This window comes from Sulfurovum zhangzhouensis, assembly GCF_030347965.1.
In the GTDB taxonomy this organism is placed as follows: Bacteria; Campylobacterota; Campylobacteria; order Campylobacterales; family Sulfurovaceae; genus Sulfurovum; species Sulfurovum zhangzhouensis.
The window spans coordinates 56,233-171,575 of record NZ_JAQIBD010000002.1 but is presented as its reverse complement, the minus strand read 5'-3'; the positions used below and the strand labels follow the sequence as shown (position 1 = coordinate 171,575).

General features: G+C 39.2%; 115 protein-coding genes and 1 tRNA gene (2 of these 116 only partly in view). 53 read left to right on the top strand and 63 right to left on the bottom strand.

Annotated features, from left to right (window positions below):
- From PGH07_RS06005 to folD, 6 genes are all read right to left on the bottom strand, one after another.
- Nucleotides 1-1,101, bottom strand: partial view of a leucyl aminopeptidase gene (locus PGH07_RS06005; RefSeq protein ID WP_289413439.1) — the 5' portion only. The gene continues 357 nt to the left of window position 1, outside the view; the window shows 1,101 of its 1,458 coding nt (coding positions 1-1,101); the start codon lies at nt 1,099-1,101; its stop codon lies off the left edge, out of view.
- Nucleotides 1,102-1,109: 8 nt separating this feature from the next.
- Nucleotides 1,110-2,315 carry a tryptophan synthase subunit beta gene (gene trpB / locus PGH07_RS06000; protein WP_434481304.1) on the bottom strand — a complete coding sequence of 402 codons (1,206 nt, stop codon included), beginning with the start codon at nt 2,313-2,315 and terminating at the stop codon, nt 1,110-1,112.
- A gap of 111 nt (nt 2,316-2,426) precedes the next feature.
- A complete protein-coding gene (locus tag PGH07_RS05995; protein ID WP_289413434.1) occupies nt 2,427-2,969 on the bottom strand; it encodes an adenine phosphoribosyltransferase in 543 nt (180 codons plus the stop codon).
- A 154-nt stretch (nt 2,970-3,123) separates the two neighbouring features.
- The gene (gene rpiB / locus PGH07_RS05990) at nt 3,124-3,582 is read right to left on the bottom strand and encodes a ribose 5-phosphate isomerase B (RefSeq protein ID WP_289413432.1); all 459 of its coding nucleotides are present in this window, start codon (nt 3,580-3,582) and stop codon (nt 3,124-3,126) included.
- Nucleotides 3,583-3,607: 25 nt separating this feature from the next.
- Nucleotides 3,608-4,555, bottom strand: a complete 948-nt coding sequence (gene lepB, locus PGH07_RS05985) for a signal peptidase I (protein ID WP_289413430.1) — start codon at nt 4,553-4,555, stop codon at nt 3,608-3,610.
- On the bottom strand, nt 4,556-5,401 hold the full coding sequence (gene folD / locus PGH07_RS05980; protein WP_289413428.1) for a bifunctional methylenetetrahydrofolate dehydrogenase/methenyltetrahydrofolate cyclohydrolase FolD: 846 nt from the start codon (nt 5,399-5,401) through the stop codon (nt 4,556-4,558).
- A gap of 66 nt (nt 5,402-5,467) precedes the next feature.
- On the opposite strand from folD, the gene PGH07_RS05975 reads away from it, so the two are divergent.
- The 3 genes from PGH07_RS05975 to PGH07_RS05965 all read left to right on the top strand — a co-directional run bounded on the left by PGH07_RS05975 (nt 5,468) and on the right by PGH07_RS05965 (nt 8,252).
- Nucleotides 5,468-5,836, top strand: coding sequence for a c-type cytochrome (locus PGH07_RS05975; RefSeq protein ID WP_289413427.1), 369 nt, complete (start codon nt 5,468-5,470; stop codon nt 5,834-5,836).
- Between the two features lie 45 nt (nt 5,837-5,881).
- Nucleotides 5,882-7,297 (top strand): DUF4139 domain-containing protein, encoded by a 1,416-nt coding sequence (locus PGH07_RS05970; RefSeq protein WP_289413425.1) that lies wholly within the window; start codon nt 5,882-5,884, stop codon nt 7,295-7,297.
- 85 nt (nt 7,298-7,382) lie between these two features.
- Entirely contained in the window at nt 7,383-8,252 is an 870-nt protein-coding gene (locus PGH07_RS05965; protein WP_289413424.1) for a hypothetical protein, read from the top strand.
- 271 nt (nt 8,253-8,523) lie between these two features.
- On the opposite strand, the gene PGH07_RS05960 is transcribed toward PGH07_RS05965, so the two are convergent.
- The gene (locus tag PGH07_RS05960) at nt 8,524-9,537 is read right to left on the bottom strand and encodes an SO_0444 family Cu/Zn efflux transporter (protein WP_289413421.1); all 1,014 of its coding nucleotides are present in this window, start codon (nt 9,535-9,537) and stop codon (nt 8,524-8,526) included.
- Nucleotides 9,538-9,653: 116 nt separating this feature from the next.
- On the opposite strand from PGH07_RS05960, the gene PGH07_RS05955 reads away from it, so the two are divergent.
- From PGH07_RS05955 to PGH07_RS05920, 8 genes are all read left to right on the top strand, one after another.
- Nucleotides 9,654-9,860 carry a hypothetical protein gene (locus PGH07_RS05955; RefSeq protein WP_289413420.1) on the top strand — a complete coding sequence of 69 codons (207 nt, stop codon included), beginning with the start codon at nt 9,654-9,656 and terminating at the stop codon, nt 9,858-9,860.
- Between the two features lie 117 nt (nt 9,861-9,977).
- Nucleotides 9,978-10,556, top strand: a complete 579-nt coding sequence (locus PGH07_RS05950; protein WP_289413418.1) for an ATP-dependent zinc protease family protein — start codon at nt 9,978-9,980, stop codon at nt 10,554-10,556.
- A complete protein-coding gene (locus PGH07_RS05945; protein WP_289413416.1) occupies nt 10,556-12,106 on the top strand; it encodes a UUP1 family membrane protein in 1,551 nt (516 codons plus the stop codon). Before PGH07_RS05950 ends, PGH07_RS05945 begins: the two co-directional genes overlap by 1 nt.
- Entirely contained in the window at nt 12,103-13,050 is a 948-nt protein-coding gene (locus tag PGH07_RS05940; RefSeq protein ID WP_289413414.1) for an alpha-L-glutamate ligase-like protein, read from the top strand. Before PGH07_RS05945 ends, PGH07_RS05940 begins: the two co-directional genes overlap by 4 nt.
- A 9-nt stretch (nt 13,051-13,059) precedes the next feature.
- Nucleotides 13,060-14,883, top strand: a complete 1,824-nt coding sequence (locus PGH07_RS05935; protein WP_289413412.1) for a mechanosensitive ion channel domain-containing protein — start codon at nt 13,060-13,062, stop codon at nt 14,881-14,883.
- Between the two features lie 23 nt (nt 14,884-14,906).
- Nucleotides 14,907-15,713, top strand: coding sequence for a magnesium transporter CorA family protein (locus tag PGH07_RS05930; RefSeq protein WP_289413410.1), 807 nt, complete (start codon nt 14,907-14,909; stop codon nt 15,711-15,713).
- A 167-nt stretch (nt 15,714-15,880) separates the two neighbouring features.
- Nucleotides 15,881-16,528, top strand: coding sequence for an adenylate kinase (locus tag PGH07_RS05925; RefSeq protein WP_289413408.1), 648 nt, complete (start codon nt 15,881-15,883; stop codon nt 16,526-16,528).
- A gap of 20 nt (nt 16,529-16,548) precedes the next feature.
- Entirely contained in the window at nt 16,549-16,890 is a 342-nt protein-coding gene (locus PGH07_RS05920) for a hypothetical protein (RefSeq protein ID WP_289413406.1), read from the top strand.
- 215 nt (nt 16,891-17,105) lie between these two features.
- On the opposite strand, the gene PGH07_RS05915 is transcribed toward PGH07_RS05920, so the two are convergent.
- The 5 genes from PGH07_RS05915 to PGH07_RS05895 all read right to left on the bottom strand — a co-directional run bounded on the left by PGH07_RS05915 (nt 17,106) and on the right by PGH07_RS05895 (nt 22,628).
- Nucleotides 17,106-17,945 (bottom strand): HAD family hydrolase, encoded by an 840-nt coding sequence (locus PGH07_RS05915; protein ID WP_289413404.1) that lies wholly within the window; start codon nt 17,943-17,945, stop codon nt 17,106-17,108.
- Nucleotide 17,946: 1 nt separating this feature from the next.
- Nucleotides 17,947-19,680 carry a YgiQ family radical SAM protein gene (locus tag PGH07_RS05910; RefSeq protein WP_289413402.1) on the bottom strand — a complete coding sequence of 578 codons (1,734 nt, stop codon included), beginning with the start codon at nt 19,678-19,680 and terminating at the stop codon, nt 17,947-17,949.
- Nucleotides 19,681-19,732: 52 nt separating this feature from the next.
- Complete coding sequence (locus tag PGH07_RS05905) at nt 19,733-20,581, bottom strand: M90 family metallopeptidase (RefSeq protein WP_289413400.1); 849 nt, start codon at nt 20,579-20,581, stop codon at nt 19,733-19,735.
- 79 nt (nt 20,582-20,660) lie between these two features.
- Nucleotides 20,661-21,680 carry a cytochrome-c peroxidase gene (locus PGH07_RS05900; protein WP_289413399.1) on the bottom strand — a complete coding sequence of 340 codons (1,020 nt, stop codon included), beginning with the start codon at nt 21,678-21,680 and terminating at the stop codon, nt 20,661-20,663.
- 336 nt (nt 21,681-22,016) lie between these two features.
- Nucleotides 22,017-22,628, bottom strand: a complete 612-nt coding sequence (locus PGH07_RS05895) for an ester cyclase (protein ID WP_289413398.1) — start codon at nt 22,626-22,628, stop codon at nt 22,017-22,019.
- A gap of 237 nt (nt 22,629-22,865) precedes the next feature.
- Here PGH07_RS05895 and PGH07_RS05890 point away from each other — a divergent pair, with 237 nt between their 5' ends.
- On the top strand, nt 22,866-23,822 hold the full coding sequence (locus PGH07_RS05890) for a hypothetical protein (protein ID WP_289413397.1): 957 nt from the start codon (nt 22,866-22,868) through the stop codon (nt 23,820-23,822).
- 71 nt (nt 23,823-23,893) lie between these two features.
- Here PGH07_RS05890 and PGH07_RS05885 read toward each other — a convergent pair whose 3' ends face one another.
- From PGH07_RS05885 to PGH07_RS05875, 3 genes are all read right to left on the bottom strand, one after another.
- The gene (locus tag PGH07_RS05885) at nt 23,894-24,313 is read right to left on the bottom strand and encodes a DUF1330 domain-containing protein (protein ID WP_289413396.1); all 420 of its coding nucleotides are present in this window, start codon (nt 24,311-24,313) and stop codon (nt 23,894-23,896) included.
- Nucleotides 24,314-24,324: 11 nt separating this feature from the next.
- Nucleotides 24,325-24,735 carry a MarR family winged helix-turn-helix transcriptional regulator gene (locus tag PGH07_RS05880; protein WP_289413395.1) on the bottom strand — a complete coding sequence of 137 codons (411 nt, stop codon included), beginning with the start codon at nt 24,733-24,735 and terminating at the stop codon, nt 24,325-24,327.
- 107 nt (nt 24,736-24,842) lie between these two features.
- Nucleotides 24,843-25,379: a J domain-containing protein gene (locus tag PGH07_RS05875; protein ID WP_289413393.1), complete on the bottom strand. Its 537-nt coding sequence runs from the start codon at nt 25,377-25,379 to the stop codon at nt 24,843-24,845.
- A 234-nt stretch (nt 25,380-25,613) separates the two neighbouring features.
- Here PGH07_RS05875 and PGH07_RS05870 point away from each other — a divergent pair, with 234 nt between their 5' ends.
- The 3 genes from PGH07_RS05870 (at nt 25,614) to PGH07_RS05860 (ending at nt 27,437) form a co-directional block, all read left to right on the top strand.
- A complete protein-coding gene (locus tag PGH07_RS05870; protein WP_289413391.1) occupies nt 25,614-26,009 on the top strand; it encodes a hypothetical protein in 396 nt (131 codons plus the stop codon).
- Nucleotides 26,010-26,226: 217 nt separating this feature from the next.
- Nucleotides 26,227-26,988 carry a threonine/serine exporter family protein gene (locus PGH07_RS05865; protein ID WP_289413389.1) on the top strand — a complete coding sequence of 254 codons (762 nt, stop codon included), beginning with the start codon at nt 26,227-26,229 and terminating at the stop codon, nt 26,986-26,988.
- Nucleotides 26,985-27,437 carry a threonine/serine exporter family protein gene (locus PGH07_RS05860; RefSeq protein ID WP_289413387.1) on the top strand — a complete coding sequence of 151 codons (453 nt, stop codon included), beginning with the start codon at nt 26,985-26,987 and terminating at the stop codon, nt 27,435-27,437. The genes PGH07_RS05865 and PGH07_RS05860 overlap by 4 nt, the downstream gene beginning before the upstream one ends.
- Before the next feature lie 253 nt (nt 27,438-27,690).
- Here PGH07_RS05860 and PGH07_RS05855 read toward each other — a convergent pair whose 3' ends face one another.
- Both PGH07_RS05855 and PGH07_RS05850 read right to left on the bottom strand, forming a co-directional pair.
- Nucleotides 27,691-28,020 (bottom strand): hypothetical protein, encoded by a 330-nt coding sequence (locus tag PGH07_RS05855; protein ID WP_289413385.1) that lies wholly within the window; start codon nt 28,018-28,020, stop codon nt 27,691-27,693.
- 197 nt (nt 28,021-28,217) lie between these two features.
- Nucleotides 28,218-29,711, bottom strand: coding sequence for a DEAD/DEAH box helicase (locus PGH07_RS05850; protein WP_289413383.1), 1,494 nt, complete (start codon nt 29,709-29,711; stop codon nt 28,218-28,220).
- 296 nt (nt 29,712-30,007) lie between these two features.
- Here PGH07_RS05850 and PGH07_RS05845 point away from each other — a divergent pair, with 296 nt between their 5' ends.
- Nucleotides 30,008-32,440 carry an EAL domain-containing protein gene (locus PGH07_RS05845; protein WP_289413381.1) on the top strand — a complete coding sequence of 811 codons (2,433 nt, stop codon included), beginning with the start codon at nt 30,008-30,010 and terminating at the stop codon, nt 32,438-32,440.
- On the opposite strand, the gene thiI is transcribed toward PGH07_RS05845, so the two are convergent.
- The 3 genes from thiI to PGH07_RS05830 form a co-directional block, all read right to left on the bottom strand.
- Complete coding sequence (thiI, locus tag PGH07_RS05840; protein ID WP_289413380.1) at nt 32,433-33,896, bottom strand: tRNA uracil 4-sulfurtransferase ThiI; 1,464 nt, start codon at nt 33,894-33,896, stop codon at nt 32,433-32,435. The two genes, PGH07_RS05845 and thiI, sit on opposite strands and share 8 nt — an antisense overlap.
- Nucleotides 33,897-34,034: 138 nt before the next feature.
- The gene (locus PGH07_RS05835; protein ID WP_289413379.1) at nt 34,035-34,850 is read right to left on the bottom strand and encodes an LOG family protein; all 816 of its coding nucleotides are present in this window, start codon (nt 34,848-34,850) and stop codon (nt 34,035-34,037) included.
- Nucleotides 34,851-34,860: 10 nt separating this feature from the next.
- Nucleotides 34,861-36,258 carry an MBL fold metallo-hydrolase RNA specificity domain-containing protein gene (locus PGH07_RS05830; protein ID WP_289413378.1) on the bottom strand — a complete coding sequence of 466 codons (1,398 nt, stop codon included), beginning with the start codon at nt 36,256-36,258 and terminating at the stop codon, nt 34,861-34,863.
- A 112-nt stretch (nt 36,259-36,370) separates the two neighbouring features.
- On the opposite strand from PGH07_RS05830, the gene ppsA reads away from it, so the two are divergent.
- Nucleotides 36,371-38,767: a phosphoenolpyruvate synthase gene (ppsA, locus tag PGH07_RS05825; RefSeq protein ID WP_289413376.1), complete on the top strand. Its 2,397-nt coding sequence runs from the start codon at nt 36,371-36,373 to the stop codon at nt 38,765-38,767.
- Between the two features lie 6 nt (nt 38,768-38,773).
- On the opposite strand, the gene PGH07_RS05820 is transcribed toward ppsA, so the two are convergent.
- The gene (locus PGH07_RS05820; protein WP_289413374.1) at nt 38,774-38,944 is read right to left on the bottom strand and encodes a hypothetical protein; all 171 of its coding nucleotides are present in this window, start codon (nt 38,942-38,944) and stop codon (nt 38,774-38,776) included.
- 215 nt (nt 38,945-39,159) lie between these two features.
- Between PGH07_RS05820 and PGH07_RS05815 the strand changes: the two genes are divergently transcribed.
- The 3 genes from PGH07_RS05815 to PGH07_RS05805 all read left to right on the top strand — a co-directional run bounded on the left by PGH07_RS05815 (nt 39,160) and on the right by PGH07_RS05805 (nt 43,589).
- On the top strand, nt 39,160-41,049 hold the full coding sequence (locus tag PGH07_RS05815) for a PhoX family protein (protein WP_289413372.1): 1,890 nt from the start codon (nt 39,160-39,162) through the stop codon (nt 41,047-41,049).
- Nucleotides 41,050-41,165: 116 nt separating this feature from the next.
- A complete protein-coding gene (locus PGH07_RS05810; protein WP_289413371.1) occupies nt 41,166-42,932 on the top strand; it encodes an Aq_1262 family (lipo)protein in 1,767 nt (588 codons plus the stop codon).
- Nucleotides 42,933-43,064: 132 nt separating this feature from the next.
- The gene (locus PGH07_RS05805) at nt 43,065-43,589 is read left to right on the top strand and encodes a hypothetical protein (protein ID WP_289413370.1); all 525 of its coding nucleotides are present in this window, start codon (nt 43,065-43,067) and stop codon (nt 43,587-43,589) included.
- A gap of 106 nt (nt 43,590-43,695) precedes the next feature.
- Here the strand turns inward: PGH07_RS05805 and PGH07_RS05800 are convergent, their stop codons facing one another.
- Together PGH07_RS05800 and ybeY are read right to left on the bottom strand one after the other, a co-directional pair.
- Nucleotides 43,696-44,631, bottom strand: coding sequence for a calcium/sodium antiporter (locus PGH07_RS05800; RefSeq protein ID WP_289413369.1), 936 nt, complete (start codon nt 44,629-44,631; stop codon nt 43,696-43,698).
- Nucleotides 44,632-44,724: 93 nt separating this feature from the next.
- The gene (ybeY, locus tag PGH07_RS05795) at nt 44,725-45,150 is read right to left on the bottom strand and encodes an rRNA maturation RNase YbeY (RefSeq protein WP_289413368.1); all 426 of its coding nucleotides are present in this window, start codon (nt 45,148-45,150) and stop codon (nt 44,725-44,727) included.
- Between the two features lie 58 nt (nt 45,151-45,208).
- Here ybeY and queC point away from each other — a divergent pair, with 58 nt between their 5' ends.
- The gene (gene queC, locus PGH07_RS05790; RefSeq protein ID WP_289413365.1) at nt 45,209-45,901 is read left to right on the top strand and encodes a 7-cyano-7-deazaguanine synthase QueC; all 693 of its coding nucleotides are present in this window, start codon (nt 45,209-45,211) and stop codon (nt 45,899-45,901) included.
- Here the strand turns inward: queC and PGH07_RS05785 are convergent.
- Nucleotides 45,885-46,235 (bottom strand): hypothetical protein, encoded by a 351-nt coding sequence (locus PGH07_RS05785; protein WP_289413364.1) that lies wholly within the window; start codon nt 46,233-46,235, stop codon nt 45,885-45,887. The two genes, queC and PGH07_RS05785, sit on opposite strands and share 17 nt — an antisense overlap.
- A gap of 97 nt (nt 46,236-46,332) precedes the next feature.
- On the opposite strand from PGH07_RS05785, the gene PGH07_RS05780 reads away from it, so the two are divergent.
- Nucleotides 46,333-47,367: a coproporphyrinogen III oxidase gene (locus PGH07_RS05780; protein WP_289413362.1), complete on the top strand. Its 1,035-nt coding sequence runs from the start codon at nt 46,333-46,335 to the stop codon at nt 47,365-47,367.
- A 7-nt stretch (nt 47,368-47,374) separates the two neighbouring features.
- Entirely contained in the window at nt 47,375-48,070 is a 696-nt protein-coding gene (locus PGH07_RS05775) for an alpha/beta fold hydrolase (protein ID WP_289413361.1), read from the top strand.
- Here PGH07_RS05775 and PGH07_RS05770 read toward each other — a convergent pair.
- Entirely contained in the window at nt 48,057-48,548 is a 492-nt protein-coding gene (locus PGH07_RS05770; protein WP_289413358.1) for an asparaginase domain-containing protein, read from the bottom strand. The genes PGH07_RS05775 and PGH07_RS05770 overlap by 14 nt on opposite strands.
- Nucleotides 48,549-48,635: 87 nt before the next feature.
- Between PGH07_RS05770 and fabI the strand changes: the two genes are divergently transcribed.
- From fabI to PGH07_RS05755, 3 genes are all read left to right on the top strand, one after another.
- Nucleotides 48,636-49,460, top strand: coding sequence for an enoyl-ACP reductase FabI (fabI, locus tag PGH07_RS05765; protein WP_289413356.1), 825 nt, complete (start codon nt 48,636-48,638; stop codon nt 49,458-49,460).
- On the top strand, nt 49,461-50,216 hold the full coding sequence (rlmB, locus tag PGH07_RS05760; RefSeq protein ID WP_289413355.1) for a 23S rRNA (guanosine(2251)-2'-O)-methyltransferase RlmB: 756 nt from the start codon (nt 49,461-49,463) through the stop codon (nt 50,214-50,216).
- A 158-nt stretch (nt 50,217-50,374) separates the two neighbouring features.
- Nucleotides 50,375-51,652, top strand: coding sequence for a DUF302 domain-containing protein (locus PGH07_RS05755; protein WP_289413352.1), 1,278 nt, complete (start codon nt 50,375-50,377; stop codon nt 51,650-51,652).
- 96 nt (nt 51,653-51,748) lie between these two features.
- On the opposite strand, the gene PGH07_RS05750 is transcribed toward PGH07_RS05755, so the two are convergent.
- On the bottom strand, nt 51,749-53,374 hold the full coding sequence (locus tag PGH07_RS05750; RefSeq protein WP_289413351.1) for a hypothetical protein: 1,626 nt from the start codon (nt 53,372-53,374) through the stop codon (nt 51,749-51,751).
- Between the two features lie 279 nt (nt 53,375-53,653).
- Complete coding sequence (locus PGH07_RS05745; protein WP_289413349.1) at nt 53,654-54,754, bottom strand: TRAP transporter substrate-binding protein; 1,101 nt, start codon at nt 54,752-54,754, stop codon at nt 53,654-53,656.
- Nucleotides 54,755-54,818: 64 nt separating this feature from the next.
- On the opposite strand from PGH07_RS05745, the gene PGH07_RS05740 reads away from it, so the two are divergent.
- Entirely contained in the window at nt 54,819-55,457 is a 639-nt protein-coding gene (locus PGH07_RS05740; protein ID WP_289413347.1) for a class I SAM-dependent methyltransferase, read from the top strand.
- A gap of 81 nt (nt 55,458-55,538) precedes the next feature.
- Complete coding sequence (locus tag PGH07_RS05735; RefSeq protein WP_289413343.1) at nt 55,539-57,935, top strand: Lon protease family protein; 2,397 nt, start codon at nt 55,539-55,541, stop codon at nt 57,933-57,935.
- A 112-nt stretch (nt 57,936-58,047) separates the two neighbouring features.
- Here the strand turns inward: PGH07_RS05735 and PGH07_RS05730 are convergent, their stop codons facing one another.
- Nucleotides 58,048-58,479: a hypothetical protein gene (locus tag PGH07_RS05730; protein WP_289413341.1), complete on the bottom strand. Its 432-nt coding sequence runs from the start codon at nt 58,477-58,479 to the stop codon at nt 58,048-58,050.
- Nucleotides 58,480-58,593: 114 nt separating this feature from the next.
- On the opposite strand from PGH07_RS05730, the gene PGH07_RS05725 reads away from it, so the two are divergent.
- The 5 genes from PGH07_RS05725 to PGH07_RS05705 all read left to right on the top strand — a co-directional run bounded on the left by PGH07_RS05725 (nt 58,594) and on the right by PGH07_RS05705 (nt 63,260).
- Nucleotides 58,594-59,415 carry an SIR2 family NAD-dependent protein deacylase gene (locus PGH07_RS05725; protein ID WP_289413339.1) on the top strand — a complete coding sequence of 274 codons (822 nt, stop codon included), beginning with the start codon at nt 58,594-58,596 and terminating at the stop codon, nt 59,413-59,415.
- A complete protein-coding gene (locus tag PGH07_RS05720; protein ID WP_289413337.1) occupies nt 59,415-59,990 on the top strand; it encodes a phosphoribosyltransferase in 576 nt (191 codons plus the stop codon). Before PGH07_RS05725 ends, PGH07_RS05720 begins: the two co-directional genes overlap by 1 nt.
- A gap of 12 nt (nt 59,991-60,002) precedes the next feature.
- Nucleotides 60,003-60,713, top strand: a complete 711-nt coding sequence (locus tag PGH07_RS05715; RefSeq protein WP_289413335.1) for an ABC transporter permease — start codon at nt 60,003-60,005, stop codon at nt 60,711-60,713.
- A 35-nt stretch (nt 60,714-60,748) separates the two neighbouring features.
- On the top strand, nt 60,749-62,131 hold the full coding sequence (locus PGH07_RS05710; protein WP_289413332.1) for a hypothetical protein: 1,383 nt from the start codon (nt 60,749-60,751) through the stop codon (nt 62,129-62,131).
- 124 nt (nt 62,132-62,255) lie between these two features.
- Complete coding sequence (locus PGH07_RS05705; protein WP_289413331.1) at nt 62,256-63,260, top strand: AAA family ATPase; 1,005 nt, start codon at nt 62,256-62,258, stop codon at nt 63,258-63,260.
- A gap of 36 nt (nt 63,261-63,296) precedes the next feature.
- Here the strand turns inward: PGH07_RS05705 and PGH07_RS05700 are convergent, their stop codons facing one another.
- The 3 genes from PGH07_RS05700 to PGH07_RS05690 form a co-directional block, all read right to left on the bottom strand.
- Nucleotides 63,297-63,626 carry a hypothetical protein gene (locus PGH07_RS05700; RefSeq protein ID WP_289413327.1) on the bottom strand — a complete coding sequence of 110 codons (330 nt, stop codon included), beginning with the start codon at nt 63,624-63,626 and terminating at the stop codon, nt 63,297-63,299.
- Nucleotides 63,627-63,800: 174 nt separating this feature from the next.
- Nucleotides 63,801-64,154 (bottom strand): hypothetical protein, encoded by a 354-nt coding sequence (locus PGH07_RS05695; RefSeq protein WP_289413326.1) that lies wholly within the window; start codon nt 64,152-64,154, stop codon nt 63,801-63,803.
- Between the two features lie 237 nt (nt 64,155-64,391).
- Nucleotides 64,392-65,069, bottom strand: coding sequence for a MerR family transcriptional regulator (locus tag PGH07_RS05690; RefSeq protein ID WP_289413324.1), 678 nt, complete (start codon nt 65,067-65,069; stop codon nt 64,392-64,394).
- Between the two features lie 83 nt (nt 65,070-65,152).
- On the opposite strand from PGH07_RS05690, the gene PGH07_RS05685 reads away from it, so the two are divergent.
- Nucleotides 65,153-65,683 (top strand): carboxymuconolactone decarboxylase family protein, encoded by a 531-nt coding sequence (locus PGH07_RS05685; protein WP_289413322.1) that lies wholly within the window; start codon nt 65,153-65,155, stop codon nt 65,681-65,683.
- Between the two features lie 2 nt (nt 65,684-65,685).
- Nucleotides 65,686-66,138: a DsrE family protein gene (locus PGH07_RS05680; protein WP_289413320.1), complete on the top strand. Its 453-nt coding sequence runs from the start codon at nt 65,686-65,688 to the stop codon at nt 66,136-66,138.
- A gap of 93 nt (nt 66,139-66,231) precedes the next feature.
- Here PGH07_RS05680 and PGH07_RS05675 read toward each other — a convergent pair whose 3' ends face one another.
- Nucleotides 66,232-66,612: a PaaI family thioesterase gene (locus PGH07_RS05675; RefSeq protein WP_289413315.1), complete on the bottom strand. Its 381-nt coding sequence runs from the start codon at nt 66,610-66,612 to the stop codon at nt 66,232-66,234.
- A gap of 204 nt (nt 66,613-66,816) precedes the next feature.
- On the opposite strand from PGH07_RS05675, the gene PGH07_RS05670 reads away from it, so the two are divergent.
- Both PGH07_RS05670 and PGH07_RS05665 read left to right on the top strand, forming a co-directional pair.
- Nucleotides 66,817-68,046 carry an HD-GYP domain-containing protein gene (locus PGH07_RS05670; protein ID WP_289413312.1) on the top strand — a complete coding sequence of 410 codons (1,230 nt, stop codon included), beginning with the start codon at nt 66,817-66,819 and terminating at the stop codon, nt 68,044-68,046.
- A gap of 130 nt (nt 68,047-68,176) precedes the next feature.
- The gene (locus tag PGH07_RS05665) at nt 68,177-68,698 is read left to right on the top strand and encodes a hypothetical protein (RefSeq protein WP_289413309.1); all 522 of its coding nucleotides are present in this window, start codon (nt 68,177-68,179) and stop codon (nt 68,696-68,698) included.
- A 110-nt stretch (nt 68,699-68,808) separates the two neighbouring features.
- Here the strand turns inward: PGH07_RS05665 and PGH07_RS05660 are convergent, their stop codons facing one another.
- The 6 genes from PGH07_RS05660 to PGH07_RS05635 all read right to left on the bottom strand — a co-directional run bounded on the left by PGH07_RS05660 (nt 68,809) and on the right by PGH07_RS05635 (nt 74,655).
- On the bottom strand, nt 68,809-69,195 hold the full coding sequence (locus PGH07_RS05660) for a class II SORL domain-containing protein (protein ID WP_289413306.1): 387 nt from the start codon (nt 69,193-69,195) through the stop codon (nt 68,809-68,811).
- Nucleotides 69,196-69,273: 78 nt separating this feature from the next.
- Nucleotides 69,274-69,705, bottom strand: coding sequence for a heme-binding domain-containing protein (locus PGH07_RS05655; protein WP_289413305.1), 432 nt, complete (start codon nt 69,703-69,705; stop codon nt 69,274-69,276).
- A gap of 95 nt (nt 69,706-69,800) precedes the next feature.
- Nucleotides 69,801-70,688, bottom strand: coding sequence for a CoB--CoM heterodisulfide reductase iron-sulfur subunit B family protein (locus tag PGH07_RS05650; protein ID WP_289413303.1), 888 nt, complete (start codon nt 70,686-70,688; stop codon nt 69,801-69,803).
- A gap of 9 nt (nt 70,689-70,697) precedes the next feature.
- The gene (locus tag PGH07_RS05645; protein ID WP_289413301.1) at nt 70,698-71,693 is read right to left on the bottom strand and encodes a succinate dehydrogenase/fumarate reductase iron-sulfur subunit; all 996 of its coding nucleotides are present in this window, start codon (nt 71,691-71,693) and stop codon (nt 70,698-70,700) included.
- Between the two features lie 12 nt (nt 71,694-71,705).
- Nucleotides 71,706-73,421 (bottom strand): FAD-binding protein, encoded by a 1,716-nt coding sequence (locus PGH07_RS05640; RefSeq protein WP_289413299.1) that lies wholly within the window; start codon nt 73,419-73,421, stop codon nt 71,706-71,708.
- A 163-nt stretch (nt 73,422-73,584) separates the two neighbouring features.
- Nucleotides 73,585-74,655 carry a DUF5644 domain-containing protein gene (locus PGH07_RS05635; RefSeq protein ID WP_289413298.1) on the bottom strand — a complete coding sequence of 357 codons (1,071 nt, stop codon included), beginning with the start codon at nt 74,653-74,655 and terminating at the stop codon, nt 73,585-73,587.
- 173 nt (nt 74,656-74,828) lie between these two features.
- Between PGH07_RS05635 and PGH07_RS05630 the strand changes: the two genes are divergently transcribed.
- Nucleotides 74,829-75,671 (top strand): thiamine-phosphate kinase, encoded by an 843-nt coding sequence (locus PGH07_RS05630; RefSeq protein ID WP_289413297.1) that lies wholly within the window; start codon nt 74,829-74,831, stop codon nt 75,669-75,671.
- On the opposite strand, the gene PGH07_RS05625 is transcribed toward PGH07_RS05630, so the two are convergent.
- Nucleotides 75,668-76,396 (bottom strand): glutamine amidotransferase, encoded by a 729-nt coding sequence (locus PGH07_RS05625; RefSeq protein ID WP_289413296.1) that lies wholly within the window; start codon nt 76,394-76,396, stop codon nt 75,668-75,670. The genes PGH07_RS05630 and PGH07_RS05625 overlap by 4 nt on opposite strands.
- 241 nt (nt 76,397-76,637) lie before the next feature.
- Between PGH07_RS05625 and PGH07_RS05620 the strand changes: the two genes are divergently transcribed.
- A complete protein-coding gene (locus PGH07_RS05620) occupies nt 76,638-76,892 on the top strand; it encodes a hypothetical protein (protein WP_289413294.1) in 255 nt (84 codons plus the stop codon).
- A gap of 89 nt (nt 76,893-76,981) precedes the next feature.
- Here the strand turns inward: PGH07_RS05620 and PGH07_RS05615 are convergent, their stop codons facing one another.
- From PGH07_RS05615 to PGH07_RS05595, 5 genes are all read right to left on the bottom strand, one after another.
- Nucleotides 76,982-77,431: a YaiI/YqxD family protein gene (locus PGH07_RS05615; RefSeq protein ID WP_289413292.1), complete on the bottom strand. Its 450-nt coding sequence runs from the start codon at nt 77,429-77,431 to the stop codon at nt 76,982-76,984.
- Nucleotides 77,431-77,628 carry a YwbE family protein gene (locus PGH07_RS05610; protein WP_289413290.1) on the bottom strand — a complete coding sequence of 66 codons (198 nt, stop codon included), beginning with the start codon at nt 77,626-77,628 and terminating at the stop codon, nt 77,431-77,433. Before PGH07_RS05610 ends, PGH07_RS05615 begins: the two co-directional genes overlap by 1 nt.
- A gap of 3 nt (nt 77,629-77,631) precedes the next feature.
- Nucleotides 77,632-78,129, bottom strand: coding sequence for a hypothetical protein (locus PGH07_RS05605; protein WP_289413288.1), 498 nt, complete (start codon nt 78,127-78,129; stop codon nt 77,632-77,634).
- A gap of 66 nt (nt 78,130-78,195) precedes the next feature.
- A complete protein-coding gene (locus PGH07_RS05600; protein WP_289413287.1) occupies nt 78,196-79,323 on the bottom strand; it encodes a site-2 protease family protein in 1,128 nt (375 codons plus the stop codon).
- A gap of 87 nt (nt 79,324-79,410) precedes the next feature.
- Nucleotides 79,411-80,055, bottom strand: a complete 645-nt coding sequence (locus tag PGH07_RS05595) for a hypothetical protein (protein ID WP_289413286.1) — start codon at nt 80,053-80,055, stop codon at nt 79,411-79,413.
- Between the two features lie 174 nt (nt 80,056-80,229).
- On the opposite strand from PGH07_RS05595, the gene PGH07_RS05590 reads away from it, so the two are divergent.
- From PGH07_RS05590 to PGH07_RS05580, 3 genes are read left to right on the top strand one after another with little or no spacing between them, the layout of a single operon-like run.
- Nucleotides 80,230-82,746, top strand: a complete 2,517-nt coding sequence (locus PGH07_RS05590) for a cation-translocating P-type ATPase (protein ID WP_289413284.1) — start codon at nt 80,230-80,232, stop codon at nt 82,744-82,746.
- Nucleotides 82,747-82,804: 58 nt separating this feature from the next.
- A complete protein-coding gene (locus PGH07_RS05585; protein WP_289413282.1) occupies nt 82,805-84,154 on the top strand; it encodes an AAA family ATPase in 1,350 nt (449 codons plus the stop codon).
- Nucleotides 84,151-84,795, top strand: a complete 645-nt coding sequence (locus tag PGH07_RS05580; protein WP_289413278.1) for a TrmH family RNA methyltransferase — start codon at nt 84,151-84,153, stop codon at nt 84,793-84,795. The genes PGH07_RS05585 and PGH07_RS05580 overlap by 4 nt, the downstream gene beginning before the upstream one ends.
- Before the next feature lie 66 nt (nt 84,796-84,861).
- Here the strand turns inward: PGH07_RS05580 and PGH07_RS05575 are convergent, their stop codons facing one another.
- Nucleotides 84,862-85,191: a sulfite:cytochrome C oxidoreductase subunit B gene (locus PGH07_RS05575; RefSeq protein WP_289413275.1), complete on the bottom strand. Its 330-nt coding sequence runs from the start codon at nt 85,189-85,191 to the stop codon at nt 84,862-84,864.
- An 11-nt stretch (nt 85,192-85,202) separates the two neighbouring features.
- Nucleotides 85,203-86,408 (bottom strand): molybdopterin-dependent oxidoreductase, encoded by a 1,206-nt coding sequence (locus PGH07_RS05570; RefSeq protein WP_289413272.1) that lies wholly within the window; start codon nt 86,406-86,408, stop codon nt 85,203-85,205.
- Between the two features lie 236 nt (nt 86,409-86,644).
- Between PGH07_RS05570 and PGH07_RS05565 the strand changes: the two genes are divergently transcribed.
- Nucleotides 86,645-87,013 carry a hypothetical protein gene (locus PGH07_RS05565; protein ID WP_289413270.1) on the top strand — a complete coding sequence of 123 codons (369 nt, stop codon included), beginning with the start codon at nt 86,645-86,647 and terminating at the stop codon, nt 87,011-87,013.
- 28 nt (nt 87,014-87,041) lie between these two features.
- Nucleotides 87,042-87,704, top strand: coding sequence for a hypothetical protein (locus tag PGH07_RS05560; protein ID WP_289413269.1), 663 nt, complete (start codon nt 87,042-87,044; stop codon nt 87,702-87,704).
- Nucleotides 87,705-87,842: 138 nt separating this feature from the next.
- Here PGH07_RS05560 and PGH07_RS05555 read toward each other — a convergent pair whose 3' ends face one another.
- Both PGH07_RS05555 and PGH07_RS05550 read right to left on the bottom strand, forming a co-directional pair.
- On the bottom strand, nt 87,843-88,238 hold the full coding sequence (locus PGH07_RS05555) for an HIT family protein (protein WP_289413267.1): 396 nt from the start codon (nt 88,236-88,238) through the stop codon (nt 87,843-87,845).
- Nucleotides 88,238-88,672: a Sua5 YciO YrdC YwlC family protein gene (locus PGH07_RS05550; RefSeq protein WP_289413265.1), complete on the bottom strand. Its 435-nt coding sequence runs from the start codon at nt 88,670-88,672 to the stop codon at nt 88,238-88,240. Before PGH07_RS05550 ends, PGH07_RS05555 begins: the two co-directional genes overlap by 1 nt.
- A gap of 163 nt (nt 88,673-88,835) precedes the next feature.
- On the opposite strand from PGH07_RS05550, the gene PGH07_RS05545 reads away from it, so the two are divergent.
- Entirely contained in the window at nt 88,836-90,404 is a 1,569-nt protein-coding gene (locus PGH07_RS05545) for a SulP family inorganic anion transporter (protein ID WP_289413262.1), read from the top strand.
- Nucleotides 90,405-90,457: 53 nt separating this feature from the next.
- Here PGH07_RS05545 and PGH07_RS05540 read toward each other — a convergent pair whose 3' ends face one another.
- The gene (locus tag PGH07_RS05540; RefSeq protein ID WP_289413259.1) at nt 90,458-91,057 is read right to left on the bottom strand and encodes a class I SAM-dependent methyltransferase; all 600 of its coding nucleotides are present in this window, start codon (nt 91,055-91,057) and stop codon (nt 90,458-90,460) included.
- Nucleotides 91,058-91,226: 169 nt separating this feature from the next.
- Between PGH07_RS05540 and PGH07_RS05535 the strand changes: the two genes are divergently transcribed.
- Nucleotides 91,227-91,841 (top strand): hypothetical protein, encoded by a 615-nt coding sequence (locus PGH07_RS05535; protein WP_289413257.1) that lies wholly within the window; start codon nt 91,227-91,229, stop codon nt 91,839-91,841.
- A 65-nt stretch (nt 91,842-91,906) separates the two neighbouring features.
- Here PGH07_RS05535 and carB read toward each other — a convergent pair whose 3' ends face one another.
- The 9 genes from carB to PGH07_RS05490 form a co-directional block, all read right to left on the bottom strand.
- Nucleotides 91,907-95,167: a carbamoyl-phosphate synthase large subunit gene (gene carB, locus PGH07_RS05530; protein ID WP_289413255.1), complete on the bottom strand. Its 3,261-nt coding sequence runs from the start codon at nt 95,165-95,167 to the stop codon at nt 91,907-91,909.
- Between the two features lie 79 nt (nt 95,168-95,246).
- Entirely contained in the window at nt 95,247-96,293 is a 1,047-nt protein-coding gene (gene mreC / locus PGH07_RS05525; RefSeq protein WP_289413253.1) for a rod shape-determining protein MreC, read from the bottom strand.
- Nucleotides 96,283-97,317, bottom strand: coding sequence for a rod shape-determining protein (locus PGH07_RS05520; protein ID WP_289413251.1), 1,035 nt, complete (start codon nt 97,315-97,317; stop codon nt 96,283-96,285). The genes mreC and PGH07_RS05520 overlap by 11 nt, the downstream gene beginning before the upstream one ends.
- A gap of 23 nt (nt 97,318-97,340) precedes the next feature.
- The gene (gene clpX / locus PGH07_RS05515; protein WP_289413249.1) at nt 97,341-98,567 is read right to left on the bottom strand and encodes an ATP-dependent Clp protease ATP-binding subunit ClpX; all 1,227 of its coding nucleotides are present in this window, start codon (nt 98,565-98,567) and stop codon (nt 97,341-97,343) included.
- Complete coding sequence (gene lpxA, locus PGH07_RS05510) at nt 98,557-99,348, bottom strand: acyl-ACP--UDP-N-acetylglucosamine O-acyltransferase (protein ID WP_289413247.1); 792 nt, start codon at nt 99,346-99,348, stop codon at nt 98,557-98,559. The genes clpX and lpxA overlap by 11 nt, the downstream gene beginning before the upstream one ends.
- Nucleotides 99,349-99,359: 11 nt before the next feature.
- Nucleotides 99,360-99,809, bottom strand: coding sequence for a 3-hydroxyacyl-ACP dehydratase FabZ (gene fabZ, locus PGH07_RS05505; protein WP_289413246.1), 450 nt, complete (start codon nt 99,807-99,809; stop codon nt 99,360-99,362).
- 80 nt (nt 99,810-99,889) lie between these two features.
- Nucleotides 99,890-100,549, bottom strand: a complete 660-nt coding sequence (locus tag PGH07_RS05500; RefSeq protein WP_289413245.1) for a DUF502 domain-containing protein — start codon at nt 100,547-100,549, stop codon at nt 99,890-99,892.
- A 140-nt stretch (nt 100,550-100,689) separates the two neighbouring features.
- A complete protein-coding gene (locus PGH07_RS05495; protein ID WP_289413242.1) occupies nt 100,690-102,588 on the bottom strand; it encodes an NAD(+) synthase in 1,899 nt (632 codons plus the stop codon).
- A 61-nt stretch (nt 102,589-102,649) separates the two neighbouring features.
- Nucleotides 102,650-103,183: a peptidylprolyl isomerase gene (locus PGH07_RS05490; RefSeq protein ID WP_289413241.1), complete on the bottom strand. Its 534-nt coding sequence runs from the start codon at nt 103,181-103,183 to the stop codon at nt 102,650-102,652.
- A 68-nt stretch (nt 103,184-103,251) separates the two neighbouring features.
- On the opposite strand from PGH07_RS05490, the gene pyrF reads away from it, so the two are divergent.
- Nucleotides 103,252-103,944: an orotidine-5'-phosphate decarboxylase gene (gene pyrF, locus PGH07_RS05485; protein WP_289413239.1), complete on the top strand. Its 693-nt coding sequence runs from the start codon at nt 103,252-103,254 to the stop codon at nt 103,942-103,944.
- A gap of 22 nt (nt 103,945-103,966) precedes the next feature.
- Here pyrF and PGH07_RS05480 read toward each other — a convergent pair whose 3' ends face one another.
- Complete coding sequence (locus tag PGH07_RS05480) at nt 103,967-104,092, bottom strand: hypothetical protein (RefSeq protein ID WP_289413237.1); 126 nt, start codon at nt 104,090-104,092, stop codon at nt 103,967-103,969.
- 155 nt (nt 104,093-104,247) lie between these two features.
- Here PGH07_RS05480 and PGH07_RS05475 point away from each other — a divergent pair.
- Together PGH07_RS05475 and PGH07_RS05470 are read left to right on the top strand one after the other, a co-directional pair.
- A tRNA-Ser gene (locus PGH07_RS05475) sits at nt 104,248-104,338 on the top strand.
- Between the two features lie 328 nt (nt 104,339-104,666).
- On the top strand, nt 104,667-106,550 hold the full coding sequence (locus PGH07_RS05470) for a hypothetical protein (protein WP_289413235.1): 1,884 nt from the start codon (nt 104,667-104,669) through the stop codon (nt 106,548-106,550).
- Between the two features lie 274 nt (nt 106,551-106,824).
- Here PGH07_RS05470 and PGH07_RS05465 read toward each other — a convergent pair whose 3' ends face one another.
- From PGH07_RS05465 to msrP, 4 genes are all read right to left on the bottom strand, one after another.
- Nucleotides 106,825-107,973 (bottom strand): iron-containing alcohol dehydrogenase, encoded by a 1,149-nt coding sequence (locus PGH07_RS05465; protein ID WP_289413233.1) that lies wholly within the window; start codon nt 107,971-107,973, stop codon nt 106,825-106,827.
- Nucleotides 107,974-108,307: 334 nt separating this feature from the next.
- Entirely contained in the window at nt 108,308-109,774 is a 1,467-nt protein-coding gene (locus PGH07_RS05460) for a phytoene desaturase family protein (RefSeq protein ID WP_289413231.1), read from the bottom strand.
- 121 nt (nt 109,775-109,895) lie between these two features.
- Complete coding sequence (locus PGH07_RS05455; RefSeq protein WP_289413228.1) at nt 109,896-110,444, bottom strand: ferric reductase-like transmembrane domain-containing protein; 549 nt, start codon at nt 110,442-110,444, stop codon at nt 109,896-109,898.
- Nucleotides 110,444-111,403, bottom strand: a complete 960-nt coding sequence (gene msrP / locus PGH07_RS05450; protein WP_289413227.1) for a protein-methionine-sulfoxide reductase catalytic subunit MsrP — start codon at nt 111,401-111,403, stop codon at nt 110,444-110,446. The genes PGH07_RS05455 and msrP overlap by 1 nt, the downstream gene beginning before the upstream one ends.
- A gap of 352 nt (nt 111,404-111,755) precedes the next feature.
- Here msrP and PGH07_RS05445 point away from each other — a divergent pair, with 352 nt between their 5' ends.
- From PGH07_RS05445 to PGH07_RS05430, 4 genes are all read left to right on the top strand, one after another.
- Complete coding sequence (locus tag PGH07_RS05445; protein WP_289413224.1) at nt 111,756-112,457, top strand: DNA alkylation repair protein; 702 nt, start codon at nt 111,756-111,758, stop codon at nt 112,455-112,457.
- Between the two features lie 253 nt (nt 112,458-112,710).
- Complete coding sequence (locus PGH07_RS05440) at nt 112,711-113,421, top strand: methyltransferase family protein (protein ID WP_289413222.1); 711 nt, start codon at nt 112,711-112,713, stop codon at nt 113,419-113,421.
- A 322-nt stretch (nt 113,422-113,743) separates the two neighbouring features.
- Entirely contained in the window at nt 113,744-114,979 is a 1,236-nt protein-coding gene (locus tag PGH07_RS05435; protein ID WP_289413220.1) for a porin, read from the top strand.
- A 14-nt stretch (nt 114,980-114,993) separates the two neighbouring features.
- Nucleotides 114,994-115,343, top strand: the 5' portion of a protein-coding gene (locus tag PGH07_RS05430; protein ID WP_289413219.1) for an FMN-binding protein. It continues 181 nt past the right edge of the window; the window shows 350 of its 531 coding nt (coding positions 1-350); the start codon lies at nt 114,994-114,996; its stop codon lies off the right edge, out of view.

The window sequence follows — 115,343 nt, the reverse complement described above, 5'->3', positions numbered from 1 at the left end:
ACCTACACCTACCACACAAGCACCGGTGAGTGTAGCAAAGTCAAAAATGTAGTCTGCTTTCACCTCTTGTTGTGCATAACAAAGCGTATCCGCTAGAACCAGTCTACCCTCAGCATCGGTATTACGTACTTCAATTGTTTTACCGTTTTTCGCAGTAAGCACGTCATCCGGTTTATACGCATCTCCACCGATCATATTTTCCACTGCGCCTACAAAGCCGTGTACTTCTACATTGAGATTGAGTTCAGATACCGCTTTCATGATACCAAGCACAGCTGATCCACCGCTTTTGTCTGACTTCATCGTAACCATATAGTCTGCAGGTTTAAGGCTAAGACCACCTGAATCATAAGTCAACCCTTTCCCTACAACGGTAATGACTGCTTTAGGATTTTTGGGTTTGTGAGAGAGGTGGATAACACGCGGTCTATGACGACTTGCTCTAGCTACAGCAAGAAGTGTCTCCATCTTCTCTTTTCTCATCTCTTTTGTCTTGAGGATATTGATATCCATCTCATTGTCTTTAGCAAGAGCAATAGCGATATCAGCCATTACAGCAGGATAACAGTCATCAGGTGTAGTGTTGACGATATCTCTGGTGAAGTTGGTCGCATTGGCAAGGATCTCTGCCTGGTGTACGGCTTTGATAGCGTTCTCAGCATCAAGCTGATACTCATTATAACTTTCTAGTGAGATCTCTACATTTTTGATAGATATTTTTTGTTTATCGCTTTTGTATCTGTTGAAACTGTAGCTTCCAAGTACAATCCCTTCAACCATTGCTTCTAAAGATGCTGTTGATGCATCACTCAAATAAGTAGCAACTTTGAGAGACTTGTAGCTTTTGTTCCCGATAAGCGAACGTAATGCTGTAGCTACAGCCGGTCTGATACATTCTGCTGTAAGTGTCTCGACACCTACATAGAGCCTGCCTTTTTCAATAAGAAGACATAGTTCATCCTGACCGCCTTTAAATCCTGCTTTTTTAAGTAGTTTAGGGTCAGCGATAAAGTCATGTTCCTGATTCTTCTCAGCAACGATAATGAGTTCTAAATCAGCACTGATATCTTTAATCTTGTCTGTTGTGATATTGAAATACATGTACTATCCTATATTTTATCTTTTAAAATCTCTTGTGCTTGTATCATATCTTTGTCCCCGCGTCCTGAGAGGTTGACAAGGATCGTTTTGCCTTTGATCTCTTCAGGATTCAGTTTTTTAAGATATGCAACCGCATGGGAACTCTCAAATGCAGGGATGATACCTTCTGCGCGTGAGAGCCATACAAAAGCATCCATTGCTTCATCATCAGTGATGTGGTCATATTTTACCACACCTGCATCTTTGAGATATGCATGTTCTGGTCCAATACCTGGATAGTCCAGACCTGCCGAGATAGAATGGGCTTCCTGGATCTGACCGTCTTCATCCTGAAGAAGATAGCTTAGTTGTCCGTGAAGAACACCGGGAAATCCTTTTTCAAGTGAACATCCATGTTTGCAATCAAGCCCTTCGCCGCCTGCTTCGATACCGATACACTCTACACTTTCATCTTCCAGAAAGTGGTTGAAAATACCTAATGCATTGGAGCCCCCACCGATACATGCGATCACTTTATCAGGCAGTATGCCTTCTGCAGTTTGGATCTGTGCTCTTGCTTCCCATCCGATCACGGATTGGATATCACGCACCATCATTGGGTAGGGGTGAGGTCCTGCAACTGTTCCAATGAGGTAGTAAGTATCACGAGCATGTGTCACCCAGTGGCGGATCGCATCATTCATTGCATCTTTAAGAGTACGGCTTCCTGACTGTACAGCATGTACTTTAGCCCCAAGGAGTTTCATTCTAAAAACATTCAGTTCTTGACGCGCTACATCTTTGGCTCCCATGAAAACCTCACACTCAAGACCAAAAAGCGCTGCTACGGTTGCAGTAGCAACACCGTGTTGACCTGCACCGGTTTCTGCAATGATCTTTTTCTTTCCAAGTCTTTTGGCAAGGACCGCTTGTGCGATACAGTGGTTGATCTTATGTGCACCGGTATGGTTGAGATCTTCACGTTTGAGATAGACTTTCGCCCCAAGCTCTTCAGAGAGATTGGCTGCAAAGTAGAGTGAAGAGGGGCGACCTACGTAGTTTTTGTAGTAATAATCTACCTCTTCCCAAAAGGATTTGTCAAATCGTACTGCTTCATAGTCAAGTCTAAGCTGTTCAAGTGCCGGCATAAGTGTTTCGGGTACAAATCTTCCCCCAAACTTACCAAAGTGCCCAAGTTCATCAGGATCATACGGACTTGGTTTAGGAATATAGATATCTGAATAGTTTTTCATTCTTGTTACTCTTGTGATTTAGTTAGGTGATTATATCTAATGAGAGTTTAGGGAGGGGTAAACAATTTAGCTTACCCTGATGAGAATTCGAAATCAATCTATTTGAAGTACGGAATATACTTCACTATTGAATCCTTCACGTCCATTGAGGAAAGCAAGTTCCATAATGAAGCAGGCTTCAACACAGTGTGCACCGACTTTGTCTATGAGATTCGCTGCCGCTTTTGCCGTACCGCCTGTTGCTATGAGGTCATCGATAAGGAGTACTTTGGCGCCTTTCTCTTCTCCGAATGCATCGATATGTATCTCGACTTCATCGAAACCATACTCCAAAGAGTACTTCTCTGCTACAGTAGTATAAGGAAGTTTCCCCTGTTTACGTACCGGGACAAAACCGATTCCCAGTCTGTCTGCAAGAATTGAACCGAAGATAAACCCTCTTGCATCGATACCTGCAACGTAGTCAAGTTCATAACCTTCATAACGTTTTTCAAGATGGTTCATTAGCGTATCAAAGGCCTGTGGATTCCCCAGTAGGGTAGTGATGTCTTTGAAAAGAATACCCGGTTTTGGGAAATCGGGAATATCTCTAATGCTGTTTAATATAATTGATTTTTCTTCGGATGTTAATGACATTAAGGACTCCTTGTTTCTATGATGTTAGATATGAGGCTTTGTTTTTCTCTTCATTTTTTTAGAAAAAACGAAGCAAAAAATCGTTGTGGCTCTCGAATCGCTCCGCTTACAAGGTCGTTCGCCACAACAGGTCACACGATGTGTGAATTAAAGATTATCCGAGGTCAGCACCGAATGAACATCCTTCGATCTTCTCTACACGATCTGCATGTCTTCCGCCTTCGAACTCTGTATTGATGAAGGCTTCGATCATATCTTCGATCACACCTTTACCCACAACACGTTCTCCAAAACAGAGGATATTGGCGTCATTATGCATACGTGTCAGTTTAGCTGTATAGGTATCATGACAGAGTGCCGCACGTATACCAGGTACTTTGTTCGCTGCAATCGAGATACCGATACCTGTACCACAGATAAGGATACCGAAGCTTCCTTCATCTTCTATCACTTTGTGAGCACACTTTCTTGCAAAGTCCGGATAGTCTACTCTATCATCAGAATCAGGACCAAGATCGATGATCTCGCATCCAAAATTTTTAACGACATCTTTGACAAAATCTTTAATGGCAAAGCCGGCATGGTCAGTAGCGATATAGAATTTTTTTGACATGGTTTTCCTTTGTTGTGCTAAGTTATTACTCAATAGGTTCTTCGTATTGGATCGTATCAATAAGCCTTCCGACACGTCCCCATCTCACAGTATAACGCTGGTTGTTCCAGAGTGTTTTACACTCATCTGACTCTAGCGCATGATCCCCACACACACGGCTAAGTCTAGCATTGTCTTTTCCATTGCCGTACGTGTCACCATGTAGTACTTCATCATAAGATCTAAACTCAAGACTCATATAGATCAGCCAAGGTTTGCCGACAATATATTTGTAAGCTACAGATCCCCACATACGACTGTCATTGGAGTTATCACGGTTGTCTCCTATCATATAGAAATGATCCTCTTCAACCTTTTTATAGAATGCGTTTTCTCCCAGCTCTTCAAGGTATACAGGGTACATATCAAGTGATTTGTGGTTATTGTAAAGCATAGCTAGGTATTCAAAGGACGTAAAGTTTTCAGGGGCATACTGGATACCCGGATATTTACTCATATAAGGATTCTCTGCCCAAAGTCTTCCTCTGATGCTAAGTATTTTTGCTTCTGGATACTTTTCTTTGATCTGTGCTTCAGTGGTGAGGTCATGAAAATGGATCAGCAGTCTTTTATCCATATAAAGCAGTTCATCACCGCCTACAGCCACACAACGCTTTACAAAGTGTACTTTTGGTGTCTGAGGTTTACGGAAGATAACGATATCTTCACGTTGTGGACGAGGTCCTTCAATAAGGTGTCCATTCCCATTAAAGTCAGGAAGTACCGGTACTTCAAGCCATGGAAGGTGAGGGGTAGGGATACCGTAACTGAATTTTTTTGCAAAAAGGAAATCCCCGATAAGCTGTGTACGTTTCATCGAACCGCTAGGGATCACAAAGGATTGTGCAACAAAGAAGATCAAGAACAGTACGATGATGATCGTCCCGGTCCATGAACTGGAGAATCGGTATGCTGAAGAGAGAACTTTTTTCACTTAAATACCTTGTTGTGCTGCTTTGAGCGTGTTTTCTAAAAGCATTGTAATCGTCATAGGACCTACACCGCCCGGTACAGGAGTGATATAACTACATTTTTTGCTGACATTTTCAAAATCAACATCACCAACGAGTGAACCGTCTGCGATACGGTTTGTACCGATATCGATCACGATCGCTCCTTCTTTGACCATATCCTCTTTGATCAATCCCGGTACACCTACACCTACTACCACGATATCTGCTCTACTTGTATGCGCTTTAAGGTCTTTAGTATAGATATGGGTGATCGTTACTGTCGCATTGGCATTGAGTAGTAAGGAAGCCATAGGCTTTCCTACGATATTACTTGCACCTACCACACAGATATCTTTCCCCTGTAGATCGATATTGTAAGCTTCGAACATTTTCATAACACCAAGTGGCGTACATGGGACAAAACTATCCAGACCTGTGACCATACGGCCTACATTGTATGCATGGAAACCATCCACGTCTTTTTTCGGATCAATGACTTCAAGGATACGGTCTGTATCAATATGTTTAGGGAGCGGAAGCTGAACGAGGATACCATGAATGTGAGGATTTTTGTTCATCATATTGATAATTTCGATGATCTCTTCTTGAGAGATTGTATCAGGCATTTTATGCACGATAGAGTAGAAACCTACCTTCTCACACGCTTTTGCTTTCATGTTAACATAAGCATGGCTTGCAGGATCATCGCCTACGATTACGACTGCTAATCCTGGAACAATATTCTTTTCCTGCTTTAGTTTAGTGACTTCACCGGTAATTGTTGTTTGTATTTTGTTGGCTAAGGCTTTACCATCGATCAGTTGCATTGAAACTATCCTAATTCATTTTTGGGTATTATATCAAAAATAGTTTAGGGGAGTTAAGCTGCTACGATGTTGAAACGTCTTATCTTGTTACTTATGATATCATTGTTCAGTACTTCATTCGTAAATGCTGATGATGATTTCATTTCACATTATGAGTATGGACAAATGCTCTACAGCTATCCACGGGGTGTAAGCTGTGTAGAGTGTCATGGAGAATCAGGGGAAGGGAAAGTGATCGCTGAATTTCGTGACATTCACAGTAAACAGCAGATCATAGGTCCGGATATTCGCCAAATTACACTCGAAAAGATGATCCAGGCACTTAATGACTACCATGACATCATGCCGCGTTACTACCTTACAGATGAAGAGATCAAAACGATCCATGATTTTTTACAAGAGAAGTATAAAAGAATGAATGCTAAGAGAAAGTGATCTCTTTTGTTATAATAGTCTTCAATAGAACTTAGGGGGACTACGATGAAACAGATACTATCTTCTCTATCTTTGGCACTACTTACAACACTTTCACACGCTGCATCACTTCATGTTTATCAAGATACGGCGATATATACCTACTCACCCAAAAGCAATTATGTTGGTATCGCAGAAGGAGTATTGGCAACTTGTAAAGGCCAGCCTTTGCCTCTGGAACAAAGAGCTGAATGCAATAACGGTGAGAGACTCTGCAGTGAATTTAATGATTTGCAAAATGCGCAAGAGCAACTAGAAAGTATTCAGAACAATATTACACTTCTTGACAAGATTATTGAACTGTATCAACCTACAACACTTGATGCAAAGATGACTATTGATGCTGCAAAAAAGATCAGTGCCGAGCGGGCAAAACTTGTCACCACACATCAAAGAGCAAAGATCGAGTTTGACCTTCAAAAACAGGCTTTTTATAAACAGACCAGTGCAACCTTGCCTTTGTACTACTCTCAAACATGTGATGTACCGACCAAGCTGAAGTTCTCAAATAGTGCCATAAACTTTAGAACTTTTTACGAAGCAGATCTGTCCTCAGAGAATATGGTGAAAGTGACACAGTATTTGGCAGTGACAAATCATTCAGGCGTAGATATTGTAGTGGATGATGCAACATTTTATTATCGTATGTCACAGCGTACGGTACATCCTGTATATTTTCATCCGTGGATCATCAGTAAATATCAGCCGCCGCTTCCGCGAAGTAAAAGTCTTTTAATGAAGAGTGCCAAGATGATGGACAGTGCTCCTGCAGAGATGATGTCAGATGCACTTGGCGCACCTGCTGTAGAGTATGTGGATGCAAGAGAGTATAAAGTAGCTCATCTTGAACTCCCTTCTACCGGCGAACCTGTCAAAGCCGAGGTGAACACCTGGAGTGCTGTAATGAAGTGCGGACTTCATACAGCTCCTTATGCAAATCTCAACGTGTACGAGCAATGCAGTTTTACACCACAAACACAGATAGAGACTCATTCATGGGAGATCAAAAAAGGAGAAGAGCTCATCTCCAGCCGTGCCTTTGGTGAGTATAGAGAGAATACCTATAGTGTTTATACAAAAATCGATGAGGATATCAAGGTCTCTCGTAAACCAATCGTTCGTAAAGAAAAAGATACAGGTTTTTTTGGAAATACCGTTCGTAAAAAAGACGGATATATCTTAACATTGACCAACAAGTCCGATAAGGATAAGACTATTACAGTGACTGAACGTATCCCTACCTCTGAGACCGAAGAGATAGAGGTCAAACTTTTGCAGATCAATTCTGATAAAAAAGTGGATTATAATCTACTAAAAGATGGTAAAGTAGAGATAAATGTACTCTTACATGCCGGTGAAGAGAGAACGATTGAGATCCTCTTTGAAATAGCTTATGATAAAGAGATGGAAATAACATATTAACTTGTCTGATACAAGTGATACTGCAATTTTATAAACTATCTTTTGTTATGATTTTTGATTATTCTAACAAAGTGGGAGTGAGAGAATGAAAGTAGTTATTAACCTTTATAAAAAACATAAGATAACTGTAGATAATTATATTACTACAGCGATCAAAAATGCACCTCAGGATTACATAGAGCACGCTGATGAAATACTGAAGAAGTACTCTTTTTTGCAGCTGGTCTACAGTGTAGATGAAGGGTATCATCAGGTAAGTCCGGTAATATGCCGTCGAGAAAGAGAGACTTTCAATATCGGTAGTAATAAACGTCACTACTTTACTAAACTTGAACTTGATGAAGACGGTTTTTATATCTCTAACCCTTATATCCATTATCGTACGGGAAAAGCGAGTATCACGGTAGTAAGAAAGGTAGAGGGAATCTATTATATCTTTGACTGTAACCTCATAACGGTGCTTGAAGAACTGCGTTTGATCGAGTACAACAGCACACATCATAAGTTCAAACAGGCTGTATATATGCTTGGCTCAGGACTTTTGGTCGCGATAGCTCTTGCACTCCTTTTGTATGGGGGCTATAAGTTTGTGATGATCTTTTTTGGTGAAAATATAGACTTTTTCCATGACATTTTTAAAGCGATCATTTCCGCCACATTGGGGATAGCGATTTTTGATCTGGCTAAACAGATCATAGAGCATGAAGTGATCTTTCATACCTTTACACATGATGAAGCAAGAGAGTATAAGGTGTTGGGTAAGTTTTTGGTTTCCATTATCATCGCACTGTTGATCGAAACCTTGATGGTGGTCTTTAAAATTGCATTGGATGATTATACAAATATGCAGGCAGCATTTTTCCTTTTGATTGGAACCACAGCAATGTTTGTCGGTTTGGCATATTTTTATAAGACAATTATCGGTAGATGTGAAGTTAAAGAGGAAGACGAGTAAATTTCTACTCTGGTTTTTTTGAACAATCTTAATCATGCTTCATAAGACAGGCAAACATAGATAGGTTTGCCTTCTTTAGCGATCACTGCGAAGCTGGAACGTAGTATCTCTACCGCGATTTGGCATAATAGATCACTATTATGGTTATATAGTAAAAAACTATCGTAGGAGAAGCAGTTATACCTATGAATGACATAATCCATTCGCCAATGAGTCCCAAAACAGGATTTGAGTCACTTGGCTAAGAGGAAATACACAGTGAACTTCTTATTTATCTATTCTTTATGAAGTAATATACGATAAGACCAAACATTACGATCGTACTTGCCGTATCCAGTACACTAAAATGTTCAACTTCAGTAGTAATATTCAGTATCTCAAGCTTACCAAAAAAGGTATCGAAAAGATATCCAAAGAGGATACTGAAAGAAGCGATGCTTCCAAGATAGAGAATCAGTGCCTTTTTACCAAACATTTGAGCAACGACACCCATTGTTACTGTATTTGTCGCCGGCCCTGCTGAAAGGAAAACAAATGCCGCACCGCCGCTCATACCACTGAGCATAAAGGCTGCAGCAATAGGCAGTGATGCTGTTGCACAGACATAAAGAGGCATTGCGATCACCAATACTGCAAAATAGGTGAGGAACTGATACTCGAAGAGTGGCTCAAGTATCTCTTTGGGAATGAAGGTAGTAAATACTCCACCAAAGATCAAACCGATCAAAAGAGCCTTATAGATATCGCCAAAGAGTGTCACATAGGCATATTTCAAAGCCTCCTTGGAACTAAACCCTTTTTTCTCTTCTACGGTATTAGCATGACAACCGCAACTTGAGCAACAAGTGGATTCTTCTGCTTTTACACTCTCTTTATTGTCCATAAAGTTTTGCAGTATACCTGTGATAATGGCAATGATCACAGAAGTGACAACGCGATAGAGGGTGAAGAACCATCCGAAGAAACTGTAGGTAGCCAGAATAGAGTCAACTCCGGTGATAGGTGTTGAGATAAGAAAACTTTGTACTGCACCTTTGCTTGCTCCTTCTTTTTGAAGTGACTTAGCCAAAGGAATCACTGAACATGAACATACAGGCATAGGAATACCGAATATTGTTGCCTTGATGACAGAGGCACTTTTGTTCTCCCCCAAGTGCGATGAGATAAAATCATCAGGGATAAGCTGTTTCATGATGCCGGCAATCAGCAGTCCTATCAGGATATAGAAACTCATAGCATTGGCAAGAACCAATATGTTTTCAAATAGTTTTATCAGTAATTCCATGATCACTCCTTTAATTGGAGGTGATTCTACCAAATACTTGATGTAAAAAGCGTGTAGCATGGATAAAAAATAATGTATAATGACAGGAAGGGGTTATATCTTCCCAGGAGGGCATAATGACAATTGATGAGATTAGATTTGAGATGAGTATCAATGAGGTCAAGCCAAATGATATCGAAGAGATTATTGAAGAGTGTATACACTCGGGTTTTAGTCCCGAAGATATGGATACTGCACTACAAAAAAGAGGATATCCAAAAATTTTTACGATCGATTATGATGAACTTGATATGTATGACGAAGATGCCTGGGATGACGACTAATGGAAGTCAATATCAGAGTATTTATATTATTTTGCAGGGATAAATACATTAATCTATCATAAACATAGTGATAATGAAGTATAATTGTATATCTTTATTTCGGTTCAAAGGTGGGAGATGAAACATAGCTTTTTTCAGACAATTACAGTATTGGCCGCAGGGTTCATTTTAGTATCCCAAGTTGCTGCCAAAGAGCCTCAAGTACCAAAAGTTGCTACTCAAGAACAAAATACAACGGTACAAGATCAAAATACAACACATGAACAACTTAGCCAAGAGATTTCCAAACCGATCATAGGTGCAGTAGAGCCAGTTAGGGTTATCCCTGGAAATTTTATATTTGATGCCCGTATCGATACAGGGGCTACTACAACTTCATTGGGTGTAGATAAGATGGAGATTCTAACCGAAGATGGGAAAGAGTGGGCCGAGATCACAATCAATGGTATTAAAAGCAAACACGAGGTTGTAAAGTCTACCTTGATAAAACAACATGGAGATGAGTCACTAAAACGTTATGTAATACGTCTTAGACTGATTTTAGGGGATGTCTCGGAAATTGTTGAAGTAACCTTGGCAGATAGAAGTAATTTTGAATACAAACTCTTGATAGGTAGGAACTTTCTTTATGAGCGTTTTGTCGTAGATGTAAGTGTGGATCATACAACAACGCCTAAACTATATGAGGAGAACTGATGTCTTCAAGATTTCAAGTAATGGTTATCGCTTTTATGCTCGCAGCGATAGGTTTATTTATTGTTTGGTATAAAGCAGCATTTCTAAATATTCCTTTAACTCCACATGAGAAAAAAGATTATTTTACGATCAGTGCAGAGGTAAGCTTTACCGGTGATAACGCTCCAGCTGAGATCACTATGGCACTACCGGCTCCTCAAGAGGGCGTGAAGATCATTTCACAGGAGAGTGAGTCAGGCGATTTTGGTTTTACAATTTCTCAGACAGAAGAAGGTGAACGTGCTGTATGGTCTAAGAGAAACATAGAAGGAAAACAGAAGATTTTTTATAAAATTACCGTATCTCCTGAAGCGTTTTACAGCTATTCTCCAGACTCTGGAGTCAATGCCGGGCTTTCTCAAAATTACAATGTTGATACAGGTACGATTTTTGCTTTATGGGATGAAGTAGAACGTGCTGCTGTATCAAGTTTGATTGATACCGTACGTGTCCATTCATCCGGTCCACTTACTTTTGCCGCTCAATTGATTGATCAATTGAATAAGGAAGCTCCAAGTGATTCAGTCAAATTGCTTCTCAATATGAAAAACGAAGACAAAATATCACTGATCATGAAGATATTGATGCATGAAAAAATAAATGTAAGAAAAGTACGGGGCATCTATCTTAAAGATAGACAAAAAGGACGTACTCTTACTGAAATGTTTGAAGTACAAACTGATGAAGGATGGAAGCTTTTTGATTATGAAAAAGGACATGTTTACAAGCCAAAGGATCTATTTGTATGGCAAAGAGGTAATGATGCTCTCTTCACAGCTAAAGGCGTAAGCAAGCCAAGGTTACGTTTCTCAATCATCCAAACGCAGGTACCCGTCATTTCTACTATACAGCAGAATATTTATGGAAGCAGTGAATTTTTAAATTTTTCATTATTTACTCTGCCGGCTTCTCAGCAAAATGCATTTAAGCAGATTTTGTTGATACCGATGGGGGTCTTGATCGTTGTTATATTGCGTATTTTGGTCGGGATACGAACAATGGGGACATTTATGCCTGTACTCTTTTCATTAGCATTTATACAGACATCATTACTGAATGGGCTTGTCATGTTCTTTGTGATTGTCTTCTCTGGACTCTTTATCAGGTTTTACCTTTCAAGGCTCAGGCTTTTGCTGGTAGCTAGGATTTCAGCTGTAATTATTGTGGTAATTGCGATCATGTCTTTGATGAGTATTATCAGTTATAAGCTGGGGATCACTCAAGTGTTAAGTGTGACCTTCTTCCCGATGATTATTCTTTCTTGGACGATTGAGCGTATGTCTATCCTTTGGGAAGAAGAGGGAGGAAGAGAAGTATTTGTTCAAGGAAGTGGTTCATTGATCGTTGCAGTATTGGCATATTTTGTAATGATGAACGAGTATGCAGCTTATCTCTTTTTCAGTTTCCCTGAACTGTTGTTAGTTATCTTGGCTGTGATCATCTTGATCGGTCGTTATACAGGGTATCGTGTGAGCGAACTACTTAGATTCGCACCTTTGGGACGTTCATGATGTTGTTTGACCGAATTAAAATGCTTCGTGCCAAGGGAGTTATCGGTATGAACTTTAGAAATATCGAGTTGATCGGTCGCTACAATGACAGAAGCAAATATCCGCTCGTGGATAATAAGCTTATCACCAAAAGGATCGCAAAAGAAGCAGGTATCGCTGTAACCGAACTCTATGGTAAGATAGAGTGGCAGTCTCAGTTAGCACGCCTTCATGAGATGTTGGCTCCTTATGATAGTTTTGTGATCAAGCCGGTACATGGAAGCGGTGGGAAAGGGATAGTAGTTATCACGCATAGGGAGGATGACCTCTTTATCAGGGCCAATGGAACTTCGATGACACTTACAGATATTCATACCCATATTACAAACATCCTTAGCGGACTTTACTCTTTGGGAGGACGTTATGACATTGCGATCATTGAGAAGATGGTGGAGTTTGACCCCGTTTTCCAAAATTATAGCTATGAAGGTGTACCTGACGTACGTCTGATCGTTTATAAAGGGTACCCTATGATGGCAATGATGCGCTGTCCGACACATGAGAGTAACGGTAAAGCAAATTTGCATCAAGGTGCTGTAGGGGTTGGGATCGATATCGCCACAGGTAAAGCGATCAACGCTGTTCAGCATAATCATCCCGTTACAGTACATCCCAATACTAAACATGATTTCTCAGGATTACAGATTCCACACTGGGAAGAGATACTCAAAATCGGTGCCAAGTGTTATGATATGACAGGACTTGGATACTTAGGGGCCGATATTGTATTTGACAGAAATGTCGGTCCACTACTGCTCGAACTCAATGCCCGTCCCGGTCTGGCGATACAAATTGCCAATAACAAAGGGGAGTATCATAGGGTTAAGCGCATCGATCAGGAAAAACAAGAGCGTAATGCTGAAGAAAGGGCTGCATTCTGCATAAATGTGCTGAGTAAAGTATAAGGAAAGTAAATGAGAAAAACTCTATCTCTATTTTTGATTTTTTTCTCTTTATTATCAGCAGCAGAAATAGATAAACGTTTTTTTGCAAAAGAAAGCAAAGAAGCCTACTTGACCCAGATGGAAGCAAATATTACTTCTAACCCTGACAAAGAGTCTGCGACACTTGAAGCTGCTCTTTTGAAGGAAATTAGATCTCAGGATCAAAAAACAGTTCAAATCGGTTATCAATATGAAAGCCTTGATCCTAACAGTCAACTTGATTCTAATGAACTTGAAAAAAGTATCAGTCGCTATGTAGAAGCCAGACAGGTTTTGGTACAAAGTGAAAAAAAGTCCGAACAATTAAGCAGTAAACTGGACTATGTTAAAGAACAGATCAAAGATATTACTGAAGAACATAGAGATAAATTAAAGGCTTATCAATTACAGTATACGCTTTACAAACTGCTTTTATCACATGAAAACAGCAAAATAGCTATGCTTGATAAGACGATAAAATTTAATGAAAAATTTTTTCTTAACATGCTCGCTAAATTCCGTACAGATGGATATGAAAAGGCCTTAGAAAATCTTAAACATGACCGTTCTATGCTTGATGAACTGCAAAGTAAAATAGCAGCAATGGATGTACAGATAGAGCATGAGCAGTTATTGGAGTCGATAGATCTGGATAAGCTCCTTACAGAACGCAAAAATCTAGAAGATAAGTTAAACAGTGCAACAATTGAAAACGTAAACAGTATGTTGCATATAGCATTGTTTGAGCTTGCTCTTAAAAAAGACAACTCCTTTTATGATACATTGAAAAAATCTTCTGAACTAATCTCTTCTGTGAGTTCAATGGAAAAAGAAGGCCTTCAACTGCATCTTCAATTGTTAAGAACAATGGGAAAAGCATTTTTTGGTGTCACTTCTGTCGCCGTGATTACATCCAAAGAGAGTTTAACAGATACACTCAATTATATTATTTCATTACTCTATAAACCGTTATTTGTTTTCAATGAAAAGGCCGTGAACAGTGCAGATATTTTAAAGGTTCTGCTAATCTTTGTGATAGGTATGTTCATCGCATCCCTTTATAGAAGACGCATTGTAAGATGGTCTGCAAATTGGGTCAAGGCCACACCTATGACAACAAAATTAATGGCTAATTTCGGTTACTATTTTATTATTGTAGTAACGTTTTTGGTGGCTATTAACAGTGTCGGGATCGATCTGACCTCTTTTTCAATGTTTGCAAGTGCTTTGGCTATCGGTATAGGTTTTGGTCTCCAAACAGTGGTCTCCAACATGGTTTCAGGGATCATTATGATGTTTGAAAGAAGTGTAAGAGTAGGGGACTTTATAGAACTTAACGAGACGCTAAGAGGTACAGTTACAGATATGCGGATCAGGTCGACTGTGATTAAGACGCTTGACAACATAGATATCGTAGTACCAAACTCTTCATTTATTCAAAATAATGTTATCAACTTGACATTAGATGATACGATGCGAAGACTTCATATCCCTTTCGGTGTGGCATATGGTACTGAAGTTAAGAGAGTTAAAGAAGTAATACTTGGAGAGCTTTCACAAAGTGAGTTGCTCTATTATAAAGGAGATAAGGAAGAGCAGCAACCGGCTGTCCGAATGATAGGTATGGGTGCAAGCAGTGTAGACTATGAACTCTTGGTATGGATAGATTGGAATATTCAAAGACAATATGCTACCAAGTCGGATTTTTTGATACTTGTCTACAATGCACTCTATAAACACGGTATAGAGATTCCATTTCCTCAGATGGATTTGCATGTCAAAAGTGAAAAAAATAATATTATAAATGAGTTGTGAATGAATAGTTAAAAGGAACAATCATGCAGAACACAGAATTAAATATTGATGCATTACATCATGAAGACTTGGACAATCCTCTTCACCCTTCGATCTTTGATCGGAATGAAGGGTATGATATTCTTATCATACGTTTGCCGATTTTGAAAAAACTGCATGAAATTGATATGGTTTCTTTTGGTTTTGTTATTTCCGAGAGTACAAGTTATTTTTATCATAAAACATCACGAACTTTGGAGATACTGCCAAAGCGCTTTGAGAGCATTTATGAAATGTTGGATAAGAAGATTGATGATATCTTAAAGTTTTTCCGGGATTACCAGGATGAGATTTTATTGATTGAAGAGAAACTATACGCACAAAATCTTGATAAAGAATTTATGTCAAGATGGCTTAGACATAAAAAGGACATTGTACGTATAGAACGGGTAATGCAATTGACAGCAGATGAACTAAAGGACTTTATCGAGGTTTATGAACATCATAATGATTTCCCTGTAAATCATTATTATGATCTCTTAGAGCATTGTGAACGTATTCACAGATCTGCATCGCTGCAATTGACAAAACTGGACTATATCTATAATTTTTATACGACACGTACGGCTGAGAAGATGAACCGTATCATCTTTCTGCTTACTATTATCTCAGGGGTCTTTTTACCCCTTAATCTTTTTGTCGGATATTTTGGAATGAATACGAGTGGTTTACCTTTTACAGCAGCTGGAAATGGAACAATGAAGGTGTCAATTATGATGGCTTTCATCATGATGGTGAGTATATTTTTAGTAGTGCTTTGGAGAAAAAGGATGGAAAAAAACGAACTATAACTGAAACAATGCATCTTTGTTTTCCTAGATCATCTATAAAATATCCCTTTTCTTTCCTTTCTTTTTATCGCTTAACATAAAAAAATTTAAAAATTTCTCCCAATGCTATCTTAATGCTATTTTGACATGAAATAATTTGTTATTAGAGTGAAAAAAAGGAGCTGTTCATGGCAAAAAAACTATTTCTTGTGATCGGGGCACCGGGTTCTGGTAAGACGACAGATGCAAATCTCATTGCCAGTAGACATAAAGAGCATATCGTACACTACTCAACCGGGGATATGCTACGTGATGAGATTGCCAGCGGTAGTAAGCTTGGAGAGACGATCAACAGTTATATTAAACAAGGTGAGTTGGTTCCTCTTGAGATCATTATGGACACAGTGATCACTGCGATTAAGTATGCACCGACAGATGTAGTTGTTATCGATGGTTTTCCACGAAGTATAGAACAGATGAAGGCATTTGATGATATATTAAGTATGGAAGATGATATTCATCTTGTTTCTGTCATTGAGGTAAGAGTATGTGAAGAGATCGCACGTGAACGAATACTGGGTAGAGCTGCTGAAGCCGCACCGGGTCAGATTCGCAGTGATGACAAAGAAGAAGTCTTTTATGAGCGCATGAAGATATATAATGAGCCTTTAGAAGCGATACAAGAATTCTATACAGAAAAAAGGCTTCTAAAAGTGATTGATGGAGAAAAGCCGCTTGATATAGTGGTGAGCATGATGGAACTGTTTATTTTGAGCAGAACCAGTGTTCCTTCTATTCATATCTCAAACGATAGCTATCGTGCAGTAAGGATCTAACAGATTTAAAAGGAGTAACGATGACACTGATTGAACTGTTTAGTGATTATATAAGAAATAAAAAAAGTTTGAAACTCTATGTGCAGGAGAGAAAAAACTACCATACACGTGGTGAATTCAATGATGAAACTTTGATTGAGGCAGAAGAGTATCTGCAAAAACTCAAACAAGAAGAACCGAAAATCTATGATCTCATGTATGAGACTTTAGAGCAGTATTATGAAGAGGATTGCGGACATTATGTCGAGTATCCACTCAATTTTATACGTCAGATCTTGCGGATATATAGAAATCATATTCCTGCAGAAAAAGTTTATGAAAACTATAGAGAAGGATTAAAGCACCACTATTGTGATGCTTAGAAATTTAACTCTAGATTGATTTTGTATGGGTTGAAAGATCCATGCTGTAGTTCCCTTTAATGCCAACCGCGACTTGAGCCACTATCTCGGTAGCATGGATCTTTCAGCCCATACAATTGACATTTGAAACAAAGTGACTCACTAAAAGTTACTTCCTTCCTACATATTTTCCAATGAGTCCTTTTTTCAAGTCGATGAGATATTTATTGATTTATCTACTTGTGTTGTGTCGTTTTATGTAAATATTTTGCAACTGCATCTTCATCATTTGAGTGTGACAGAATAATATCGGCAACTTCCTTGACTTCATCCAGTGCATTAGATACTGCAACTGAAGTACCGGCAAGCTTGAACATACCTATGTCATTAATGCTATCACCAAAAACAGTCATCTCCTGAGTATCGCGGCCAAGGTATTCAGCAACCTTTTTCAGTGCATGGGCTTTATCTCCTTCAGGATGAAGAACAGTCAAAAACCAGCCATCTGAATACTTCTCAGGAGAGAGCTTATACTCTAATGCGTCACTAAATGTTTTCTGTAGATGTTCCGTCAGAGGCTTTAGTGTATCAAGCTGACCAAAATAGACGATCTTGAGGTTCATCTCTTCAGCACGGATCTGCTCATGTACCCTTAGACGTGGATCACCTGCATAGTTATTCAGTACACCTTTTTGATAAAGATTGAGGGTAGTGGGTACGTTAAAAGATTCGTTGAGCTCCATATCTTTGAGTGAAATGATGAAAGGGTAGATACCAAATTTTGCTCCTTCAGCAATAACCGCATCACCAAGCTCTTTGTTGATAAGTTTGAGATCGATAAGCTTCTTTTCCGGTGTGACAACCATCGTCCCGTCAAGCAGGATCATCGGCGCATGAAGGTGGAGCTTATTCAGAAAATCATGGGTCTTTTGAAAACTCCTTGCCGTAGCTACAGAAAGGATAGAGTCTTTGCTTAGCTCATTCCATACCTTGGCACTAAAGTCACTTATACTCTGATCAGTCCTTAGAAAAGTATGGTCTAGATCCGTGATATATATTTTATTCTTTTTATCCATTTTAACTGGCAAATCCGCTTTTAAAATTATCTTTTGCTTGAACGATCGCTTTTTGTTTCTCTTTGCGTACTGGATCTTTTTCAACAAAGATCTTCTTACGTGTGACCGGGTCCATTTCTGTATAGTACATCACGGCAGAGTAGGTACCAGGAGTAGGAGTAAAGACCTGTGCTTGTTCAGGGTTCATCTTCAGTTCTTGGGTGGTAAAGCGTTTAAGCTCATGCATGTCATTCTCTGTACAGCCTGGATGTGCAGCAATGAGATAGTAGGTCAGGAATTGTTTTTTACCCATATCTTTGTTAAGTTTATCATAGAGACGTTTGAAGTCTATAAGGGTCTGTTTACCCGGTTTACCCATCAAATCAAGTACATGCTGCTGTGTATGTTCGGGTGCAACCTTCATCTGTCCTGAAATATGATGTTCAACCAGCTCTTTAAGGTAGCTGTAACCCTTGCGTTTATCTTCATTGATAAGGTCATAACGGATCCCCGAGGCAACAAAGGCTTTTTTGATACCAGGGATATTGCGCACCTGTTTCATCAAGCCGATCACTCTGGTATGGTCAGGCTTCATTGAACTGCACAGGTGCTTAGAGTCGACACAGCGCTGATGGGCACAGGTTCCGTGTTTGAGTTTCTTGTTACACTCATAGCCGTACATATTTGCCGTAGGCCCTCCAAGGTCTGAGATGATCCCTTTAAAGTCTTTGTACTCTTTGAACTTGTTGGCTTCTTTGACGATATTTCCTTCACTTCTAGTACGGATCGTACGTCCCTGGTGTACACCGATCGCACAGAAGTTACACTCACCCCAGCAGCCATGATGGGTCATGATGGAGAATTTGATAGTCTCCAGGCACTTGACTTGACCTTCAGGTCTATGATAGGGATGCAGTTCTCTAGTATACGGCAGGCTTGCAACCTCGTCCATCTCTTGCTCATTGAGATAGTCACATGGCGGGTTTTGAATAGCATAGCGTCCGTCTACTTCCTGGCAAAGCCCTTTTGCCGAGATTGGATCATTATTATCATAGAAGTGATCAAAGAGATCGATATACTTCTCTTTATCTTCCAGACAGGCTTTGTAGGAAGGTAGTTGGATAAACTCTATTATTGGTTCTTTACTAATGTAACAAAGTCCCCTGATATTTTTCCATTCCTTCCCCTTGTCCAGTGCCTGAGTCAGTTCACGGACTGCCTCCTCACCCATACCGTACACAATGATATCGGCTTTAGAATCAAATAAAACAGGCTTTCTAAGTTTGTTACTCCAGTAATCATAATGCGTGACGCGGCGTAAACTTGCTTCGATACCACCCAAAACGATAGGTACAGTATTTTTAAAGTTTTGACGAATGAGATTGGTATAGACCAGTACGGCACGGTCAGGTCGTTTGGTATTTTTACCGCCTGGAGTATAGTCATCACTGTTACGGAATTTTTTGGTGGCAGTGTAGTTGGCAACCATAGAGTCGATACTTCCGCCGCTTACTCCCCAGTAAAGACGAGGCTCTCCTAAACGTTTGATATCCTTATCACTCTTTACATCAGGCTGCCCGATGATACCGACTTTGTATCCTAGTTTCTCCAACATACGCCCGACAACAGCCACACCGATAAAGGGTGAGTCTATATATGCATCACCACTGACAAGGATCACATCACATTGATCCCAGCCTAACGCATCCATCTCTTGACGTGTGGTCGGTAAAAAACTTTTCTCATTTTTTTTCATTATAAGCCTTCAAATATTGATGACATAGTAGCATAACTCACTTACTAGACTCTTAAGAAGAAAATTTATCAAAAAGCAGGTCAGTGTCTAGTCTATAAAAGTTACGGAGCTCTTCGTAAATATCGGGAAAAAATCTCTTTAGAGAGTGTGGTGCCATGAAGAATCTTTCACTGCACACAGCAAAAAACTCTGCTTCATTTTCCAGAGCATAGGTACCTAAAAAGGCAGCCTGTTTGGTAATGAGGTTACGTTTGACCTGTTTTGTAAGGATGATAAATGCATTGGAAAAAGCTTGCGCATATCGAGGATAGGATGCAAAAGTGTCAAGTTCGGGAGTGCCATCAGGCATACCGTCTTCTAAGTCCAGTTCATGGGCAAATTCATGGATAATGACGTTCTCTTTACTCTCACTGGAGATGTGATGTTGAATATACTGCCATGATATAACGACCATTCTATTGGCAGACTCTCCGGCAAGTAAAGAGGTTTTATTGGCATGGATTCCGTTATGAGTATATGACTGATCAACGATAAAGTCTTTAGGATAGATGATAATTGTTGCTACCGTATCGTGCTCATCAAGGTCAAATCCCAACCGTACAAGCGAAGCATAAAAGGCAATGACCACTTTGATCTCATCAGTGATCTTCATCTTCACTCCAACAAACTCCTTTTGATCGATAAAGAGAAGGATACGGGTATGTATCTTTTCCCTAAGATCACCTGGAAGATATAGATAGTGAGGTAAGGAGAGTAGTATCTGTTTATAGGTAGGAGGTAAAGGCATATTTTTGAATTTTTTATACCGCCACATTCCTATAAAATACTCAACACTCTTCCAGAAAAGAAACAGTGCGACCAGGGCAAAGAAAAATTGAATCAGTACTAGATAATAACTCATAAAGATATCATAGCTTAAAGGAGTTAAAGATTGAAGGAGGGGTGAAGGATAGAAGGGTCCTTTCGGACTCTTCTACAGATTATTTCATATCAGGTTTAGGAGTTTCTGAAGTGATCTTTGGAAGTTGTGGATACTCTATCATCGGTTTTCTTCCTTCAAGTGCATTGAAGAATGTTACGATTTTTTCTGCATCTGCATCGGAGATCTCTTGACCAAGTTGTGTTCTTCCCATCTCTTGTACAGCCTCTTTAAGTGACCAGATCGTACCATTGTGGAAATATGGAGCAGTTTCAGTGATGTTTCTAAGCGTAGGTACTTTTACCATACCGTTCTTATCACCCTTGAAGTCACCAACATCTGCATATTTGTACTTTCCGATCAATGGGAACTTCTGCATACCGCCGCCAAGTGCAACACCTCTGTGACATGCGATACACCCTTTTGCGAGAAATGTCTCCAAACCTTCTTTTTCTGCATCGCTAAGTGCATCGTCTTTACCATTGAGGAAGTCATCGAAACGTGATGGAGTAACCAATGTTCTTTCAAATTTACCGATTGTTGCTGTGATCGTTTCAAAATTGATCTTTACATCATCACCATATGCTTTCTTGAATGCCTCAACGTACTCTGGCATAGTATTGACCCTATCAACAACCAATGATGGAGCTGCAGCCATTTCAGGCATTGCCTGCATAGGTCCTTGTGCCTGGTCTTCAAGATCCGGGCTTCTACCGTCCCAGAACTGTTTTTCTGCAAATACAGCATTGTAAACTGTCGGTGAGTTCAGATGGTGTGGGTTTGCTGTCCAGTTATGTCCTACTGCAGCACTAACACCGTCTACTCCACCCATTCCAAGGTTGTGACATGTATTACATGAGATCAATCCACTTTTTGATAGTCTAGGTTCAAAGTATAGCTGTTTCCCCAGTTCTACTTTTTCCGGTGTGATCGTACCATTTGGATCAGTCAGTTTTGAGAGTTCGCTTTTATCAGTCGGGATCGGTAAAAGTCCCATTGTTTTTGCTTTATCAGCTAATGAACCGGCAAATAGTACTGATGATGCTACAAGTGATGCAGCTATAATTTTAGACATTTTCATTTATTCTCCTTATGAATTAGATAAGTATTGTACAATTGTAATACTTATATCTGTAATAAAAATTATCATTTAAGAAAAAATTTCTCTCATTAATAAAACTTTCTAAAAAATGATTTATGATAGCTGTAATTGACATCCCCTAATGCGATATGAAAGTCATAATCCCTTCATCTCACTTTCCACATTGTAACAAAAATTTATAACAAATATCAACATTTATCATACTGTTAATATAGCATTATGCTATTTGTATTGTGGGGAAGGTGGTCTACTATATCAACATGAGACTTTTTTCAGGTGTGGTATCCATATACTGCTTTTTGATGAACAATCAATTTACTCTGCCAAACCGATTTGTTTTAAAAGAGACTGGTTATCCCAGAACAAATACTCTTCAGTCATTTTCCCATCTGCTCCCCATTTCCCGATAGTAGCCATTCGGAGTTTGAATTTTTTACCGGTAGGCGGCAATGTTTTGCCATTTCCAATTGGCATAGGAGCAGAAAATGTGCCTTCCAGCTCTCCGACAACACAAGTCCATTCACCTCGTCCAAATGCGATAGGGTGTTCCTTGATTTTTGTATCTGGGGCAAACACGAATAGTGGGGTTAGCATATCAATATGTTGCGGGAACAAACCTGTAGTGGTGCTACCATCCGGATAGTAGACTTTGATGTTGTCGGCATGACTATGATTGAACTTATCCCATTTCTGATTACTGTAAAAATCAAAATCAAGCTCATCAAAAGTAGCGATGCGTTGTTTCTGTAATGCTTCATCGTCAGTGAACGATTTGAGTTTCTCAGCAAGGACTTCAGCTTTATCTTCACACTTTGTCAATTTGAAATTTTCCGGTGTCTCTGTCTCCTCTGCCCATGCAACCAAAGTAACTCCGATGCAAACTACGGCTAGTGCAAGTATATGTTGAATTCTTTTTTGTGTAGTCATGATCTATCTCCTTTTTTATTTAGAGTCAAAATCACACTATTTTTTACTGTTACATTTTTAGTATACAATAAATATTATTGTTTTATATAATTAATATTTTTTATATAAAATAATATAAATTAATATTTGTTTTTCTAAAAACTTCAATAAAATGTTTATTCTTTGATTTTTATAAGTATTGTATAAGGATCGAAAACTGTTATAATGTTCCTTACTTTGTATGGGTAAAGGCTGACTATGAAACACTACAGAGGCATCCGTAAAAAACTTACCGCATATATCGATCAGTTTCTTGCTACAGGGGATAGCGTAGAAAATATCAGAGACATCTGGTATAAGTTCAAAGGGGAGATTGAATATCTCAAAAATATGCCTGATGATAAATGGGATATCTACGTTAACCGCCTGATCGGAGAGTACCTATATGAACTTTTTTTGGACGGTGATGTGACGATCTATAGCAGGCTCAATGTGATCACCAAGGGACTCAGCAATGATACCCATACCTACAACACCCCAATTGTACTTTTTTCTGAGAAACCGACCCGAAGCACGGACATGCTCTCAGAAGCCCTGTTATGCGGTATCTACAGCAGTACCGGACAGATCCCATCCTTTGAATCTGTAAACATTGCCCAGTATCTCAACCGTACTGCAAAGCACAATAGAGCTTACCTTATCGCCATTACCGATTTCGATCCTGCTGGAGAATCTATCTTCGGCTCCCTTGCCCAAAAGGTTGAAAACGACTTGAAGCTTATCAACCCGGATATTGAGTTTACTTCTATTCCTATACTTTTTGGTAGTGGATATGAAGATATCGTATCCCATTATCCTACTTATACTCTTAGCGGCAATAAACGAAACAAGCTAAACCAGGCATGGATCGATAAAGGACAGACTCTAGGTGTCGAGCTTAACGTTGTGGAAAACAAAGCCGAACTCCTGGAAGCAGCCATCCTCAAATCAGTTGCTCCGGAAGTAGCGGAAGAGTTGAGTAGACATCGATGGAAACAGCAAAAAGAAGAAGAGATGTTAGCCTCTGACAAGCGATATACGCAACTGCATGAACAGCTAAAACAAAGGATAGCTGATATTAGAGAGGAAGTAGAGTCTATGGAAACGGTATTTGATGCGAAGTGGTCTACCCCGATCGATGTGGATGGGGTCAAGGATATGACGAAAGAGAAGTAAAAAAAGAAAGAGGAGGGTATTCTCTGTATTTTCCTCTTATGTCGTCATAGATGTCCAGGCAGCTAGGTTTACTATCCTTTGATTTGTGTCAACGGCAACAACCGTGAGTCTTCCAAGGCAGCATATCGATGTCCGATACCGGCAAGGTACTCCGGGTCATCGGCAAACGCCATAAAATCCTTTAAGGAGTTTTGCCTTACCATCATGACCATATCCCAAGACTCCTCGACCGGGCCTATAAGATAATGTGCTCCTTCACCGAGGAAAAGAATATCGCCGCCGCTATTACGAAGAAGGGGAAGTGTATGGTCAATGTATTTTTGATATGCTTCCCGGCCTGTAAGTGTATAGGATGCAGAGAGTTCCGGAAAGTCGGTATAATCCGCTTCCTTCCTAAAACGAAGCAGGTTCAACATAACGACTTCACCTGTAATATTTCTTGAAAAAAGGGATCTTCCACCCTCTTGGGAAGCTTCTAAATATGTTTTCATTGAAGTCACCTTTATATTTTTTTCAGAATTGAAATCAGGGTTAATACCTCTTTATCGTCCAAGTTTTCCAGTATACTTTCTGATGAGGTTATCATCGTCTGTAAGGCATCTTTGAACAATTTCTCTCCGCTTATGGAGAGTTTGACCAAGCTGACCCTGGCATCTCGCGGATTGATCTCTTTTTGTACCAGGCCGATTTTCTCCAACGGATTCAGTGCCCGAGTGATACCCGATGCACTCAACCCTACCTGTTCTGCAAGGTCAATTCGTCTCATGGCTTTCGTGCCACTGCTATCGAGATAAAACAGGATAAAGAATTCAGATAGACTGATCCCGTGTAGACTGAGGTGCCGATCAACACTTTTTTGTAGTTGTGTCTGAAGTGAATAGAGTTGTAAAAGGCAATCTAATTTGTTTGTCATATAAATCCTTGATAAATATTTGATTAAGCAAGTATATTAAAAAAAACTTGTGCTGTCAAGTATCTATTAATTATTATAATTATTCAACTGAACAGATCAGTGGGTACCTATAGAAAAACCTTTAGCAAAGCATCACGCGCTTCTGTGATCTGGAGAAATAGTTCATGGCTGCCGCCGACATCCGGGTGTGCCTTTTTGACAAGCTTGCGGTAAGCGCTGTTGATCTGGGGTTCTTCAAGCTCGCCTTCGATCGGCAAGCATAGCAGTTCTCGATACTCTTGTTCATTAAACAGTTGTATACGGGTTGCCTGGCGTCTCTTTTTTGCATTAGATCGGACAAGGTCTTCAAAGAGTTTCTGCTGGGCTTCACGGTGTTTTTGAATAGCTTCCTGACGAAACTGTACCTGATCTTTCTGCCATCTTTCGCGTGACATGACCATACACGCAGCGAAGCTGGTCAGACCATTTTTCTCAAGCTCTTCAAGACTGAGCGGGCCTACCATATCGTAAGGTACTTCCAGCCAGACATTGATGCCCTCAGGACCTTCTTCGATCCTTCCTATGGTAACTAAATCACTGATGCCCAGAGTACCATTCCAAATGATCCACTGTACTTCTTCTATAGGACTGCCTTTGTAGTGCATGAACTATCTCCTCTTAGAGGGTAATTATAATGATATGCAATAACCATACTAATCGTATAGTTACATTGTAATTTTTAACGTACTGAACAAGGGGATAAAAGCTGTTTATTTTTTTATACACGCAGTTTGATCTATTGTTGAAAGACAAAAAAGCACTCATTCAATCCTTGGGTGTATTGCTGTTGTCCCTCTAATTATGTTAAAATTATGCCTTGATAAAATAGGATAAAATGAATGGGTATTTTTGCTTTACAATCAATTGCCGGAGGTTTTTTAGATGAAGATCTAAAGCATTTCAATAAGGTTTTTGATGACTGGTGTGTACAGTTTGATAGTTTGGAAGATGCACAGCTTATACTGGACACCCTTGAGCAACCTGATACAGTCAAGATCGTAGAGATCACACCGCTAAGCTATCCAAAATACTTCTTCCCAAAACTACAGGGTATCATCCACGCTACACGGGAGTATGAAGGAAAGATCATCTGCATTGTTGAACCACAAATGGGTATGAGTTTCCGCATAGCCGTATGTGATATGAAGACCAAAAAGGTAAGAATGCTACGTACCCGCTACAAAAGTGCGCAAAGTGTCGAAGGGGTATTTGCTAATCTATCTTTTGAGTTATGACGTTTTTTTACTTTTCATTTTTTTCACTCCAATCGTTCTATTGTAAGTCAATACATAACTTTTAGTCAATATAAGACTTCTCATGATTCATTACATTCTTGTCTGTATTCCCATCGAAACGATACAAATGAGGCAAGAAAAAAAGAGCTGTATTTTATCGCTGCAAAAGAGAAAACTTCAAGTATAATTTCACCTTCAAGAGAAGGTGAACAAGCAAGTGAACAATGAAAAGCAAACCATAGATCTACTCTCACAAATAGGCAAACTGCTTTTACAACACGGAGCAGAAACAGAGCTTGTAGAGACAAGTATAAACAAAGCTGCAATGAAACTTGGCTGCCAGGATCTTACAATTTTGATCTTACCAAATGCAATTTTGTTGAGCTTGTCCTCAAATGGAAAGGTCTATAATACGAAACTCTACAAAGTAGAGAGGCAGGATGTCAATTTTACCGTACTTGACAAAATGATGGGGATAATCGAGCAAATAGATGCAACTGCAGATAGCGAGAAGCTTCTTGAAGAGCTCAAAGACGAAGCGAGTTTGAGTCCTATGTATCCTTATTATTTACGTAACATTATGGCGGGTATCGGATGTGGCTCGTTTAGTTTGCTTTTTGGCGGGGATCTTTACATATGTGCAGCAACGTTTATCGCTGCTACTATAGGGTTTTATCTTAATGGTTTTTTATTAAAGCAATACTTTAACCCTTTTATCGCCATCATTCTCGTCTCTTTTGTCACAACAATAAGCTCTGGTCTTTTAACGCTTCATAATGAGATGGCCCATATAGCAATCGCTTCATCAATCCTCTTTTTGGTTCCAAGTGTTGCGTTTATTAACTCTGTCAACGATCTTACAAAACGGCACTATACCACAGGTCTTGTTCGAGGAGTACGGGGAGTGATCATTTCATTTGCTATCGCTATCGGGATATCTTTGGCATTGAATATTTTGGGTGTGGAGAAGTTTTTATGATCCTTGATATCAGCATCGGTTTTTTTGTTTCTTTATCTTTTGCAATTCTTTTCAATGCTCCAAAACGTTCCTTGATCCCTATTATTATCCTTGGGATCGGGGCTGTATTTATTAAAAAATATATGTTGCTTTACAACTTCAGTTTAGAATTTTCAACATTTATCGCAGCGTTTTTTATAGGTTCTGTCAGTCTTTATTTCTCTCACCTGCAAAATATACCTATTTTAGTTTATGCGATCAGCAGCTCGATTGTTTTAGTCCCTACGGTTAATGCTTATAAAGCGATGATAGGTTTCATTCAGATCTCAACACATCAGATCAACAATCAAGAGCTTATTATCCAGTCTCTGCATTACGGTTTAAAAACATGGTTTGTGTTTGGGGCTATTGCTATCGGGATTGTATTGCCAACACAGTTTATAAAAAAATACAGGTTTAAAATACTCTAGGAGGTCGTACTGTTAAATGCTTCTTCATAGCACGGGGAATTCTTTTTTTACTTTCCATCTTCCCCAAGCTCCAGCTTGCGGGATGCATACCCATGCATGATATTAGCAGAATCTCATTTCTCGCTCCCAACCTCAAGATATGAGTATATACATAACTTTCAGTCATTATAAAACCTCTAATGACACATCACATTCTAGTCTGCATTCCCATCGGGATGATGGGAACGAGTCAAAATTTATTTCTACTTATTTGTTACACAGAAATTTGCAACAATAAAGCTGTAGCGAATAATCCCCAACCAAGATATTCTAATGTTCTTGCAAACAATTTGTATTTGTACTCATTATTTCTTTTATCATAGTGATCGACTACAACAGACAACATTACTAGGCAAGAGCATATGAAAGCAACATACATGATTAGTGCTGGATTATCATGAAGGTGAATACCGGAACTTCTTTTCCCTGGAATATAAAGGTCGTTGATATATATCCCATACCCTCCATAGATCAGTAAACCGATTGACCCAACAATATTAAAGGCTCTTTTCTTTAATGGAATCACATTAGGTTCGTAACTCATATATATCACACTTAATTTTTTTGTTTAACTATTTATTAGAGGAACCTATTGCATGCACTCTCTGAGAGACAATGTCCTCAATCCCCTTGTTTGTAATATAAGTAGTATATCAAAGAATGTCTTATTGTAAAAAATATGTGTTTGGGAGTAAAAGATGATTAAAAATGAGGATAAATTAAAAGGAGAGGAGGGTAAAACTACCCTCTGTTGCTTCCGCGTCCAGCGTTACGGCTGTCACGTCCGCTTCCGCCACCGCTTCGGTTACGGTTTTTAGGGCGTCTGTCCCCACCGCTCTCATTACGGTTACGATCATCACGTCTTCTTCTTTGACGTCCCCTACCTTTGTTTTTATTGCCTCTGTCTTCTCTAGATCTCTCTAGAGCATGGGCAATCTCTTCATGGTTTAGACCGATCTTGTCTTTACCTTTTACTTCATTTTCCTCTTGGATCATTGATGCAAGCAGGTGTGCAATAGTCACGATATCAAGGTCGTGTTGAAGTGTTTTAACGAGGTTGATAGCACCCTCAGTCACTCTGGTCTCAGCAATCTTTGAGATCAGTTCGCTAGCCTTTGCATTTTGTACTTCTATACGTGTAGGGATGATCTCTGTACTCATTTGTGTACCGACATCTTTTTCGATACGTTTGATAGTACGTAGTTCATTTGGACTTACCAAAGTGATCGCCTCACCTGATTTTCCACCACGACCAGTACGTCCGATACGGTGAACGTACGACTCAGAGTCAAATGGGATATGATAGTTGAAAACATGAGTTACATCATTGACATCCAGACCACGTGCAGCAACATCGGTTGCAACGAAGATATCGATCCCGCCTTGTTTGAAGGCACGGATAGTTACTTCTCTTTGTTTCTGCTCCATATCACCGTGTAGACCGCTTACCTTGAACCCTTGAGCTGTAAGATGGGCTACAAGTCTGTCGACCTCTTTTTTCATACGGCAGAAGATGATACATTTTGTAGGGTTTTTGTAGTCAATTAGTCTGACCAGTGCATCATCTCTCTCATGTTCTTGAACAACATAGTACTGTTGAGCGATCTTTGTATTGGTAGTTTCTGATTTTGTGATAGAAACAGTTTTTGGATCTTCAAGGATCTCTTCAGCCAGTTTACGGATCGCCTTTGGCATAGTTGCAGAGAACATAAGTGTCTGACGATCTTTTGGCATGAATTTGAAAATGTTCTTGATCTCATCGAGGAATCCCATATCCAGCATCTCATCAGCTTCATCAAGTACGACAAATTTTGGGCTTATCTTGATCTTTCCGCTTTCAAGAAGATCCTGAAGACGTCCCGGAGTTGCTACAACGATTGAGGCTTGTTTGATACGGTCTATCTGTTTACCGTATGCTGTACCACCGTAAACGGTTGCGGTTTTAAGTCCTGATTTTTGACCAAAACGGTAAAGTTCGTCACTTACCTGCATTGCAAGCTCACGTGTAGGAACGATAACCAACCCTTCGACACTGCCATCAGCCTCCATCATACTCATGATCGGTAGACCAAATGCTGCAGTTTTACCTGTACCGGTTTGTGCTTGAGCGATCATGTCATGTCCATCTAGGACTAAAGGGATTGCTTCTTGTTGAACGGGACTTGGCTCAGTAAAACCGGCCTCAGTCACAGCTTGTTGGATACTCTCTTTGAGATTAAAATCTGTAAATTTCATTTTGTTACTTTGTATTAAATTGTCGGTGATTGCTGTATCTTGGTATTTATATTTATAGTATCAAGAGGTGTAAAAACCTGTTTTTTGCAGTTGATACCAAACTGTGTCGCGTATATAGCGAGGATAAAGGAGATAAGATGCTATCTCATAAATAGAGTTTAGTACACTCTTGCATAAAAGTTCGGAATTATAGCAGTTTTTAGGAAATAAAGATAGGGGGGTGTATAAATTAGGTGAAATAAATAAGTTATTATAAGTTATTAAAATATGATACAATAAATGTTCTAGGTATCACTATGAGAAATATAAATGTATTTATCGTTTTATCATTATTGTTGTTAGGGATGCTGGGCTATAAGGTCTATGAATATGACCACCAGATGCAATTTACCAAAAAAACGATACTGCAAAATGAGATACATACCATTTCTGATTTTATCGATGCATTTAGTAAAACCTATCAGGATATCCTGGATCAAGGTCATATCGATATCAATGAATCTACACTTGAACTCATGCCCGTAAAAAGTCTTTCTCAAATCAGCCAACGTTTTTCCGAACATACGAATGAAGAGGTCTTGATCAGAAGCGTTTCGGATCAACCGCGCAATCCTAACAATAAGGCGAACGCGTTTGAAATGGAGATGATCAATTACTTCGAAGAACATCCTGAAGAAAATGAGATATTTGTTAAAAAAGAGGATACCTATCATTATATAAAGCCGTTACGAATAACACAATCTTGTATACAGTGTCATGGGGACAAAGAGCAGACCCTTCCTTTTATACGAGAAAACTATCTCACCGGCTTTGGTTATAAAGTCGGTGATGTAAGAGGAGTACTTAATATACAGATCAAAGACCGCGGATATTTTAGTGCAATGTATGAAAACTTCCAAAATATGCTTACAGGATCGATCATTGTATATCTGATATTTTTATTGATCATAGGTATCTTGATCGCTAGAATGCGTGCAGATAGTGAAGCCTATACCCACCGTTTGAAAAAAGAGATCAGCTCTAAGACCAAGAAGCTTGCAAAGCAGAAAGATATATTTGAGACACTTTATGAAAAATCCTCAGATGGTATTTTGATCTTGGAAAATGGAAAAATGGTACGATGTAATCAGATGATCGTTGATATGCTGGAGTACAGTTCCAAAGAGGAGGTCTTGAACCTTCATCCTTCAAAGCTTTCTCCACCGCGTCAGCCTGACGGACGTGATTCGTATAAAAAAGTCGAAGAGATGGTAGAGATCGCACGCACTAATAAGATACATCAGTTTGAGTGGGTCCTTAGAAAAGCAACCGGAGAGGACTTCTATGTAGATGTAACTATGACACCGATGGAGCTTGACGATCGTAAGGTGATCTATGTGATATGGAAAGATATCACGGATAAGAAAAAAACACAACAGGCATTACTTGAACAAAAAGATGTCTTGGAGTATCAGGCAAACCATGATACATTGACCGATCTGCCTAACAGAAAATATTTCAATATCAGATTGCAGCAAGAGATCGATGAGACAAGAAAATCCAATAAAAAGTTGGCACTCTTCTTTATTGATTTGGATAACTTTAAACAGATCAATGATTCTTTGGGGCATCAAGTGGGAGATAGGGTGCTTGTAATTGTCTCTGAACGTCTCAAAGGAACGATCCGTGCTAAAGATACACTTGCACGATTGGGTGGGGACGAGTTTACGATCATTATGAAGGATATCGAAAAGATGAGTGATGCTGCTGTGTTGGCAAAACATATACAGGAGACATTGACCCAACCATTCCATATTGAAGAGCATTCACTCTATATCTCATGTAGTATCGGTATCAGTTTTTGCCCTCAAGACAGTGAAAAAGCCAGTGATCTGATCAAGTATGCAGATGCAGCAATGTATAAAGCAAAAGAAGAGGGGAGAAGCAACTATCAGTTCTACTCCTATGAACTGACTGAGATGGCGATGGAACGGGTAGTCATACAGACCAACCTGCGCGAAGCAATAAGAAATCATGAGTTCTCTTTACTGTACCAGCAACAGGTCAAAGCAGACACACTGGAACATATAGGTTTGGAAGCATTGATACGATGGAACCACAAAGAGTTTGGAGTAGTGTCGGCTGATAAGTTCATCTCAATAGCGGAAGAATCCGGCCTTATCATCGAAATTGATCAATGGGTGATGAGAACAGCGATGGATCAGATAGCAAGATGGTATCATGAAGGTCTAAATCCCGGTATTTTATCTCTGAATCTCTCTTTAAGACAGTTAAGAAGTGAACATTTTATAGATGTGCTTAAAAATTGTATGCAAGAGAGTGGTTTCGAACCGAAGTGGTTGGAACTGGAGATCACTGAGAAGCAGATGATGCATAATCCCGAAGAGTTCATCTCCAGGCTGCAGGAACTTAGCAATATGGGTATAGAGATCGCTATGGATGATTTTGGAACAGGCTATACTTCATTAGCATATCTGAAACGGCTTCCTGTCAAGAAATTAAAGATCGATCAATCTTTTGTCAAAAATATCCCTGAAGTCAAGGAGGATGTGGTCATAGTAGAGGCGATGCTGGCTTTGGCAGGAGCTCTGAATATAGATACGATTGCTGAAGGTGTTGAGAGCAAAGAAGAGTTGGAATTCCTAAGAGATCATAACTGTACCTATGTTCAGGGATATTATGTAGGAAAACCTATGTCAGCTGAAGAGATCAGCGCAAAACTTAGCTAGGACGATAGACCTTTACATTCTCTTCTTTATCTTTATCTCTGAGATATTGCGCATGCAGCTGGCTCATGATACCTTTTTCACAATAGAGTAAATAATCTTTGTCTTTAGGCAGCTTTTTAAACTCTGTTTTGAGTTTGTGAAATGGTATTTTGATAGTTTCACAAGGTGTAGAGATACACTCTTGACCTGCACGGATATCGATCACCACATTTTTTTCAGGATCAAGCGTGGTGACTATCTCTACTGGTGCACTTTGAGTAACATCATCGATGATCTCATCAACCCATATCGTTTTTGCGTCTTCTACCGCTTTATCAAGTACAGTATAGTCAAAACGTTTGGCTTCTTTTTCCATACGCTTGTAAGAACCGTGTGTGATAGGGTTTTTGGAGATCACACCACAGTATTCAGGCATATTCTCAGCAAAGAATCGTGTACCTATCTTAGTAGCGATATCAATGATATCCGGTTTGTTCATCGTTGCCAGTGGACGAAGGACGAGTTTATTGGTGACCTGATCGATAAGTGCAAGGTTGCGCAAGGTTTGGCTGCTGACCTGTGCAACACTCTCTCCTGTCAGCAGTGCATCGATCTCCATTTCATCAGCGATCTTTTCTGCAGCCATAAGCATCAAACGTTTAAGCGTAACCCCCATATAGGTTTCTGCGGTAGAACGGAAGATCTCTTCCACTACTGCATCAAAAGGTACAGAGACGAATTTCACACGGTGTGAGGCACCAAACTTGTTCCAAAGATAGAGTGCAACCTGTTTTACGCCGATCTCATGGGCAGCACCCCCAAGATTGAAGAAGATAAAGTGGGTTTTGATCCCGCGTTTCATCGTGAGATAACTGGCAACCGTAGAGTCAAATCCTCCCGACATCAAAGAGAGGATGTCACCTTGTGTTCCGATAGGATAGCCGCCAAGTCCATTGTGCTTGTCGGTGATGATGTTGAGTTGATTATTGATCAGTTCGATACGTACCGTGATCTCTGGATGGTGAAGATCAACGCTGCGAGCATTTGAATGTGCAAGGATATATCCGCCGACTGTACGCTCCATCAAAGATGAGTTAAACTCATGTGTTCCGGTACGTTTCGCACGTACAACAAAGCTTTTGTCCTTAAGACTCTCTGCAACCACTTCACATACTTTAGCTTTGATCTGATCAAGGCTTTTCATTTCATCAAACTGCAGTGCTTCGAGTACCTGGTCAATACCCGGGGTATCAAGAAGGATCTGTCTAACCTCTCCAACCAATGCTATAGGTGTGACCACTTCGATCTTATCACTGAATTTTTTGATATGCATTGTTTCACTAAGCGGGCGAAGAAGTGCTAGGAGATTGTTATAGAGTTGTCCGACCATCTGCTTTTTTGCAGCGTCACCCTTGACCATGATCTCAGGAAAGAGTTTAAGAATAAATTTTTGTGTTTTGTTTGCTGATACGTCCACGAAGTTAATCCTTCATTAAAATTGGTGAAATTATAACATAGTAGGATTGGTGTTGCAGATTTCAAAGTTCATAAGTCAAAATATAATGTAAAAACCATACCTACTAGCAGGTATCGCATAGGCAAAGTAATGTTGAAATTAGCACAGTGGATTACCTCTATCACTATACCACTTCAGTATGCTATTCCAGGCCTCTTGAGCATTCTCAGCATAGCTTAGAAGATTATAGTCAGTATCTGAGATCATCTCTTCGTCTCTAAGCATTTCAAAGTTAATCAGCCTATCCCAATACTCGCGGTGGATAAGAATAACTGGCATCGGTTCGCTTGTGTCTGTCTGGATCAGGGTAAGTACCTCAAAGAGTTCATCCAGTGTCCCAAATCCTCCCGGAAAAACTACCAGTGCTTTGGCTCGGTGCATAAAATGGAGTTTTCGTATAGCAAAGTAGTGAAACACAAAATTGAGCTCAGGTGTGATATAAGGGTTTGATGTTTGTTCAAAAGGGAGTTCTATTTTGAGTCCAATGGATTTTGCACCAACGTCGGTTGCTCCCCGATTGGCTGCCTCCATAATACCCGGTCCTGCACCGGTCATCAATGTGATACGTGAATCATGAGGACCCTTTCCACTGGCACCGACCAGTCGTCCAAATGCCCGTGCTTCCTCATAGTGAATACTTTTTTTCAACATAGCCGTAGCTCTTTTCAATGCAACTTGAAGTTGAGGAGAGTCAGGGGCCTGTTCCAAATTTTTTTCGGCTTCAGCATGTGCCTGTATGGCAACTTCAGGTTCTATGATACGTGCACTGCCAAATACAACAATCGTATGTTCGATATGATGCTCTCGCATCGCGACTTCTGCCTTGAGATAGTCCAGCTGTAATCTGACGCCTCTGGCCTCATCATGGTATAAAAAGCTTGCATTGGCTTTATTGGCTTTTGAATGTCGTAGCATCATTACTCCTTTATATCCCTATCTCTTCAGCATATTTAACAATGTGAGACTTTTTATTCATACGTTTTTTGATCTCTTGCTGGAAAATCTCCTGCTTATCTCTTTCTCCATGTATCAAAAACACCTTTCCAAGCTTTTTGAAGTTTTGCATCCATTCGATCAGTTCATTCTGATCAGCATGAGCTGAAAAACCGTTGATCGTATGAACCTGTGCCTTGATGATGATATCTTCATTATAGATATTGATCTTTCTCTCCCCGTCAACGATCTTTCTCCCCAGCGTACCTTTTGCCTGGTAGCCTACAAATACCAATGCATTTTTTTCATTCCACAACCGGTGTTTGAAGTGCTGAAGGATACGGCCGCCGTTACACATTCCTGCCCCTGCAATGATGATACAGCCCGACTCCTCTTCATTGATCATCATGGATTCTTTGACATTGAGGGTGTAGTTAAGATAAGGAAAGTCAAATATCGTGCCGTCACGCTCTAACAATTCGTTACAGCACTGACTAAGCTCTTCAGGATACTTTTTGTATATCTCAGTCGCACGTATCGCCATGGGTGAGTCAAGATAGATCTTGCATACAGGGAGTTCACCTTTATCATACATCTTTTTAAGCATACATAGAATATCCTGCGTACGATCTATAGCAAAGGAAGGGATAAGGACATTTCCATCATTATTGATCGTCTCTTTGATAACCGAACCAAGCTCTTCGTCAGTTTCATTGATACCTTTATGATTTCTGTCACCATAAGTGGATTCAATAAATAGTACATCAGCCTCATCAAGGATATCAGGTGCAGGTAAGACCAGATCATATTTATTACCAAGGTCTCCACTAAAGACTACAGTCTTTGGTACACCATCATCCTCAAAAGTGATCTGGATGACCGCAGAGCCTAAAATATGTCCGGCATTTTTGAAAGTTACATTGATTCCGTGACCTAGAGAAAACGGTTGATCATAGTTTGCATGTATTTTTGGTAATTGGAAGATCAGAGGTATATCATCTTTCATGTAAAGAGGTTTAGGTACGTTTTCTTCTTCTCCGATACGTTGTGCTTTTTTGTAAGCAGTTTTATAACTCTCTTCTTGAAGTTTTGCACTATCCATCAATACTATTTCAGCCAGGTCCAACGTAGGTTTAGTAGTAATGATGGTACCATTGAAGCCCTCTTTGATAAGTTTGGGAATACGCCCGACATGATCAAGGTGACCATGAGTAATCAACAGAAAATCTATCTCACTCGGATCAAATCCGAAAGGATTACGGTTGTCTTCTTCAACCAATCCCTGGAACATTCCGCAATCTATCAAGATATTGATACCGTTTTGCAGCTGTAACAAGTGACAGGAACCTGTTACTGTCTCTGCAGCTCCGAAGGATTGTACATAAGCCATGAGAACTCCTTTTCTACTTAACTTATTGTAGCTCAAATTGAAACTTGATGTCAAAGAAGATTGAATTTAATTTTTTTAGCGGTACAATAGTCAATTGGTGAAAGGATACACTATGTCAGAATATATCAAATGGTTTAATGAGCTGGGGATGGATGATGTAGATCTTGTAGGAGGCAAAAATGCTTCTTTAGGAGAGATGTATCGTCATCTTAGTGCAGAAGGGATACTTATACCTAACGGGTTTGCAGTGACTGCCAAAGCATATGAAGAGATACTTAGCTTCAACAATGCATGGGAAGAACTTGAAACTGAGTTAAAGAATCTAGACCCTGAGGATGTTGTATCTTTACAAACATGCGGACGAAAGTGCCGGGAGATCGTCTATGCTTGTCAACTCCCCGAAACGATAGAGCGTGAGATCAAAGAAGGTTTTGAAGCACTCAAGACTGAGTATGGTGATGAGATGAGTTTGGCTGTAAGAAGCTCTGCTACGGCTGAAGACTCACCTAATGCTTCTTTTGCCGGTCAGAATGAAACTTTTTTAAATATACGTACCTATGCAGAGCTGATTGAAAGTTATAAGAAGTGTCTGGCTTCTAATTTTACAGACCGTTCTATCCACTATAAGTTTGTTCATGGGTTTGACTATCTCAAAGTCTATCTAAGTGTAGTGATGATGAAAATGGTCCGCAGTGATATCGGTCAGAGCGGGGTAATGTTCTCTATCGACACAGAGAATGGGTTTGAAGATGTAGTATTCATCAATGCAAGCTACGGCCTTGGAGAAAATATCGTACAGGGTACTATCGAACCCGATAGCTTCTATGTGCATAAGCCTACTTTTGAGAAAGGCTGTAAAAGTGTCCTCAAACGGCGTAAAGGAACCAAAACACTGCGTATGGTGTTTAATGAGAGTAATGCAGAAGAGTTAATACGTAACGAGCCGACTACATCAGAAGAGCAGCATCGTTTTTGTATTACGGATGATGAGGTACTGCAGCTTGCTGAGTATGCGATAAAGGTGGAAAAACATTATACCAAGCAAGCAGGTATCAAACGTCCGATGGATATGGAATGGGCTAAAGACGGGATAGATGGGAGACTCTATATGGTACAGGCTCGCCCTGAGACGGTACATTCTAAAACGCAAGCCCATATATTGGAAACCTATAGACTTAAAGAAAAGGCAAAGTTGCTTATCGAAGGTCAAGCAGTCGGTAAAAAGATAGGAAGCGGACAGGTTCATAAGATGGATGACCTGAGAGCATTGGAGCATTTTAGAGAAGGTAATGTACTTGTTGCTAAAACGACCAGTCCTGATTGGGAACCGGTGATGAAGATCGCTTCAGCTATCATCACAGAAACAGGCGGACGTACCTGTCATGCTGCGATCGTTTCACGTGAGCTTGGTATCCCTGCAGTTGTAGGTGCCCAGAATGCGTTTGAACTTCTACAGGAGGGGGATGAGGTTACGGTAAGCTGTGCAGAAGGTGAGCGAGGGAAAGTCTATGAAGGATTGTTAGACTTTGAAGTAGTCAAAACAGACCTTAGGGATCTTCCTAAAACCAAGACTGAGATCATGATGAACCTAGGAAATCCGGAGATGGCATTTACTCTAGCTTCTCTCCCGGTAGAGGGGATAGGGCTTGCAAGAATGGAGTTTATTATCAATTCAGCGATCAAGGCACATCCGATGGCACTGCTTTATCCTGAAAGGACTGATGAGAAAACAAAAAGTGAGCTCAACCGGTTAACGATCGATTATGAGGATAACAAGACATTTTTTGTCAAAACACTCTCTGAGGGAGTAGCCACTATCGCTTCATCAGTTTATCCTAAACCTTGTGTCGTGCGTATGAGTGACTTCAAGTCCAACGAATATGCATCATTGATAGGAGGAGTGTTCTTTGAGCCAAGTGAAGAGAACCCAATGATAGGATTCCGTGGAGCCTCACGTTACAGCCACCCAGACTATGAAGAGGGCTTTGCAATGGAGTGTGCTGCAATGAAGCGGGTACGAGAAGAGATGGGCTTTGATAATGTGATTCTGATGATCCCGTTTTGCCGAAGGGTAGCTGAAGCCAAACAGGTAATAGAGACGATGGAGAAGTATGGTCTCAAAAGGGGTGAGAATGGACTCAAGGTCTATATGATGTGTGAACTGCCAAGTAATGTGATCAGCATTGATGCATTTAGTGAGTATTTTGACGGGTTTAGTATCGGAAGTAATGACCTGACACAGCTTACATTAGGAGTAGACCGAGACAGTGATATCGTGGCGTTTGATTATGATGAACGAGACAGCGGAGTCTTGAAACTGATAGAAATGGCTATTGAGGGAGCTAAACGTAACGGTAGACATAGCGGTATTTGCGGACAGGCACCATCAGATTATCCTGAGATTGCAGAATCCCTGGTAAAGATGGGAATTGACTCTATCAGTCTCAATCCCGATAGTGTTATGTCAACCATACAACTCGTCAGTCAGATCGAGGCTAAAGAGGATTAGCCTCTTTTAGCTTTTTTTCTTTTTACTTTTTTTGGTTTTTGTTTTTTCACCTTTAGCGATCTGCTCTTCTTCTTTATAATGTTTGATATTCTTTTTAACTTCTTGTTTCAACTCTTGTTTGAGTAAATTCTTCAGATTTTTTTTGAGATATTTATTCACTTTCTTTTTATCAATCATATTCCATCCTTTAATTGTATTAGGTATTTACCTGTATCAATCATAGGACAAATTAACTTTGACATGCATAAAAATGAAAAGGTTGATAGATGAATTTGATGAGATAAAGGATCATAAGAAAAAATTTAGATACAAAAAAGTTATTAAAATGATATAGATTTGTTATCAAAGTGCTTTACTATTCGCCTGCCACAAATTAAAACAAGGAGAATATTGTGAAAACATGGATAAGTCTTGCTGCTGCAACAGCATTGATGGGGATATTGACAGGATGCAATAGTAATGATAATAATACAGCAAGCACTGCTGGAGCAAGCATCGCAGTAGAAAGCTTTAGCGAAGTTTCTGCACCTGTAACTGATGCTGATAAAATGGCAATCAAAACTTCTGACAGTGTAACTTACGCAAAAGGTGAAACTGATGATCTTTTCTATACTCAGCTTATGAAAGCAAGAGATATTAACAACGGAGAAACTTTTGGTCTGATTAAAGACTACACTGATCAACCAATTAATTATACGGATGGTTCACCGTACATCTGTGACGGAGCTAACGGTAATGCACGAGGTTCAGGACTTGATCACTCTTCGATCCTTCAAATGGATGGAAGAATCTTTATGGTTGCTCAGTTTGAATGTGCAGTAGGAGCGATGTATGGTTTTGAACTTGAACAGGACAGTACGACAGGTGAGCTTAGTGTTAAAGAAAACTCAATGCAATATATCAGCCAAAAAGATGATTTCGGCGGTTGGGTGCACTGTGCTGGTATGACAACACCATGGAACTCTCATCTCGGATCAGAAGAGTATGAGCCTAATGCACGTTCACTTACTATGGACCCGGTAACAAAACTTACAGGCGATAAGAATTTTGATGAAGTAACGAAATACTACTGGAAAGATGAGAACAATGCCAATGAAATGCATAATAACAACCCTTACTACTATGGATATATCCCGGAAGTTAAAGTAGACGCCAGCAATGCAAAACCAACATATACTTATACGAAACACTTCTCTATGGGTAGAGCAGCTTGGGAAATGGGTTATGTAATGCCGGATGAAAAGACAGTATATCTTTCTGATGACGGTACAAATGTAGGTTTCTATATGTATATTGCAGACAAAGCACAGGACCTAAGTGCAGGTACACTTTATGCTGCGAAATGGAATCAGACTGCTAATACTTCAAAAGGTGGTGAAGCAAATATCACTTGGATAAAACTTGGAAATGCAACGGATGCAGAGATTAAGGCTATTGTCTCAACTCAACCGAAGTTTAGTGATATCTTTAATACATCGGACTATAACACTACAGCTAACCCGGAAACAGGATGTGCTGCAGGATTTACTCATACTTTTACTGCAGCCGGTGATGAGTGTCTGAATGTTGTTGCAGGACAGGAGAAGGCTGCTGCTTTCATGGAGACAAGAAGATATGCTGCATTGCTAGGTGCTACGACTGAATTTAGAAAAGAAGAAGGTATTACGTTCAATCCTGATGATAATAAGCTTTATGTTGCGATGAGTCAGGTATCTAAAGGCATGAGTGACACTAAGGGTGATGTTCAGCTTTCACAAAACAGTTGTGGTGCGGTATATGCATTGGATGTACACGGTTCTGTAAACGATACAACAGGTAATGCGATCAACAGTTCTATGGTTGTAGTGAACATGACAGGTATCATTGCCGGTACTCCTAAGACCTATGATGCATCATCACCGTATGTTGCCTATACTTGTGATGTAGATGGAATCTCAAATCCGGATAACGTTACATACCTTCAAGGTTCTAACATCCTGGCGATCGGTGAGGATACTGATGGGCATCCAAACGACTTTGTATGGGCGATGAATACACAAACAGGTGAATTGACTAGAATCGTATCTACACCTTATGGTTCTGAAACGACTTCTCCTTACTGGTATAAAGATATTAACGGATTTGGGTATATGACGCTTACGACTCAGCACCCGTTCGGTGAAACAGATGTAGCAGATCCTGATTATGCACTCTCAACGGACATCACTGCTGAAAAAGATTCATCTATCGGTGTTGTCGGACCGTTTGACTTTATCGAAGGTGACGGTAAAGGACTTAGATAATCAGTTCGATTGTCTCAAAAAAGGGGAACCCCCCCCTTTTTTGTCCTCTATTGCATAAAAAATATCTTTTTCATATTTCTCAAATAGGTATTCTCTATACAATAAGGATTTACACGATGAATAATCACAATGTATTTTTAGGCATCTCAATCACCGTAGTGACTGCTTTAGGAGTTTATTTGGCAGGCTGCAGCAGTACTGATATGAGTGTTTATGATGAGGGGCAATCCGAACAGAACCTCTCCCATGTAGATGAAAACGGTATTAATTTTGAAGTAACCGTATCATTGAACAATAAAGCAGCCTATGTGACCTCTCAGTGTTATACCAAAACAATTGACAACAATGGTAATATCCATAATCCGTGCTTTACCTGCCATATCAATTCCAAAGAACCAAACTATGTAAATGACTCGGAACTTCATCTTAATAATGATTTTGGAGAATATACCCGAATTAACCGATTCACGAACCTGTTTGAAGATAGAACGGATGCGGTAGCCGCTATAAGTGATGAAGAGATACTGGATTATGTCAAAGAAGATAATTATAAAGATGCAAACGGCAATCTTAAACTCGCTCAAAGACTAAACAATGTTCCGAGTGTTTGGGATGTGAATGAAAACGGGAAGTGGGATGGATATATACCGGATTGTTATTTTAACTTTGACAATGAAGGCTTTGATAAAGATAAGAGCGGAAACTACACTGGATGGAGAGCTTTTGGGTATTATCCGATCCTAGGTACATTCTGGCCTACCAACGGTTCCACAGATGATGTCTTGATTCGGCTACCCAGAGTATTCCGTGAAAATGAAGCGGGAGTTTTTGATCTTACGGTCTATAAGATCAACCTTGCAATTGTTGAGGCATTGATTAAAGAAAAAGATATCAACCTTGAAACAGAAGTGGATGAAAGCAGTTACGGGGTAGATCTGGATCAAGATGGAAAGCTTGGTATGGCTGATACGATAGTCTTTCAGTGGATCGCTCCTACCTATAACAGTGCAACAGGAAAGATCGAAAACTTTTCAATGAGCTATGTAGGAAGGGCAAAGTCGCTGCTAACATCAAATGAGTATCTTATCGCTCCCGGTCTTTATCCAAAAAAGACTGAGTTTTTGCACTCTGTACGATATATTGATATTGATGAATCCAATACTTCCGTCAAAATGGCTAAAAGAATGAAAGAACTTCGTTACGGTGTAAAAGTGAACTGGAATACCTATCCTCAGCTTTCAAATGCAACGGATGCAGAGATCAAAGAGAAAGATGCGTTTCCAAACAGACTTAGAACGATCATTGGTAACACTGAACAGGGACTTCAAACTAGTTTAGGTTGGGTATATCAGGGATTTATCGAAGATGCTCAAGGCGAACTGAGACCGCAAAACTATGAGGAGACCCAGTACTGTATCGGGTGTCACAGCGGTATAGGAGCGATAAAAGACAGTACGTTTGTTTTTGGTCGAAAGTTTGAGTATAAGCATTTCCGAAATGGATGGTACCATTGGAGCCAGGATCCAAATGGATTCAAAGGCATCACTGAGCCGCTGACCAAAGATGGAAGAGAAGAGTATCAGCTCTATCTTGCTCTCAATCATGCAGGTGATGAGTTTAGGGCAAATGATGAGGTACTAGAGAAGTTCTTTGATCAAAATGGAACACTTAAGGAGGAAGAAGCAGCAAAGATAAGCGAGGATATCTCTTATCTCATCTATCCATCGGCAAAGAGGGCATTGGAGCTGAATAAAGCCTATAAAGTGATCGTAGATGAACAGAGCTATATCTACGGAAGAGATGCTCATGTCAAGCCACTGAGCAATGTACACCAAAGTGTAGAGATCGGTCAGCCTACAGGGATAGAGAAAGTAGAGTTTTAATTTTAAAATAGTTGATGAGGTTAGGAGATGAGTAAATCAATTATCTCAATTAGTAATTTCAATAGTCATATTAAGCTTCATTTTTTTTGATATAAAGTATCATTAACGTTCATTTTAATTAAAGGGGAAGAAATGGATTACAAAAAGCTACTTTTTATCACAACTTCAGCACTACTAATGACAGGCTGTGTATCAACATCTGCACCAACAACGCATAATGAATTTATGAAAGAAGTCGATCAGGCAACCGGGTTTACTAAGGCTACTCTACATAAAACCAATACAGATGTCAATGTCAATTATGCTACAGCACTATCAAATATTAGAAAACAAGTGCGTTATTGTATTCCTGATAAATCAGTAGAGTATGGTGTCGTAGGTAGTATGATGCCTAATACAACGGTAACAACCTATAAGACATCAGTAAATCGTGTCTCATCTAGAAAAACACAAGTAACATTTAGAGCACATGATTCCAATATGCTTATGCAGCCTGATGACGGATTCATCATTTTTGCAGCAGATATCACAAAAGTCGGAGCGCATAAAACACATATCAAAGCGGCATCCGGATTTACAGTAAAAAATCTACATGAAGCGATCATAGGATGGAGTAAAGGTAGTAAATCATGTTATGGGATTGCAGGGAAGTCTTAACTATCAATAATGTTAGTATGGTTGAATAACCTTCTTGATATATATTTAAATGAGTAAAAAATAAAACAATCTTCCAACCAGCGTATGGTTGGAAATATGAAAAGCATCAAGCGAGGCTTTGAAGAGTATTGTTCAAAAACAATCCAAGAACGATCACTAGACTGATACCGGCAGGCTTACTATAAAGCCTGTTGGCTGCAATAAAGACAAGCATAAGCGTTGCCACTACCATCGTAGAGATATCAAAGATATAACTTCCCATTGCAAAATCCATTGGTTTTACCATTGCAGCTGCACCAAGGACTACACTTGTATTGGCAAGGTTGGATCCAATGATATTTCCAATAGCCATCTCTACTTTATTTTTCATCGCTGCAGAAACTGATACGACAAGTTCCGGAAGTGAAGTACCAAATGAGATCATGATGATACCGATTACCCATTCGCTGACACCAAATCCTCTTGCGATGCCAGAAGCACTGTCTACAGCAAAGTTTGCACCTCCTACAACCAGTATAAACCCTATGAGAATCCATGTGATAGAGGAAAACCAGCTAAATTCTTCTCTTGCAAGTTCATCAACTTCTTCAGTTCCCAGGCCTTTTGCATCTTTGAGAAGGAACATCACATAAGCGATCATCAGCAGTAAAAGCAGTGCAGCATCAAATCGTGAGATGATACCATCTATAGCCATGAGCAGAAACATCATGATCGGCATTAGTGCCCAGATACTGTCTTTTGCAAAGAAGTCACGATCCGGGTTCAGTTCTTTTACGATCAGGAATATTATGGCAAGAACCAGTGTGATATTAAGTATATTACTACCTATGACGTTTGAAATGGCGATTTCAGGGTGGTTGTTGGCACTGGCAGCCATACTGGCTGCCATCTCTGGAAGACTTGTCCCTAATGCGACCAACGTTGCACCGATCACAAATTCTGAGATATTGAGATGCAGTGCAATCTTTTCACTCTGTTCGACGATCTTGTCAGCACCCCATATCAGTGCACCCATCGCGATAATAAATATCAAAAATTCCACAGTTGTTGTCCTTTTTTATGCTGATTTAGAAAGGAGCAAAGCCCATTTCCATGCATTCTCCTAAGCGGATTGCTCTTACGAAACTAGTTTCGTTTATTCTATTGTAGTTCTTACAATCAAACTTTTTGGCAGTGCAAACTGTTCAATGAGTGCTTCTTCTTTTGCACGCATTTCACCGTTGTCTATCTCATGGTCATAGCCTAGCAGGTGCAGTAAACCGTGGATAAATAGCAGAGCAAGTTCATCATCAGGTTTATGCCCGAATTCTACAGCCTTCTCTATGACATAAGGTTCAGAGATCACGATGGAACCCAAAGGCATACCCGGTATCACCTGCTCTATAGGAAAGCTTAGAACATCTGTCGGTTTATCTTTATCCCTATATTGTGCGTTAAGCTCTCTGATTGTCTCATTATCGGTGATGATTAGTTCTATGGGAGCATTAGTGAGTTCTGAAGCGATCTTCTCCAGTGCATCTATATCCACACCCAGTTCTGTTTGATTGTCTAGTTCTATCATGCTCGAAGTTTACCCAAATATTGGTAAAATACTTGCATATTTAGGCAGAAGGAATGATATGAACGTCACCCCCAAAGCAGTATGTATTATCTCAGGCGGTATGGATAGTGCATTGAGCGCAAAGATCGCCAAAGATGAAGGCTATGAGATCATCGCATTACACTTTAATTATGGACAACGTACTCAGAAAAAAGAGTTGGAGTCATTTAGAAAGATCACCAAGACACTTGATGCTATAGAGTCTTACGAGATCGATCTGGATTTTTTTGAGCAGATAGGTGCTTCGGCGCTCACTGATAAAAGTATTGAAGTGCCGACAGGAGGAATTGAAGAGGGTGTACCGGTTACCTATGTCCCGTTTAGAAACGGTATTTTTCTCTCCATTGCCACGGCTATAGCCGAAAAGCATGGTGCCCAGGCACTTTATATCGGCGTGGTCGAAGAGGATAGTTCAGGATATCCTGACTGTCGTGAAAACTATATCAAACAGATGGAACGTGCGATCAATCTTGGTACAAAAGATGAAACGAACCTGGAGATCAAGATGCCTTTGGTGGCAATGAGTAAGGCAGAGATCGTAGCCGAGGCACTCAAACGTAATGTTCCGTTACAGTTTACATGGAGTTGTTATAAAAATGAAGACGTGGCATGTGGTGTATGTGACAGTTGCAGACTGAGATTGAAAGGATTTACAAAGGCCGGGGTCAAAGACCCGATTGAATATGCCGATTCACTTACTGCTGAAGATTGAGCCCTTCAGCGATAAACTCAAATTCATATTGATGATCAGGATATTGTTTTAGCCCTTCTACTATGAACTCTTTTTTTGTGATATCTCTGTTCCATAGTTTGTAGCTCAAGTCTTTAAACCATGCTTTGTTTTTTGCCGTATCCAGTGCGATTCTTTGATACTGAGGATCACTTTTTGTACTTAACGCAAGATTTTTCATCGTAGTATTGTAAATTTCCACTTTTTGGGATTCAGACGCATGATAAAGAGGCTTTGGAGGTGTGACATTTGTACTCACACTGCATCCTGTTAACAGATATCCGCATAAGACGGCAAAGAGTAAGTGCTGCTTCATATATCAACTCCTGTAGATTTTTTAACCGATTAACTTCTCAAGTATAACATAGTGTGTGTTATACTCCTCCAAACAGATTGAAAAATAAAGGAAATGGATGGTGACTCCTGCACACTCCCTTGAAGCGAAGATTGCTAAACAATTAGTTGAAGATATTCAAAGCTATTTTGTGAGAAAGTTAGATGACCTTAGTCATACATTCGGCCGGGACATCGGTTGTGAAGCAGTAGAGTGGCTTAGAGATGAAGGTAGACACGGCGGCGGTGTACGTTATGAAACAAGAGATGAACTGGTCTTTAACAGAGGTTCGGTCAATATCTCTCAAGTGCACTACGATGATGATGAGACAAAGAAGCTTGGTTCCGCTACCGCGATCTCTACGATCATCCATCCTCAAAACCCTCATGCTCCTTCTATGCATATGCATATCTCATGGACACAGATGAAAGAGGGAAAAGGATACTGGCGTATCATGGCTGATCTCAACCCTTCTTTAGTTGATCGTGTTGCACAAAGAGAGTTTGATATGATGCTGGATAAGGTTTCCGGTGAATATTATGAGGAGGGTACAGCTCAAGGAGATAAGTATTTTGATATCCCTGTGCTTGGAAGAACAAGAGGGGTCAGCCACTTCTATCTGGAAAACTTCAATACCGGCCACTTTGATCAGGATCTGGCATTCGCGAAAACTTTTGGAGAGAATGTGATCGATACCTATATCGGTATAGTGCTTCAGACATTGGGTTATTATAGAACATTTGATGCTGAAGATAAGGCACAGCAGCTTCAATATCATACACTTTATCTGTTCCAGGTACTTACAATGGACCGTGGTACCACAGCAGGTTTGTTGATCCATGATCAAAATGATGTCGGTATCATGGGCTCGATCCCTTCTCATGTAGATAAAGAGCTGCTTCAAAGCTGGGTAAGTAAAATGCCAAAGCCGCAAGATGAATTATTAGAGGCAATTATCGATGTTTTACCGGATGAATCACCATCTCCGGTAACTATAGAGATTAAACAAAAACTGGCGAATGTAGTGAGAGTGCACTACAAAAAATATCCCGAAGCACTGGATATGCAGGCAAGCGGTAACTCCACACCGCCAACGGTGGATAATCATAAATAAAGATTTTATGAAACTTGTACTACTGCCGGGACTTGATGGAACTGGGGAATTATTTACACCTTTGATAAATCAACTAGACAGTAGTATCGAAACGCAAATAATTACTTATGATCTGAATACAAAACAGACTTATGATGAATTAACTCAATATGTTCTTTCTCATCTTCCAAAAGAAGAATTTGTTTTATTGGCAGAATCATTTTCGGGTCCTATTGCATATCAAGTTGCCAGTATCAGACCTAAAGAACTTAAATCATTGATTATTGTTGCTTCATTTCTAGAAAGACCTAAACCTTCCTTGCTAAAATTATTGACATTAATACCCTCAAAACTATTAACATTACCTCTTCCAACTTTTATAATTAGATTTTTCTTTCTGGGCTTTATTGTAAAAAGTGAAATAATAGTGTTATTTAAAATGAGTATTAAGAAAGTATCATCTGGAGTAATTCATTTTAGATTAAAAGAACTTTTAAAACTTCGTTTTGAAGATTGTTATAAAAAAATTCATATACCAACAATCTATATTCAGGCAACCAATGATAAGTTAGTATCTTCCAATGCGTTTAATGATTGGGAAGTGGTTTCAAAAAATATTCAATTATTCCAAGTTCAAGGTGAACATTTTATTTTACAATCAAATCCTGTCAAATGTGCAGAAATTATACGGCAGGTAATGCATGCTGCAACTAACGATAAATAAACTTCCCTTTTACTCTATCTTTCTTTACCTTTGTATAATTTCCAAATACCCCGTTCATCGCGATATAAACACCATCATTATCCTGTCTCTGCAGGTAACCGATAGCTGAAGCCATGTTTGCAGCCGCTTCAGTAGGATCGATAGAATAGGGTACCATTGCACCGGTGAGGACGATACGTTTTTCTATTTCTGCATCAGCAAGGTACTCCGCCGTGAGCTCCATGGTGTCCGTACCGTGTATGACGATGAAATCATCATAGTCACTCATATTGATCGTAGCCAGCAGCTCCATCCTATCTTGGGTTGTCATATCGAGACTGTCTTTCCCGATAATATTAAGGACTTCAAACTCACAAAGCCATTTTTTCAATATCGTATCAACTATGCTGCTGTCCTGGATTACATCTAAGGTACCATCGATAGGGTTATATTGTTTATTAAATGTCCCGCCGGTGTTGATTATCAATAATTTTTTCATTTCTTTCTAACTTTCATCATGCTATTTATCCGGCATTTTACTCCAAGTATGATAAAATACGACAATTTTTTAACTCGGAGATTTAGTATGGTAATGAAAGGTAAAAAAGGTGTCGTTCTAGGCATCGCAAACAAAAAGTCTATCGCGTACGGTATTGCTAAAGCGTGTCAAGAGCAGGGTGCAGAGATGGCGATCACTTATCTTAATGAAAGATTTGAGCAAAAGCTTGCTCCAATAGCTAATGAGCTTGGTTGTAATGGAAAACTTTATCCGTGTGATGTAAGTAAACCTGAAGAGATCGTTGCTCTGAGAGAGACTTTGGAAAAAGATTTCGGTAAGATCGATTTTATCGTACACTCTATTGCATTTGCTCCAAAAGAAGGACTAAGCGGACGTTTCTATGATATTTCAAAAGAGGCATTTGATATTGCGATGGATATTTCTGTTTATTCACTTATCGAGATCGTAAGAGAATTAAAGCCAATCCTTTCAGAGAATTCATCTGTATTGACACTTAGCTACTATGGCGGTGTGAAGTACATCCCTAACTATAATCTTATGGGTGTTGCAAAAGCAGCCCTTGAAATGACGACAAAATATCTTGCTGAAGATCTAGGAAAAGACGGTATCAGAGTTAATGCGATCTCTGCAGGACCGATCAAAACATTGGCAGCAGCTGGGATCGGTGACTTTAGTTTCATGCTTAAATGGAATCAGGCCCATGCACCGCTTAAACAAAACGTAACGATCGAGCAGGTAGGAAACTCTGGTATGTATATGCTCTCTGATTTAAGTTCAGGTGTGACAGGTGAGATTCACTATGTAGATGCCGGATTTAACATCATGGGAATGCCTGCAGTAGAATTCAGTGATGAAGGTAAACCAAAGATAGCTTGGGACGGAAACGCTTAATTGAAAGATTCTCAAGAATATTTGGCTAAAAAAGCCTTTTTTGACAAAGTGCTGACCATCTACGGACGTAATGCCGTGATGGAAGCACTTGAAGATGATTCTATCACTATCCATAAACTTCATTTATCCAAATCCAATCAACCAAATGAGCAGCTTCAGAGAATGACGAGTCTTGCTGAAAGCAGATGTATTGAGATTAGATATCATGACAAAGCTTCATTGTCCCGTATCTCCAAAAATGCAAAACAGGATCAAGGTGTAGCACTTGATATCGTTTTGGAACATTTCGGTGATGAAGAGAACTTTTTGCAAACACACCAAAGCTATCGAGTTATTGCCTTGGATGGAGTGACAAATCCGCAAAATCTCGGAATGATCATACGCTCTTGTGCAGCTGGGAACATCGATGCGATACTCCTTCCGACCAAAGGTGCTGCACAGATATCTCCACTTGTGATCAAGGCCAGTGTAGGTACACTCTTTAAAATGCCGATCATAAAAACAAGTAATCTTGCGAAAACACTACAAAATTTTCAAACTAACGGGGCCAAGGTATATACACTATCATCATATGCCAAAGAGAATTATAAAAGTATGCAGTATACAGATAGAACGATCTTTGTATTGGGTAATGAGAGTGAAGGGGTGAGCGAGGCAGTAGAGAACCTTAGTGATGAAAGTATCATTATACCGATGCAAAGAGGCGTAGAATCATTAAACGTTGCCGTAACTGCATCCTTATTAGCTTTTTTATAAATTTTTTCTTTCTTAATTTCATAAAATATCTTTTCTATTTTACTCTATCAAAAAGAATAGAATAGATTTTTTATTCATATAAATAACTTTTTCTAATTTTTAACACTAAATTAACACTAATTTGAAAAAATAATAAATATTTATAAGAGGAGACATAAATGAATAAAAAACTATTAGGATCAGTGGCCCTATCTGGGCTTTTGCTTTTTGGAATGAATGGATGTGATAGTAGTAATGCCACTTTACTAGATGAGTCACAGGCGATTCCTTCGGATATCATTACCCCATACACAAGAGTAGCCGTTATACCGGATGCGACATGGGACAATGTTCCTTCAATTGCTGAAAAGATCGCACAGTATGTAGTATTTACGGATGAAAAAACTGAATTGGGACTACCTTCAAACTGGGTAATTGCCGGTGCTAACGGCGGGCTAGATGGTTTGAGTGGTCCTGAAACTTGGGAAACTACTGATCTTTTGCCAATCCCTGTAGGAACCAATAAAGCCAGAGTGATAGAATTTTGTAATAAAGCTTATGCAACACAGGCGATAGGTACCGGACGTTTTCATGGCTCGGCACTTCCGTGTGAAGTATCTGTATACAGTGATGGTACGAATGTATATGTAGATATGCTGGATGCCGAAGCTATCTTCAATATCTTTTTTGCCGATGCAAAAAACAATTTTACGGTTGAAGAGAATGAAGCATTTGCACAAATGGCTTCAAGTGTGAAGAATGAACTTCGTGTAATGATCAATGCAGGGCTTGAAGATAATAATGGCAAGAGCGGTTCAGCTTCTGTAGCATATACTGCATCTTATGATGAACTCGGACCGCAATTTACACAAGAGAAAATAGATAATGATATTGCTTTACGTACACCATATGTCGTATATAAATACAAACGTGTAGAAGGCGGTGCTTTTACCAAAGGCGTGGATGATAAGGCCCTAGCTAAATCAATCATCGCTGCACTGGGTACTGATATCAGTACAGCAGATAAGAATACAGGTTTAGAGGGGCTTTCTTATGCTTCAGCATGGCGTTCAGGAAGACCTGAACCTATTGCTATCCCTAATGTTCAAGTTGTAGAAGCATGTTCACCTAAATATGCCAAAAAAGCTACGGCTTTAGGTAGTGAATATATCACTGCATTACCTTGTGAGTTTACAGTTTATGTAGATGAAACGGATGAAACAAACCAAACAATGGCGATCAGTTTCTTGAACCCGAATTTTATGTTCGGTACTATGTTTGAAGGTGCTGTGGAAAATGCATATATAGGTGGTCAACTGACTAAATCAGATGTGATTGGGTATAGCTCGCTTGCAGATGTAGTTTTTGCTGATCTTCGTATGATTGTTGATTATGCTGTTCAAGATAGAGTAAGTGCTGAGGCACAACATAATTTAAATTTGGTAATTACAGAATAACTTTTCCAATCTGTATAATGCTTACCTCATTCATTAAAAATTATTAGTACTCTCACTTTCATGTCGTATCATTTGATACGACATGATATGCTTGTGTTAGTTACAGTCGACACACAGTCCACAGGTTGCTGAACCTGTATCACTGGTACTGTTTGTTTCATTTGAATCTTTTGCTACTTTATATTCACCTGTTGCCGTCACTGTATCAGAATAACTGTTGGCACATGGATTGCCTGAAGCAACAGCAGGTGCTGATGGGTAATAGCTTCCAGTGTACGGTGCACAGTTAGGACGTCCTTGAGGGTCATTCAGAGGATAAAGATCTTCCTCGATATAATGGGTCAATCCACTCTGATCATCTGTAACTTCAACATTGACAAGCTTGCTGGCATTTGCGTCATTGGCATCACTGATATTACATACCTGACCGCTATAGTTAAGTTTGACTGCGGTAACACTACCGACTGATTCCAGTGTCTGGTTACAGTCTTTTGTAACGTCAATGGTAGGGCTCAACTGTACCGGAGCACACGTATCACTTGCATGTACTGGTGCCATCTCATAAGTACCTATATATCCTATCGCATAGATCGTATTTTCCGGAGGGTTCAAATAAGAATCAGTGACGGTATAATTACCTTCATATGTGCCACCTGAACTTAAAGGCTGACCGATAAACCAGCTAATATCATCTGTATCATCAGCCGGTGTACCTTGATCATCAATTAACTTAACATCAGTGAGAGCACCAAATCCTTTGTTTTCAACCGTGTAGGTGTAGTTATGATCCAAGGTGTCATAATCGACTCTACTTAGCGTAGATGAAAGACATTCTTTACTTACTTCAAGCTTACAGGTATTCAAGTCGCCCAGTGCAAAGTCTTTGAGTTGGGCATCATATTTATGAGAAGATCGTGTCTCCATCAAAAAGCTGCTGAAACATGGCATTTGTTCACCTTGAAATACCCAGCTGAGATTGATACCACCCTCAAAGAAACTGTTTTCAGGATAGGTGTGCTCTGGATAGCCATCAACAAGTGATTTAGGGGTATAGGTAGTCCAAGCCGGTGTAGGTGAAGCATTGGATGTTGCATAATAGTAGTTCGGAGCTGCTCCACCCACCCCCTCAGCTTTTAATCTGAGATTTTTTGGTTCACTGGGATCCCATTCATAGATTTTGACATGTGCATTAGCCCCACCATTCACAAACTCTGCAAGCATTAGAATGTCACCTAGTCTATGTTCACCGCTGAAGGTTCCGTCATTGTTCATACTGACATGTTCCTGGAAGAACCAAACACCCATCTGTGCATCACCGTCATTGGAATAGCGGTCACCATGAAGATAGACGATGAGCTCCGGACCATCACCAATATCAATATTGTATGCTGCTGCTGCCATGTTGAGTATCTCGTTTTTATCAGGTACTGATCCTGATGTATGTCTCCATGCACTGACAGGACGAACATCTTTAGAACCACCTTGTGTAAAGATGGAGGTACCTTGCGGGTCATAGACGATCCCGTCAGTAGTACTAAAAGCACTAGAGTTCCCATCTTTTATGTCGCTCCAGTCGTCACCTGGAGCTGCACCATTTGCAATATTTCCATCAAGTTCAAAATGTGTATCACCAGGTGATGGCAGATACCATGCTTGTAATGGAGTCATACCACACACTGCCGCTAATGCTGCCATACTGTAAAATATTTTTTTTACTTTCATAGTATTCTCCTTTCTACAAAAGTTTTCAGTACTGTTTTTCAGTACACCTATTACTCAGTATAGATCAATAAATCTGAAGAAATAATAAAAATAAATTTATATCTTATTTAATATAAAAATTATATTTTTAAATATATATATCTTATACAACGATAATTAGGCATCTAAAGCATTTTTATATAAAATGAATAATTTTCTTTATATAGAAGATTTTGAAGAAGATAATAAATTGTATAGTATTTAAGGATAATAAAAAAGATAGAGGATAGGTTTTACGCCTTATCCTCTGATATTCAAGAAGTTTTTCGTACTGATATCATCCCAAGGCTTGTTCAGTGCAACAAAGTCATCATAACTCTTTAAAACACGTTTAAAATCCTCGCTCTGGGCACTTTGTTCTGCCAGTACATCACGTAGGGCAATTTTAGCTGCTTCCATCACTTCTTTCGGGAATGTTTTGATCTCTACATGCCCGGGAAGTTCTTGGAGTGCCTTGGCATTCTCATATCTGAACTCCTGAAGCATATTCCCCGTCATTTCTTCACTTGCAGCAGTAATGATCGCTTGATGTTCAGTGCTTAGTTTTTCCCATCTTGCTTTATTGAATGTTATTTCAAGGATCGATCCGGGTTCATGCCAGCCGGTGTAATAGTAAGGGGCTGCTTTGGCAAATCCCATCATACTGTCAAGAGCAGGTCCTACCCACTCGGTAGCATCGATCGTACCACGCTCCAGAGAGGTAAATATCTCTCCTGGAGCAAGCAGGACGGGGTTGACACCAAGGCGCTGCATCACTTCCCCGCCGAGTCCAGGAATACGCATTTTAAGGCCTTTAAGGTCTTCAAGTGAATTGATCTGCTTTTTAAACCAACCACCCATCTGTGGGCCGGTCGTACCGCCTATAAGCGGATAGAGATTGAATTTGCCGTAAAGTTCACGCCACAGATCATAACCTCCTCCAAATTTCATCCAGGTGATCATCTCTTCACTTGTCAATCCTAGCGGCATACCGCCGAAAATAGAGAAGGCAAGGTTTTTGCCTTTCCAATAGTAGACACCCGAGTGGAATGCATCGATCTGTGCAGCACTGGTCGCATCAAACACCTGCAGAGCAGGGACGAGGATATTTTTTGCAAAGACCTTTATCTCGAGACTGCCGCCGCTCATTTCCTCACATCGGGCTGCAAATTGATCCACACCTGTTCCCATGATAGGAAAGTGTGCCGGCCAGGAAGTTGCCAGTTTGAGTGTGACCTTTTTCCCTTTATTGATATTGACTGATTTATCATTTGCTGTCTCTTTCTCAGCTCTATGGCATCCTTGTAGTGCGATCGCTGTGGCACCGACAGCCGTAGCGGTGAGAAAATCCCGTCTTTTCATCTTGATTCTATCCTTAATTTAACTGGCTTAATAGTAACATAGCATACGTTTAAAAAGGATGAAAATGGACTGTCTTATCTGTAGTCATGATACAAAAACTTTTGTTGACGAAAAGAGTGCAATAGAGTATTACTATTGTCCTCATTGTCAATGTATCAGCAAGTCACAAGAACACTTTAAACCGATTTCTGAACAAAAGGAGCGTTATGACCTACATGAAAATGACCCTGAAGATGAAGGCTATCGGGCTTATTTCAGACGTTTTCTAGACTTCGTACTGCCACATGTAGGTAAACCTGAAACTGCACTTGATTTCGGCTGTGGAAGAAGTTCGCTTTTAGCAGATATGTTAAGTAATGAGGGAATCGAAACAGATTACTACGATCCTGTGTATCACCCGGAAAAATTGAATAATAGTAAAAAATATCAATTGATAGTATCCACCGAGGTTTTTGAGCATCTCCATAATCCCAAAGGAGTTTTTGCTCAACTCTTAGAGAAAATAGAAGAGGGTGGCTATCTGGCACTTCAGACACAGTTTCACCCTAATGATATTGAAGCATTTAAAAAGTGGTACTATCATCTTGATCCAACACATATTGTCTTTTTTACGCCTCAGACCTTTCGAATCTTATGCAATATATACGGGTGTGAGTTTGTAGGAGATAACGGAAAAAATATGGTGGTAATAAGAAAAAGGTAATATTTTATTTTATTCTGAGTACTCATTACCTATTTTCTTTTTTGCTATACTTAAGAGAAGAATCCTTGGGAGGAGTTAATGATGAAAAAGCCCCTGGACGTTTCAGCTTTATATCAAAGTTGCGACAGCTCACTATTTGTCTTTCATACTACAAATGAGCTTGAACCACTAGAACATCCTGTAGGTCAAGAGCGCGCACTGGATGCGATAGATTTTGGAACAAAGATTGCTCAGGATGGATATAATATTTTTGCTATGGGGCCTTCAGGCAGTGGTAAACATTCTGTTGTGATGAGCTACTTGGAACAAAAGGCCGGTAATGAGCCTGCTCCGAGTGACTGGTGTTATGTTAATAACTTCAAAGATCCGCGTTCCCCTATAGCTATCGAACTGCCTCCAGGGAAAGCATTGCCTTTTAGAGATAATATCGATGAGCTCATAGAACTTCTTAAGACAGTGCTGCCTGCTGTTTTCGAGAGCAGTGGTTACACTAATGAACGTGAAGCACTCAATCAAAAGTTTATGGATGAACAAACAGATATATTCAGACATTTGCAGGAAGAGGCTATCAAGCGTGATGTACAGATGAATATCTCATCATCCAGCCGAATCACCTTTGTACCTGTCATAGATGGAAAGGTTCTCTCCCCTGAAGAGTTTAAAGCGATCAAGGGTGAGAAAAAAGAAAAGATCGCCAATGATATGTCCGAATTTGAAGGTTTGGTGAAAGAGGCACTGCGTAAAATCACTGAGCTCAATAAAGTGCATCAAAAGGAACTGAACTCCTTGAATAAAAAGATCACTAAAGAGGCGGTACACTCGATCATAGATGAAGTACGTCAACGCTATGCTGAAAATGAGAAGATCAAAAACTACCTGAATGAGATGGAAAAAGACATCGTCAGACATGTACAGGATTTTTTAGTTAAGCCAGAGGAGATGGGACTGCCGTCTTTTATGATGGAGTTTTATACTTCTCCCTTTGAGCGTTACAAAGTCAATCTTTTTATATCTCATGAACAGGAAAACAATGCTCCTGTAATCTATGAAGATAATCCCGTTCATCAAAATCTCATTGGGCGTATCGAACATGCTTCTCATATGGGAGCGCTGGTAACGAATTTCAGTATGATTAAACCCGGTGCACTGCATAAGGCAAATGGTGGTTATTTGGTACTTGATGCCAGAAAGCTGCTGATGAAGCCTTTTGCATATGAAGAGCTCAAAAGGGTCCTTCGCGCCAAAGAACTTCGGATAGAATCACTCGCCAAGCAATATGCTTTTGTCAGTACAACTACACTGGAACCCGAACCGATACCGCTTGATATCAAGGTCGTACTGGTAGGTGAAAGATATCTTTATTATATTCTATACCATTACGATCCAGAGTTTAAAGAGCTGTTTAAAGTGACTGCGGACTTTGAAGATGAACTTCATAGAAATGAAGAAAATCATTTACTTTATGCCCGTATGATCGGGACGATTGCTAAAAGACATGATCTACTGGCTTTGACACCGCAGGCAACAGCAAGGGTGATCGAACAGTGCTCAAGAGACGTGTCGGATGCATATAAACTATCTACCCATCTGCATACTTTAGCTGATCTGCTTAAAGAGGCTGACTTCTGGGCACAAAAGAATACACATAAAGTAATAGAAGCTGAAGATATCGAACAAACACTTGCTGCACAGAAAGCCCGGGTAAACCGTGTACAGCTGAAGCTCTATGAGCAGATAGATGAGGGTATGATCATGATCGATGTGAGCGGCAGTAAAGTCGGGCAAATCAATGCATTGACTTTCATTTCACTTGGTGGACATGAGTTTGGTATCCCCTCAAGAATCTCTGCTACGACCCGTATCGGTAAAGGGGAGATCATTGATATCCAGCGTAAAGTAGAACTGGGAGGGCCTATCCACTCCAAAGGCGTAATGATACTGAGTGCATATCTGGGATCACGTTATGCTGCAGATCTGCCTCTAAGTATTGCAGCTTCGCTGGTATTTGAGCAAACCTACGGAAGAGTAGAAGGGGACAGCGCCTCATCAACTGAACTATATGCCTTGCTCTCATCGCTTTCAGGAATACCGATCAAGCAGAACATAGCTGTAACAGGATCTGTGAACCAGTTTGGTGAAGTCCAACCCGTAGGCGGGATCAACGAGAAGGTCGAAGGCTTTTTTGATATCTGTATGCATCATGACCCCAAAGCCTCTTATGGGGTTATCATCCCTGAGGCTAATGTCAAGCACTTGATGCTTAAAAATGAAGTGCTGGTGGCAGCAAAAGAAGGTAAATTTTCTATCTATGCAGTGAAGAACATTGATGAAGGAATTACAATCCTTACAGGTGTGAAGGCAGGTGAAATGGATGATAAAGGAGAGTATCCTGCGACATCGGTGAACGGAAAGGTCCTGACCCGTCTCAAAGAGCTTTCACAAAAGGCAAAAGAGTATGCACATGGTAAGAAAAAGTAAGTTACGAAATTAACTCCAAGAAGCAGACAAAATTCACGAAGCATAGTAATATTAAAAAATATATTTGCCTTTTATCTCTATGCACGATACTAGATCATAGAATAGTAAGACGTTATGGAGAGGGAGAGATATTAACAATATCGTCTGATAGCGCAGTGTTATTTGGTTTTGGTGTAGATTCAGCTTTAAAAACAACTTCCAGACCTTTTGTCAAAAGTGAATTGATAGGTTCTGAAGTAGTCCCCAAAATAAACAGTGTTGAAATGATTAAAAACAAAGTTGAAAATAGCTTTGAAGCATTTGAAATCATATCCCAGAAAACTAAAATACTTTTCATGACATAAAAATATGAGGATACGAAAACAATAAAATGGGGAATAGCTAAGGTAAATGCATAAACCATTAGTATGGCACCGCCGTAGTCACCTGTAAATGTCCAGTCTGATACGCTTCCAAGAAGAATGATCAAAAGAATATAAGCAGCGGTAGTAAAGTAACCCAGAATGACCTTTTTACAAAATTTATTTGAATTAAACTGAGTCATTTTAAACACAGGTCTGGATAATTTTGATTTTAATGATGTTCATATGAGGTTTCCCCTTCCTAATATGTGATGGGAATTATAACGTAAAAATTGAGGTATGCTATAATCATTTTCATGAACCTTGAAGAAAATATACAACAAGCCAGAAAACTATTAGCGAATGCGGATGCACTTTTTATCACAGCAGGTGCAGGGATGGGTGTAGACAGTGGATTACCTGATTTTCGTGGTGTAGAAGGGTTTTGGAATGCTTATCCGAAAGCCAGAGAGTTGAATCTTTATTTTGAAGAGATGGCAAATCCCAAATGGTTTGAATCTGATCCAAGACTGGCTTGGGCGTTTTATGGACATAGACTGCATCTATATCGTGATACCGTACCTCATAAGGGTTATACCCGATTACTGGAGCTGTCTTATACTAAAAAATATGGTTCATTTGTTTTCACTTCAAATGTAGATGGACAGTTCCAAAAAGCTGGTTTCATTGAAGAGCGAATTATGGAGTGTCATGGGTCTATCCACCATATGCAGTGTCTGGATGACTGCCGGCATGAAATTTGGAGCTCTGAAGGCACTACTGTAGAAGTAGGAGAAGGGTTTAAGGCCAGGGATCCTTTGCCAAACTGTCCCTATTGCGGAGGTATGGCCCGGCCTAATATCCTTATGTTTAGTGATTGGGGCTGGAACTATAGCCGTACTGATGCACAAAGAGACAGGCTGACCACATGGATAGGAAAATTGAGAGAGGAAGGTGCAACGCTTGCAATTATAGAGATGGGAGCCGGAACAGCGGTACCGACTGTACGAAATACCTCTGAACAGATCGCAAGAGAGTTTGATGTACCGTTGATACGAATCAATCCTAGAGAGAGCTTCGGTGCTGAAATCGAACTTCCTCTGGGAGCAGTTGAAGCGCTTGAAAAGATAATACCCTGATGCGTTGTTATACATGTTCTAAACTGAGTTTTCAGATCATCTGCAGCGAGTGTCAAGTAAAGCTTTTTAGACCACAGGTACATACACGTAAAATCGGTACATTGGATGTCATTAGTTTTTATCCCTATTCTACGATTGAATCACTGCTGCATACCAAACATAAAGCCGAGGGTTACCGTATCTATAAAAAGCTTGGAAAGATGACAATGGAGCCTTTCATCAAAGAATTCGCAGAATCATTGGATAAGGATGTTCATATTCTTGGGATAGATGAACATGTCGGCAGCGGTTATTCCCATATCGCACTTCTTACAAAAGAACTTCAGACAAAATATACCAAAGTGATGCACGGCAAGCTTTTAACTCAAAATAGAGTAAGCTATTCAGGCAGAGACCTGCAGTTCCGTCTGAACCATCCTCGAGAGTTTCGTTATGGAGGTAAAACAAACATCGATGTTATACTTATCGATGATACCATCACTACCGGTATCACTTTGCAAGAGGCACAGAGTGTGTTGATGCGGCACGGTGTCAATGTACTTTTTGCCCTTACATTGGCTGATGCCAAAGAGTGATATAATAGTGCCATGAATACATCTATCTACGAAATCTCACTGCTCGATCTGGTTTGGATGATGATCCCTGTCGGTATAGTGATCTTTATCTATATACGTTGGGTGAAAGACACTGTAACGCTCTTTCATGCACTTTTCAGGATGCTCATACAGCTTATTTTGATCGGTTATGCATTGACCTATATTTTCCAGGCAGATTCACCATATTTAGTAATATTAGTACTTTCCATTATGTTGATAGCAGCCAGTATAATCGCATTACGTCCTTTGAAAGTGAGAGATACAAGACTTTATCTCAATGTCTTTATCTCTATTATTATTGGGGGATTACTGACATTGATACTGGTGATCGCGGGTGTGATGAATCCAGAACCATGGTATGACCCGAAAGTAGTGATACCTTTAGCAGGTATGATCTTTGCCAATTCTATGAATGCCGTAAGTATCGCAGCGGAGCGTTTTGAGAGTGAAACAGGTAAAGAAATCGGCTATATCGAGGCTAGGGCAACTGCATACAAGGCTTCATTAATTCCTATTATCAATGCACTTTTTGCTGTGGGACTTGTTTCATTACCCGGGATGATGACAGGACAGATACTCTCCGGTGTCGATCCGTTAATTGCCGTTCGGTATCAAATGATGGTGATGTTGATGATATTGGGCTCTGCAGGTATATCTGTAGCCATCTATCTGGAACGTCTGAAAATAAATAGGACATATTAACTCCGATTTAATCACTGGTATGCTATAGTATTTGTATGAAAAAGCAGGATTTAAAAGAACTACTGGAACAGGCCGAAGGCAAAAAGATACTCTTTTTAGGTAAAGAGGGTACCTATACGAACCAAGAGGTGGACAGGTTTTTAAAAAAGTATAAAGTAACCAGGGTAAAAGCAATAGAAGAGGATGTGCTTGCTACTGTAGAACATCATAGTCTCAACCCTGTTGAAGAGATGATCTCAGAGGATGCTTATGAACGTAAGATTCCTGCTTATAGACTTGATGAGTTTGAACAGCTGTTATCAGAAGGGATCAATGATAATGAACTGCTTATGGCGATCAAGCTTTCAAACGATCAGGCGCGTGTACTGCGCATGATAGAAAATCCTGATATTAGTGATTCGCTCTTTGTAAAACTGCTCGAAATGTATGAGTGGCATGAAGAGGAAGAGGATAACAACGATGACCGTTCAGTTGTGATCGCTACGTTAACAAGATATATCGATATTACACCTGCAGAACGTGATCAACTCTACTCAACGCTTACTCTAAAACGTCTCGTGCGTGAAGCAACCGATCCTGACTTGTTGAATGCGTTGATCGGTTTTCCTAACTATGAGTTCAAACAAAAAGACAGAGGTAAAACTTCACTTTTTGAAGTGATTGCAACAAGCAAGTATATTAATGATGAAGTGATCAAGCGTCTACTCAGCTTGAGAAACCCTAGAGTAGATATGTATTTAGCTGCCAATCCTGTTGTACCCTTGGAACAGCTCAAAAAGTTTGCTACCAGAGAGGATAAATCTATCTATGAAGCATTGGCATCTAATGAAAGTATCGATGATACACTCTTTGAGCTGTTATTGGGTAAAAATGAGAATGTAGTAAAACTTTTGATGTGGTATCAGCCAATCAGTGCGGATCGTTATAGGATGATCACTGAGAAGATCACTGATCATGATCTTTTTGCAGAACTTGGAAAGAATCAGCATATAAACCATGAAGTCATTGATCAGCTTACACAGAGTGAGAACAATGCACTTCTTGAACAACTGGCAGAAAACAAGAGCGTAACTGCACCTAGTCTTAATGTGTTGTATGAAAAACAGGTAGCAAGTACTTTCTATCCATTGGCAGGTAATCCTAATTTACCGGCAGAAATCATAGAAAAGTTCTATACAGACTATCAGAATGATACCAGGATGATGCGTCAGATTGCTTCCAACCCAAATGCGTCTGAAAAGATGTTGCGTGAGCTTTATGAACGTGATGAACTGGAGATCAATAAAGGACTGGCAGCTAATCCGGCTACACCGATTGAGATACTTGATGTTCTCAAAATTGATACCAGACTGCGTAATGCTTTGACCCAAAATGAGGTCTTTATCGAACACCATAACACAACAAAGGTAGTGATATGAAATATCTGAGTCAAAGACGAAGCTTTTACGAGAAATCATTTAGTGATTTCCATGCATCACGTTTTAACGTTAGAAGTGAGAGGAATTTAAAAGGAGCTTTGCTTCTTTTGAAGGAGAATAATATATGAAATCATCCAATATTTCAAAAGTCGTCAGCAGTCTGATTGAGCGTAAACTTCCTGTATTTATCTGGGGAGCACCGGGGATAGGTAAGTCCTCTATCGTCAAACAGATCTCAGAAGCAAAGGATCTGGAGTTTTTAGACCTGCGTCTGAGTCTTCTTGACCCGACAGACCTTAAAGGGATACCGTTTTTTGATGCTGAACATCAAGAGGGTGTTTGGGCAAAGCCTAGCTTCCTTCCAAAAAATAAAGACTCAAAAGGGATACTCTTTTTAGATGAGATCAATACGGCACCGCCTGCTGTACAAGCATCAGCCTATCAGTTGATCCTTGATAGACGGGTAGGGGAGTATGAGTTGCCTGAAGGGTGGAGTATCGTTGCTGCCGGTAACCGTGAAAATGATAGGGGTGTTGTCTATAAAATGCCGGCTCCGCTTGCCAACCGTTTTGTTCACTTTGAGATGGAAGTTGATTTTGATGACTGGAAAGCTTGGGCATATAAGAAAGGTGTGGATGCATCGATCATAGCATATCTGGCTTATGACAAGTCTATGCTTTTTACGTTTGATCCTCAAACGAATGAGAAAAGCTTTGCGACGCCAAGGTCTTGGGAGTACGTTGACAATATCATCAAATCAGGTATTGAAAACGATTTGATATTAGATAGTATTAGCGGTGCAGTAGGGCGTGAAGCAGCTATCGGATATGTGTCCTTCAAAAAGGTGATGCAGGAGCTTCCGGATCTTTCAATGATATTAGATGGCTCACTGACCCAGTTAGAAGAAGATGGTCATAAAGTATTGATGGCACTCACAATCGGTTTGGTCAATGCACTGAGAGAGAACCAAAGTGACGAGGCGATCACCAATGTGTTGGATTTCTCTATGAATCTTCCAGGCGAGTTTGCTATCATGTTGGTTAAGGATATGCAGTTCAATGGACTGGATGTTGAAGGCTCAGATGCATGGAGTGACTGGGTAAGCAAGTATGCCTACCTGCTTGCGTAGCGTTTATTATAAAACGATAGAGTGAAGTGTATGCGACTAATCATTGCACCCGTTTGGTGCTACACCGTCTAGTGCATATTTTGTGACATATTCATAGATATCTTTCCAACGTTCACTCTTGATAGTTGTAACATCCAGTTTGGGACAGATAATTTGTGCCTCTTGTGGGAGCTTACCGGATTCATAGATTTCTTCCCATTCGCCCTGAGTATGGTTTCTCGCAAACTTTACACTGGTAAACCCGCATTTTTTATGAAACTTATTCTTATAGGTTTTTTTACCTAAAGCAACACTTGCTGTACCTTGTGTCGGAAACAAGCTGACTAAAAGAATCGAGATAGATATCGTAGAGATTGTTTTTTTCATATTAAGTCCTTTTGATAGAAAATTTTAATAATGTAAAGTCTAGGTTCAATCACAAAGGTGAAGATTTTTACAGTAATTTGTATAAATCTTCAGAAATAAGCCTCTGAATCAGTCAAGCCTCATGCTTAAATGTGCTATCAGGTTGCTTACTCAGTGAATGAGAACTTCTATTGTTTAGTAATGTGCTCCACAAAAGTTGCCATCACAACCGTGTACTTTTCCTGAATACTTTGAGTTGTCTATGAAAAATTTTAAGATATTTTTTCGATAGTATTTAAACCTTGTGCTTTTTATATTTGATAAAGCCTCAGGCTCTTTTTGATGTATTTTTAAAAGAGTTTGATCATCATCGAAATATTCTTCCCACTCATCTCCATCTTTTTCTTTTGCTAAATGAAAAGGTATACCGTGACACATTCCACAAAGTTTGGTAATCACCCTAAAAGACTTTACATCGTAGCTTTCGTTAGCAAAAAGAGTTGTTCCAAAAAAAAAGAGAAAAAGCATAAGGAATAGTGGTGATTTCATAGTATAGTACTCCTGGAGTTTAAAGGTTTGTGTTCGTATATGATGCTTATTGTAAACATTGATACTATTTGTATTGATTAGCACTAAATGGGCAATCCGTTTTCTCATTGTTGAGAAACATTGTAATAAAACCATTGATAGTATCGGTACGATCACAGTTCTGATTGCAAAAAAGCGCAACAGCATTAAAAACGTAAAGTTAAACTTTACGTTATGATATATTAAGCAATCTTAGAACTATTTTAAAACTTCGTTTTTGAGTGTAGAAAAATAGGCTTTATATGTTTGCCTGTTGAAGATATATGTTTTAGCATTAAATAGGGTTTCAAAGACAATTTTCCATAAGGTAGAGAAGTTTTTATCATTGCGTATGTCGCAGAGCCTTGCTTGCATCTGATGTTCAAGCAGGCTTAATGCTTTTGCATGGAATACGTACATTTTGAGAATTTCATACTCTATTCCTGCCTCTTGAAAGTAACTGATCAACTTCATGATCGATGCCTCTTTGTCTGTAAAGTCATTCGGATCCGTTGGTATGATGATCTCATCTGCAATCAACTGTTCCAAAAGAGTCTCTTCTACGCTAAAACGTTCCATAAACTCGGACTTTGTATAGTGTTTTGTATCAGATGGTATAGCACTAAGTGCATTCATAAGAGGTACGATCATGCTTGAGGAGGTGGAGAAGGAGAGGTCTTTATACTGCAGCATATCTTTAAGCTGTTCATTTGTACTTCCAAAATGCTCTTTCATATAGTTAATATATTGTAAAAGTTCCAGGTGTTTATCACTGTATCGATGTACATTTGATTTGAGTTTTTTTGCTTCGGGCAGCATGCCTTCTTTGATATAGTATAGAATGGTTGATTTAGGAACTCCGCTTTTGCTTACCAGTTCAGATATCTTATATTCCACGATTCACCTTTTTTTATGCATATATTAAGAATTATACCCTATAATTAAAAACGTTAAGTTTAACTTTACATTAAAGGATAATTATGGCACATATTACATTACCGGAATTTGAAGATATGACTCCCGCAATCCAGGAAAAAGCAAGACCGATTCTGGAGAAGACAGGACAACTTGGAGAAATTTTTAAACTTCTTGCAATTGATGAAAAAATATATTTTGCAACAGATGGGATGATTCAAAAGTATCTGCTTGATGAAACAACCCTGAGCTATGATATTAAAGAGGCGATTGCTTTACTCATATCCAAAGAGAATGGCTGTAAGATGTGCGTAGATGTACATAAAAACATTGCAAAAATGCTTGGGCTCTCAGAAATACAGATTGAAGAGATATTACAAGGTGTGGAATCTATGAATACAGATGATAAAGACAAAGCATTGCTTAATTTCTGTATCAAAGCATCTCATAAAGATAACTACAAGATCCTCAAAGATGAGATAGATGCACTAAAAGAAATGGGATGGAGTGACATACAGATTATTGAAGCTGTTGCAATCACCGGGTATTTTAACTATATCAATACTCTTTCAAATGTGTTTGGTCTCGGAGAATAAACATGAAGTTTTTTAGAGCATTGTTATTGTCGGCTGTGAGCATTATTGCCGTAGAGGCAAATGAGTACAAAGCAGTCTTTGACTGTAGTTCAGGTAACTCTGCATACATTAAAAGCCGAATGTGGCTGGTAGGTAAGACAATGGATATGATAGAAGAGGGAGGGAATACCACTTCAGTAGTACTGACACTGCATGGCAAATGTGTACCGATGGTATCTAAGACTTTTGATGAAGTTGTAGATGATAAAGATATCGCCAATACAAAAGAGGCACAAAAATGGCTTGTTGAGCTTGCTAAACGTAAAAATGTCAAAGTAATTGCTTGTTCAATGTCATTACAGTCTAATGACATTGATACAGATGATGTACTGCCTTTTGTGACGATCTCTGACAATAGTTTTGTAGAGACTATCAAGTATCAAAATGAAGGCTATGCGTTAATGACATTTAAATAGACTTTCTTCAAGTTTGATGTAAAGATCACTCCGGGTTAATAACCCGGAATATTAAGTTTGATGAGTTCAAATGAGTATATCTAGTATTTTTATCTACTTGTCTTCTAAAATGGCATAAGTTCCGGTAGCATATGCTACAAGCTTATCCTCGCACATAAGTTCTATAGTTACAAAAGATGTTGTTCTCCCTTGTCTTTTTACATCAGCTTTTGCGATAAGATAATTTCCTGTAGCAGGTTTGAGATAGTTTATCTTTATTTCCATTGTAACTGCAGTATAATCATTTTCAAGATTCGACATAGCTGCATACCAGCCAGTATTATCCATTAGTGTTGAGATTACTCCTCCATGGATAAACCCAAGGTGTTGAAGATGATGAGGCTTAGTATATAGTTCAACCTCGGCACTGCCTTTTTCAAAACTTTTCAGCCTCGCACCTGTATGTTCTAAAAATGGGAATTTAATATCTTTCAACTTTTTCTCCTAATCTAAAAATAATGCAAGGTTACCATATGGACATAGCAATTAAATAGCATTTCAAATAATGTTATAAAGTATGACAGACGGCAAATTTTACCAAGGATATTATTTTTTAAGTTTGAACTAATTAATATATAGTGTTTGTAAACATACATGATGGCTAATATCTAATGGATCATTACAGGTGAGGGGAAGAAAATGGCCAATTTGCATCAACTTATTTACGCACTTTCTACTGCATTGGACTTTGTTGGAATAGATGATAAACACCATGGCAAACGTGTAGCATATATGGCTCTTGAAACTGCCAAGGAACTAAAATATTCTGATAATGATTTAATTGATCTGTTCCACTTAGCACTTATACATGATTGTGGTGTTCCTTCATCCAGAATTGATGATACATCGGTCTTGACTTTCGATTGGGAAGGTGCTGAAGAGCATTGTATCAGGGGATATCAGATACTTAACGTTATACCAAATTTAAAACACTTGAGTGATATTGTTCTTTATCATCATACACATTACGATATGCTAACTCAATTTAATATAAATACGAGAACAGCAAAATTAGCAAACTTAATATTTTTAACAGATAGTATTGACACTTTAATCGTACAAGAGATGCAGGAAAAAGAGCAATCAATTATTACAATTGCAAATCAGATCAGAAGTGAAGTTAAGAATCTTAGTCAAACATTTTTTGATCCCGAACTCGTTGATGCGTTCTTGAAAGTTTCAACAAGAGAATCATTTTGGTTTACATTAGATAAAGAGAGTTTGCAGATTTATTTTGAAAACTATCTGCATCAGATTGGAGAGATGGACATTTCAATTGATGCGATTGCAGAAATTGTTCAACTATTTGCGATTTTTGTTGATTCAAGAAGTCCATATACTGCAGATCATTTGTATGATGTAGCAGAGCTTTCAAAATATATTGCTCAAAAAGCAGGATTAGATCCTGAAACATGTAATAAGATCAGAATTGCAGGACTACTTCATGATCTGGGGAAGTTGAAAGTTCCAGATGAGCTTATTGATAGAGAAACATCACTAAGCAACAATGATTTAAATATTATTAAACGTCACCCCTATGAAACACATCAACTCTTATCCAAAATTAATGGAATGGAAGATATTGCAAATTGGGCTGCACAACACCATGAAAATTTAAGAGGAACAGGTTATCCGTACCATTTAGTCAATGAGGATATTTCACTTCCTATAATGATCATATCAGTTGCTGATATTTTCCAAGCACTTGCACAGAACAGGCCATATAGAAACGGTATGAAAGCAAATCAAATATTGAAAATTCTAAACAAGAAAGTTAGACTGGGAGAACTTGACCGATCTATCGTAAGAATAGTAGAAGAGAATCTCCAAATATGTTGGAAACTATCTATCGTCAACTCTTCACATTAATCAGATCCTCTCTCAAAACATTATAGAAGTTTAGAATTCTTATACACGTGGATTACACATCTATGTAAGATAATGTAAATATTTTATAAGAAAATAAAATACAAATCTAGCCCCAAAGGAGGAATAGATTATGCGTACTTTTTATATTATTGTATCATTCTTGCTTTGTTCAATGTATAGTTATGGTGAGGAAACGATTGCAGAGAAGATTGCCCGTGCACAAAGTGCAGCGCCTGATAGTATTAGTAAGAATGCGACAATTATGGATATGGATGGTAAGGTTTTAAAAAAAGGTACAAATGGCTGGACATGTCTGCCAGGTACTTTACCTGGTGACAAAAAGCCTATGTGCAATGATGCTGTATGGGGAAAAATGATGAAAGCTGTTGCTTCCAAATCAGACTTTTCGACAGATCGTATCGGAATATCCTATATGCTTCAAGGTGATGCGATGGTAAGTAATTCAAATCCATATGCAACAGATCAAAAGAATGGTGATGTGTGGGTTCAAGAAGGACCGCATCTTATGATCATCGTACCAAAAGAAATGCTCAAAGGGATTACAGATGATCCATTCAACGGTGGACCTTATGTCATGTGGAAAGACACACCTTACGCACACATTATGGTACCAGTTACAGTAGAGAAATAATATAGAGGATACTCTTTTTTATTTAGTATATTTATTTTCGAGAATTTAAAAAATAAGAAGTTTGGAGGATATAGGGCTATAAAGCCCTATATGTTAAGAAGAGTAGTAGCTTACGCTTCTACAGTTACTTCTTTTGGTGTACCTTCCCAGATACCGTGTTTTGTACAGTAACCGTGTGCTACAAGGTTAAGTTTTTTACCTGTTGGAATGATAGTAAATGTAGTTGTATTGTGCGCTTTTGTATTTCCAAGTGTTCCCGGTACGTAAGTCGCTTTAGCTAGCATTGTATCACCGTCAAATAGAGTTACAGACTCGATATAGTGGTCAAAATCATCTGGATGAGTATACTCGTTACCCATTTTAACAGTTACTTCAAACGGTTCACCAGCTTTTGCAGTATCAGCACTGTGAATGAATGGTGAGTGTCTGTCAATGAGGTCTTTTTTTGCTTCTCTATCGATTTCTGAAATGTCTTGATATTTATTGATCTTTGGCATATTTCTTCCTTTTTTTTAATTTGTGAAATCATTATAGCATAAAAATAATTAAATAGGATAAGAATTGTCTTATTTGTTTTATTTTATATTGCTTTGCGCCCAATTTTTGATCTCATCACGCTGTATTTGTGTTAATTGTGCATCTTCATGCATTTCTAGATACATAGGTAAAGGCATTTTATGATCAATTGTCTGAACTATACCTTTGTAGATCTTTTGTTTTTTCTCATCGCTGTATTTGTCCCATTCCTGGAAGTTTAACCATTCGCGTCCCTTTTTGATATGACTTTTAACTTCCATTGAGAAAGGAAAGACATGTCCGTACCATGGTATTTTTGTTTCATAAGAATGACAATCATAACATGAAGTTTTTAGCATACCCATAATCTCATCTGAAACCTTGACTTCATTATTTTTGTCAATAGGTGTTGAAGGAACCGGAATATCAATCTGAATAAACTGTAGTAATAGTAATGCGCCAACAACCCAACCAAAAAGTATTTTTAACATGTAATCTCGCTTGTTTTTCAGTATTTTAGTTTAAAAAAGTAAATAAAATGGTATTTTCAGTGAAATACTACCCAAAAGGGTAGTAAGAATAAGTATTATGCAGTATAAAGGTGTTTTGCTTTAGAAACGTGGAATTTAAGTCCGATCTCTGCTTCAGTAGCACCAAGTGCCAATGCAACCATTTGAGGCATATGAAGCACAGGGATCTCAATATCACGGCCCATCACTTTACCTACGCTATCTTGGTAAGTATCCATTTTAAGGTGACAAAGCGGACATGGAGTTACAACCATGTCTGCATTGTTGTCGATAGCGTCTACAAGTGCATTTCCTGCAAGGATTTCAGAAGTATGGTTCGCCTGAAGTTCAACGTGGAATCCACAACACTTGTTTTTGCTCTCATAATCTACAGGATGTCCTTCAAGCGCATCGATAAGTCTGTCCAGTGATGTTGGAACATATGGATTTTCACCGCCATTGCTGTGCTCATGGAGCTCAGAAGGTCTGATGTTATGACATCCGTAGAAAGGTGCGATATTGAATTGACTCAAAGGTGTAACGACTTTATCTTTGATAGCATCAAGACCATAGTCATCAATCAAAGCATACAAGAAGTGCTTGATCTCAGATGTTCCTTTATACTCAAGACCGACTTCTGCAAGCTTTTCATTGACTCTTGCTTTAAGATCCGGATTTGTATCAAGTGCATGCTTAGTCATTTGTGAGTTAAGCTGACATGTATTACAGATTGTGATCATTGTTAGACCGTGTTTCTCTGCATAACAGATGTTTCTAGCATTTAGTACGTGTGCAAGGAACTCATCAAAGTCTTGTAGGTGACTTGCACCACAACAGCTTGCTTCCTCAAGAATAGTGATCTCGATACCTAACTTTTCAGCTACAGCGAGTGTAGATGAAAGTAGCTCAGGTGTTGACTGTTTTGCAGTACATCCTGTAAATAGTGCATATTTTAACTTGCTCATCTTTTCTCCTTATAGCTTGTTTGTTTGTGAAATTTCAATAAGTTTTTGAACTTCAGAAAGGTTTTTGATCTCTGGGATACTGTTGATGAACGGTACTCCTGAATGCCAATGGATCTTACCTGACTTCATCATTTTCATCGCAGTTTTCAAGTGCTTATGCATGCCAAGGATACCTTCAGAGTAGAGTACGATATCTGCTTCATCCAAATAACCTGTTTTCTTCATACCTCTTAAGAAACCTTCAGCGTGTTTTGTCGCAACATTACGCTCTGCAATCCCTTGTTCAAACTGCATATTATGTAGTTTTGTGATCTTTTCAATCGGGTTGATCTCTTTAGGACATGCTTGTGCACATTCAAAACATTTTACACAGTCCCAAACACCAAAACCAGGTTTTGAAGTAAGTTCAAGTCTCTCTTTTCCTGCTTCATCACGTGTATCGATCGTAAATCTGTAGGCAGCTGTAAGCGCTGCAGGCCCAAGATAGTCAGGGTTTGCTTCAAGTGATGGACATGCATAGTGACAGCTACCACATTGGATACAAAGGTCTGAGTCAAGCATTGCATTAAACTGTGCGATAGACTGTTTTGTCTCATGCGTAGGGTGTGCATCAACATCAGCTACAACATAAGGAAGAACATCTGCATGTTTCTGCCAGAAGTCACCTTTATCGATGATCATATCTTTGATCGCACGTTTCTTGCTCTGAGGCTCAAGCGTGATATCGTTGTCGAACAGATCAAGCAATTCGATAGCATTTTGCTTACATGCAAGTACCGGTTTACCATTTACCTTGATACCACATGCCCCACAGATACCGTGTCTACATGAACGGCGGTATGAGAATGACCCGTCATGCTCCCATTTGATACGGTTCATAAGGTCAAGGATCAAATCATCCTTGCCTACTTCCATCTCATACTGTTTTGTATAAGGAAGATAATCAGTCTCAGCGTTAAATCTAAACGCTTTGATGGTTACTTTTCTTGTTTCATTATTTTGCATCTCTTCCTCCTCTTAGTATGATCTTTCTTTTGGTTCAAACTTACCTAGTACAACATCACCCCATTCAGTTGTGATGTTGAAGTCTTTATCCATATAAGCGTAAGTATGCTTAAGGAATTTCTCATCATCACGTTGAGGGAAGTCTTCACGGTAGTGACCGCCACGGCTCTCTTCACGGATCAATGCACCGTATACAATGAATTTTGAGAACTCAAGCATGTGACCAAGTTCAAGTGCTTCTTGAAGGTCAGTGTTAAACGTATTGGACTTGTCGTCAATACGGATGTTTTTAAATCTTTGAAGCAGTTCATCAATACTTGTAAGTTGTTTTTCTAGAGACTCTTTTGTTCTAAATACACCAGCATTGTCTGTCATACCGGCTTGTAGTTCAGCTCTTAGACCGGCAACACTTTCTGTACCATTTGATGTTTTGATACGATTCATCTCTTCAAGCATGGTGTTAGCATCTGCTACCGTTGCTTTTTTGAGTTCAATACCTTCATCAAGCTTTTTAACCATGTTTTCTCCTGCATGGCGACCAAAGAGCAGCGCTTCAAGTACTGAGTTTGCACCCAGTCTGTTTGCACCGTGAACAGATACACATGAACATTCACCTGCTGCATAGAAACCTTCTACGATTTCTCTTGGGTTTTTACGTACTTCACAGTTGATAGTTGTCGGGATACCACCCATAGAGTAGTGTGCCGTTGCAGAGATGTGGATAGGCTCTTTAAGCATATCCTGACCTTGGAAAGCGATCGCCAGTTCTCTAAGTTCCGGTAGTCTTGTAAGGATGATCTCAGGATCAAGGTGAGTCAGGTCGATATTTACAGACTGACCATCTTTACCCACACCACGTCCTTCTCTAACTTCCTGCATAATAGCACGGCTAACAACGTCACGGCTTGCAAGTTCCATTGCATTAGGTGCATATTTAGTCATAAATCTTTCACCCTCTGAGTTGTAAAGACGTCCACCTTCACCACGAGCTGCTTCAGAGATAAGTACACCTGATCCGCCAAGTCCGCTTGGGTGGAATTGTACGAACTCCATATCTTCCAATGGAAGACCGTGACGTGCTACGATAGAGAGTGAATCCCCTGTGTTCGCATGTGCATTAGAGTTGAATCTAAATGCTCTAGCATGACCACCTGTCGCGAACATAACTACTTTTGCGTTAAAGATCGCAGGCTCAGAGTTACGGATGTTATATGCTGCAACACCATATGCTTTACCGTCTTCATAAAGCAGGTCAGCTGCATACCACTCATCAAATACTTCGATACCGGCACGGAAAGCCTGCTCATAGATCGCTTGAAGTACTGCCAGACCAGTTCTGTCTTTTGCATAACATGCTCTTGGTTTACTCTGACCACCAAACGGTCTGATCGCAATGTTACCTTCTTCATCTCTTGAGAATGCTGCACCCATACGCTCAGCCCATCTGATTGTTTCAGGTGCTTTTGTACACATGAGTTCAACTGCATCTTGATCTGCAAGGTAGTCTGAACCTTTAACCGTATCAAATTCGTGAAGTTCAGTCGAATCCTCTTTCCCTAGAGCAGCGTTGATTCCTCCCTGCGCTGCACCTGAGTGTGATCTCAGTGGGTGAAGTTTTGTGATGACAGCTGTTTTCTTACCTGCTTCAGTAAGCTCTTTTGCAGCAGCCAAACCTGCAAGCCCAGCTCCAACGATAACAGCATCATATTCGTAGATTTTTACATCCATAACGACTAGTCCTTTTTCTGTAGAAATTGGAATAATTATAGCTTATAGAAAGTTAAGTTAAGGAGTTTTAGCCGAAAGTCTGCACTGGAGGAAGATTATTTGTTACGATTTACGTCATTGCAAGGTGTGTATGACGTAAATCGTGTAGAGTTAAGTAACTTATTTAAGCTGCTGCTTTTTGGTTTGAAGCCAGGAAGTCACTTGCCAAAATGATCTCTAGATTGATATCTCTACCTATTGCAGATTCGATATTTTTACGATGTTTAGTAAACATTTCAAAATCATTTTCATTTTCTACGATAAGTACATCGGCACCATGATCAAGTGCATCCAGTAGATTTCTACCTGCTTTAGTGAACGCTAATATCTTGTTATCTTCAAGCAGTGTCACACCAGAACCTTTTGTTTCTCTATCAAAACGTACCGGCTTAGCACCTGCCGTTCGAATGTCCTCTATCATTGTAGTATTGATCACATCTGTACCACTGTAATATGCAGTATTTTTCCCTTCGATACTGTCTATAGTTTGAGGAATACGCTTTTGAAGCGTCGGTTTCTCTTCTTCTTTTTTTCCTTTACCCATGAGGTTTGAAAGAAGGACTTCAAAGAGTGAAGGGAGAGTTTCATTCGTACCTTTAGCCATGATTTTGAGCGCATTGATCGTTTCGGTATGGTCTTCTGCATCAAAGAGGTTGTTTTCATATTCACAGTCAAACAGTCCTGAATCAGCCTCGCTGATCGCCTTTAAAATCTCTGCTTTGTGTTCAGAACTGTTCTCTATCAGTCTATGTGCCAACAGTAAAATCGCATCACCGATATATTCACGCTTGAAATTTGATGTTTCAGATGCATAGTGGAGGGCATAAAGGCTCTTAAAGTACTTAAGATCTTCTTCATTACAGTAAGGCTCTAAAAGGGCATAACTTTCCATAAAATCATTGTCATTGAAACGAAGTCCGTGGTTTGCTCGGTAGCTGTTGACCGGATCAACTTGGAGCTCAGTACCAAGTGTTTCAACGATATCTGACATTTTTTCGTTCGCAGTCACTACAAGACCATTGATCTTGAAGATCAGTTTTTGTTTTGGAAACTCGAACATATCGTTTTGTTCCTGGATCGCTACTAGCAGGTCTTTTGCTTTTGCATCATTATCCAGTCTTACAGTGAAGTTTTTATAGTAAGGGAGGTAGTCAGTCTTTGCATTGAAAAAGAATGCTCTTATCTGTAATTTCATAGCATGTTTCTCCTATTGATAATCGTTAGATTATAGCCAAGCTTTTATTAGTTAGGCTTTTGAAAATTATTCAGAAGTAATATATTATTGATAATAATGTTACAAATATACCAATATTACTCTGGAATTATTTTAATAAACCTTCGTTCTTGATGAATAATGTTTCATGGAGTATGCTACAATCACACATGCAAAAGATAGACAAAGAACAATACCTTATCAACTCTCTGACATCTGAACATATCGGTGATGATGCCGCAGTGATCGGTGATACGCTTTACAGTATGGATGCTTTTTTTGAAGATACACACTTTAAAAGAGAGTGGATGAGTTTGACACAGATCGCACGTAAAGCGATGTTGGTAAATATCTCAGATGCGGTTGCTATGAATGCCAAGCCTAAGTATGCACTCGTGACACTTTCCTTGCCACATGATATCAAAGATTATGAGATCGAACTTCTCACTGAAGCTCTTGAGTCTACAGCTAAAGAGTTTGGATGCGAGATCATCGGTGGAGACACGATCGGTGGAGATAAACTTCATCTCTCCATTACGATCATTTCAAAAAGTGATGATCCATTGTTTCGTACAGGACTAAAAGAGGGGGATATGCTTGCTTATACGGGAGTACTTGGAGAGAGTCTGGCAAATCTTCAAGCACTGATGCAGGGGGAAAAGATTGATGAAAATGCGAAATTTTACGAGCCTCTACTTCGTGTAGAGTTTGTTGAAAAGGCTAGATCGTTTTTAAGAGTTGGAATGGATATTTCTGACGGACTTTACTGTGATACAAACAAATTACTTGATATCAATAAGTACGGGAAAGAGGATCTTCTTTTAATTGATGATAATATAGGACTTAGCGGGGAAGAATATGAGATGCTTATCGGTTTTGATCCTGTGCATCTCGAAACGCTCAAAAAGATCGCTGAAGAGACAGGTACACCTCTGACCGTATTTGCAAAAGTAACGAAAAACAGTGAACGTTACCCTTGTAAAAGTCACCATTTTTAGTGCGTGTTACCTTGATTTGACAGTACTCCTATAAATTGATCGATGATGGTGTTTGTGTAAACTGTTTCAGTAACGTCTTTTATCAATTTTTCAGGGCTAAATCCTAATTGAATAAGATCTTCTCTCTGTTCTTCTATATACGCATTTATTATCTGAACATCGTATTCAGGATGAAACTGTACACCCCAGATAAATTGTCCATATCTGACAATTTGATGATTGTCATGGCTGTTATAGCCTAACACTTCTGCACCTTTTGGAAGTGTGAGAACACTTTGCAGATGTGTAACATTTGCACTGAAAGTAGCAGGAGCATTTTTAAAAAGAGGATCTTCTTTAATTTGAGGGTTTGTTAATATTGTAACTGTACCAATCTCTTTACCCTTTGGGTTAAAATCTGATTTACCACCTAAAGCTTTTCCTATGAGTTGGTGTCCGTAACATATGCCAAGTATACCGATAGGGTGTTTTGTCGCTTGGCGTATCCACTCTTCTACATCTAAACTCCAATGGTGTTCTTCAGTCACCATAGCATGAGACCCTGTAATAACAACCCCCATCGTAGAAGTAAAAGGGGGAAGGGGTTCTCCCTTTAAAATATCTATCGTCTTTATAGTGAGATCTTTTGTAGTTACACTATTTCGCACCCAGTCGTCAAAATCTCCTAGTTGATTTTTTGTTTTTTCAAAAGTTTTGCCTACCTTGAATATGTATAGATCTTTCAAGTTTGCCCTCAATGATATAATATGTCTAATTCTAACTTTTTAGTTTGCTTTTATCGCGGTTTCTATGCTTATTAATTGTGCATTTTTGAAGATGAGAAAGTAAATAATATAGAAATGAAAATCCTATAAAGTTATATATTTTATAAAGTTTTTAGAACAAGTCATTTTTGATAAACTCTTAATGCTGAAATAAAGTAGTAAAGAACACTTTGTTCATTGAATAAATAGTAAAGGAGAGACTATGAAAATAGTTTTACGACTTCTTGAAAATAAATTAACATATATAGTCATAGTTTATTTAAGTACAATGTTTATGCCTTGGCGTGAAATATATAAAAGTCAAACTCTTTTCACTACTTTTCCAATGTGGTGGGAATATGGAAACCCACTAAAAAACTATGCATCTATCGGTATACATATTGGTATTTCAATAATTATAGGTCTTATTATTTATATAATAATTAAACAAATAATAAACTTTATGATGAATAACTAAAAACCTATTGTTAGGCTATTTACTTCCTAGAAATAAAAACCTTATATCATCTATATAGGATGTTTTATAAGGAAAAGTATAGACAGCTATTAAGAATAATATTTAGTCAAAAAACGATGCAATTGATTGGCAAACTGATGTGCATCCTTAGTAGAAAAAGGTTTAGGGCCTGAGGTGAGCTCTCCGCTTTCTCTGATACTTTCCATAAGATTTCTCATGGCTAAATACTGCTTGATATTATCTATACTGAAAAGCTCACCTCTATGGTCAATGGCATGAGCATCTTTAGCGATAACGCGGTCAGCAAGGGGAATATCCGCTGTGATCACAAGGTCGCCTGCTGTACACAGGTTTACGATATGGTTATCTGCCTCATCTGCACCTTGCTCGACAATGATATACTCGATATGTTTAGATATCCCGATATTGATCTTTTTGTTAGCGATGACTTTAGTCTGCAGGCTCAGCCTTTCTATGCTTCGCAGTACAATCGGCTTTAGGAGATTTGGGAAGGCATCCCCATCTATAAAGAGAGTCATTATTTTACGATCTCTTTGACACGACCGACTTCACCTGACATCAAGCGCACTTTGATACCATGGGGATGGGTAGGGGAGTTTGTAAGGATCTTCTGTACAACGCCGTAGGTGATATAGCCTGAAGCTTGGTCTTCTTTGAGTACGATACCTACGTTCATACCGTATTTGATCTCACTTCTTTTTTGACCTACTGACATTTCTTATGCTTTTGGTTCATAGTTCAGAATTTTTTTCACGGTTTCTATAGAACAGAAAAAAAGTGCATCAAAGAGAGGATTGAGTTTAGTGGTCTCCTCATCAATGATATCAAAAGGTTGGAAGATAAAGCTGGAACCATTCTCTTTAACATTTGGTCGTACGGTAAAAACGATTGGTTTGAGTGTACGTACGAGATTGAGCACTTTTTTGTAGCTTTTATCATCTTTACTTGGCAAGAGATTGTTTTGTTTACTCTCGTTGAGTCTTGCTTTCTGTAAAAGTTGAAGCTTGTCATTAAAGATCACTTTGTTCCATTTGATACTGCCCAGGCCGATATTAAACTCTCTGTTGGCTGCTATAAGCGGATGAGGCTTGCTCTCACGTATCGCTTCAAGAAGTTGAAGAAAGAAGTTTTTACCACCGAAATTCGCAGCAGCATTGAGTAGTATTTGATGATAATGAAGTTTCTGGGCATCATCCAGAGTGTTGAAGTCACACATAGGTTATCTTTATATTAATTTACGTAATTATATCCAAATAAGTGACGATAGCCGTATATCATTCGATTACTCTTCAAGTTCTATTTTGAGCGTGAAGAACTCCAGCATGTCTTTAAGTGTGATAATGCCAACGATCTTGTGATGTGCGCTTACAAGCATTCTACTGATCCCGCTCTCATTCATCAAAAACATTGCTTCCTGAACGCTCATTGCTGCAGGTAGAGTATTGTCTTTTGTGGTTTTCTGCATGATTTGAATAACCTGTGTTGTTGGCCACTTTTCACGCGGAACTGATTTGAGTGCATTCAGTGTGATAAGTCCTGAAATAGTACCATCCTGTGTCACCGGGAACATTTTGTAGTGATAGGGATAGAGATACTGGTCAACAAATTCCTGTAGTGAGATATGAGAGGGTACGGTCACCGGATTTTTATTCATATAATCTTCTACTTTCTTTCCGGCAAAAGATTGTTTTATGAGTAGAGACTGATATGATGAGTTTGCTGCACTGAAAAGAAAAGAGCCGATCAGTATCCACCAGACCCCTCCCATTACATTTCCCTGTATTAGATGCATAAATCCTGTAAAAATAATGAACATTGCAAAAAACACACTGATACGTGAAGCCACGAGTGTTGCCACCCGAATATCACCTTTGATCCACCATAAAATAGAACGAAGTATACGTCCTCCATCTGTAGGGAAAGCCGGTATCATGTTAAAAATAGCCAATAACACATTGATCGCACTTAAATAGCCAAGTATCGCTATGATAGGTACAGGAAGCTCCATAACCGTTGCCATCTGGTAAAGTATACCGAAGAGCATTGAGAGGATTAGGCTGGCTATCGGTCCGGCAATGGCCATGAAAAATTCTGTCTTTGGGTTGTTTGGCTCATCTTTCATTTCGGCTACGCCGCCAAAGATGAATAGCGTGATACCCTTGATATCCATTCCGTATTTTCTGGCTACCAGTGAATGAGAGAACTCATGGATGATAATGGAAAGAAAAAGGCCAAGGGCTCCAATAACACCCATGATCCAGTAGGTCTGCATACTGAGGTTTGGATAATAAGCTGGAAAAGCGCCTTTTGCAAGTGACCATACGACTAAAAAGAGAATAATCCCCCAACTCACATCAACCGATACGGTAAAACCTAATAGTTTGAAGATCTCTGTTTTTCTTTTTAACATTTTAAACCACCTTTGATGATTTATTATAGCGATTTTTGTGTGATACAGCACATTCTCTTTGCTCCAAGATGTAAATAGGGAAAAGCTTCATTTCTTTGATCTTAGCCTAATGTGGTAAAGTGAGTAAAGAAACCCACCTATAGCAAGTAAAAAACCAAGCAGGAAAAGATAGTAGGGGAAATCAGTCGGTACGCTTTGTTTGACAACAGCATTGCCGGGTATGATAAAAGAGAAAATAATCATAGATGCTGCGAACAACTCAATCAGTAAAAATTTATTATCAAACGTTACAAAACGGTTTTTGTGGTTAAGTTGTAGTATGAACATACCAACAAAGATAAATCCAACCGAAATAATTATCGGTGCCCAGACAGGACCTACCCAAGGAAGAGGGATAAGAAAGAGAATATCCCATGTTTCAAGGCTCTGCGGCCAGTTTAAAAGCAGTTTTAGAAATACATAGTAGAAGATATCCCATACACCAAAAAGCAAAAAGAATGCTGCAATACGGCTTTGTGTTTTTGGGTATGTCAAGGAAACCGTTGTCCACATGATCAAAAGTGTAGCAGCTTCACGAAGTAGCTCGGTAAGCATGATATGTTTATCGATAAGTACAGCAGGAAATGTAAACCCGCTTGGATAGTAGATCTCACGAAGATAGACTACAATAGCTGCTTCCATATAGCCAAAGAGTACACCCCATACAATCAGAGTTAGAAGGCATTTTTTCATGACAACTCCTTTATTGGATTATAGCATGATAGGGGTTGCTTGATGTATGTATTCACAGAGGATATAAAAAGTAATATTGGTATATTGACATGGTAGGAGATTCTTCGTTATCATCTTTACAAGTACTTTTTTAGTGTCTTTGATCAAAAACTTAGAATAGTGTTGAGGGTGATAATGATAGCTGAATATCCCTATAGCAAAACAATTGAGTCGTTAACAGAAGAGTTGGAGACTTCACAAGAGGGATTGTCTCATCATCAGGTGAAAGAGAAGCTCTTACACTATGGCCCCAATGAGATAGAAGAAAAAAGGCACAATTATTTTGTATTGTTTATGACACAGTTTAAAAGTCCGCTAGTTTATATACTTATCATTGCAGCGGTACTCTCTTTTATTTTGCATAATCTGCATGAAGGATTGTTGATACTTGTCATTGTATTCATTAATGCATCGATCGGTTTCTGGCAAGAGCTCAAAGCATTGGTATCAATTAAATCATTAAAAAAATTTACTCAAAGCAAAACACAGGTCAAACGCGAAAATAGTACATATGCTATCCCATCATCAGAACTTGTACCGGGTGATGTCGTTATTCTGAGCGAAGGTGATGTGATACCTGCTGATATACGACTCACTGAAACACATGGACTGATTATTGATGAATCTGTTCTTACAGGCGAGTCCGTTCCGGTACAAAAAGATGCAAAACTTATTCTTCCGGAAGGAACACTCCCCTATGAACTGGACAATATGGCGCTCTCTGGTACAACCGTAACCAAAGGAAAGGGAGAGGGTGTAGTCACCGCTACAGGACAATACAGTTATTTTACTTCAATCGCTACAAAAGCAGTTGAGGAGTCACCTGATACACCGCTTAGCAAGGCATTGACGCACTTTAGCAAAAAACATATGTTCATGGTACTTTTTGTTATATTTATTACCGCGTTACTGGCTTTTGGGCAAGGAAGAGAGATCATAGAAATCATTTATCTGGTTATTGCCGAGCTAGTCTCTGCTGTACCTGAAGGACTTCCGATCGTTGTAACACTCGTATTGACCATAGGTGCCATGGCACTCAGTGTTAAAAAAGTTTATGTCAGACATTTACCTTCTGTTGAAACACTGGGAAGTACAACAGTGATCGCCTCAGATAAAACAGGTACGATCACAGAAGGAAAGCTTGAAGTAGAAGAGGTTTTCTCTTTACATGAGACCTTTACACAGACTATTTCAGCCCTTGCAAATGAGTCAGTTGCAGGTAAAGGTGATCCATTAGATACTGCTTTGGCACGCTGGCTTGGTAGTGAATACAAGAGTATTAGGGAGAAATATCCACGTGTCAATCTCTATCCATTCGATAGTAAATTCAGGCTTATGGCAAGTTCCAATATTGTCCAGAAAGAGCATAAGATCTTTGTAAAAGGTGCTCTTGAATCGCTCAAAGAGTTTGCTCTGAATATTGATGATTTTGAAAAGCTTCAGCGTGAACATAACAGTATGGCTTCTAATGGACTTAGAGTAATTGCTTTAGGGGTGGGTGAGTATAACACAGATGATATTGAACAATGGCAAATAGAGATCGTAGGCTTGGTTGGTTTTATTGATTTGCCAAAAGATGGCGTTAAAGAGGCAGTAACTTTAGCACAAAATGCCGGTGTTAAAGTGATGATGATCACGGGGGATGACCCTCTTACTGCTGCTGCAATAGCAGAATTAGTCGGTATCTATAAACAAGGAAATAGAGTAGTTACGGGTAAAGAACTTAATGATATGGATGATGAAACACTTACAACACTTTTACCACAAGTAAGCGTATGGGCACGAGTACTTCCGGAGCATAAATACCGTATTGTAAAAGCTTTACAGAAAAAGGGAGAGATCGTTGCTGTTACAGGTGATGGTGTCAATGATGTACCGGCACTTAAAGCTGCTGACCTTGGTATAGGCATGGGAAGCGGTACTGATGCAGCCAAAGCTACAGCCAAAATGGTACTGGGGAATAACAATCTTTCCGTAATCGTCGATGCAATCAAACAGGGGCGTACAATTGCCGGAAATATACGTAAGTCCATTTATTTTCTTGTATCTACAAGCCTTGATGAAGTCATACTTATCACTGGTGCGATCTTGATGGCATTGCCTTTACCTCTATACCCTGTGCAGATACTCTGGATTAATCTTGTAGCTGATAGTGCACTTGATAAAACTTTTCCTTTTTTAAAAGAGGAAGAGGATGTAATGAAAAAGCCACCAACCAAGATACACGAACATTTTTTGGACAAGGTACAGCTATTACGTGTGTTTTATGCTGCCTTAGTGATCAGTATGGGATCACTCTTTTTATATATCTGGATGATAGAACATTATAGCAAAGAGTGTGCAATCTCCACACTCTTTACATGCTTTATTATTGCTACCTGGATCAATGGTCTGCAGTCGCTCAAGGAGCATGAGCCTTTTTTAAAAAATATTAAAAGGTCACTACAGATCAATCCATACATCTTTTATGGAATTGGAATAGGATCAGCACTGCAGTTGACAGCCATCTATATTTTTCCCGACATATTCCATACAGAGCCTTTAAATTCGGATTCAATATTGATGATCACTTTACTAGCATTGTGGGTATTTGGCATGATAGAGCTAAGAAAATGGGGTGAATACTGGTGGAGAATACATCAAACCAAATAGATACTTATAGGTTTATGATAAAATTAATCAAGAAAGCTCACAAAAGAGGAAGGAATCTATGCCTGCAAAAAAAACCTCCAAAGATAGTCCAAAACTTCAAAAGTCCAAGATCGGTTTTGAAGATGTGGTAGGACATACCCATATTAAAGAACGTCTAAAATCCATCATTCAAATACTTAAAAATCCAAAAAAACTTGATATCTTTGAGATCCCTGCACCTAAGGGTTTGCTCCTTTATGGGCCGGTAAGTGTAGGGAAAGGGATGCTTGCAAAAGCATTTGCGTATGAATCAGGACTCTCTTATCTTGAAATATCTGGCTCCAAACTCTTTGATCTTGAGTATATCAAGCAGGTTTATGAAATAGCATCTAAACATGCACCCTCGATTGTGATCCTTGAAGATATAGATATCAAAGGACTCTTGCAAGGAGCGATCACCAATGTCTCTTTTTCAGATATTGCCAAAGTCTTGGAGTCTGTGAACAAGATGGTGTTTACCATCGCTACCTCTGAGACTCTTGAGGGAGTAGATCCTGTACTTACCGCACCTCAAAAACTTGATTTTTTACTTGAAGTATCTAAGCTCGATAAAGATGCAAGAAAATTCTTTATAGAGAAGATCTTACAAAAACCGCATGATCCCAATATTGATACGGAACGTATTGTACGTTACATCACAGGCATGAGTGCTATGGATCTGGAGAGGCTGGGACGTATGGCTGCGCTCAGTGTCATAGAGCAGGGTGGTAATGTGATCACTGAAGAAACCCTTATAGAACAGATCAATATCATCAAGTATGGTCATAAGATTGAGACAAAAATGGTTAAGAACCTTGAAGAAGAGATGAAAATGACGGCTTATCATGAGGCTGCGCATGCTATCCTCTCTGCATTGCTCCTGCCTCATATTAAGATCGAGCAGGTGACGATAAGCCGAAGAAGCAAGATGCTCGGATTTGTCTCTTACAATGCAGAAGATGATATGACAAATATCACTAAAGAAGAACTTTTCAATGATGTTTGTGTCTTAATTTCTGGCCGTTTGGCAAAAATGAAAAAAGCCGGTGAACACAAAATGGACAGTGGAGCGATAGAAGATCTGGCGCAAGCTTCTATCAATATTTATGCTGCGATTACCACTCTGGGAATGGACAAAGAACTTGGGTTTATCAATATAGAATCGATCGCATTGATGGATAGCTATTTTCTATCACAGCAGATCGAAAAACGTTTCCTCTTATGGATGAGTGAAGCAAAAGAACATACCCAAAAGCTAGTAGACAAACATTGGAAATTGATAGAAAAACTGGCAAAAGAACTGATCGAAAAAGAGATCGTAGAGAGTAGCGAGCTTGAAAAAATCATAGGGAAAACCAAGGTCTTAAACAAAATACCCGATAGTCTATGAAGCAGTTTAGCAATCAAAATCGTATCTCGCGCATTGGAGAAGTACTGAGACGAAAGCAGCCTGACCTGCAGATCATGTTGGATGATGTACAAAGTTCTCAGAATCTTTCAGCGATAATACGCAGCTGTGATGCAGCGGGAGTACTTAATCTATACTATACAGCAATATGTAATGATACCTTGAAAGTAAACAAAACAATTACCCAAGGTGCACATAGATGGTTAAGAAGAAAATATATTGCCACAGATGATAAGGTTACGTTTGTATCACAAAAAAAAGCTGAAGGTTATCAGGTAGTCGTGACGCATCTGGATGAAAATGCAGTCTCTTTTAGGTCAATGGATTATATCAAACCCACATTATTGATCATGGGAAATGAAAAAGAAGGGGTTTCTGATGAATTGTTAGCCATGGCAGATTATAAGATCATCATTCCTATGCAGGGTATGGTACAGAGTCTTAATGTATCGGTAGCTTCTGCACTCATTCTTTATGAAGCACAAAGACAGCGTGAAGCCAAAGGAATGTATGACACACCTTTATTAGATCCTCAGGAGCTTTCACAGATCAAAGAGGCGTGGTTATATCGTGATATTATTGCACGTAGATCAAAAGGTAAGATTAAGTTGCCTGAAGAGTAATGTGTGTTTAAGTATGTAAGATATTCCATCATCTCCTAAATTTTTGGAAATGATAGAATGATAGGATTATTTTAGTTTTCCATTTCCGTATTGTTCAAACAGATAATCGGTAATGATTTTAGCATCCTCTTGACTGATTAGATCAGCTTTAAATGCATGGATCATCTTATTAACCTTTTCTTCCCAGAACTCTCTAGACTGTTTTCCCTGGTTTATCATATAACCAAATGAGTGGCATGTAAGACAGTTAGCTTGTACGGTATCAAATCCTTTACCCATTTTGATAGGGAAAGCAATATATGGTACGGCTACATCCTCTTTTACCTGTGCAAAAAGAGGAGTAGAGACGATCATAGCAGCCAATAGTAGTTTTTTCATTGTATGTTTCATATTCATTTGATTACTCCTTATACCACTTCAACCGTTATTTCATCGATACCGTTGTATTTGTATCCACCGTGGTTCCATTTGATATCTTTTGCAAATGGTTGTTCATGACCGATATTGTTGATCGCTTTGGACATGATTGTCATCTTACCGTACTTGGTCGGTTTGAACCCAAATCTAAAGCTTCTGAATCCATAACGTCCCTGGCCTCCGTCATCAAGAATTGCATTTTCCCAGGTTTTACCTTCATCCAGTGAGATCAGTACCTCTCTGATACCGTGACCACTGTCAAATGCTACACCCCTGATAACAACCTGAGAATCATGGTTGAGTTTAGAGTTATTGGATGGGTATCCAATAACAGACTTAACATTCATTTTGGTAATTGGCTTTGTTGTTTTTGCTCTGTTTTCCGGTGTTTCACATTCACATTCGTTATCCGGTACACGGTATGCAACATCCATAAAGAAGAGACTCTTATATTTGTCTGTTACAGTAATGTTGCTAAGCATTTTTACCCAGCTGTCTGAATAATATCCAGGAATTACCAGTCTAACAGGATAACCGTTCAGGTATGGCAGGTCTTCACCATTCATTTCATATGCTACGATTACATGGTCATCCAGTTCATCGAGGTGTAATTCACGTACAAAGTTCGGTGTTTTGTAGTAAGCAGCATTATCCTGACCGTTAAATCCGATCCATGCAGCTTCTTTTTTGAGACCAGCTCGGTCTAGAAGGTCACTTAGACGTACACCTTTCCACTTGGCACAACCCATGGCACCGCTACCCCACTGGATACCGCCGGCAGTTGGTTGGAATGCTGATCGGCTGTTTCCGCCACATTGTAGTACAGCAGTTACTTCTACTTGTTCAAAATTATTTTTAAGTTCATCAAGCGTAATATGAAGCTCTTTATTTACAAGACCGTTGATATGTATTGTATAGTTTTTAGGATCTATTTTTGTAGGGATATCAGGCATGTGCCATCTTACAAAGAACTGATCATTCGGTGTGATAGGATAAGCAAATACATCTCTTGTAGATTCTAGCAATGGTGGTCTGTCTGAATAGGTGATCATCGGTCTTTTTTCAGGGAATGCAACTTCAGAGATTTCTCTGTTATCGATAGGTTGACGCGTTGTTCCGGCATTAAGACCCGTACTACCAAGTGCAGCAGCTCCTGCAGCAGAAAGCGCTGTTTTAATAAACGATCTTCTTTCCATAGGAATTCCTTTATAAAAAATATTTATCAAATATTTAAAATATATCAATTATATAAATTAACTTCAAATCATACATAATTTATGCTGAAATAAAGCACATCAGAATAATTATTTATGATAATATTTATAATTGTATCTGTTTGGCACCATGTAAAAGGTTTCATATTTATATTATACACAATAGATACACAATTTTTATATTATAATAGACAATAATGATTAAGAAAGGAGTTGACATGATAACAATCACAAAAAAATTAGGTTTAGTGGCAGCAATTTCTACAACTATGTTGTTCAATACAGGATGTACTCCTCAAGAAGAGGCATTCGCAGCAGGTGCTGCGACGGGTGTAGTGGTTGGAAGTATCATGAGCTCTAACCATCCATACTATTATGATAGACCTTATTATTATTATCGTGGTATCTATTATTATGGTGGTAGATATAATAACGGGTATTACTACTATAAAGGAAGAAGATTCTATGGAGGGCACTATTACTACAATGGTTACCGATACCATCAGCATAAACGTTATAGAGCGGTGACTGGAGAGTATGGATACTATAAGACTCGTAGAGACTATGAGCGAAGACACCGTAGATAAATATTAAATTGACTAATAAGGATTAGAGATGATGACAGGGACAAAAAAATTAGGTTTTATCGTAGCAATTTCTTCTGCTGTACTTTTAAATACAGGATGTACTCCACAAGAAGAGGCATTCGCAGCAGGTGCTGCGACTGGTGTAGTGGTTGGAAGTATGATGTCTTATGATTATCCATACTATTATGACAGACCGTACTATTATTATGGCGGTATCTATTATTATGGCGGTCGATATTATAACGGGTATTACTACTATAAAGGAAGAAGATTTTATGGAGGCCACTACTATTACAATGGTTATCGATACCATCATCGTAAACGTTACAGAGCAATAAACGGAGAATACGGATACTATCAAACACGTAGAGATTATGACAGAAGAGATTATTATAGAAGACCTTTGAGACAGACGAACACAATGACTCAAGATAGAACAAGAGAGCCAAATAGAATATATGACACTCAAAGAACAAGAGATCGAAATAGAATATATGATACTACTCAAAGCGTCCCTGTTAGAAAAACAAATACTGTGACCAGAGAGAGGACCAGAACATATGATACTCAAAGAACGAATGTACAAACCAGAGAGTATCAACGTCCAGTAGAAAGAACTAGAGTAAGAGAAAGAGTACAGACACAAGAAAACACAGATACTCAAGAAGAGAGATACAGAAGAGAACGATAGTTATCGATCTTTTGTTATCAAAATATTAGATTTCACGTGATTTAGCGTAAGAGAAGAAGGGGGAGATAGAACCTGCTTTGGCCGGTTTCTTTTTCTCCCTACAAATACAATTCGGCTGTGACAGCCAGGATACATCTTTTAAAAACTATACTCATATGACCTTATTTTTGTTGTTAGTTCTGCAGTGATCATTTCGCAAAAGAATTTAAAATCAGGTAAGTTCAAATTTGCCTCTCTTTGTTTTGTTCCCCACATCGGTTCAGGAAAGTAACTATCTTCTTTAAAGCGTGCCATGATATGCCAATGGACATGCGGTACATAATTCCCAAAACTTGCAATATTGATCTTATCAGGTCGATAGTATCCGATCATCTCTTTTTCGATAATATCCAATAGCTCATATATTTCATATTTTAAGTTATGGGGAAGCTCACTCATCTCCTTGTATGGCTCTTGTGTAAAGATCTTCAACCAAGGTATTTCACTCTCTTCAGTTTCGATTCTTATGAGTTCATTTTGATAGATAATTGACATTAGCGTATCCTTTTTAGTGTTGTTTTGCCTAATTTATATATTTTAGAAGCCTGTTTGCTTGTTTGTAACGGCGTGATGATCACATCAGCATGTTCTTTTGCGAAAGCTTCATCATAATTACTTCCGCTAAGATTCGCAGAAGTTGTATATGCCCACTTAAGGCGATTGAGAAGAAGAAGGTGATGTATATCTTGTATCAGTCGATATGAGTGGCCATTAGGCATGATAAATGTTGTTTTTTTACTTCTTCTGACCCTGTTATGATGCGTAGATGGAATGCGTGTGAAGCATTGAAGTATTTTTTGTGAATTGACAGCGGTGATATAGTGCTTGTAAGGTGGCCGCTGTTTGATCTGTGTAAGTCTATCAGCATTTTGAGATATAAATCCAATGGTGGTATCTGTCTGAGTAAGGAAAACCTTGTCTTTAAGCACTTTAGTATGACTCCGAAGTTTATTTATGATTATATCGTAATGGTCGTAAAGTTGGCAGTGAAGATAGTCTCTACTCTATAGAATAATATTAAAACTAGAAGGACAATCAAGTGTGATATAATTCGATAATTTTTCGTCAGATGATATAGGAGTGGGGGAATAAATGAACAATATACTAAGTGGATTAACAGCATCGATCATTGCACTTCCACTGGCAATCGCTTTTGGAATCTCAAGTGGACTTGGGGCCAGTGCAGGGATATATGGTGCGATCTTTTTAGGGTTTTTTGCTTCTTTGTTTGGTGGTACTAAAACTCAAATATCAGGACCAACTGGTCCTATGACTGTGATCTCTGCAACTGTGATTGCTGCTTTTGGGGCTAACTTGCCTTTGATATTTACAACATTTTTACTTGCCGGTCTATTTCAGGTGGCTCTAGGGCTTTTGAGAGTAGGTAAATTTGTAAGATTCATCCCTTATCCTGTCATCTCTGGGTTTATGAACGGTATCGGGATGATCATTATTTTATTGCAGATCAATGTAGCACTGGGACAAAATGCAAAATCTTCGATTCTTGAAGCATTGATAAGCATACCTCAAGCACTCGCATCAGTCAATTTACAAGCATTGCTATTAACATTGGTGACACTGGCAATCATCTATCTTGTACCTAAAAAACTCACTTCAATACTACCGTCTCCACTGATCGCATTGGTGCTTTTATCCGTTATCGCATATCTTTTTCACTTGGATGTATCTTATGTGAGTGATATACCTACAGGTCTACCGACGTTTGTAGAGTTTGGATTTGATATGGCTTCTATGTCATTTGTCCTTATTTCGGCGCTCACGTTAGCACTGCTGGGAACGATCGATTCTTTACTTACTTCTCTTGTTGCGGATTCTTTGACAAAAGACAAACATGATTCAAATAAGGAACTTATCGGTCAAGGTATAGGGAACGCAATTGCTTCTGTGTTCGGTGGATTACCGGGGGCAGGGGCTACTATGAGAACGGTAACCAATATAAAAAGCGGTGCTACAAGTAAAATATCCGGGATGTTCCACTCTGTCTTTTTACTTCTAATATTGTTAGTATTTGCTCCGCTGGCAAGCAAAATACCGATGCCGGTACTTGCAGGGATACTTATCAAGGTAGGTTTTGATATTTTTGATTATAAAATGTTGAAACAATTGAAGATACTCCCTAAATATGATATTTCTGTCATGATGATCGTATTTGTTCTTACTGTTTTTGTAGATCTTATCGTTGCTGTTGGTGTGGGTGTCGTACTCTCATCATTCCTCATTATCCATAGATTGATCCAGGAGACTGAAGTGGATATCTCTGGAGGGGAAACAGAAGAAAATAAAGATGACAGGATGGTCAAAGACGGTATAGTCAGGATTGTCAATATCAAAGGTCCTTTTTTCTTTGGTTCTACTTCATATATTCTTGATAGAGTAGACAAGATTTATGATGTTAAAAATGTGGTTTTGGATTGTAGTTTGGTATCTTTTATGGATCTCTCAGCGATCTATGCACTAAGTGAAAGCATTGAGAAGCTGAAAAGCAGTGGAATTGAAGTCTATATCGTCGCTGATGATACAAGAAAAGAGAAGTTGATCAAGCTGGGTATTGGTGAGTTTGTCAATATCCAGAATATCAATGATACACAGTTAGGTGCTTTAAGACGTATTAAGGAAAAGGAACTTGCCTCACTCGCTTAATTACTAAATAATGGATGTCTTTTGTCGTGATATTCATACATTGGACTAAATGTTTAAACTTTTAGTCCAAGAACCTGCACAACAGAACATAACCCTTCATGATGTTTCCCTTCGGAAAGTTCCCGTTCTGTCTCTTGACCTATGATAAAGTCTAAATCAAACAACTCTTCTTTAAGAGACTTAAGGGACATGAAAAGTTCTTTTTGTGACGGAGGAGGGCCGCCGGTTCCACTCATTTCAGGTTGACGTGGTGTAAACCCTTCCAAGATAAATACCCCATTTTGTTTGAGTGCTCCTTGTACTTGTTTATGAAGTTTTATTCTTATTGCAGGCGGTACATGCGCAAAGATAGAGACGATCCCATCCCAGCATGGCTCTCCTAGATCAAAATGGCCTAGGTCAGATACGATCGTTTCGATCTCTACAGCATTTTTCTCTGCTAAAGCCTTAGCCTTTTGAAGACCTATTTTGGATTGGTCTACTGCTGTAACTTGATAACCTTGCATAGCAAGGAAAACGGCATTTCTTCCTTCACCTTCAGCCAAACAGAGGACTTTACCCCCTTTGGGAATATGATGATAATTATCTTTCAAAAAATCGTTCGGATTGGTTCCATATACAAACTCGGCTTGATCATATCGTTGATCCCACATGTTGAAGTTCCTTTCATAGGTATCTGGTTTCTGGAAGTATATTACAAAAGTATAAATATTTGTAAAAATGTATTTGTTTTGTTTGAGTTATGTAGCATATAAAGTAAATGTTGCAATAATTCCACAATTTTATTTTATAATATGAAAAATATTAATAGCAGGATAGATAATGAAAAAAGTAATGATATCAGCAATTGTATGCGCGAGTTTATATCTTCCGGTACAACTCTCTGCTGGGTCTCTTGTAGAACAAGTTATAACACAAGTAGTGTTAGGTGTATTTGACAAACCGCGCTATCAAGACAAAAGACCATACTATTTCTATAATAATAAATACTATTATGGCGGTGAAATGAGAGAAGGATATTACTATTATGACGGTAAAAGGTTTTATGGAGGACGTTATTATGAACAAGGTTACTATGACCAGTATCAGAGAAATTATAGTTTGTTTGATAAACCGAGGTATCAAGATGACAGACCATACTATTTTTATAACAATAAATACTACTATGGCGGCGACTGGAGAGATGGATACTATTATTATGACGGTAGAAGATTAGTCGGTGGCAGCTATTATAAACAAGGGTATGTTGGACAGTATGGAAGAGATATCAAGAATCCGAATTATAAAAAAGGTTACTATGAACATAACAAGCATTATCTAGGTGAACATCAACATGACTACTATGATGATAAAAGTTATTATGATGAAAAACCTCATAAGCATAAAAAAGAAAAGTCACACAAAAAATCTAAAAATGATAATAAAGGTAAGAAGTAAAAAAAGATTAATTAGTAGGTTATGGGGGAAGTAGGTTACACCTTCTTGGTGTAACCAGATAAACCTTATGCTAAATAGTCTTGGATCGCTTTAGGCTCAAGATCTCTACCGTGTTCTTTAAGTTCTTTTATCGCAAGTGCAGTAGCACGTGCTGCTGCAATCGTCGTAAAGTAAGCGACATTATTGCTAAGTACAGACTGTCTGATAGTTTTTGCATCATCTTTACTTGATTTGTTGTCACTTGTGTTGATCGCAAGTGCAATTTCGCCATTCTTGATCATATCATCCACGTTTGGACGGCCTTCAGAGATTTTTAGTACTTTTGTTGATGGCACACCTGCCGCTTCAAGTGCTGCATGTGTTCCTGAAGTTGCTACGATCTCAAACCCAAGATCAACAAACATCTTACCGATCTCACCAGCCTGTGGCTTATCTACTTCTGTTAGAGAGAAGAAGAGTTTACCTTCTAGTGGGATATTGTTCTTACTTGCAAACTGGCTTTTTGCAAAAGACATACCAAAGTTATCGCTTATTCCCATAACTTCACCGGTAGACTTCATTTCAGGCCCAAGGATCAGGTCTGAACCAGGTAGCTTGTTGAACGGGAATACCGCTTCTTTAACTGCAACGTGGTTTTTGAGGTTTGGCTCCATGATCTTCTTATCAAAGTTTACTACATTAAATGTATCGTAGTATTTGAGTGCTTCTTTAAGATCACCTTGAATCATTACTCTTGTAGCTACTTTTGCCAATGGTACACCTGTTGCTTTTGAAACAAACGGTACTGTTCTTGAAGCTCTCGGGTTAACCTCGATCAGATAGATCTCACCTTTGTGGATCGCATATTGGATATTCAGTAGTCCGATTACTCCGATACCAAGTGCGATCTGAGCTGTTTGCTCTTTGACTTTTTCCTGAAGTTCTTCAGAGATACTAACCGGAGGAAGTGAACATGCCGAGTCTCCTGAGTGAATACCTGCTTCTTCAATGTGCTGCATGATCGAACCGATGTAGACATCTTTACCGTCACAGATCGCATCAACATCAAGCTCTACTGCACTATCAAGGAACTTGTCGATAAGTACAGGTGCATCATTGGATACGCTTACTGCCTCATCCATATATTGTCTAAGTTCATTATCAGAGTATACTGTACGCATACCACGTCCACCGAGAACGAAACTAGGGCGTACTAGTACAGGATAGCCGATACGGTTAGCGATAGCCATTGCCTCATCTTTTGCAAATGCTGTACCGTTATCAGGCTGCTTAAGACCAAGTTCATTGATGAATGTAGAGAATTGCTCTCTATCTTCAGCCAGATCGATCACCTTAGCAGGTGTTCCGGCGATATTTGCACCGATTGCCGTAAGGTTTTTAGCTAGTTTCAGAGGTGTTTGTCCACCAAAGTGTACGATAACACCATCTGGTTTTTCAACTTCAATCACGTTTCTAACATGTTCGAAATCTATTGGCTCAAAGTAGAGGATATCAGAAGTATCATAGTCAGTTGAAACTGTCTCAGGGTTACAGTTATACATGATCGACTTCATACCCATATCTTCGATGGCAAATGCTGCATGTACACAACAGTAGTCAAACTCGATACCTTGACCGATACGGTTAGGACCACCACCGATCACAAGTACTTTTTTGTCTTCACTTGCAGGAGCTTCTACTGTCGGAAGCTTTGTAATATTCGTTGTCGAATAAAGGTATGGTGTCAATGCCTTGAACTCTGCTCCACAGGTATCTACTTCGTTATATTCAAGTGCTACACCTTGTTTCTCTCTGGCAGTATAGATATCGTTCTCAGTAAGGTTCAGACCTTCTTTTTTGTTGATGATCTCAGCGATCATTGCATCGCTGAAGCCCTCTGATTTGGCAGCTCTTAGTCTAACAGCATCATTAAGCATAGCGACATCCATTGATTTCTCAGTAGCTGCCATCTCTTCAAACTGATAAAGGAACCATTTATCGATCTTACATAGGTCATAGATCGCATCAACAGTCATACCGCGTTTAAGACCTTCGTAGACATAAAGCATACGTTGATCATTTGGTCTTCTGATTTCACGTACAAGCGTTTCACCGTCACAGTCCATCGATTTAAAACCTGTAAGACCCGTTTCAAGTGAACAAAGTGCCTTTTGGAATGACTCTTTGAACGTTCTTCCCATAGACATTACTTCACCGACAGACTTCATACCTGTAGTCAACGTAGAGTTTGCATTAGGGAACTTTTCAAAAGTAAATCTTGGAATCTTGGTTACAACGTAGTCAATAACCGGCTCAAAACTTGCAGGAGTTCCGGTGATATCGTTAGTAATCTCATCAAGTGTAAATCCTACGGCAAGAAGTGTTGCTACTTTTGCAATAGGGTAACCTGTCGCTTTGGAAGCCAATGCCGATGAACGGCTTACTCTCGGGTTCATTTCGATGACGATCATACGCCCTGTCTCAGGATTGATAGAGAACTGAACGTTTGATCCACCTGTATCAACTCCGATTTCACGAAGGATCTTGAAAGATGCATCTCTCATGTTTTGATACTCTTTGTCTGTCAAAGTAAGAGCAGGTGCAACAGTGATACTGTCTCCCGTGTGTACACCCATAGGATCAAAGTTTTCGATAGAACATACGATGATACAGTTATCCTCTTTATCACGGATAACCTCCATCTCGTACTCTTTCCACCCAAGCATTGATTCCATGATCTCGATTTCATTGATCGGGCTTGCCTCAATACCTGCTTTTGCAAGATCTTTAAATTCTTCCATGTTGTATGCTACACCGGAACCACCACCTGCAAGTGTAAAAGAGGCTCTACTGATCACAGGGAAACCGATCTCTTTTGCCACTTTTATCGCTTCATCAACACTGTAGGCATTGGCACTTTTCGGTAGATCCATCCCGATCTTGATCATTGCTTCATTAAAAAGGTGTCTATCTTCACCTTTTTTTATCGCTTCCGGATTCGCTCCCAGGAACTCTATACCATCAAGCATTCCTTTTTCATGCATACTCATTGCAACGTTCAGTGCAGTTTGCCCACCCATTGTCGGGAGTATTGCATCAACTTTCTCTTGTTTGATGATCTTGGAAACCACCTCTTCAGTGATAGGTTCGATATAGGTTCTATCTGCAAACTCAGGGTCTGTCATGATCGTAGCAGGGTTTGAGTTGATAAGAACAACTCTGTAGCCTAGCTCTTTTAGCGTTTTAGCAGCTTGTGTACCAGAGTAGTCAAACTCACATGCTTGACCAATAACGATTGGTCCTGAACCGATAAGTAATATAGTATTGATATCATTGCGTTTTGGCATGGAAAGATCACCTTATTGGCAGGGTATTTATACCCTATTTTTTAGGATATTATTATATCCAAAGAGCCAAAATAAGGGCTTAAAAAAGGTCGAGTTGATCGTTGTTTTGTTCAGGAATATAACGTTCTTTTTGTTTTTTTATTTTTTTCTCTATTTCTTTCTCTTCTGTAGGTGTCTCTGGCTCTACTATATCATCTTGGGTCTGATCGATACGTTTAGGTATACTGGAGACAACTGTTTTCTTTTCTTTTTCATTTTCGAAGTATGGTTTTGAAGCATTGTTTTCGATCGTTTTAGGTACGGTATAGTAGTTTTGTTTCAAATGTGTATCATTACCGTCATAGTTTTCAGTGAGTGTTGCTTTGGCATCATTGATAAGGAAAAATGTTTTTGGATGGAAGATATCACTATATGTCTTGATATATGCCACTTTATATGAGCTGTGAAGTTCAGTTTTTGTGACGATCCCTACAGGAATATTTTCAAAGAAAATTGCATCCAGTCCGGAAGTAACAACCGTGTCTCCCACCTTTATCTCATACCATTTAGGGATAAATTTGATCTGCATCTCATTTTGCTGTAAGCCTTCAGCAATGCCGGGTGCTTTGTTTGGACCTATAAAGACTGAAAAACGGCACATTTTGTCTGAAGTAAGGTAACCAAAAAGTTGATTGTTCTTTACCTGGGCAATACCAGCTACCACATTTTTTTGTATCAAACCGTAGAGTTTGTTTTGTCTTAGGTTCTTAGGCATTGTAAGCAATATTTGTGAAAAACTGTTGAGTTTTACATAAGAGATCGTATCTGTGATAGAAATATTTTGTACAGGATAACGTTCCAGTGATGGCAGTACACTATAGATATCTTTTACCTGTTTGATATAATGTGTCTGTTCCAATAGATGTTGTCTGAGTATTCTATTTTCTCTAGCAAGTTTCTCAATAGATTCTTTTTGAAAAATATAGCTTTGACTCTTATCCTCAATATCCTGTGTAAAGTTCTTATAATGTTGTTTGAGAGGATTTATAATATTGATAAGCGTATTGGTGATACGCTCATCATTTCTTGTAAGAAGTACTGTCAGGATCAGTAACAGTATGACAATGATAACAAGTCTAGTCTTCATAAGATGTTTGTTGTAGTAGGTCTATCTCTTCGAGTGCTTTTCCTGTTCCTTTTGCAACAGCCAAAAGTGGTTCTTCTGCGATAAATACAGGTAGTTTTACAGCATCAGATAGATATTTGTCCAATCCTCTGATCAGTGCACCGCCTCCTGTAAGAACGATACCGTTTTCTACGATATCACCTGCAAGTTCAGGTGGAGTCTCTTCAAGAACAGATTTTAATGCATCTGCAATCTCTTCAAGTGAAGGTTTCATCGCTTGTCTTATATGCTCGGAGGTGATTTCTATTGAAGTTAAGCTACCGTCTACCTGGTCTCTACCTCTCACTGTCGTAGTCAGTTCTTCATCCAGTGGGATTGCTGTACCGATCTTGATCTTAAGGTCTTCTGCAACACGATCACCGATAAGAAGGTTAAAGTTCTTTTTGATGTAATCAACGATAGCCTGATCCAGATTGTCTCCGGCTACACGGATAGATTTACTGAGAACAAGACCACCCAATGAAGTAACACCGATCTCGGTCGTACCACCACCGATATCTACTACAAGGTTACCATTCGGGTCTTTCACAGGCAATCCTGCACCGATAGCTGCAGCCATAGGCTCTTCTATCAAGTATACATATCTTGCACCTGCGCTAAGTGCAGAGTCTTTTACCGCACGTCTTTCAACCTGTGTCAGGCCATACGGTACACAGATAATGATACGCGGTGAAAGGAAGCCTTTTCTCTTGTGCGCTTTTTCGATAAAGTAACGGATCATCATCTCAGTCACTTCAAAATCTGCAATAACACCGTCTTTCATAGGACGGATCGCTTTGATATTTCCCGGTGTTTTACCCACCATCTCTTTTGCTTCCTGTCCTACAGCCAAAATACGTTCTTGACCATGTTTGTCGTACTGTATTGCAACGACTGAAGGTTCATTGATAGCGATACCCTGTCCCTTCACAAGTACAAGCGTGTTTGCAGTTCCCAAGTCTATCGCCAGGTCATTGGAAAACATACCTAATAATTTTTTAAACATCTATTTCTTCCTTCCGGTTTTCTTTATGCAGTTTTTTTATTTTTGATATAAACAGGTTTGGCACCTTCGCTTACGACATCTTCTGTGATCACAACTTCATATCCCTCAAGTTCTGGAAGTTCGTACATGATATCTAGCAATATCTCTTCCAGGATCGAACGCAAACCACGTGCTCCGGTTCTTCTATCGATCGCTTTTTGAGCAATGAGCTGCAATGCTTCATCTTCAAATGTCAATTTCACATCATCAATAGCAAAGAGTTTTTGATATTGGTTCACCAGTGAGTTTTTAGGTTCAACCAGGATACGTACCATTGCTTCTTTAGTGATTTTGCCTAGCGTAGCAAAGATATGTAAACGACCGATGAGTTCCGGAATGATCCCGTAGGATACCAGATCATCAGATTCAACAAGATGCAAAAGGTCTTCACTTTCCATCTTTGAACGTTTTTCCTGACCAAAGCCTAAAGTATTACCACCGATTCGTCTTTTTATGATATCACTCAATCCATCAAATGCCCCACCGCATACAAAAAGGATGTTGGTGGTGTCTATTTGAATGAAATCCTGGTTAGGGTGTTTACGCCCACCTTTTGGCGGGATATTGACCACTGAACCTTCGATAAGCTTCAGTAAGGCCTGTTGTACACCTTCTCCTGATACGTCGCGTGTGATAGAACGGTTTTCTCCCATACGTGCGATCTTATCGATCTCATCGATAAATACGATACCTTGTTCAGCAAGTTCAACATCACCGTCAGCAGCCATTAAAAGCTTTGTAAGGATATTCTCTACATCTTCCCCGACATATCCTGCTTCAGTGAGGTTGGTCGCATCGGCGATAGCGATAGGTACATTCAGAAATTTTGCAATAGTTTGTGCTAAAAGTGTTTTACCTGATCCTGTCGGTCCGATTAGAAGTACATTGGACTTTGAAATTTGTGTATCATCTTCTTGATCTATATCTCTAAAAATACGTTTATAGTGGTTATACACAGCTACTGAAAGTGTCTTCTTCGCTTCTTCCTGACCGATGACATAGTCACTGAGCATCTCATACATCTCTTTTGGTGTATAAAGCGTATGAGCGATCTCGGCACTGCTTATCTCCTCTTGTTCCTCTTCACCAAAAAGGATCTTATAGGCAGAAATAACACAGTTTGAACAGATATATATCCCTTCACCTGCGATCAGCGGGTTTTCCATACTCTCTGTAGCATGACAAAAACTACATTCTTGTTTATTTGACATTCTCATTCCTTGTAAAAGGTATTCCTCTTTTAGAAGCTTGGATAAACTCACAGAGTTGTCTGACTTTTGCTGAATCAGTACTTTCAAGCAGAGATGCTGCTACTTCTTGAAGAGGCTGTCCTTGTTCAAAAAGTTCTCTATAAGCTGATTTCAGTGCGTTGATATCCTCGCGATCCATAGCACGTCTAAGCCCTGTAAGGTTTAGTCCACGTAGGGTTGCACGGTTTCCTTCGGCTAAACAGAATGGTGGGATGTCCTGTGATAGAGCAGAAGCTCCACCGATCATAGCAAAGTCACCGATATGAACAAACTGGTGAACCGGTGTAAGCCCACCGATCACAACATGATTTCCAAGCTCAACATGTCCTGCCAGTGTCGCACCGTTGGCAAGGATACAGTTGTCACCGATAATTACATCATGTCCTAAATGTACATACCCCATAAAGAGGTTACCGTTTCCCACTCTTGTGACAGAGCCACCGCCTTCAGTTCCCGGATTAAAAAGAGTAAACTCACGGATCGTATTGTTATCACCGATGATGAGTTGAACCTCTTCACCTTTGAATTTAAGATCTTGCGGGACAGTACCGATCGCAGTATGGGAAAAGATACGGTTGTTTTTCCCGATTGTGGTGTCTCCCTCGATCACAGCATGTGCTGCAATGGAAGTACCGTCACCGATCTTTACCTTTGGACCGATGTACGCATAAGGGCCGACTGTGACATTTTCTCCAAGCAGTGCACCATCTTCTATAATAGCTGTTGGATGAATATTTGACATCTACTCTGATCCTACTTGTCTACGATCATAGCTTTAAGCTCAGCTTGAGCCACTAGCTTATCGTCAACATAGGCTTTCCCGTCCAGGTTCCAAACCGCACCTTTGTTTTTGATCACTTCAAGTTTGTATACAAGTTGGTCTCCCGGTGTTACGGGTGCACGGAATTTTGCTTTATCGATGCTCATAAAGTAAACAACTTTTTCAGTGTTGCTTGCTTTTTCTTCATCGCTCATACTTTCAAATGCAAGTACACCACCGGCTTGAGCCATACCTTCAATGATCATTACGCCCGGATAGATAGGGTGATCAGGAAAGTGCCCTTGAAATACAGGCTCAGCAATAGTGATATTTTTGTATCCCACGATAGATTTTCCCGCTTCTAGCTCCGTGATTCTGTCAACTAGCAAGAAAGGGTATCTATGTGGTAATATCTTTTGAATTTCTGTTACGTTGTATAGCAAAATAAACCTCAGTTATTAAATTTCGTAATATTCTATCGAAGTAATGCTAAAAGGTCTATTAGGCTGAAACCAGCTATGGCTTAGCTGGCTTTATGGGTTGTAAGCCAGGAAGAGAGTGAGGGGAGCGTATCCAGGGGTTTTGGCTCGCTTTTGACCACTTCTGCAAAGCTTTTGACACCCATCGAGAGTAGATACTGAAGGTTATCATCAAAGGTAGCTTCTTCGATCACATAGATGTTGTCCTTATGTACTTCAAACATATATCCGCCATTAGGGATAGGGGACATAGAAAGCGTTACAGTGTAGTGGTCTTTGATGATACTCTCTTTTTGCGAATACATCAGCCCGATATTGTATCCTTCATTGGCAAACCCTTTGATCACTACGACAAGAACACGGTTTTCTCCCTCTTTGGAGGAGTTGAAGATGTTGATAAGGTCTTTGATCGTCTTATAGCCGGGTAGCTTTGTCAATAGTTTTTCAAAGTAACCGATAAGTCTTGTCTTTATCAGGAGTCCCATAAAGTATAAAAGAAGTACGAAAATCCCCAAAGCCAGTAAAAACCACAAGAACTTGTGGTGTTCAGGAGTAAACCCGACAGTTTTGAACATCCAGCCTACAAATAGGTCGACCTTACCGTACATCCAGAGGATCAAGACAACAAAGATCGTGATGGGAAGTAGTCCAAAAAGTCCCTGTAGTACGGTATGTGTGAAGTGTTTGAGCGGGGTGTTGTTCATTATCCTCTTCCTTTAGATATATTTAGTCGTATCATATCATATTTGCTCGGTTTAATATTTTTCTATATTTCAATATAGATGCGAATAAATAGAACTAGCTGATAAAAAAGAATTAAAAATGAAAGTTTATATTCGCATTTTTAATTATCTAAAGCTTTTATCCACGTCTCAAAATCTGCATCGCTCGGCATTCTCCAATCAGCTCTAGGAGAGAGGCTGATCGTACCGACTTTAGGGCCGTCAGGGATGCATGAACGCTTGAACTGCTGAGTAAAGAAGCGCTTGAGGAATAGGGTAAGCCACTCTTTGATATGTTCTTCATCGTATTTAATATCAAACGCTTTCTTCGCTAGGTAGAGTATCTTTTCAGGCTTTGCGCCATACTTGATAAAGTGGTACAAAAAGAAGTCATGTAGCTCGTAAGGTCCCACGATAGACTCGGTGTGTTGTACGATCTCATCTTCTTTGTGCGGAAGCAGTTCGGGGCTGATAGGTGTTGCAAGGATATCATCGATGATCGCTGCGATTTTTTCTTCTGATTTGAAGTATTCGATAACATACTGTACCAGTGTTTTGGGGATGCTTGAGTTGAGCGCATACATACTCATATGATCACCGTTATATGTTGACCATCCCAGGGCTACTTCACTGAGGTCACCCGTACCGATCACAAGACCACCAATCTTGTTGGCAGTGTTCATCAGGATCGAAGTTCTAGCCCTTGCCTGTACATTCTCATAAGTAACAGTATGCTCGGAAGGATCATGCTCGATCGCTTCAAATTCATTAAGCGAGAGATTGGTGATCTCTACAGTTTTGAGTGTCACACCGAGACGCTCACATAGCTTTTCTGCATTACTCTTGGTACGTGTAGTAGTACCAAAACCGGGCATAGTGATCGCCACGATATCTTTGTGATCCCATCCCATGATATCAAAAGCTCTATGCGTAGAGAGCAGGGCAAGAGTAGAGTCAAGCCCACCGGAGATGCCTATCACGGCTTTTTGGATATGTGCGTGTGTCATACGCTTGATCAGCCCGTGCGCCTGTATCTGTACGATCTCATCGCATCTTGCTTGCTTGTCCGCATACTGGGAAGGTACAAACGGCATAGGATTGATCTCACGCTCCACAGCGCTGATAGCAGGAGTAGGGCTTACTTTGATGGTACTTACCGGTTTACGTCTGCCGTCACTAAAACTTGTCTCGTTAAGTCTGAGCCATCTGAGACGTTCCAGATCAACATCCGCAGTGATAAAATGGCTATCCATTCTGAAACGTTCATTTTCTTTGAGTGTCGTACCATATTCGCTGATGATTGCATGTCCGCCATATACGGTATCTGTGGTAGATTCTCCCACACCTGCTGAGCTATAAACATATGCAGCCATACAACGTGCACTTTGTGTACGGACCAACTCTTCACGATACTCATGCTTACCTATGAGTTCATTACTCGCTGAAAGATTGAAGATCAGGTTTGCACCATTGCTCGCCATGTGATTGCTCGGCGGAGTAACGGCCCAGAGGTCTTCACATATCTCTACACCAAAGGTCATGTCTTTACCATCATTAAAGAGAAGATCAACACCGAACGGTACTTCATCCCCCTTAAGCGAAGTAGTAGTTCTAACGATTCCTTTGCCGCTTACAAATTGGCGTTTTTCATAGAACTCTTTTTTATTCGGCAGGTAGGTTTTTGGTACGAGTCCAAGGATATTACCGTTTTGAAGTACGATTGCACAGTTATAGAGCCTATCGGCTTCAATATGCGCGTAACCGAGGATGACAATAGTATTTATCTCTTTTATATTTTTTAATATCTTATTGAGTGCATCCTCTTGTGCTTGCAGGAGGGTTTGGTTAAGTAAAAGATCACTGGCAGTGTATCCGGTAAGGGTAAGTTCTGGAAATACAATGACAGAAACCTCTTTTTGATGTGCTTCTTTAATAAGAGAGATAACTTCTTTAGCATTTTTGGCAGGATTTGCTACAGTAGTTTGATTGACTGCAGATGCAACACGATAGTATCCGAACATGAGTGTCCTTTAGAAGTTTTTTATTTCCACTCAAAATGAGTGGAAACAGGGTGTTTGATAATTATGCTTTTTCAGCAAAGATCTCGATAGATTCGATCGCATCGTTTTGTTCGATCTGATCAAGAACCATGAAGCTCTCTGTATCATTTTCTTCAATTCCACCAAATACTGTGTGAACACCGTCAAGGTGTGGACATGGTACAAAACAGATAAAGAACTGGCTACCACCAGTGTTTGGACCTGCGTGTGCCATAGAGAGTGCACCACGTCTATGTCTTTGTGTACTTGTATCTGTTTCACAGTCGATACACCAGTCCGGACCGCCTGTACCAGCCATTGTAGGGTTACCACCAGGTCCTGAGTGTGGACATCCACCTTGAGCCATGAATCCTGGGATTACTCTGTGGAATTTAAGGTTGTTGTAGAAACCTTCATTTGCAAGGTGTGCAAAGTTTGCCACTGTATTTGGAGCATCTTCACCGTAAAGTTTTACCCAGATGTTGCCTTTACTTGTTGTGATCTTCGCATAGTTATATGTTTCCATAATATCTTGAGGGATGTCATATCTCTTTGTCTCGCGTCTTCTTCCAAACATAGTCGTTTAGTCCTTATATATTAATTTTAAAGTATAATTATACCAATAATTTTTTAGGGGCTTAAACTATGGAACTTTGTGTGGCACTTGACCTTCCGTCAGCAGAGGAGAACCTGTCTTTGGCAGAATCTCTTAAATCGTATGATATTTGGATGAAAGTAGGCTTTCGCTCTTACATCCGTGACGGAAAGCCGTTTATCGAGGCACTCAAAGCAATCAATCCAAACTTTAAGATATTCCTGGACCTTAAACTCTATGACATCCCCAATACAATGGCAGATGCAGCTGAAGAGATCGCAAAGATCGGTGTAGATATGTTCAATATTCATGCAAGCGCAGGCCCTGTAGCGATGAAGACTGTGATGGAAAGACTCTCTACATATGAAAATCGCCCCCTGGTACTGGCTGTTACAGCATTGACTTCATTTGATGAAGAGAATTTTCAGGCGATCTATGAAAAAGGCATTGATGAAAAGGCTGAGCAGTTTGCCAAGATGAGCTATGAGAACGGACTGGATGGTGTTGTGTGCAGTACATTTGAGAGCAGAGCGATCAAAGCGGCTACTTCTGATAAGTTCTTGACCCTTTGTCCGGGGATCAGACCATTTGGCGAAGATGCAGGAGATCAGCAGCGTGTAGCTACATTGGAACTGGCAAATAAAGAGGGAGTAGACTATCCGGTCGTAGGGCGTCCTATCTATAAAGACAGCAACCCTCAGGCAAAAGTAGATCAGATACTTGAAGTGATCTCAAGTTTTTAAACACTATCTTTTTACGGAAGTCTTATTCAGACTTCTGAGCTTTCTTAGGATTTGCCATATTGACGGCATTATCCATTCCCATCTTCATAAAATATGCTCCTATAGCAAAAAATGCCAAAATAACGAGTGGAATTAATTTCTTTAACATGGTTAGACCTAAATTCATGAATTTTATGTGTAATCATACTATATATATGATTACATAAATAAGCTTTTTTGATGAGTGATAAAAAAGAGAAAAAAAAGTTTTTTTTAAGCTTTTATTTAAGCTTCATGCTCTATAATCTCATCCACAAAACACATGGACAGTTGGGTGAGTTGGCTGAAACCACATCCCTGCTAAGGATGCGTACTCGTAAGGGTACCGAGGGTTCGAATCCCTCACTGTCCGCCACTTCTTATTTGATCCCATAAACTAACATATTTTCAGAGTAAAAATAGCTGATATATCTATAGTATTTTACTTTCTATATCTGTTTCCATATAAATTACTTATTCATGTATGAAAAGAAAGCATTCTATAGAGTAAGGTTATAAGGGTTATTCTAGTCAGTTTATTCATACTTTGGCATGCATTCCCATTGGGATGATAGGGACTGATTTGGAATGTAAATCCAGTATTAACCAACATAATATCTATTAACTATAATTATGTTATATACAGTTATAATGATTAAAGATGGCGTATATAGAGCTAAGAGTTATAGGAATAGGGAGTAAATATGAAAATGAAAAAAAATTTTATTTTGATATTAGTAATAGGTTTAATCATAACATTAACCATGGGATGCAATTCCAATAATTCTGAAAATACAAAGGTAGAGGATACACTTTCTGAAGGATGGGAAGGAGAGTTAGCCTGGTTTATTCTTAAAGGCCTTTCAAATGGTTTTCTAAGCAGTGCCGGCAGCGAGGTATTTGGAAATATTCTGGTGTTAATTGGGATAGAGGATCCAAGTACTGCCCAGGAAGAGGAAATAGAGAAAACTCTAAAAAATGTTGAAAATACGCTAGTTCAAATCGAGGAAGAACTTTCTACGATAGAAACAGAATTAAGCGACATTAACAAAGAGCTTAACATAGATACGGACAAGATCCTGTTAGCTGTAAACTGGCCAAATGATTCGGTAACCTATATTCATACAGGTTCAAGGCATTTACGAGACATAATGAAAAACCCAGATGGCAGTTATGTAAAACCTGGAGACATAAACCATACAACAATATTGAATCTATCCTCACAAATTTTAAATCTATGGGATATAGATAATGCAATGCAGGGTATTAATGATTCTATTCTTACGAATCCATACACAGCCTTTCCAACCTATGTTGATGAGGCTATGACTGAAATATCTGGGGATGATACTCTTTTAATGACTGCTTATCAAGGACTGGAATATTTTAGTACTAAACTTCTGAACAACCAAATACTTGGAGCAAATCTTGTAGTTGAGGCATACAAAGCTCTTGACGATAACAATACTGCAGAAATCCGATATAACGACTATAAGGATATGTTCTACAATGAAGTTAGAAACATGGAGAATGAAAACAGCTTTATCTATAATGCCGCAAGTCTTGTTTTAAGAAATGCAACACTGTATGGAGAACAGAAATTACCTTCTGATGCGGATGCAATCTTTAAACGAGCATTATTTTATAGTATGTTGTATACCGGTACTGATAAAGATAAATTCGGATTACGTTTTTTACATATAAGTCCAACAGTATACCCCGTAGAGTTTGGTTCGCTATATGCTTACAATGACAGTAATAAAAATTTTTATACTTGTGAAATTGTTGGTAGTCATGAGGTACTCGGCCGTACATATGACTATTGGGATGGCAATCATGTTAATGCAAACAATGCGTACAGGGTTGTTGAGTATGATTGTGGGTCCGTGCCAATAGGTGAGTATGGGATATACACAGAGTTAACCCTCAATTCATTAGAAATTGGATCAGCAACGGTTTCTAATTATAATGCTGATTATACTCAGTCTTCTGATGGGAATATTACATATGGTTTTGGCCTAGCTACTGATTTTATCGATAATAGATTTACTGAATCATCTCCATATTGGAGTGTTCACAGAGTCAGTGGTGCTGATACTGAGAGTTCAGGTAGTGCTAATAATTGGCCGATTAAAAGGAGTACCATCTGGATTAATACCACTACATGGGATACATCGGGAAGTACCGAATTACGAGGGAATTTTAAATATGTTGGTAGTCAAGCGAGAAATATGATAGTTGATTATCATGCTGAATTTTATATTCATGGATTTGTTCCTTATTACTTTGGTAATTTGCTTACTGATATGGATATAGGATATGTAACAGGAGTTTATAATGTGAAGGATGAAAAGAGCGAATGTAGATATGAATATAAATATAATCTAAAGACATATTTAACCACAGCTAAAGATGTTGAACATTCAGAGTCAAGAGATATTAAACATACCTGTTCATTTACTGCAGAACCAGATGTAGATTATTATGTATATTTTAAAGTGTTTATAGAAGGGCATGCAGGAACATCTGTTGATGCAGTATCTGAACTAAAAACTGTAAAAAGTGTTTATGTGAAATTTGAAGAATGAGACATACGTTCATCAGTAGATTATCTACAGAAGAATGACAAAAAAATTATTAAATATATAACTCTATAAGGTTTTTAAATTTTGGCAGAGTCTGCCAGATTTGTAGGTCATTTGTTCGCCAACAGCTAACTGTTTTTTAGAGGGTGCCGTAAAATAGGGCTTGGAGAGAAGGGTACCGAAGTGTTCGAATCCCTCACTTTCAGCCAAAAAAGCCCGAAATCATGGGAACATCAAGCTTTTTATTTTTTATACTCTGAAAAATTTTTAACTAAACCTACAATGCTTTTTGAAGAATCTCTTTGAGTACTTCTTTGGTATATGTTTCAGCCAAGCCGAAAGCTTTTGCATGTTCGCAAGCATTCTCTACAATCGCATCAATATCACTTTCTTTGATCGAGAGTTGTGAAAGCCTGGTTGGTGTACCGACCTTGTTGAACCATGACTCCAATGCCTCTATTCCTTCCATTGCACTGGAAAGTCCAAACAATTTTTGCGCAAAACGTTTGAACTGTCCTTCATTTTGTGAAACGTACCCTTTCATCCAGGCCGGCATAACGACTGAAAGACCCGCACCGTGTGGCACATTGAAAAGTGCAGAAAGCGTATGCTCGATCATGTGGTTTGGAAAGCTATATCCTCCTACTCCAAGGTATGTCGTACCGTTTAGTGCCTGTGTTGCTGCCCAAGCAAACTCCCCGCGTGCATCATAGTCATCCTCATCTGCTAACAGTGTTTCTGTGGTTTTCATAACTGTTGCAATGTTCGCTTCGATATAAGCAGCAATGATGTCCGGGTGTGATGAAGCAGTAAAGTACCCTTCTATAGAATGGGCGATAATGTCTGCTGCAGAGTAGACCAGGTATTCCTTGGAGACCGACTTTTGAAGTTCTGGATTGATGACGGAAACCTTTGGATACAGGTGCGGTGAAGCGATAGAGTATTTTTGCTTCGTTGCTTCATTGGTAACCACGGCAAAAGTGTTCATTTCACTTCCTGTCGCTGCAAGGGTGATAATGTCAAATACCGGCAGTGCCTTTTCGATAACACTTTTTCCGATAAAGAAATCCCACACATCGCCATCATATAGACTACCTGCCGCTATTGCCTTTGAGCTGTCCAGTACAGAACCGCCACCGACACTGAGTATGGCTTCAACACTGTGTTCTTTTGCCAGATCTACTGCTTCGTAGACTTTTGAGAGTACCGGGTTACTGACGATTCCTCCCAGCTCAATATATGCAATACCATTTGCTTCAAGGCTTTTTACAACGATATCGAACAAACCGTCTTTTTTGATACGGTCACTACCATAGGTAAGAAGTACTTTTTTAAAATTCTCTGCAGCGATATACTTACCGATCTCTTTTTCTTTGTCTTTGCCGAACTCTATTCTTGTTGGGTTTTGATAAGTGAAATTGACCATTTCTAATCTCCTTATTATTAATATATGACGTATTATAGCCCATACCTACAGAATACTGTAGCATGATAATCCATACCGATTGCCTGATTATCCAAATATTTGATAATTGTGTTGAGAACAACTGAAAAGATAAGACTTGTGATATAAATTACTAGAGAATACGCTAGGATGTTCTGAGTACAACCAATAGCTGACACGCAATTGAACCGTAACTCTAGTTTATTATTTGTCTGGCAGAGTCTGCCAATTTTTGATATATCAGGTTTTATTTGAACAATATAATATTCACGATTTTCATGACCAAAGTGATCTAATATTTAGTTTTGTTACATCTTTAGCTATTGGATAGTATCGCATGATGGCACATTCCTCCAGAGCCGATAGTAGGAACAAATCCACCACCTGTAACCCAGGCACCTGCAAAATAGAGGTTATTTAACTTATCGGATTTCACTTCCGGATTTCTAAAAAACTGTTGGTTGGTCGGGGCAAATCCGTAGGCTGTTCCATTTGGCGTTTTGAGATACTTTTGCATGGTCTTTGGCGTCCCTACATTTGCAAATTCGATATACGCTTTGATATTCGGGTATTCGGTTTCCAGTACATTGAGATACTCCTCCAACACCTCTTGTTTCTTTTGTTGATATGCTTCTTCTGATAGACTTTCCCAGTTGGAGAGGTAGTCCGTCGTATAAATGGCACCGACAGATTTTGACTCATCGGTGAGTTTTGAATCAATTTGGGAATAGTCTACAAAGGTGATGCTTTTTTTTGTTGCATCACCCCGAAGTCTTTTATCGTATTCATCGATAGAGTTGATATCTCTGAAGAGGAAAGTGGAGTAGGGCCTTTCGCCGTAAACAGACTTGAGGTTTTTATTGAACCCGATGTGGATTACGAGGTGAGAAGCAGCTATTTCTTTTTGTTCTATGTAGGGTATATTTGCCAATTGATAGGTTGAAGTAGGCGAGAGGTTTGAAACTACTATGTCATTGGATAGTTCGGTTTTTTCTTTGTCGTGAACATAGGTTACTCCTGTGCAGTTTTCATTATTATGATTTATCTTGACGACTTCGGCACTTGTGATGATCTCTCCTCCGTTGTTTTTGATGACAGATGCTAAATGGTCTGAGAGTTTTTGGCTGCCGCCTTTGATATACCAGCCGCCTCCTGTGTAGAAAGAGTATTGGACAATGGCATGATAGAGAAAACTAAAATTATAAATCGTATCAGTCACATAGCTGACATTTGCATCCAGTATGAGCTTCAACTCTTCATTTTCAGTCAAATTATCCATGACCTCTTTGACAGAAGCAGTTTTGTATTTGACAATGTTTTTAAAGAAAAAAGGGAATAGTGCTAGTTTCCACCAAGGTGCGGTGAAGAGTTTCCCGTATTCATCGGATATCGTTTTGATCAGGTCAAAATACTTATCAATCACCTTCTCTTCACTTGGATATTTTAGATATAAAGCAGAGATAGCTTTTCCTATGTCGTCAGGCATGGTAAAGTCTAGAGTATTGCCGGATACTCTAAAAAACTCCGGTACCCTTACGAACTCAACATTATCATATACACTTAGGGCTTTAAATATTTGTTTTAACCCGGAACTGCTATAAACTCCAGACATCATATGCAGTGAAACTTCACAGGTAAAATCACCCTTGTGTTTGAAAGTTGTAGCACTCCCACCGACCTTGTAATGTTGTTCAAGTACAGTGACTTTGTACCCTTCTAAAGAGAGTAAAGCACCGGCAGTGAGACCACCTAAACCTGATCCGATTATTGTTATGGTTTTCATAATATATACCTTTCAGTTACTTAATCAACTTAATCCCTTCTCATGTTTTATAACGTCAACTTGTTTATAGTATATCGTACTTACGGAATAAAAAGATCTTTTGGTAATAGAGAAATGCATTTTAAAGCTTAACTATACCGCTTCTCTGGAGTACCTTCAATATACTGATCAACGCCATCACACCCAGGTATCCCCATTGGGGTATACTTAATGCTTTCTGCGCCATAACGAAGTGGATAGTCGATAACAGTATCACTATATAAATCATCTTGTGGTATTTAAAATATCGTGGGAAAAGTGATCTATGTGATGTAATGGCCATGAAGAGCAAAATCAAAAAACTGGCCATGCCAAAGAAAATAAACGGTTTGTCGAAAGTCTCGTTCAGAGCTGACACAAGGTCAAGTTCCATGTCAAGGATAAGAAAGTTTAGCAGGTGCAGCAGTGCGTAGAAGAAGCTGAAGAGCCCAACCGTACGACGGTAACGAAGTAGGTTGATAGATCTGCGTAGAAGTGACAGTGTTGTCGTGATATAGAGCAGGGTCAGGGCTGTCGCTCCGGTCAAAGTATAAATGAATTTTATAGGATCCTCCACCCCGCTGATAAATAGCATATAGAGCAAAAAGAGCAGAGGTTGCAGCAAGATGAACGAAAGTATCAACTGTCTCATCAGAAATGCTTTCTCAGGTCCATACCGGCGTATAGGTGCTTCACCTCCTTTTCATAACCGTTGAACATTTGTGTCTTCTGCTTGATGAACTTTCCAAGTACCCGTTCGTGTTTCTGCGACCAGCGGGGATGATCGACGTCAGGGTTGACGTTTGCATAAAAGCCGAACTCATTTGACGCCATCTTCTGCCATGTGTTGAGCGGTTCATGGTCAGTAAAGGTTATCCTTCGGATCGACTTTATCCCCTTAAAACCATATTTCCATGGTACAATCAACCGCAGAGGAGCTCCGTTCTGTGGAGGGAGAGTATGGCCATAAAGCCCTACAGTCATCAGTGTCAACGGGTGCATCGCCTCATCCATACGCAGCCCTTCCACATAAGGATAGTCAATCGTAGAGAAGAACTTGCGGCGCTGGTCAGGAAACTGTTCAGGATCGTAAAGTGTCTCAAAGCGCACATACTTTGCAGTTGAGAGCGGTTTTGCATAACGGATAAGACTGGCTAATTCAAACCCAACCCACGGCACAACCATCGCCCATCCCTCGACACACCGGAAACGATAAATACGTTCCTCTAGTGTAAAACGATTTAAAAGATCGTCGAAATCAATCTCAAAGGGATTCTCCACCAATCCGTCGACGCTGATGCGCCATGGTTCAGTTTTGAAGTTACGGGCTAACTGCCGTACCCCCTTCTTGCTGGTTGTATATTCGTAAAAGTTGTTATAGCTGATGATCTGATCATAACTGTTAAGTACCAGTCCAAGCGGATTCGTATCCTTACGGTAATGCAGGTTAGGCATAGGAAGCTTTTCGCTTGCTGCGAGCTCCATTACTGCCGAAGTGCTGACCGTCATAGCTGCCCCAAGCTTAAGAAACCGGCGCCGTCCTTCGAACAGGACTTCATCTGTTACGAACGATTCTGAAATCTCCCAGCTTTTTTTTCTGCGGTAATGCATGATGACTCTTTTTTTATCCTTTAGATAAATTGTTTTCTAACAAAGTATAGTAATTATAGGTGTAATTAGTGTGGAGAAGAGACTGTGCTTAAATACATCATATTTATGAGGTGAGTATTTTGCAGACGCTCCAGATTTGTACATCACTTGTTCGAAACAGCTAACCTGTTTTTTATAGAGTACAGTAAAATAGGGCTTTGTGAGGAGGTTATTGAAGTTTCAAGTCGCTCTTTATACTATGAAATTATCAACAATCCCTTTATTTACAGGTTTCTGAATATTGATCAAAAACATCATGAACTTCCTTTGTTTTCGCTATTATAATATTGGCATTAAACCAACAGGAATGAAAATGGAACAGCAAATAAAAGAATATCTCCTCTCGCTTGCTGATAAAAAGACGGCCGCACAGACAAAGAAATTTTTTAAAACTGCAAAGGGAGAATATTCGTACGGAGACAAATTCCTGGGGATAAAGATGGAAAAATTAAGGGAGACGGCAAAACGATTCTCGGTGGTAGAACCCGAAGTTGCGGAAAAGCTACTCCAATCGGAATTCCATGAGATTAGGATGTTTTCTCTCATATTGTTGACCAACCTCTACAAAAGGGGAGACAAAACAACTAAAGATAAAATATTCGACATATACTTGAAAAATACCAGTTACATAAATAACTGGGATCTGGTAGACGTTTCTGCACACCATATAGTTGGAACACATCTCTTCGAAAAAGATACTACCGTACTTCACAAGCTCTCCAAATCGGAAAATATGTGGGAGAGGAGAATATCTATAGTATCCACATTATATTTCATCAAGAACAACCGCTTCGGAGAGACGCTATCGATCTCCGAAATCCTGATTGAAGACGAAGAAGACTTGATACACAAGGCAACCGGATGGATGCTCAGAGAAGTTGGAAAAATGGACATTCAGGCAGAAAGGAAGTTCCTTCTTAAACACTACAATAAAATGCCAAGAACAATGTTGAGATACGCAATAGAAAGACTTGATGAAAACGAAAGACAGGGATTCTTAAAAGGCAAATTTTGAGAGATGATACATATATAAAGGTACTAATATTATTTGGCATTTATAACGAAGGAATACCAGGGTATGAGAGCCCTTTACAGTTCTGTAGGGAATATGCCAGGATATTGAAATTGCCATTAATAGCAGGTACTCAAACAAACAACCGTTTTTTTAGAAGGGTCCTAAAATAGGGCTTTGCGAGGAGGGTACCGAAGTTTAATGAGTTCTTGATTTTAACTTTTTGTTATAATATTTCAGAAAGAAGAAGGTATCAATGATCGTTAACCAAAAGTCTGTAATGAAATTAAAACCATCCCAATGGTTCAGCAGCATTATGACGTACCTGTCCATACCCATCATTCTATTGGTTTGCGGATGGGATCTCGGTTGGTGGCAAGCGTGGGTCTTTTTTGTGCTGATCGTCACGGCCGGCATCGGGGGACGTGTATGGGCAGAACACAGACATCCGGGAATTCTGGCTGAACGGTTTAAATATTTCAAGGCTCAAGGTATAAAATCCTGGGATAAAGTCTTTGCCCCATTGATGGCGCTCAGCCTGTCATTTCCGCTTGTCATAGTAGCAGGCCTCGATCACCGTTTCACATGGTCTCCACACTTGCCGATCTGGATGAATCTGCTTGGCTTTGTTCTGATCGTATTTGGATACGCTTTCGCGTCATGGGCCTTGATAGAAAATCGCTTCTTTTCCACTTTTGTGCGTATTCAGAAAGACCGGGAACATGAAGTATGCAGTAGCGGTCCTTATGCAATAGTTCGGCATCCAGGCTACGCCGGGAATCTATTGGCTCTTCCGGGGATTGTACTTGCTTTAGGTTCTGTGTGGACATTAATTCCCGTGGTCATAGCCATAATCATTGCCGTGGTAAGAACGGAACTAGAGGACAGAACCCTTCAGGAAGAATTGAAAGGATACAAAGCATATGTACAACAGGTACGATATAAATGGATTCCCGGAATATATTAATTTTTAAACATTTTATCTCGCTACCCAACCAAATTACTTTACCGACCTAAAAAGCAGGGTGGCACAGTTGAACGTTAACCTAACCTTTAGTTGAAAACCTTATGAAGTATATAACTTTATAAGGTTACTATTTTGCATACATGCCAAATCTTTATTAACTCAATCATTATATAAAACAACTTTACATGTTTTACACGGTTAAAAAATAATTCTACACCCGCATATAATAATTTCAATAATAATTATCAATTTAAATATAGTGTAAGAAAAGTTTTGCTAAATTCCGTTTAGATAATAATTATCAATTTAATTAAGGAAAAAAATGAAAAACACAATAAAAATAATTGGTTCAATGGCTTTATTGACAACAAGTATGATGGCAGATACATTAGAAGAAAGACTTACAGCATTGGAAGAAACGAATAAGACATTGACTGAAGAGCTCTTAGCAACACAAACAGGAGGTTTCACGCTAGTAGAATCAGGGCAGTCATATAATGGACTAGGAGATGCAGCATCTAAAGTATACTATTCTAAAAATCCACTTTCTATAGGAGGGTATGGTGAAATGTATTATGCAAATCCTGAAGGAAGTGATGACTATGCCGATGTTTATAGGTTTATCACATATCTTGGTTATAAGTTTAGTGATAATGTCATTTTAAATACTGAAATTGAATTTGAACATGGAGCTAATGCAGAAGATGGAGGAGAAGTAGTTCTTGAATTTATGTATCTTGACTTTTTGATGAGAGAAGAGATAAATTTGAGACTTGGACACCTGCTTGTTCCAATGGGGCTTATCAACCTGAGACATGAACCGACACTATTCAATACAGTTCAAAGACCAGAGATTGAGCAAAGACTCATTCCTAGTACATGGCATGAAAATGGTGCATTACTCTATGGTAGGTTTGCTGATCTTGGTATCCAATATACAGCAGGTATTGTCAATGCATTAAATGTTGATTCTGATAAGACTGCTACAGCAGATAGTGGCTGGATCAGAAGCGGGAGATTGGGTGCAGCGAATAAAGCATCGTTTTCTCCGGCATTTGTAGGTCGTTTAGACTATACGGGAACAACAGGTTTGATGCTGGGGGCTTCAGTATATTATGGTGATGGTTCAAACTTGAAGGATGATGTAAGCCAGACTAATGGACTTACAATGACTATGTTTGATATTCATGCTTCTTATGAAAATGGTCCATTTGAACTTAATGCATTATATACACAGACAAATCTAGACGGTGCAGAAAAACTATCTTCTAATGCCGTTGAAAAAGCAAGTGGATATTATGTCAATGCATCATATAATCTTTCTGGACTGTTAGGTGTCAATTATAAAATGCCTGTATTTGGACAGTATCAAAATTATAACCCCGTAGAACAGACGGTGGATGGTTCCAATGAAAATGCATATCAGACAGAGATCACGACAATAGGTGTAAACTTCTTCCCTGCAGATCAGGCAGTGATAAAGGTCGACTATGCGATGAAAGAAGTCAATAATGTAGAAGAAAATATCGTATCTCTAGGAATTGGATTCATCTTTTAAAATGAGGAGCGAAAATGAAAAAAATATTTTTAATATCACTCTTTGGGATTCTTTTTTCCCAAAGTGGTATGGCCAAAACAAATGTAACTATAGAAAGTGTTATAAAATCATCAATTACTAATGTGACATCGATTGAAGCGAAGCAGTTGGTACTTACGAAAGCACAGTATGACAAAATAAAACAAACAGCAAAGGCAGCAGTACGAACTAAGATATACCGTTACTATACCATTATGCATGATGATAATATTATAGGGTATGGTGTGCTTATCACAAGAAAAGTACGAACGAAAAAAGCTACAGTGCTTTATGCCTTTGATAATGTTGGAAAGCTCATGTTTTCCGAAATCATGGTATTTGGTGA

Bases quoted from the DNA above. Each gene is read 5' to 3' on its own strand.
- PGH07_RS05995 (WP_289413434.1), bottom strand. From the start codon at position 2,969: ATGTCATTAACATCCGAAGAAAAATCAATTATATTAAACAGCATTAGA.
- rpiB (WP_289413432.1), bottom strand. From the start codon at position 3,582: ATGTCAAAAAAATTCTATATCGCTACTGACCATGCCGGCTTTGCCATT.
- folD (WP_289413428.1), bottom strand. From the start codon at position 5,401: ATGCAACTGATCGATGGTAAAGCCTTAGCCAACAAAATACAAACAACA.
- PGH07_RS05975 (WP_289413427.1), top strand. From the start codon at position 5,468: ATGTTGAAACGTCTTATCTTGTTACTTATGATATCATTGTTCAGTACT.
- PGH07_RS05970 (WP_289413425.1), top strand. From the start codon at position 5,882: ATGAAACAGATACTATCTTCTCTATCTTTGGCACTACTTACAACACTT.
- PGH07_RS05965 (WP_289413424.1), top strand. From the start codon at position 7,383: ATGAAAGTAGTTATTAACCTTTATAAAAAACATAAGATAACTGTAGAT.
- PGH07_RS05960 (WP_289413421.1), bottom strand. From the start codon at position 9,537: ATGGAATTACTGATAAAACTATTTGAAAACATATTGGTTCTTGCCAAT.
- PGH07_RS05955 (WP_289413420.1), top strand. From the start codon at position 9,654: ATGACAATTGATGAGATTAGATTTGAGATGAGTATCAATGAGGTCAAG.
- PGH07_RS05950 (WP_289413418.1), top strand. From the start codon at position 9,978: ATGAAACATAGCTTTTTTCAGACAATTACAGTATTGGCCGCAGGGTTC.
- PGH07_RS05945 (WP_289413416.1), top strand. From the start codon at position 10,556: ATGTCTTCAAGATTTCAAGTAATGGTTATCGCTTTTATGCTCGCAGCG.
- PGH07_RS05940 (WP_289413414.1), top strand. From the start codon at position 12,103: ATGATGTTGTTTGACCGAATTAAAATGCTTCGTGCCAAGGGAGTTATC.
- PGH07_RS05935 (WP_289413412.1), top strand. From the start codon at position 13,060: ATGAGAAAAACTCTATCTCTATTTTTGATTTTTTTCTCTTTATTATCA.
- PGH07_RS05930 (WP_289413410.1), top strand. From the start codon at position 14,907: ATGCAGAACACAGAATTAAATATTGATGCATTACATCATGAAGACTTG.
- PGH07_RS05925 (WP_289413408.1), top strand. From the start codon at position 15,881: ATGGCAAAAAAACTATTTCTTGTGATCGGGGCACCGGGTTCTGGTAAG.
- PGH07_RS05920 (WP_289413406.1), top strand. From the start codon at position 16,549: ATGACACTGATTGAACTGTTTAGTGATTATATAAGAAATAAAAAAAGT.
- PGH07_RS05915 (WP_289413404.1), bottom strand. From the start codon at position 17,945: ATGGATAAAAAGAATAAAATATATATCACGGATCTAGACCATACTTTT.
- PGH07_RS05910 (WP_289413402.1), bottom strand. From the start codon at position 19,680: ATGAAAAAAAATGAGAAAAGTTTTTTACCGACCACACGTCAAGAGATG.
- PGH07_RS05905 (WP_289413400.1), bottom strand. From the start codon at position 20,581: ATGAGTTATTATCTAGTACTGATTCAATTTTTCTTTGCCCTGGTCGCA.
- PGH07_RS05900 (WP_289413399.1), bottom strand. From the start codon at position 21,680: ATGAAAATGTCTAAAATTATAGCTGCATCACTTGTAGCATCATCAGTA.
- PGH07_RS05895 (WP_289413398.1), bottom strand. From the start codon at position 22,628: ATGACTACACAAAAAAGAATTCAACATATACTTGCACTAGCCGTAGTT.
- PGH07_RS05890 (WP_289413397.1), top strand. From the start codon at position 22,866: ATGAAACACTACAGAGGCATCCGTAAAAAACTTACCGCATATATCGAT.
- PGH07_RS05885 (WP_289413396.1), bottom strand. From the start codon at position 24,313: ATGAAAACATATTTAGAAGCTTCCCAAGAGGGTGGAAGATCCCTTTTT.
- PGH07_RS05880 (WP_289413395.1), bottom strand. From the start codon at position 24,735: ATGACAAACAAATTAGATTGCCTTTTACAACTCTATTCACTTCAGACA.
- PGH07_RS05875 (WP_289413393.1), bottom strand. From the start codon at position 25,379: ATGCACTACAAAGGCAGTCCTATAGAAGAAGTACAGTGGATCATTTGG.
- PGH07_RS05870 (WP_289413391.1), top strand. From the start codon at position 25,614: ATGGGTATTTTTGCTTTACAATCAATTGCCGGAGGTTTTTTAGATGAA.
- PGH07_RS05860 (WP_289413387.1), top strand. From the start codon at position 26,985: ATGATCCTTGATATCAGCATCGGTTTTTTTGTTTCTTTATCTTTTGCA.
- PGH07_RS05855 (WP_289413385.1), bottom strand. From the start codon at position 28,020: ATGAGTTACGAACCTAATGTGATTCCATTAAAGAAAAGAGCCTTTAAT.
- PGH07_RS05850 (WP_289413383.1), bottom strand. From the start codon at position 29,711: ATGAAATTTACAGATTTTAATCTCAAAGAGAGTATCCAACAAGCTGTG.
- PGH07_RS05845 (WP_289413381.1), top strand. From the start codon at position 30,008: ATGAGAAATATAAATGTATTTATCGTTTTATCATTATTGTTGTTAGGG.
- PGH07_RS05835 (WP_289413379.1), bottom strand. From the start codon at position 34,850: ATGCTACGACATTCAAAAGCCAATAAAGCCAATGCAAGCTTTTTATAC.
- PGH07_RS05830 (WP_289413378.1), bottom strand. From the start codon at position 36,258: ATGGCTTATGTACAATCCTTCGGAGCTGCAGAGACAGTAACAGGTTCC.
- ppsA (WP_289413376.1), top strand. From the start codon at position 36,371: ATGTCAGAATATATCAAATGGTTTAATGAGCTGGGGATGGATGATGTA.
- PGH07_RS05820 (WP_289413374.1), bottom strand. From the start codon at position 38,944: ATGATTGATAAAAAGAAAGTGAATAAATATCTCAAAAAAAATCTGAAG.
- PGH07_RS05810 (WP_289413371.1), top strand. From the start codon at position 41,166: ATGAATAATCACAATGTATTTTTAGGCATCTCAATCACCGTAGTGACT.
- PGH07_RS05805 (WP_289413370.1), top strand. From the start codon at position 43,065: ATGGATTACAAAAAGCTACTTTTTATCACAACTTCAGCACTACTAATG.
- ybeY (WP_289413368.1), bottom strand. From the start codon at position 45,150: ATGATAGAACTAGACAATCAAACAGAACTGGGTGTGGATATAGATGCA.
- queC (WP_289413365.1), top strand. From the start codon at position 45,209: ATGAACGTCACCCCCAAAGCAGTATGTATTATCTCAGGCGGTATGGAT.
- PGH07_RS05785 (WP_289413364.1), bottom strand. From the start codon at position 46,235: ATGAAGCAGCACTTACTCTTTGCCGTCTTATGCGGATATCTGTTAACA.
- PGH07_RS05780 (WP_289413362.1), top strand. From the start codon at position 46,333: ATGGTGACTCCTGCACACTCCCTTGAAGCGAAGATTGCTAAACAATTA.
- PGH07_RS05775 (WP_289413361.1), top strand. From the start codon at position 47,375: ATGAAACTTGTACTACTGCCGGGACTTGATGGAACTGGGGAATTATTT.
- PGH07_RS05770 (WP_289413358.1), bottom strand. From the start codon at position 48,548: ATGAAAAAATTATTGATAATCAACACCGGCGGGACATTTAATAAACAA.
- fabI (WP_289413356.1), top strand. From the start codon at position 48,636: ATGGTAATGAAAGGTAAAAAAGGTGTCGTTCTAGGCATCGCAAACAAA.
- PGH07_RS05755 (WP_289413352.1), top strand. From the start codon at position 50,375: ATGAATAAAAAACTATTAGGATCAGTGGCCCTATCTGGGCTTTTGCTT.
- PGH07_RS05750 (WP_289413351.1), bottom strand. From the start codon at position 53,374: ATGAAAGTAAAAAAAATATTTTACAGTATGGCAGCATTAGCGGCAGTG.
- PGH07_RS05745 (WP_289413349.1), bottom strand. From the start codon at position 54,754: ATGAAAAGACGGGATTTTCTCACCGCTACGGCTGTCGGTGCCACAGCG.
- PGH07_RS05740 (WP_289413347.1), top strand. From the start codon at position 54,819: ATGGACTGTCTTATCTGTAGTCATGATACAAAAACTTTTGTTGACGAA.
- PGH07_RS05735 (WP_289413343.1), top strand. From the start codon at position 55,539: ATGAAAAAGCCCCTGGACGTTTCAGCTTTATATCAAAGTTGCGACAGC.
- PGH07_RS05730 (WP_289413341.1), bottom strand. From the start codon at position 58,479: ATGACTCAGTTTAATTCAAATAAATTTTGTAAAAAGGTCATTCTGGGT.
- PGH07_RS05725 (WP_289413339.1), top strand. From the start codon at position 58,594: ATGAACCTTGAAGAAAATATACAACAAGCCAGAAAACTATTAGCGAAT.
- PGH07_RS05720 (WP_289413337.1), top strand. From the start codon at position 59,415: ATGCGTTGTTATACATGTTCTAAACTGAGTTTTCAGATCATCTGCAGC.
- PGH07_RS05715 (WP_289413335.1), top strand. From the start codon at position 60,003: ATGAATACATCTATCTACGAAATCTCACTGCTCGATCTGGTTTGGATG.
- PGH07_RS05710 (WP_289413332.1), top strand. From the start codon at position 60,749: ATGAAAAAGCAGGATTTAAAAGAACTACTGGAACAGGCCGAAGGCAAA.
- PGH07_RS05705 (WP_289413331.1), top strand. From the start codon at position 62,256: ATGAAATCATCCAATATTTCAAAAGTCGTCAGCAGTCTGATTGAGCGT.
- PGH07_RS05700 (WP_289413327.1), bottom strand. From the start codon at position 63,626: ATGAAAAAAACAATCTCTACGATATCTATCTCGATTCTTTTAGTCAGC.
- PGH07_RS05695 (WP_289413326.1), bottom strand. From the start codon at position 64,154: ATGAAATCACCACTATTCCTTATGCTTTTTCTCTTTTTTTTTGGAACA.
- PGH07_RS05685 (WP_289413322.1), top strand. From the start codon at position 65,153: ATGGCACATATTACATTACCGGAATTTGAAGATATGACTCCCGCAATC.
- PGH07_RS05680 (WP_289413320.1), top strand. From the start codon at position 65,686: ATGAAGTTTTTTAGAGCATTGTTATTGTCGGCTGTGAGCATTATTGCC.
- PGH07_RS05670 (WP_289413312.1), top strand. From the start codon at position 66,817: ATGGCCAATTTGCATCAACTTATTTACGCACTTTCTACTGCATTGGAC.
- PGH07_RS05665 (WP_289413309.1), top strand. From the start codon at position 68,177: ATGCGTACTTTTTATATTATTGTATCATTCTTGCTTTGTTCAATGTAT.
- PGH07_RS05660 (WP_289413306.1), bottom strand. From the start codon at position 69,195: ATGCCAAAGATCAATAAATATCAAGACATTTCAGAAATCGATAGAGAA.
- PGH07_RS05655 (WP_289413305.1), bottom strand. From the start codon at position 69,705: ATGTTAAAAATACTTTTTGGTTGGGTTGTTGGCGCATTACTATTACTA.
- PGH07_RS05650 (WP_289413303.1), bottom strand. From the start codon at position 70,688: ATGAGCAAGTTAAAATATGCACTATTTACAGGATGTACTGCAAAACAG.
- PGH07_RS05645 (WP_289413301.1), bottom strand. From the start codon at position 71,693: ATGCAAAATAATGAAACAAGAAAAGTAACCATCAAAGCGTTTAGATTT.
- PGH07_RS05640 (WP_289413299.1), bottom strand. From the start codon at position 73,421: ATGGATGTAAAAATCTACGAATATGATGCTGTTATCGTTGGAGCTGGG.
- PGH07_RS05635 (WP_289413298.1), bottom strand. From the start codon at position 74,655: ATGAAATTACAGATAAGAGCATTCTTTTTCAATGCAAAGACTGACTAC.
- PGH07_RS05630 (WP_289413297.1), top strand. From the start codon at position 74,829: ATGCTACAATCACACATGCAAAAGATAGACAAAGAACAATACCTTATC.
- PGH07_RS05620 (WP_289413294.1), top strand. From the start codon at position 76,638: ATGAAAATAGTTTTACGACTTCTTGAAAATAAATTAACATATATAGTC.
- PGH07_RS05615 (WP_289413292.1), bottom strand. From the start codon at position 77,431: ATGACTCTCTTTATAGATGGGGATGCCTTCCCAAATCTCCTAAAGCCG.
- PGH07_RS05610 (WP_289413290.1), bottom strand. From the start codon at position 77,628: ATGTCAGTAGGTCAAAAAAGAAGTGAGATCAAATACGGTATGAACGTA.
- PGH07_RS05605 (WP_289413288.1), bottom strand. From the start codon at position 78,129: ATGTGTGACTTCAACACTCTGGATGATGCCCAGAAACTTCATTATCAT.
- PGH07_RS05600 (WP_289413287.1), bottom strand. From the start codon at position 79,323: ATGTTAAAAAGAAAAACAGAGATCTTCAAACTATTAGGTTTTACCGTA.
- PGH07_RS05595 (WP_289413286.1), bottom strand. From the start codon at position 80,055: ATGAAAAAATGCCTTCTAACTCTGATTGTATGGGGTGTACTCTTTGGC.
- PGH07_RS05590 (WP_289413284.1), top strand. From the start codon at position 80,230: ATGATAGCTGAATATCCCTATAGCAAAACAATTGAGTCGTTAACAGAA.
- PGH07_RS05585 (WP_289413282.1), top strand. From the start codon at position 82,805: ATGCCTGCAAAAAAAACCTCCAAAGATAGTCCAAAACTTCAAAAGTCC.
- PGH07_RS05580 (WP_289413278.1), top strand. From the start codon at position 84,151: ATGAAGCAGTTTAGCAATCAAAATCGTATCTCGCGCATTGGAGAAGTA.
- PGH07_RS05575 (WP_289413275.1), bottom strand. From the start codon at position 85,191: ATGAATATGAAACATACAATGAAAAAACTACTATTGGCTGCTATGATC.
- PGH07_RS05570 (WP_289413272.1), bottom strand. From the start codon at position 86,408: ATGGAAAGAAGATCGTTTATTAAAACAGCGCTTTCTGCTGCAGGAGCT.
- PGH07_RS05565 (WP_289413270.1), top strand. From the start codon at position 86,645: ATGATAACAATCACAAAAAAATTAGGTTTAGTGGCAGCAATTTCTACA.
- PGH07_RS05560 (WP_289413269.1), top strand. From the start codon at position 87,042: ATGATGACAGGGACAAAAAAATTAGGTTTTATCGTAGCAATTTCTTCT.
- PGH07_RS05555 (WP_289413267.1), bottom strand. From the start codon at position 88,238: ATGTCAATTATCTATCAAAATGAACTCATAAGAATCGAAACTGAAGAG.
- PGH07_RS05545 (WP_289413262.1), top strand. From the start codon at position 88,836: ATGAACAATATACTAAGTGGATTAACAGCATCGATCATTGCACTTCCA.
- PGH07_RS05540 (WP_289413259.1), bottom strand. From the start codon at position 91,057: ATGTGGGATCAACGATATGATCAAGCCGAGTTTGTATATGGAACCAAT.
- PGH07_RS05535 (WP_289413257.1), top strand. From the start codon at position 91,227: ATGAAAAAAGTAATGATATCAGCAATTGTATGCGCGAGTTTATATCTT.
- carB (WP_289413255.1), bottom strand. From the start codon at position 95,167: ATGCCAAAACGCAATGATATCAATACTATATTACTTATCGGTTCAGGA.
- mreC (WP_289413253.1), bottom strand. From the start codon at position 96,293: ATGAAGACTAGACTTGTTATCATTGTCATACTGTTACTGATCCTGACA.
- PGH07_RS05520 (WP_289413251.1), bottom strand. From the start codon at position 97,317: ATGTTTAAAAAATTATTAGGTATGTTTTCCAATGACCTGGCGATAGAC.
- clpX (WP_289413249.1), bottom strand. From the start codon at position 98,567: ATGTCAAATAAACAAGAATGTAGTTTTTGTCATGCTACAGAGAGTATG.
- lpxA (WP_289413247.1), bottom strand. From the start codon at position 99,348: ATGTCAAATATTCATCCAACAGCTATTATAGAAGATGGTGCACTGCTT.
- PGH07_RS05500 (WP_289413245.1), bottom strand. From the start codon at position 100,549: ATGAACAACACCCCGCTCAAACACTTCACACATACCGTACTACAGGGA.
- PGH07_RS05495 (WP_289413242.1), bottom strand. From the start codon at position 102,588: ATGTTCGGATACTATCGTGTTGCATCTGCAGTCAATCAAACTACTGTA.
- PGH07_RS05490 (WP_289413241.1), bottom strand. From the start codon at position 103,183: ATGTTTGGAAGAAGACGCGAGACAAAGAGATATGACATCCCTCAAGAT.
- pyrF (WP_289413239.1), top strand. From the start codon at position 103,252: ATGGAACTTTGTGTGGCACTTGACCTTCCGTCAGCAGAGGAGAACCTG.
- PGH07_RS05480 (WP_289413237.1), bottom strand. From the start codon at position 104,092: ATGTTAAAGAAATTAATTCCACTCGTTATTTTGGCATTTTTTGCTATA.
- PGH07_RS05470 (WP_289413235.1), top strand. From the start codon at position 104,667: ATGAAAATGAAAAAAAATTTTATTTTGATATTAGTAATAGGTTTAATC.
- PGH07_RS05465 (WP_289413233.1), bottom strand. From the start codon at position 107,973: ATGGTCAATTTCACTTATCAAAACCCAACAAGAATAGAGTTCGGCAAA.
- PGH07_RS05460 (WP_289413231.1), bottom strand. From the start codon at position 109,774: ATGAAAACCATAACAATAATCGGATCAGGTTTAGGTGGTCTCACTGCC.
- PGH07_RS05455 (WP_289413228.1), bottom strand. From the start codon at position 110,444: ATGAGACAGTTGATACTTTCGTTCATCTTGCTGCAACCTCTGCTCTTT.
- msrP (WP_289413227.1), bottom strand. From the start codon at position 111,403: ATGCATTACCGCAGAAAAAAAAGCTGGGAGATTTCAGAATCGTTCGTA.
- PGH07_RS05445 (WP_289413224.1), top strand. From the start codon at position 111,756: ATGGAACAGCAAATAAAAGAATATCTCCTCTCGCTTGCTGATAAAAAG.
- PGH07_RS05440 (WP_289413222.1), top strand. From the start codon at position 112,711: ATGATCGTTAACCAAAAGTCTGTAATGAAATTAAAACCATCCCAATGG.
- PGH07_RS05435 (WP_289413220.1), top strand. From the start codon at position 113,744: ATGAAAAACACAATAAAAATAATTGGTTCAATGGCTTTATTGACAACA.